We start from the raw sequence: 115,343 nt of genomic DNA on the forward strand, positions 1-115,343 counted from the left end.
ATACGTTTCAATTTTTTGTTCTAATTTTTGTTTTCGTTTTCTTAAACCAATTAAACAAGTTTCTAATGAAACTTGTTTAGGTCTTTTTTTGCCGCGTTCATAATCATCTATTTTTTGTAACGTCTTTTCTAACTTTTTTTGATTGTTTTCTAGGTAAACAGGAAGAAGTTCTTTTTGAGAGAAAAGGATCGTTTGCGCTTGTAAAATCGCATCTTCACAAAAACGTTTATTTAACAAATATTTAGGTTGTAGTTTTTTTATCAATTCTTTCTCGTTTTCGCCCTCAATCAAACGATTAAAACTATATCGTTTTGCACTTTCGAACGTACGGATTAAAGTAATTAAATCTTCCGTTTGTTCTTTTGTAATAGAATTGATTTTACAAGTACGTGTTGTTTTCATCCTTTCCCCCCTTTTCATCACCTGAAAATATTATAGGATGAATTCTGTAAAATATAAAACCTGTAATTGTAAATTTTTATAGTTTTTTATAGATTCTCATTTACTGTTATTCCCTCCTAATTAGAAACGATATACTAGGCTGTACATAATAAACATATTTATGATAAAAATTGAAAGAGCAATTGGTACTTGCGCTTTAATAACCGCATTTTTATCCTTTAGCTCTAAAAGCATCGCAGGTACGATATTAAAGTTTGCTGCCATTGGAGTAAGCAGCGTTCCGCAATATCCAGCAAACATACCGAGTGCTGCCATAATTGCTGGGTTTCCGCCGTGCATTTGAACTATTAAAGGTAAGCCAATTCCGCCAGTAATAACAGCAAACGCTGCGAATGCATTTCCCATTACGACTGTAAATAGCATCATGCCTAAACAGTACGCCATAACGGCAACGAACGGATACTCTGTCGGTAGCACTTGTCCGACTAAGTCTGAAACAACTTGTCCAACGCCAGACTTCGCGAATATACCGCCAAGTGCTGCTAACATTTGTGGTAAAATTACAGCCCAGCCAACAGCTTGTAATAGTCTGCTTCCTTCTTGTACAGGTGTTGTTATTTTTGATTTTGTAATACGCATCGCCGCAACAAATGCGAGTAATGCACCAAGCGCTAGTGCAACTAATGTTACTTTATCTGGATCAACAAGAGAGACATTTCCCCATTTGATTTTCCCTAAGGTCAACGTACCGATAATTGTAAAAATAGGAATTAATAGTGCAGGCATAAAAATTTTATTTTTTAATTTCTCAGCATGTTTCACACGTTCTTGTACTGGAACTTCTTTTTCCTCTGATTTTGTTACTTTATTTAGCGAGGCTAAAACGACCATAGCGAGCACGATACAGCCAACGTAAAACGAAGGAATTACATTTCCAAATAAAAATGTAACTGCAAACAATGCCCAAAATAAACTAGAACCGAATCTGTTTGGATGTTCACGATCGAATGCGATACGAACAGCGATAAAAGCAACGATTATCCCTAATACATAATAGATTGTATCCATTGTGATGATGTTCATATTAAATTGCCTCCTTCTCTTCTTTTCCTTCTGCCTTCATTGTTTTCTCTATATATTTATCAAACCTTCTAAATCTAATCCAGCTTACAATAAGTGCAGATATTGCTGTCGGAATGCCCCAAAGTGCCATATCCCATACTCCGACATGCATACCTACTGAATCGAAGAATCCTTTCATTAATAAAATAGCTCCAGTTGCGATGAAAATATCTTCTCCGAAAAACCAAGCTGTATTTTCAGCAGCTGCTGCGTTTGCTTTAATCTTTTCTCTTAATTTTTCAGGAAGTTTACCGTATTTACCTTGCGCGGCCCCTTCTGCCATCGGTGCAACGAGCGGCCTTACTGTTTGCGCATGCCCACCAATATTAAGCCCTAGTGCTGCTGATGATTCTCTTATCGTAAAATATGACATTAATACTCTTCCAGTTGTTGCTCCTTTTGATTTCGTTATAAGTGCTTCTGCTCTTTCTTTTAAACCGTAACGCTCTAAAATTCCGATTACCGGTAAAGTTAATATAATTGGCATAGACATATATCTATTTTCTATGAAAAATTTACCGAACATGCTGATCACATCATAAAAACTTAATCCTGAAACCATACCAGTAACAATACCTGCAACCATAGCTACTAAAAGTGTATTTAATCTAAATAAAAAGCCCACTGCAACAAGTAGTATTCCGATTAATTTAATCATCCCAGCACTTCCCCCTATTTTTTATTTCGGTGCACAAATAGAAATATCATTAAGTTTGAATGTTCTGTATATTCTTTTTGCAAATTGCACTGCTTTTTCCCCATCACCGTGTAAACAAATTGTTTGCGCCTGAACTGCTACTTTCTCTCCATTGACCGCATTTACATGGCCCTCTTTCACCATTTGAAGTACTTGCTTTATCGCTTCGTCTTCATCTTTTATAAGCGCATTTTCTTCTGTACGGCTCGTTAATGTACCATCTTGCTTATATGTACGATCCGCAAAAGCCTCTTGTACAAGAGTTACTTTGTATTTTTCTGCAGCCTGTATAAACGCCTCGCTATTTGCTAATCCATAAAGTAATAGACTTGGATTTATATGATAAATTGCCTTTGCAATTGCATCTGCAATTTCCGGATTAGACGCCGCCATATTATATAAGGCACCGTGCGGCTTTACATGCTGCATTTTCCCGCCTGCCGCTTCCACAAATGCGTCTAATGCGCCTGTTTGATATAGAACATAATCGTATACTTCACTTGCTGAAACATTCATGTTTCTTCTACCAAATCCAATTAAATCAGGAAATCCAGGATGCGCCCCTATTGCTACGTTATGCTCCAAAGCTTTTTCAACAGTTTGACGCATAATAGACGGATCACCCGCATGAAAACCGCAAGCAACGTTTATAGAGGAAACGAACGGAAGAATCTCATCATCATTCCCCATTTTATAAGCGCCAAAACTTTCTCCTAAATCACAGTTTAAATCGATTGTAGTCATAATGTATTCCTCCTAATTTCAGCTTCGTAAAGCGATGAATTTCTTTAATAAATTCATATTTACTTCTTGTTCTATGTACAATTGTTCCGCTTCTTCAAGCGTAATTTTCTCAAAAGAAACATAGTCCCCCGGCTTTAGCTGGGCAAGAAGAGGTAAATCTACTGAAATGATATTTCCCATTCTCGGATAGCCACCTGTCGTTTGCCTATCTGCCATTAATATAATCGGCTGTCCACCATTAGGAACTTGAATGGTTCCAAATGTAACAGGACTCGATAAAATCTCTTTTTCTTCATTCCTATTTAAAACCTCTCCCTCAACCCTATAGCCCATACGGTCAGCATAATTAGATACCTTATACTCTTTCGTAAAAAATGCCTTTCTACTTTCTTCTGTAAATTGATTGTATTCAAAGTCAGTTATGACACGAAGCTTTGGATGTTTCTTATACTTTGGTAGTACGCTGTTGCTAATTGCCCATTTCGTTTTTATTCTCGCATCTTTTTGTAAGTCTAGAATGAAACGACTCGCCATTTCTGGTTGTGCACCAATTTGGAAGTAGTCACCCTTTTTCAGCATTCTTCCTTCTATACCACCAATCGCAGCACGTATGTACGTACTTTTGCTTCCCATTGTACGCTCAATATGTATACCACCCGCAAAAGTTACATACGCTCTGCAACCACTTTTCACTTTTCCAAAACAAAGCATACTACCTTCTTCCGCTAAAATGGGACGCCATAACGGGATACGTTCTCCATTCAATAACGGTTCCATATCTGCTCCGCCAATCGCAAGTAAAGTCGTTTTCTTTATTAACAATTTAGGTCCCATAATCGTCATTTCGAGTCCAGCTTCATTCTCTTCATTACCAACTAACATATTGATCACCCGAAGTGCACTTTGATCCATCACCCCGCCAACTGGCACACCGTATTGTTGATAATGAGATCGCCCTAAATCTTGGACTGTTGTAAACATTCCCGCATGCAAAACCTCTACATCCATTTTTTAGCCCCCTCAAGCGATACGTACTCTTCCTTCGTTATTGGAATAAATCGTAAATACATACCACTTTGAATATATGTTGGTATTTCTTCTTCCGGATTAAATAATGAAATAGGAGTTCGGCCGATAATATTCCATCCTCCTGGTGTTTCAAGCGGATATATACCTGTTTGATTTCCGCCAATACCTACTGAACCAGGAGAGATTTGTAACCGTGGTGTTTCTTTTCTAGGTGTTTCTAATTCTTTTGAAAGTCCTCCTAAATACGGGAACCCTGGTGTAAAACCTAGCATATATACAAAATATGTAGTTTCACTATGTATTCGAATCACATCTTCTACTTGTAAACCGTGATAATGCGCGACTTCTTCTAAATCAGGTCCATATTCTCCCCCGTAGCACACTGGTATAGAAATATGTTTCACATCCTGTTTTACTTCTTCTTTATAAGAATCACACAGCTCCTTTATATACTGGCGAACGTAATCATGTGACCTTTCACTTCTCTCATTTCCCTTCCATACTTCGTATACATTGTAGTAAACAGCTAATGAAGTAAACGACGGAACGCACTCTATCATTCCTGCAAACGGATGTTGCTGCAGTGCTTGAAATAACCGCTGTACTTTCTCATATATATCCCTCTTAATTTCTTCACCAAATGTAACAATAATTGCTTGATCCCCTAACGCAGAAAATTTCATCCTACTCCCTCTTTCTATGCCAAAAAGCCGAGTTCTTTCGAAATGCGATGCGCTGTTTCTTTCACCTTCGCAATAAAATATGAAATGTTACTTTCGTTGTACTCAATTGCTAATCCCGAAATACTAATGCCTGCTACAACCGTTCCATCGCTCGCGAAAATGGGTGCTGCTATCGCGGCTGTATGATTTTCTAACTCAGAATAACTAATGGTGTAGCCTTCCTTTTTTGCCATTTGCAACACTTCTAACAATTGTTTCTTATCCACGATTGTTCCATCTGCAAACTGTTTTAAATCCACTTCCTCTATGTATCTCCGTTTCTCTTCCTCAGAGAAATACGATAGTAAAATTCTTGGACATGCGCCAGCATAAAGCGGTGCTCTTCTTCCAACCGCCGTATACACGCGTACCGGCTGAACACCTTCCATTTTTTCAACATAAATTGCGTCATTTCCATCCTGAATTATTAAATTAACTGCCTGTCCTAAACTATCTCTAAGTTCTTTCATATAAGGAATTGCTATATTTCTTACTGATAATCGGTGTGAAACAAGTTGACCGAACCGTAAAAATACGACCCCTAAACGATATTTCCCCTTTTCGTTTTTTTGTAAAAACTCCATCTCTTCCAACGAACCAATTAAACGATAAACAGATGTTTTCGGCATATTTGTAAGCTGAACCATCTCAGTTAAACTTAGCTCTTCATGCTCATAAAACAACTCTAAAATATCCATTGTCTTAACTGCCGTTTTATTTATACTCATTCTATCTCCCTTTCGTTCCGAATTACGGAACTTAAATTCCGTTTTTCGAAACAAACATATAATTTAAAATTATAAAATATTCTTTCAATTCAATCAATAGATTTTAAGCAAATAAAAAAGTATGGAAGAATATCTCTCCCATACTTCACCACACTTTATAACGCTCTTACTTGTTCCAACGGCCAGAAAACAGCTTGTCCTTTTCCGACAATTTCATCTTCTGAAATAAAGCCAAACATGCGACCATCCTTAGAAACTTCACGATTATCCCCTAAAACAAATACTTGGCCTTCTGGCACTTTCGTTTTCCCAGTGATTTGTTCTAACGTAAAGTCTGGAGTTAATACACGGCCTACTGCTTTTTCTTTAAACTGTTTTAAATATGGTTCTTCCATCGCTTTTCCGTTTACATATAAAACATCATTTTTATACTCAACTGTATCGCCTGGCAAACCAATTACTCGTTTTACTAAATCGTATCCTTCTTTCCCGTGGAAGACGATAATATCAAAGCGATCTAATCCACTTATACTATAACCAATCTTATTCACGAGAACTCTTTCGTTATTTTTTAAAGTGGGCATCATTGATTCACCTTGTACTAAAGAAGGTGTAAATAAAACACCGCGAATAATAGCAATTAATACAAGGGTAAAACCTATCGTTTTAGCCCAAGAGAATAATTCTTTCTTCGTATTTTCCTTCATCGTTTCTCCTCTTTCTTAAGCACTTATTTTATTATTTCAACTAATTCTTGTACTAAATTAGGATCTATTTCAGAAAAACATGATTTTCCTTCTCTTACCGCTGTACCGACATGCGCCTGCGTGATTCCAGTTTCATCTAGCAATCGCTTTATATTTTCTTTCGTCACGCCAGCTCCAGCTACAAGCTGAATTTGACCATCACTTACCTTTTGCATTTCTGTAAGCACCGGAATATTCTCTACTATATTTCCTTGTCCACCTGAAGTTAAAACGTGAGTCACTTTATGAAACTTCTTTAAAGTGCTCATCGCTTCTACTGGATTTTTTATATCATCTATCGCACGGTGGTACGTTACATTTATTCCATCTACAACAGATAGTAAATCCGCTAATTTCTCTTCATCCACTTCATTTCGTTCGTTTAATACGCCTAATACTACCCCAGCTGCTCCTAACTTCTGTGCAACTATAATATCTTCTTTCATCATTTCAATTTCTTCTTCCGTATATGTAAAAGACTTCGCATGCGGACGAATCATAACATGAATTGGTATACTTACCACTTCTACCGCTTTTTTTATAAAAGCATAACTCGGTGTTAAACCACCTTCTGTATAAGATGAAATTAATTCAATCCGCTTCCCGCCAGCACTTTCAATTCGTTTTACATCTTCTAAACATGTTGCAATAACCTCTAGCATGAGATGACCTCTTTTCGTGCTTTTTTCTTATTATAACATTAGTAAAAATAAGAAGCCTAGCTTTCTCCTTTAAAACTTAAAAAAGAAGAATGAAAAGAAAGATTTTTTATTGGCAACGATTATTGGTAACATCCTATTATTCATGTACACTCCTACCATAATGAAAAAAGCCCTTCATTTTGACGGATTTTTCTAATTTCAAGCTTTTCTTTCCTCAGTTTTCATATCAATGCCTAATTGATCTTCCAATAACTTTACACCTTTCTTTGTAAGATGGACAGCTCGGTTCTTATCCGTTTTCGTAATCCATCCCTGTTCAAAAAGCAGTTTTGCAATTGCAGACCCTAACCAACCAGAAATATGGTAACGCCGTTCACTCCAATCAAGGCAAGGTTTTGCAAATACCCTCCTTTTTGTATCTGCCTCATCAACATTTATTCCAAAATTCAGAAACCATTTCTTACCTTGTTCCGTTACAATGTATTCTCCATCCTCTAAAATTATAAATTGCCTATCTAGTAATTTTTCAGTTATCTCTACACCGAGTTTGCCTGCAAGATGATCATAACAAGTTCGAGCATAACGAATTTGTTTTAGTTGGCTTGATTGTTTTAAAGAGCGAACTTGAACTGTTGGTGCAATTGTCCCTAACTTTTCAAGCACTTCTGCAACTTCTTGATTAGCAAGTCGATAGTAACGATGTCTACCATGTTGTTCAACTGTAAGTAAATTCCCTTCTACTAATTTAGAAAGATGCGAACTAATTGTTGGATGTGACACTTTTGCCATATAAGCCAATTCACTAGCAGGTAGTGCCTGATTATTCATTAGACAATCTAAGATGATTGCTCTTGTAGGTTCAGCAATTAGTTTAGCTATATATGAGATATTCGGATATACATTCATATTTCGATGATACCCTAACTATTAAATTGATACAATTATTTTAAGTTTAATAGTAAAGGAGAATGTATTATGAATGCAATTGATCTTAGTATATTAAATTTAAAAGAAACGAGAAGGCGCTCAGAAAAATTATGGAATTCTCTTCCCGATAATTTTCTTAATTGGAAGCCTGATTCTGAGGCTATGTCCTTTGGTGAAATGATTCGTCACGTATGGAGCTCAACTTTTTACTATCATATGATTATAAAAAACAACGGTTCAATAAACGACATACGTACCCCGTATGATGACGAGCCAATTACTTGTGTAAAAAAAGAAATTGAATTGGCACAATCACACTTTACTGACTTCATAGAATATGTTCAATCAATAAGCATAGCCGAGCTAGATTCAAGACTTATTGATAGAAGTGATGTTGGCTATCAACGATATTTAGGTGATATGCTATTACGAATTGCCTATCATGATGCGGTCCATGCGGGTCAATTTTTACAATATTTGCGAATGGTTAACTTGGAAAGACCTTTAATTTGGGATTAAATACGAAAAATGTTTATACAGCCTCCAAACTGGCATTACAATAAGAATTTTTCAACAAGAAACAATCACAACACCATGATAATCATTTATATTAAAAACCTACATCTCCATTAAGTACTTCATACACATAAAAAGCACGGGTTTGATTACTAATCAAACCCGTGCTTTCAAAACAACTATAATATCCATAAACAATAAAATGTAAACTTCAAAAATCACGACCGAAACGCCGCATCCGCCAGCATAGACAATGTTGCATCATCCATCGGTGGATTATGCAGTCCTGCTCTGACGTTTAAATAGTAACGATGGAGCGGATTTTTTTCTGATAAACTTTTTGCTCCTACGATGCGCATCGATTTATCCACTATAGATATCGCCGCATTTGTTACGGCGTATTTCACTGCCGCTAATTCTGCTTGCAGTGACAGTTTATCTTCTGCCTCATCGTATTTTTTCGCAATTTGATATAAAAAGACGCGAGCTTGCATAAGCTCGAGTTCTAATTCTCCAACTAATCTTCTAACATTCGGTAATAAACTAATAGAATGGTTTAAACTATTTGGTTTGTATGATCCCGCAAACTGAACTGCATAATTTCTTGCTGATTGTGCAATTCCTAAATAACATGCTGGTATATGTAGCAACCAGCCAATACCCTTTTGTTTCACTTTCCCGCCTTTTACATCCGTAAAAAAGCGGTTGTCTATCTCTACATTTTGTAAGACAAGGTCGTGGCTAGCAGTCCCTCGCATTGCAACGCTATCCCACGTTTCTTCAATAGATACACCGAGTGTATTTCTTGGAATAACAAACTCACCAACTTCTTCACGGCCTTCCATCCTTGCTGAAATAATAAAATAATCAAGTACTGGCGCCATCGTTGTAAAAGTTTTTCTTCCATTTATAACCCACTTCTCGCCTTGTTGAGCCGCTATTGTTTCTGGTTTGCCGCCACGCGTCGGACTCCCTGTTTTCGGTTCTGTTGCTGCCCTGTTAAAGAGCGCACCATTACGTACTTCTTCGCAAAACCATTTGAACATCTCATCATTCCAAGAGCGATTTTCCGCTAGCTCCTTCACAATGCCAAGATGCCAGCCAATCGATAATGCAGTAGCTCCACAGCCTTCCGCGATTTTCTCTTGAAATAAAACGAAGTCATATAAAGAAATGGCACTACCACCAAATTCCTTCGGTAACGTTAATTTCGTATATCCGATATCTTTCAAATCATTTATATTTTCATACGGAAATGATCCTAATTCACTTAGCTGATGCTCCCTTTCCATGAACTTCGGAATCAATTTATTTATTTTCTCAATAATTAAAGACTGTTCTTCTGTTTCAACAAATGAGAGTGCCATACTATAATCTCCTTTATGCTCGATTCATAAACCGTTCATTTTGTCATTATGATTATATGAAGCTACCTCTCTATTGTTTCACTATTCCGATAAAAATACAATGTTTTTGACTAATAAGAAAAGTTCCTATTTAAGGATAAATCCTTTTCTTATATTAGTCCCCCTTCAATGCTTTTAATGGCAAAGAGGTTACATATCCAATATACGAGAATAATTCTTTAAAGAAGAATGGTATTTCTGTATCTAACGTTTTATATGCTGATGTCGGCGTTGGTGAAGCATACGCTTCAATATTAATATGTTTTGCGATTCTCATTGCGCGTTTCATATGAAGTGGATCACTTACAATCGTGTATGTTTGTATGCCGTTCTCTATTCCAACTTGCTTCGCATTTTTTAAATTTTCTTCAGTGAAAAGGGATTTAGTTTCAATTAAAATATCTTCCTCTTTTACACCTTGTTTCATTGCATATACTCTTGCAGTACGTGCTTCCTCGAGTTCTGCCTCGAACTTTGTACCACCTGTAAAAATAATCTTTTTAATATTTCCGTTCTTATATAAAGAAATCGCATGATTAATTCTTTCTTTAAATACAGGAGATGGTTTTCCGTTCCATGAAGCTGCTCCTAGTACGATACCAGCATCCGTTTTCACGTCATCATTTGCTTTAAAACGATAACTCCAAATATCGTAAGCTGCATAACTTACATATAAAATAGCAGAACAAATCATTAGTAAAAATACTTGAAAGATTCGTCTTTTCTTACTCTTCTTATTTTCTTTCATTTGTAATTGCCTCCGTACATCATCCATACTTCTATAAAAAACATTTATATCAAATCGTTTTGTTTGAGTTTATTTAAAAGAAGGAACTTTACTTGTTATTTATGTATAAAAGGGTTTTCATTTAAAATTGAGGATTATCAATTCATTTTCATTTGCGGTTTTCATTACATTTTTTAAATTCATAAGTTTATTACCATACAACTACATTGTAACGAATTTTTTCTCAGAAGGGAACGATGAAACAAAAGGAATTAAAATAAAGTAGCATTTTGTAAGAAAAAAGGTATATTTTTCATATCTCACGAACAATATACCTTTCAAAACACGAATTATAACTTTTCTTTATACAACTCTAATTTTTCTAACAATTGTTCTTTTACGCCTGGCCATTCACTCGAGATAATACTGTACACCACCGCATCTCTCACATAACCATTCGGTAATTTTCTTTCATTTCGAAGCACACCCTCTTTTACTGCGCCTAACCGTTCAATTGCTCGTTGTGCTTTTTCATTTCTTGCATCCGTCTTAATTTGCACTCTCAGCATATGCAATTTTTCAAAAGCATACTGAAGAAGCATATACTTACACTCTGTATTTATACTCGTACGTTGCACACTCGGATGATACCACGTTTGCCCTAACTCAACTGTCTTATCTTCTACTGAAATATTATATAAACGTGTACTTCCTACAATCTTATTCGACTGTTGATCTACGACTATGAAAGGTATTTGAGTACCTCTTCCGTAACCCTTTATCGCTTTTTGAACGTATTGTTGCATATCTTGCACACTATCCATTTTAGAGATTAAATACGCCCAAATATCCCGATTTCCTTCTACAATCGAAAACAAAGTTTCGACATCAGTATTATCCATTAACCGCAACTTTGCTCTTTCGTGAATAATTTCCATTTTTAAGCCCCCTTTGTTGTTACTATATCATAAGAATCAAAAACGCATTATAAGAATAAAAAAATATAAAGAAAAGAATTCTTTTCAAATATATTCTTCTCGTATAAGGTAGGAAGACTCATCAGTAATCATTAAAAAAGAATTTTTTGATAATTTCCAATAAATTCTATATAATGATAAACGGGAGGGGATAAAAAATGCTAGATCAAATTACTTGGGGAACGCCAGGCAGCTTATTATGCTTAGGATTCTTTTTTGCGGGACTAGGAATCTTCTTAAGAAGCGTTACGTCATATACGAAAAATAAATAAGAATATCCCGCTTTTAAACAAAAGAAGCCCTCTTTTTACAGACGGCTTCTTTTGTTTAACTTTATCTCATTAAAACTTCAAAGCAACAAATAAGCAATCGGCGTAATAATAAGCAACGTTAAAATCGTTCTCTGCACATACAGAATAATAAGTTCAGATACTTTTAACGGAATATCTGTTGATAATATACAAGGAATTGAAGCGGAGAAAAACAGTATAGATGATACGGAAACAACTGCAATGACAAACTTTGTCACAAGTGGCGCACTTACAACTAATAATGACGGTAAAAACATTTCTGCAATACCAACGGATGCCGCTTTAGCAGCTAAGTCTGCTTCCGGTAATTGTAATAACCATGTAAACGGATAGAAAATATAACTGATCCAATCAAATATTGGCGTGAACTTCGCTAAGACGATACCAATTAATCCTACTGACATAATGGATGGTAAAATTCCCATTGTCATAATAAATCCGTCTTTTAAATTCACTGCAATATTTTTCATAATGCTCGGTGCAGACTTTGATACTTCTAACGCATCTTCCCAAGCACGTTCCAACATTTTCTCTTTATAAACAGGCTCTGGGAACCCTTCTTCTGTTACATATGTATCTGGTTTTCTACTAAGGGGCGGGATTCTTACGGTGATAGCAGTCACGATGAATGTTACAACAAGTGTAGTCCAAAAATAAACATTCCATAAATGCATAATATCTAATGTTTTTGCGATGATGATCATAAATGTAGCGGATACTGTAGAAAATCCTGTAGCGATAATCGCCGCTTCTTTTGTCGTATACTTTCCTTCTTTATACACGCGGTTCGTAATAAGAAGGGCAAGCGAATAACTTCCAACGAAGGACGCAACTGCATCAATCGCCGATCTCCCCGGCGTATTCCATAATGGCCTCATAATCGGACGACAAAATGTACCGATAAATTCAAGCAATCCATATCCGACTAATAACGCTAAAAACGCCGAGCCAATTGGAACGAGCAAACTTACTGATATGACTAGCTTCTCATACAAAAACGGCCCAATATCTGGCGCAAAGAACCAAGCTGGTCCTACTTTTAAACAATATAATATGCCAAAAACAACGCCAACTACTTTTAAAATAGAAAAACAAATGTCTACAATAGATGCATTCCATTTCTTCGTATAAAATGGATAAATCGCACCAATCGCCATAACAAATAATGCATAATAAGGTACTACGCCAGGAACCGAAGCCCTAATCCACGATACGATATGATCAATCATAATAGACGATGCACCGTTTATCGTAACAGGAACGAAAAACATAAACACCCCAACGAGACTAGCAAGTATAAACCGAAGAATAATCCCCTTCTCTCGCCCTGTCTTAATTACATTACTCTTTAATTCAATTTCACTCAAAATTCGACACCTCCCGTTATCTAAATATTCCGTACAATTATATTATATTCCTTCTTTCCATTTCTACTATTTAATCATATGAAAAAGCCTATTTTAAAATAGGCTTTTCTATTACCTCTCATAATCATCCACAATCACTTGAATGAAACGATACGACTCTTCTGCTACTTTTTCATTACTCTCCCTATTCGCATCATATGTAATTAACGCCTTCCAAAGTGCCCATCCTCTCGCTCTATTCCACGTTTCTTCATCCATGCGTAATACTTCTTTAAATACATTTCTACTATTTTCATCAAAAAACGTCCACGCCATCGCTGCATCACAAGCAGGATCTCCTACACCTAAAATACCAAAATCAATTACAGCACAAAGCTTTCCATCTTTAACGAGTAAATTCCCTGGCGCTACATCTCCATGAACCCAAACTGGCTTACGATCCCATGTTGAACTAAGTGCTACATTCCAAAGGTGTTTTAATAATGCCTCGTCAAAAACATCCTTATTATTTTCAATAGCAACTCTCGCCTCTTCATCATATACAGATATAAGTCCGCCTCGGTAAAAATTATGTGTTCCAGCTAAAGGTCCGTTACTCGCATTAATAGATTGCAATTCTACTAAAAAAGATCCTAAGTCCGCCGCAAATTCATTTAAATCCCGAACGTTTTGTTTCGTAACTGTTTCTCCCTCTATCCACTTATTAATAGACCAAGGCAATGGATACGCTTCAGACGGATTTCCTTTCGCAAGTGGGGTAGAAATCGGTAAAGAAAGCCCCTTATTTAATATAGGAAGCCAACTATTTTCTTTCTCTACTTGCGGTGCATATGCCACATCACTTGGCAATCTTACACTCATCTCATCCCCTAAGTGAAACGTCCTATTATCATACCCACTAAACTTTACAGGTTTCACTTCTAAATGGGCCCATTCAGGAAACTGTTCCTGTATTAACTTTTCAACTAAACTTACGTTAATTGGATGCATTCACATTCTCCTTTTCTTTTGAAACTTACTAAGCCCATCCGTACTTCCAACATATTCAAAACTATTTTTCTTATAAAAATCATTCAACGTACGATTATGCCCCACGCAATCTAACTTCAAATACTCTTTATCACATTGCACATTCTCTTCTACCCACCGTAAAATCCATTCTCCTATTCCATTTCCCTTATACTTCCGTTTCACCGCAAATCTATGAATATATAATGAATTAGAAACTTCCTCTTTACCAAAAATATGTTCATCCCATTCATTTTGTTTAGGAGAAACTGTAACCGTACCAACTATTTCAGCTTCTTTCAGAACAACATATGTATATTTCTCTCTTATACATTCTAGTATTTCAGCCGTAGCTTCCTCTCCTAAAAGATACTGCCACTGATCCACTTCTTTATATTGTAGCCATTGTGCTACCTCTTTTAATAAAAGGATAATACTATCACTTTCATTTTCAGTAGCAATTCGAATTGCATATTCTTTACTTATATTTCTCTCCATATTGCCTTTCCCCTTTCAAATTGCTACCATACTGACAAACGAGTCCTTCCATCATTTTCATCTGTAATATATTCTACATAAAATCCTTGATTCACTGCGTTATCATACATTAATTCAATCGATTTTTGATCTTTCGCATAAATTTGTATGTATTGAGCATCCACCGCTAATACAACTACCTCACACTTGCTTTCCTTAAACTCTTCGTATGTTTCAATATCTATCGCTATTTCTCCTTTAGGATATGCTTTTAAATCTGCAAAAATAAGATAATATATGTTGTCTTTAACTAACTTTTTCAACGCTAACCCTTCCACTACACTTGGTTCTTCTGGAAATAATGCCTCATCCAATTCACCACGTGCTATTAAGTAGGACTCCTCATCCCTCACTCGCCAATCAAATACAGTAATATCAATTGGCTTTAATACTTTCCAAAGTAAATTATCATATCCATCTAGAATATCTACTGTAATCCCTCTTTTCATATGTCTGCTCCTAGCTTATTTATTTTTGTTCTATACATTATATATGAAATGTAATTACTATATTTTGTCGATACATAAGTACATCATAAAAAAACCGCTCCACGACTAGCGAAACGGTTTCCTTCTGCTTACATTTAAATATTTCATTTAATTGTTGGACTACGTTTTAAAATATTTTTTAATATATGCACCACATCAGTCGTTCATTCTTAATGCTCACTTCGACTTCACGAAGTAATATAAAAACCATACTGCATGATTTTGTTCATCCGCAGCTATTCTCCGTAACAACTCTTTCAAATGTGCATCCGATGTCTCATCTGAAATTTCCAAATAAAAATCTACTGTTTTTTGTTCATCTTGTATAGCGAACTCTAATCCTTGTAAATACGTATTTGGGCAGTCTTCAGTAATTTGTGGTTTTGGCTGCCTACCAGTTAAGTTCGTATAAATTTGTACAAAGTTGTGGAAATGCTTTATTTCATCATTACGAATTTCAAGAATTTGTTTTTGTTCTACTTGATTTGGAGCCATATTCGCTAATTTTGCATAGCAGCTTATAGCGCTATACTCTCCATTAATAGCTTTTTCAATATCACTAATTAACTTATCATTCTGCCTATACCAATCATAATAATTCGAATTATACATCATATCCCCCCATACTTTCGCTTAACATTTTATGCATTTAGAAATAGTAGGAGCCTGTGTATATAACGGGACGGCTTTAGATTGAAAGAAAAGTTTGAGAAAAGGGTCTATTTTGTAAAGGAATTGCTTATTCATAAAGTGAAACTATAATCAGTGGGGATTTTACTACACGGCAAATAGCGGATAAAATATCACTATTTTTTTGTACGCTGTTGCTATAAATTCGCGAATGAATCAGGTTTCCAACCAGATGTGGTGTTGAGATGCGAAGCTATTATGAATCCAGTCATATAACTAGGAGGTACCACTATGCCATCTTTATTTAAAACTATGGCCTTCCAGCTGAAAACCGAAAGACTTGAGCTTAGTATGTGGGAGGAATCCGATTCCGTTTGGCTGAGCAAATTAATTGGCGAACGTGGCGTGGACATTCCAGCCGTTGATTCCGTTCGTAACCGGCTTATTGAGATGCGCAAGAAGGCAGACGAAAATGGTATTTCCCTTCTCACTATTCGAAGGAGAGACGAAGGCGATTTCATTGGGTACTGTGGCTTAATTATCGGTCGTTCCACACTTGAAGAGCCGGAGATTGCATACGAGTTGTTCCGCAGCGCTCATGGTAAAGGTTATGCGACTGAGGCCGCATCTGTTGTACTGGACGCGGCGATTGCTACTGGGCGCCAAAGACTTTGGTCGACTGTAGGTGCTTGGAATATCGCTTCCCTCCGGGTACTAGAAAAGATAGGATTTAAGCGACATCACAGTACGTGGGATGATGAACGTGGTGAGATTGTTTGGAACGTACGCGATCTTTAAAGATTTCGCCTTAATTCTAAACACTACACTTTTCAACAATCAGGCATTTACATTGAGAAAAAATCACAAACAAGCCGTTTCACTAATTAGTGAAACGGCTTGTTTTTAAGCGTTCAATTCTGTTTTATGCCCTTTTACTACACTACGTTTGAGTGCAGTTGCTAATATAGTAACCATACTTACTATACCAATCCAAACGAGTACAGTAACAGGTGTATTCCAGCTTAACCCTTTTCCGAAGAAGAAGATTTCTCTTAGGCCTTCAATCATAAATTTCATTGGTAACCATGAGTAAACCCAGTCTTGATAAAACGGAGACAACATCTCAGGTGCTAATGATAATAACGGTGCCCCGAAGAATAGTAATAAAGCGAATAAACCGATTCCTTTTAGCCCAACTAATGATAGTACTGCAGATATCATTAAGAAGAAACTAAAAGAAGTAATGGATAAGAATAGAGCTGTATCCGTGAAGTTCGAAATATTTAACCCTACCATCCCATCTGCAATCCATGTAAGACCAAACCCAATTACAAGTGTCGCAATAGCTCCTGTTACGATTTGTTTTACTTTTAACAGAAAGTTTTCTTTTCTTGAGCTTACTGGCATTTTACTAATCGCAATAAAAATAATCGCTGCACTAGCTAAACTTGCAATCCATAACGGCTGGAATAATGATATTGGTGAGTTACCGTTCGCACTATTTTTGCCGACCTCATTCACATTTTTCACGTTCTTTACAATAGGTGTTACTAATTTCTCAGCTTGATCTGTTGTTACAGTAGCTCCTTTTGCTTTCAACCCTTCTAATATTTGTGTACGAACAGTATTGTTCATATTATCAACAATCGCCTGTAATATTTGCCCTGCCATAGTTGATGCAGCCGTATTCATTCCTTGATTAATATATATTTCTATCTCAGGTGAAGATGGCTGTGGTGTTCGTAACGACGCTTGTTTTGCGCTAAATTCTTTCGGGATTACTAATGCCGCGTAATACTCTTTATTGTTTAATCCCTTTTGAACGGCTTCTTTATTTTTTACTTCTACCCACTTCACTGCGGGTTCTTCCTCTGATTTCGCTGTTTTTTTCATGTTATCAACGATCGTTTGCCCCATATTCATTTTCGGTTGATTTGGAATTTCTACACCTTGATCCTCATTTACAATTGCAATTGGCAAGTTTTTCGGCTGCGGTTGAACAGTTGGAAATAGCGTTAATGAAAAAATAAAAACAACAAGTAGTGCAATAACTGGTGATAAAAATAAAAGTTTATTTTTAAACATTTTCTTTTCTCCTCCCTTAATTTGATCTATAATAACCAACAACGTGTTGTTTATTTATATTTTGAATTATATGTTCGAGTTGAACCTTATACAATAATCAAAAATCGTGAATGTGTTGGTTATAAGACACATTTTCCAAATGTGTTGAGTAAAATTAAGGAGGGATATGCTTTGCGCGATAATAATTTAGATTTGCGTGTTGTTCGTACGAAAACTGCCATACGAAATGCATTGGTGGAGCTAATTGAAGAAAAAGGTTTTGACGCCATTACAGTGAAAGATATTACAACGAAAGCAAACATTAATCGCGGTACTTTCTATGCGCACTATCAAGATAAATTTGATTTAATGACAAAATGCCAAGAAGACATTATGTACGAGTTTTCTAGCATTGCTAAACAGAAATTCCCGGAAGTTATTGCTGACCTTGGATCAAATCCTTCTCCAACAATGCCATTTATACTTATCACTTCTATTCTTGAATTTCTAAATGAAAATAGTGATTTTATGAGAGCTGTACTAAGTCCGAAAGGAGATTTATCTTTCCAAACAAAACTGAAAGACTTTATGTGGAAAACATTATTTGAAGATACGAATGGTCCTCTCATTAATAAGGAGAATTTACTTGTTCCAAGCGAATATTTAACTTCTTATATGGCATCTGCACATATAGGTGTCATCCAACAATGGTTAAATAATGGACAAAAAGAAACACCTGAGGAGATTGCTCGCTTTTTATCAACAATCGCAGTTCATGGACCTTTTTATGCTGCTGGCTTAAAGAAATAAGCCCGCTTGCTTAATAATTTCTATTATTTTATTAATAACTTGAAATTTATGTTTCTGTAAAAAAAGCTGTTGAAAGGACTCCCCTTCAACAGCTTCTACATTATTAACGATATAAACGAACTGCACCTGCAGAATTATCATCTGCTTGTCCAACTACTTCAAATTTCAATCCAAATTTCGGTAATTTACGTCCTGCATCTGGGATTAAATCATTTATATACAATTTAGAGTCATCAAACTTCGTTACACCTGGTAATCCTTTGTAATCATATGTTCCGCGTGTTGGAGATACCACTTTCCATGCTGGCGTTTGGTTAAGGGAGAACGCAGCATCTGCGATTTGGAATCGTGTACTATTTTTAACAGTTGGTTTGCCGTTTAGTGTTCCAACAATTGCCTCTGGGTGAGAGTCAACAACTCCTAAGAAACCTTCACCTGGATGTAAACCAACCCAATTATCTGTAAAGCTAGAGTCTGCATACCATACTAGCAGACCTGTATTATATGGTACACCACTGCTATATTTTAACGCTTGATCAGCACCAGCATAGTTTCTCCACTCTAAATAGTAGTTATGCTTCTTCTTATCAAAACCGTCTGCTACAACAAAACCATTTAATTTAAATTTCGTTTCGCCTTCTGCATCATCAGAGAACACAACATTTCCATCTACAGTTAATGTAGCATTATCAAAAGTAAAACCGGTCGGCGCTAAACCACCATCTGTAATGTATTCGAATACTAATTTTACTTTTTGACCTTTAAATTTGCTTAAGTCATAAGACTTATCTACCCATTTACCATCTGTTGTGTCTAGACCATTTCCCACATTTTTTTCACCAATTCGATCCACTAACGTTTTCGTACCATCTTCTTTCACTGCATGTACTTCAAGGAAGTCATAATCCGTTTCAATTTCATACATTGATTTATAATCAAACCTCGCATTTGTTGCATTTGTTAAATCAAACACTGGCGTTTCTAATGTTGTATGAAGGTTATCACCTTTTGTACTATAGTAGTACTTCTTACCGAATGCAGGCTGAATACCTTTCACCTCTTTATCTGGTAAGTTAACACGAATCAGACCAGGACGATTTGATTTCGTTACACTTTGATCTAAATACGTCGCATAGCCAATACCACGATTTAATTTATTATAGTCAACCTCTACAATATTGGCCCAGTTTCCACCTATGTTCTTTTGAAAGAACTCTTTGTTTTGCGGAGAGAAACTCGGTGGCGTTGTTCCTGCAATTTTACCAGCCCAGCTACCGCCACTCATAACAGACCAGGAGTTAATTGGCTCACCTGCTCCTGTGTACTTTGTATCATACTCATCTGGAAGACCTAAATCATGACCAAATTCATGTGCGAATACACCAACCGCTCCGTCTTCTGGCTCAATTGTGTAGTCGTATGCTGCCATCTTACCGCCCCAGTTATCAACTTTTGCTTTTGTTCCTTCAATTGGATATGGTGTTCCAAGGTGCCAACGATGTGACCAAATTGCATCATCACCTAGTCTACCACCGCCCCCATCTTGCCCAACTCCAGCGTGAATGACCATTAAGTGATCAATCAAACCATCTGGTTCATTTTTATTGCCATCACCATTATTGTCATATTGATCGTATTCGTCAAATTCAGATAAATCAATACCACTTTCTACAGCCGCATTTAATGCCTCTTTTACAAAATCACGAGGTCCTTTTGGTCCCATATTATCATGACCGCCATCTCCTGCATCTGCGCCATAATCTGCCGCATTACCAGGAACTGTCAACCACTTTGTTACTGTGCCATCTACTGTATAACTACCACCAGATTGCTCTTCATAATATTGTTTAAATGTTGGTACTTTTGAACCATCAAAGAGTGTAAATGGCTCATTACCAAATAACATTTTTTGATAATGTTCTGGATTAAAATCATTTGAATACATATAACCTGGTACTTGATCAATATTGTTATGCTTAAAGTCCGCAAACTCTACTAGCAATACGAGAACTTTATCTTTACGAACATCACCGTTATATTGTTTTTGCTTCGCTGAAGTAGTTGGTACTTGGCCGTTTAATCCCCCTTTAACCGGCTCTTGTCCCGCTACTGGACCACTAGCAGGTTGATCTGCTTTTTCTTTCTCATCTGCTTTTGCATCTTTAACTTTTTTCAAAAAGTCAGCCGCTTCTCTCGTAACACTATCCCCCGCTGCTGGTTCTTTTCCCGCATTTTCTCCTTTTTTCTTCTCTACGTATTTTTCAACAGCTTTTAATGTGTCTTCTTTCGACGTAGATTCATTAATTACACCGCGTTTCTTGAGCGCATCTGCTAAACGCTCCTCTTGAATTAAATTTTCATCAATCGGACTTAAAGTTCCTCCATTAGACGGCGTTGCCGCATAAACAGATTGACCCCCATACCCAAATGTGCAACTAAGCACAGCTGCCGCCGCAAGCGTAGACAGCACTTTAAAAGGTTTTTTCTTCATCCCTATTCCTCCCCAATATTAAATACGATACAACGTTTATATATTACGGAAAATTCAGAAAATTATCAATGCATTGTCTGAATTTGTAATATTTTTGAAAAAATCCTTTGTTTTAGATGAACATACATTCTGATTCATCAATATTTCAGAAAATATTGATGAAAGTTGATAAAACTATTAAAATCATAAAGAAATCGTCCACTATATTTAGTGGACGATTTCTTTATTTATCTAAAATACAACTACAACACTTCAATATATCCTTCTGTTCCATGTACCCGAATTCGTTGCCCGTCTTTTATTAGTTTCGTAGCGTTCTCTACTCCAACAACTGCTGGCAGGCCATACTCACGTGCAATCACTGCTCCGTGCGTCATAAGCCCGCCGACTTCAGTGACTAACCCTTTTATAGAAACAAACAAAGGTGTCCACCCAGGATCGGTAAATGCCGTAACTAATATATCTCCATCTTCCAAATTCGCGTCTTCCATGTTTAAAATAACGCGTGCTCTCCCCTCAACCACTCCAGAAGAAACAGGCAAACCTACAATTGCTTCAGCCGGGAGATTTTCGCGTTTGTACTTACCTGTAATGATTTCTCCATCAGACGTGATAACACGCGGAGGTGTTAGTTTTTCATATAATTTGTACGCATTTTTTTGTTTATGAATAATCTTGTAATCTAGTTTATTTGTGCGGACGACTTCGTGAAGTTCTTCAAAAGTTAGATAGTATATATCTTCTATTTCATCCAGAACATTATTTTGCACAAGTTTCTCTGCTTCTTTCAGTAATGCCTGCTTATATATGAAATAACGATGAATCATGCCGTATTTCGGATATTCACGATAACCGATGAAATTGCGGAGGTTACAAATCATTCTCTTCGTCTCTTCTACTTTTTGTTCCCCATCCGGCAAGTGCTGCAATCGCTCTAACAACTCTTTTTCTTTTTTCAAAGCTTCCTGTAGCCCTTCTTCAAACTTCCGCTTACTAGCACCATATTCAAAGTCTCTTATATGATTTAAAATCATCGGTATAATTGTAGCTGGCTGTTCACTCCAGCGCGTTTTCGTAATGTCGATTTCTCCGCTGCATCTCATTCCATATTTATTTAGAAAAGCATCGATTGCATCCCGAACTTTTTCCCCGCCTTTAAACTGAATTAATTCATCTAAAAAGCTGTCATCTTCTACATGCTGTAAATACGCAATGACTTCCAGATACGGCCGAATCACATCTGCCACATCCAATAACGCTAGCCCCATTTCTGACGTAATATTATGTTGTACAGATTGTGAAAGTACATCTGCTGCATTTTTTTCTCCTAGCCACTGCTCCATCTTTTCATTAATCCATGATGAAGCATTCATACCTGCCATAATGATAGCTATACTTTGCGAGTTAAATAATACTTTCTTTAATTGCTGAATGTCTTCTAAAATAAAATCAAGTATATCCACCCCTGATTTCGTTTGCATGTTTCGTTTTAATTCTTCTATTGATAATTCACTATTCTTTATTAAATTCGTAACGATTTCCGGATCGTTTTCAGGTTGTTGTTGCGAACTTGCAGGTGGCACATTTTTACTAAGATCCTTTTCTTTTTCATCATCCGATAACAATTTAATAAAATTCTCTCGCTCAATTACAGTCGTTAATGCATCTCGTATGAGCGGATCCGATTTACCTAAAGTGTTTATTAAGTAATCTCTGCTAGCAGGTGAAGCTAGTCTTTGCGTAGCATCAACAAATAGTCTTCCTCCGGCTTTACACATAGGTGCACTAGTCGTTAACAGGAAAAAAGATAAACCTAATGGTTTCATCGCATCGGTCATCATTTGTTGGTGACCAACTGATATATACACGTGATTTTCCCCATCATTTACTTCTGGAATTGGATATAAAGTCGTAATCGGTCTGCTTTGGACTATATAAATTGTATCATCAACTAAGCACCATTCAATATCTTGCGGACAACCAAAATAAGCTTCGATTTGTCTTCCGATGCGTGCTAGTTGTAAAATCTGTTGTTCAGTAAGTGTTTGAAATTTTTGCTGATTAGGAGCAATTTTCTTTCTCTCTGTTCCGCCTTCTTTTCGTCCATAGATGGCTAATTTTTTCGTTGCGATGACCTTTTCGACGATTTCGTCTTCTTTTACCTTATAATTATCGGCAGAAACCAATCCAGATACTAGCGCCTCGCCAAGTCCAAAGCTGGCATCGATTGACAACACCTTCCTATTCGAAGTAATCGGATCCGCAGTAAATAAAATCCCTGAAGCCTCAGGGAAAACCATTTTTTGAATGACAACACATATAGAAACTTGATTATGATCAAAACCGTTTTGCATTCGGTATATAACCGCCCGATCTGTAAACAAAGAAGCCCAGCATTTTTTAATATGCTGCAAAATGTTTTCTTTTCCAATAACATTTAAATACGTATCTTGTTGACCAGCAAACGAGGCATACGGTAAATCTTCAGCAGTAGCACTCGAACGCACTGCATATGCATGTTCATCGCCAAAGTGCGAGAGATAATGAGCTACTGATTCCACTACATCAACTGGAATTTCCACCGCCATAATGACTTCTCTAATCTGCTTACTAATTTCACCAATTCGATCTCGTTCCTCAATTTTTAGCATTGCTAATTGATTCAATAAAGTTTGAAACGCTCCATTTTTTCCGATGACCTGTTCATACCCTACCGTTGTAACACAAAACCCTTCTGGCACTTGTATCCCTTGAATATTGGATAACTCCCCTAAATTCAATCCTTTTCCACCAACGAGAAAAAGCTGCGTTTTTTCTATTTCCTGAAAATCGAGAACGAAAGAACTCATTTGGCACCTCTCCTTACTATTCATGTGTTCTTGATTGTAACAGTAGTAAATGAGAAGAAACAGTCTATTTCGAACGTAAATTACATGATATAATTAAGTTAGGAAGAGATCATCACTTCTATTTCCCCTCTAATTCACTTCAATTACATCACCAAACTTAAACATTCTTTTATTATGAAAAGCAATCATTAGACATAATGGATTTCTATCGAACTTTGTTATGTATTTTTTATATAAATCCATATTGTAATATTTTTATAAATCTTTTATTAAGCCATAAATTCGCCTCAAAAAATAGTAGAATCTGTGACTTTAAAAGCAATATTTTTTGTTTGCACTTTATATAAATTGATATGAATCCCTCTTAATTCTAGGACTAAATTATTGTTTTTAATCCCACATTAATTCTTTTCTCAAATTCGCCAAAATGAATTTTCAAGATTAGGGAACTATAATGTCGTATTAAAATATATTAAGGGGGAGAAAAATTGGACAATGAAATGAATTACGGAAGCGATTACAAGTTTATTCCAGCAACTTCAATTGAAAGTGGTCACGGCATCGAAGTATTACGTGATTTATTTTGTTACACGATTCAAATCGTCAATATATGCTTTGTTGGAAATCCTGAGACCAATGATTTTGTTTTAGTTGATGCTGGAATGCCTAAATGTGCAAATGAAATTATCTCTATCGCTAAAGATCGATTTGGTACCAATAGTCGCCCAAAAGCAATTATTTTAACTCACGGCCATTTTGATCATGTTGGGGGAATAATTGAACTCATCAAGCATTGGGATGTTCACGTCTATGCACATCAAATGGAGATACCGTTCCTGACTGGACAACAAAGCTATCCAGAACCAGACCCTACAGTTGAAGGTGGTATGGTAGCGAAAATGTCTCCTCTGTTCCCAAACGAACCAATTGACTTAGGGAATAACGTAAAAGCGCTACCTACCGATGGAACTGTTCCCCATATGCCAGAGTTTAGATGGATTCATACACCAGGACATACTCCAGGGCATATTTCATTATTCCGAGAAAAAGACCGAACTTTAATCGCTGGGGACGCTTTTGTTACAGTGAAACAGGAGTATCTATATAAAGTAATAACTCAAGAACAGGAAATAAGCGGTCCGCCTCGTTATTTAACAACAGACTGGAAAGCCGCTAAAGAGTCAGTTCTTAAGCTAGAAAAGTTAAAGCCTCTAACCGCCGTTACTGGACACGGGATACCGATGTCGGGTGAATTGCTATCAACAAGCCTCAAAACACTCGTTCAAGAATTTGATAAAATTGCTGTACCTGATTACGGAAAATATATAGATAAAAAGATGCATTAAACGCGGGAATACTTTGTTTATTTTTATATTAATGAATCAGAATATGATACAAAATCAAAACATCAAAAAATATTAAGTTTAATATGAAAAAAACTGTACTTAGGCAACCTCTCTATTATAAGAATGGAACTATCCTTTGTGAATAAAGCTCGATATTCCGCAAATACTATCCATAGTATAAGCCTGCTTCTTACCCAGGTTGTACCTCTTACCATTAAAGGGTGATTAAAACGGGTTACGCTATATAAAAGCATAATCCGTTTTTAATGAAATATTGTATTCCATATACATTTAAACAATGGAGGAAAATAATGAAACATATTGTTGCCTTATTAATTAAGTACACAGCGATAACTGCAGTATTGCTAATCATGCTCAGTATCTTTCAAGGCATTTCAATTCCTAAAGTATTATTAATTTCTCTTTTCCTTACGGGAACTGCCTATTTAATCGGAGATCTCTTCATTTTACCTAAATACGGAAATGCGATTGCTACAATGGCAGATTTCGGCTTAAGCTTTTTCGGAACTTGGTTACTAACATCCTTGTTTACTAATTTAGATGCTACTCGTAATATTGGATTTTCTTCATTTTTAGCTGCTTTAATTATTGGCGGAATAGAAGTTTTCTTCCATATTTATATGCAGAAGTTAGTACTGCGTAATGACAATAAATTAAGAGAACATAATCATATTCCCCATGATAAATACGCTATGGAGATATCAGATGAATATATGGATTCTTCCACAATAAATAAGTCCAAGCTTGAGGATACACCTAAAAAATAAAAAAGTGGCCAACGCCACTTTTTTATTTTTGTTTATTACGCTTGGTCAGAATTTCTTACATGTAATGGAGGTGGAACTACCCATCCCTTTTTCTTACTTAAACGTAGCAGGGTTACACCTGCCTGCGCTTTTTTCATATGAAATTGTCCGAATAACATACCTACATCTTCTCGAAGGCATTTTCCCATTACTTGACTACATGTCACAAGTCCAGCTGCTAATCCTGTAGAAACAGCTGCAGCAATTTCAACATCATTAATACGCGCTCCCGGAGGAATGTCTTCAATAGATGCAACTGGTCGTTCTGGAGGAGCAGGCGGTAAAGCGACCCCATTAATCTTTAAAAGAGCTTTTAATTCTTCTATTTCCGAATTCATATCATTTTCAATTAAGCCTTCTAAAAACTTCTTCAAATCTTCATCACCTGTGTGATTCATAAACACTTGATGGCTTGCAATTGCACCCTGTGCAGCAAGAAGATAACTCCAAATGTCAAATACTTCTCCGTAATGTAAAGGTTCATTTTGAGGATTTCCACTTAATATACCCATTTTTAAATTCCTACCTTTCGAAAATATCATAATAAATATTGATTTCAATATTGAAATCAAATTTTTAAGTATGCTTTTTCCTGCAAAAGATTTTCTACTATGCATGGAAAACACCTTTCCAACACTGCGTGTTTATTGTTTAGGAAAGTAGTTTACAAATTAAATACTCAAAGATTATGAAAGAAGATTATCAATAATCTTTGAGTGAGAATCTGTTTAATATAAGGTTTTTTATTTTTATGAATACACAAAAGAAATTGATTTACATATTTGCTATATTTTAAGCCAATTTACTTAGCGGTTAGCTCTACCACCAAGTTGTTGTTCTGCCATTGCTACTAAACGTTTTGTAATTTCACCACCAACAGATCCGTTTGAACGAGCTGTTGTATCTGCACCAAGTTGTACACCAAACTCTTGTGCAATTTCATATTTCATTTGATCAAGAGCTTGTTCAGCGCCTCGAACTAATACTTCATTACGACTTCCACTATTATTTTTTCCCATATTGTTTCACCTCCGATGTTTTTAATATGCTACAAATTATGAAATAATAATTATCCTTTTTATGGAAATTAGATTATGAATAAAAATTGATTTTTTTCTTAAAGTAGGGCAAAACATATAAGAAAGAATAACTGATATAACATACTTTCATAACAACACTATGTATACTTTCTAATTCCCTTCAGTAAACAAAAGAAAGATTTCTATTTCACCAAGAGATTAAATAAAATTATGTTTTGAGACATAATCCAAAAGGAGATATGAGATGAAAGCTGTAACCTATCAAGGACCAAACCAAGTACAGGTTAAACAAGTGGATGATGCAAAATTAGAGAAAAAAGATGATATTATTGTAAAAATTACTTCAACCGCTATTTGCGGTTCTGATTTACATCTATATCAAGGCAACATGCCCTTACCTCAAGGATACATTATCGGCCATGAACCAATGGGAATCGTTGAAGAAGTCGGGCCAGATGTCACTAAAGTGAAAAAAGGCGATCGTGTTGTCATCCCATTCAACGTTTCTTGTGGACATTGTTTCTATTGCCAACATGAAATGGAAAGTCAATGTGATAACTCAAACCCTCATTACGATTCTGGTGGATACTTTGGTTATACAGAGAAATTTGGTAATCATCCGGGCGGACAAGCAGAATATTTAAAAGTTCCTTTTGGAAATTTCACTCCATTTGTTATACCGGAATCATGCGAACTTGAAGATGAATCCCTACTATTTCTATCAGATGTTTTACCAACAGCCTATTGGAGTGTAATAAACGCAGGCGTTAAGCCAGGTGATACTGTTATCGTCCTTGGTTGTGGACCTGTTGGATTAATGACACAAAAATTCGCTTGGATGCAAGGTGCTAAACGTGTAATTGCAGTGGATTACTTAGATTATCGGATGAATTATGCAAAAAAGATTAACAATGTTGAGGTATTTGAGTTTACAAAATTCCCCGATATGGGAGAACATTTAAAGGAAATTACACGTGGCGGTGCTGATGTAGTTATTGATTGTGTGGGGATGGATGGAAAAAAATCGCCTCTAGAATTTCTGGAACAAAAATTAAAATTACAAGGTGGAACTCTCGGTCCAATTCAAATCGCTACGAAAGCCGTAAGAAAATATGGAACGGTTCAAATGACCGGCGTTTATGGTGGCAATTATAACGCCTTTCCACTCGGTGCATTTTGGGTTAGAAATATTAATCTTAAAATGGGACAAGCACCTGTCATTCATTTTATGCCGGAACTATTTGAAAAAATAACAAATAAAGAATTTGATCCAAAAGAGATTATTACACACAAAATTCCCCTTGAAGAAGCGAGTTATGGTTATCAGATTTTTAATAATCGTGAAGACGACTGTATAAAAGTCATTCTGAAGCCTTAAAGCTACAATTCATTATTCTTAATGAAAAGATAAGATTACATTTCGTAATCTTATCTTTTTTTATTAAATGCTAAGTATCTATCCCCTATTTTCATCTCACATCTAAAATAGTTATTTTCAAAAACTTTGCATTTTGAGGCAATAAATAATTGGTAAAAACATGAATTAAAGTATTAAGTAACCAAATAGCGGACACGATAACAATGTTAACTAACTTAAAAGAGGTGTACTTCATGTTTTATTATAAAGAAGAACTGATTAATATTATCAAGCCGGACAAGCCAGATCCAGCTGCCGCAAAAGTTTTACAAGAAATATTAGGTGGGCATTATGGCGAAATGCGTACAATGATGCAATACTTCTTCCAAAGCTCAAATTTTAGAGGGAAAGAGAAGCAATATCGTGATTTACTTCGAGGTGTTTTTTTAGAAGAAATAAGCCATGTAGAACTTGTACAACATACAATTAATCAACTATTAACTGGATCTGGTGAACCTACACCAGGAAATGCAGGTGTTGACACGGCACCACTTGATGAAGCGGTTAAACATGCCAATCCTCATCACTTTATTGTAGGTGCTCAAAGTTCATTGCCCGTTGATGCAGCTGGCAACCCATGGAATGGATCTTGGGTATATAGCCATGGGAATTTAATTAGCGATTTATTAGATAACGTAGTACTTGAATCTACAGGTGTACTTCAAAAAACTAGAATTTATGAAATGAGTTCCAATCAAACTTTTAGAGAAACACTTGCATTTTTAATTGTACGTGATAATGCACATCAAAATGCTTTCGCAAAAGCTTTAGAGACATTGGGTGTTGAATGGGGGAAACTCTTCCCTGTGCCGAACTATGATATTAATAAATACCCAGAGTGCAGAAAGTATGTAGACATGGGATTCCATAACGCACAATTTAATTTTAGCTTAGATCCAACAAGAATGGGAGAAATATTCCAAGGTGAATCACCAAGTAGAAACAAAGGAACATTAGCAGTAACGGACCCGCCAAAAGGTTTTCCTGTACCAGAACTTCCTGAAATGCCAAATGAGCATAGTCCTGGATTAAAAGATATTGGTCTTTGAGATTATTATGGCCAACTATTGATTCATGGTTGGTCATAGTTTTTTATAAAGATTCATGTAAACTTGTTGTTAACATGATAAGATGTTTTAATAAATCCTCTTTATTTAAAAGTGATGTTGATTATATTGCTGCTCCTCTTAATTTTGTTTCTATGAACTATTAAACGCCACTGTTACTTACTTATAATCTCCCTACCTCTATTCACGTATAAAATCCCTATATTGTAAACAAAGAGGAGGGACTTGTCCCCCCTCTTCTTTTAATTTTTCTTTAAAAGAGTTGCTCCTGCAATCCCTGGGTGTGTCATTTCGAATGGATCTAGAATTAACTCTAAGTCCTCTTGTGACAATACACCATTTTTCACACAAAGTTCTCGAACAGATTGCCCTGTCGCGATTGCTTCTTTCGCAACGCGAGCTGCTGCTTCATAACCGATATGAGGGTTCACGGCTGTAATAATTCCTACACTTTTCTCAACATACTCTTTTAAGCGATCTTCATTCGCTTCAATTCCTTTTAAGCAATTATCTGTAAAGGCACGGAAACCGTTATTCATAATGCTAATCGATTGCAGTAAGTTGAAAACAAGTACTGGTTCCATCACGTTTAATTCTAATTGTCCTGCTTCTGAAGCAAGGCAAATTGTATGATCATTACCTATTACTTGGAACGCAATTTGATTAATAACTTCTGGCATAACAGGATTTACTTTCCCTGGCATAATAGATGAACCTGGTTGACGAGCTGGTAACATAATTTCTGCTAAACCAACACGTGGACCTGATGCCATTAAGCGAAGGTCATTTGCAATTTTAGACATATTCATCATACATACTTTCAGTGCTGCAGATACTTCAGTATACGCATCCGTATTTTGCGTCGCATCTACTAAATCTTCTGCACCAACAAGCGGTAATTCACTGATTGCAGCTAAATGTTTTACAACTGCTTCAATGTATTCTGAATCTGCATTTAAGCCTGTACCAACTGCAGTTGCCCCCATATTTACTTCATATAAATGTTGACGCGATTGTTGAATTCGTTTCATATCACGTTCAAGTACGCGAGAGTATGCTTTAAATTCTTGTCCAAGACGGATTGGCACAGCGTCTTGTAAATGTGTACGTCCCATTTTAATCACATGATCGAACTGTTCTGCTTTTAATTCAAATACATCATGCATATAACCCATCGTTTGTAATAAGCCTTCTAATGCATTTAACGTTGCGATATGAATCGCCGTTGGGAATGCATCATTTGTTGATTGGGCCATGTTTACATGACTATTTGGACTAATATAATGATAGTCTCCCTTTTCCATCCCTAATAATTCAAGAGCACGATTGGCAATGACTTCATTTGCATTCATGTTCATTGAAGTACCCGCTCCGCCTTGGATTGGATCTACGATGAAATGATCATGCCATTTTCCATCAAGAATTTCTTGAGCAGCTTCTGCGATCGCGCCGCCCTTGTTCAATTCCAATCTTCCTACATCTGTATTCGCAAGCGCTGCTGCTTTTTTTACAATTGCGAACGCTCTAATTAAACTTTCATGAATTTTATACCCTGTAATCGGGAAATTTTCAACAGCGCGTAAAGTCTGAATTCCGTAATATGCCTCAATAGGTAATTCCTTTCCTCCCAAAAAATCATTCTCCACTCGCACGTTCTTGTTTGTCATTGCCATTTTAATTTCTCCCCCATATTAAATGTAAAGCCTAAATAAATCATATGAAGTCATTACCAATCCTTATCAGATTTTATTGTTAAATCGTAGGCTAAAGGCTCTTCAATAATTTTTTTAATCTCTTCTAATTTATTAGTTTTCCCAAGCGCCCACATCAATTTTGCTATGATGGCTTCCGTATTCATATCTCCAGACAATATTACTTGATGTTGCGCCACTTTCCGTCCTACTTCATAGAGAAGTATGTCTTCTCCTTCTTCCAGGCATTGAGTAGTAATCACTACAGCAATCCCCATTTCAGTCAACTCTTGAATTTTCGAAAGCAAGTTCCTTCCTTCAAAAGGTAATCCACCGTTTCCAAAACTTTCAATAATAATCCCTTTATACAAATCTTTTAAACAATCAAATACCTCAGGCTTTGTACCTGGATACAATTTCATAAGAAAAACATCCGTACATAAATTAGTATTTATTGAAAGTTCACTATGTGAGGAAGTTGGCTTCCAATGATATTTCACTTCATCTTCATTTACCTCAGCAACATATGGATAATTCACACTTTCAAATGCATCATAACTTTTTGTTCGCATTTTAACTGCTCTCGTCCCAATAATCACCCTACTATCAAAAACAATAAACACACCGCCAACATCCTCACAGGCAAACCTAAGAGCATCAGCTACATTTTTCTTTGCGTCTGTCTTTTTAAAACTAATAGGTACTTGTGAACCTGTTAAAACAACTGGTTTTCTTAAACCTTGCAGCATATAAGATAACGCAGAAGATGTATAAGCTAACGTATCCGTTCCATGTGTAATCACAAACCCGTCATAGTCATCATAGTGATTAAAAACAGCATTAGCTATTTCTTTCCAGTGCTCAGGTTGCATATTGGTACTATCAATATTCATTAAGATTTTGCAATCTATTTCTAAGTTTCGAGAAGACTTCGAAAAATAATTCAATAATTCCTCAGCGGACAATCCTGGAACAAGCCCCTCATTCCCCTCCACAGATGCAATTGTCCCACCAGTTGCAAGTAATAAAATTTTCTTCATACACAACCCCTCCATAAAATAAACAACGATATATCGTTCGCGTAATGCGTATTTATATTTATCATTATAGAACTTAATTTGAATTAATCAAGATTTTGTATTCAATACGCGTACTTTTTTTCTATTCTTGATTCTTTTTCTATGTTATAATTAATTTAATAAAATTAGATGGGGTATGAGACGAATGCTGGAACGTTTATCTAAATTAAGAAAAAATCAAAAATGGTCCTTACAAGAGACAGCAGATCGACTTGGGATTGCGAAAAGCACCTATGCCGGGTATGAAAATGGTTATAGATTACCTTCATTACAATCTTTATCAAAAATAGCCGATTTATTTGATACATCTGTAGATTATATATTAGGCCGAATTGATCATTCACATCAAAACAAAGATGTAATTGATATTACAAGACTCCTAAACGATCCAGATCCAACACTTTTAATAGATGGAGAAGCACTGTCAACAGAAGAGATAATAGATTTTATTGCTTTTGTGAGAAGTAAACGAGAACTAAGTTCCAAGAGAATAGAAAATATTGAACCAACATGTAAAAGTTGATTCAATAAAAAACGAAGACACTGTACTCTTTAAACTTAGAAATACTTAGACAATTAATTTGCAAACGGTTTATATAATGAATTCTTAGCAGCTGGCCTCATTCGGGGACTTATACTTGGAAACAATCCCATTGGTTATATGATTCAATTATTTTTCATCATTTGTGTAGTGGTAGCAGCTATTTCCGGAGGTTTCACATCCAATAAATCAATTATCATGAAACAAGGATTTCTCGCTATTTTAGCGTTGCTTGCCCTTTTATCTGTCATATAGAACTAAAGCTTTTCAATAAAGGAACTCACTTTTGAAGAATACGCCATTCTTTCTGTAGATTTATAAGAAAGAATGGCGTTTTTGTATGTCTATTTCTGCATCGAAAGAATTTGAAAGTATAACAGAATTTAAACAAGAATTAGCAAAGTATATAAAATACTATAATCATGAAAGAATCAAGGAAAAATAAAAGGAAATGAATCCCGTATTGTACTAGGCTCATTCCCTAGAGGCTACTTAATAAACCGACCTTTCTAACTTTCGGGGGCACAGTCTAGTTGAAGTGCTACAAGCAACGAATTTACTATTTTAAAGTTAAGTGTTTAACCTTGAAGTACTTAAATTCTTTTTTCCAGACAAAGCATACATTATATCTTGATGCTTTATTGTCCTCTCATAATTATGTGGTATCGGGAATTTGTTTCGGTGTTCTTTTATTATAATTATGATTACTATAAGTGATAAAGCTACAGGTATAAAAACGATTAACGAAGCATCTTAATGTTTATGAAATTCTTTGTTAATCGTTTCTCTTCTCCCTAATCTCCTGCGAGACTATATTTTTTTACTAAAATTTTCCATATCTTATTTGATTTATTCTGTAACACCAGATTGGGTTACTTTTACATCAGCTGTTACACGAAAACGTAAATGTTTATAGGATTCTTCCCATTCTTGACTGTTCCATTTTCTTACGTGAGTTCTACCAAGCTTTCTAAGTCCTATAGGATCTGTGTCTTTTTTAATAAATCTCTTTATCAATGTAGTTGCTTTTTTTTCTATTTCTTTTTCCATAATTTTTTCTAATTTTTTTATTTCTTTAGGATTATCTAGATTTTTTGTTTTTGTAAATTCTTGAATTTCAGCTTTAACTTGAATATGAGCATTTACGAATGGATGCTTACTATTCCCCTCCATCTTATATTTTGTTCTAGCTTTTATATTCTCTATCGTGGCGTAAGTATTTGAGGAACCAGGTAGTTTGAATTGGTATGTACCTTGTTTAAAATTATCTGTCAACAATTTAAATACAAATAAATCTTTAGGGTTTACTTTATCAACCATTTTACATCTTTTAAAAAGTGCTATTCCATCTAACTCCAACACATTACCTTTTTTAGATATTATCGGTAAATATGAATCTCTCGCATCATCATTAAGTTGGTTTAAAAACATAAAAAAATTTGTTTTTGGCTGCGTTCCATTATCCATATTTTGCTCCAGTAAAGAGGATAGATAGGAAGCAATTTCTTTTTCTTCAGAATAGTTCCCCTTTAATAGTGATTCCCCTTTTACATTTGTAATTGCTAAATAAATTGCATTTCCTACACTAGGATTTCGGTTCAAAGTCTCTAAAATTTCCTGCATTCCCTTATCAATTATTTTTTCATTAAATATAATAACACGCAATTGCCCCAACTCTAGAGGTCCAGAAGATTTTTCGGATGCTCTTGCAAGAACTTCTCTACCAGTCTGGCCTGATGCTGAATAGATTTTCGTTTCACCTTCCCCGCCTCCTTTATAAGCTGAAATCGCAAAGGTTCTTTTTAGCTTACCTTTTGCTTCGGTATCATATGCCGCAACTTGAACTAAGTCAATGTCATCCACAATTTTCGTTTTAGCACAACCTATTAAGAAGACACTTACTATAAGGAAAAGTATCCATCGCTTCATGTTTATCTCCTTAACTTTATTTTGGCGGTTTGAATTAGCCATAATATAGGTAGGTATACATATATATATACAAAGCCAATTTGACCTGTCCAAGTATTTAATAAGTTAATTTTATTACGGTTATTCAAGAAAAATGATAAAACAAAGATGAACAGGATGATAACTGGCAAAACATATTTTTGCTTTATTCCCAGTGCCTCTTTTATACCACGACTTACTCCCCATAATGTAAAGGAAACATTGGGTAATATAAAAAAAGCCCAAACAGAAACAATAATGTATTCAAACCGCTCTATAAAGGGAAATTGTATAATTTTAATCATGCTTAAATATGCCCATATCGCGCTCGCTAGTTGTTTTTCACTAAAAAACGCAAGAGTTAAAATCATAAGGTATGTGTAGACAATAGTCGTTACTAAATTTGCATAGTGCGCATATTTTTGAGACGTTCTTGCCTTTTTAATAAATGGGTAGTATAACAATAACATTTCAAATCCAAAAAAACTAAACATATTTCCTTTCATTCCTTTCATAATTTCTAGGAATGAATGCTGTGCAATTGGAAATAAATTTTGGAAATCTGCATACTGCAAAGGATAAAAAAATGTGAAGATTAGAATGCTTGGGATAACGATTCCAAAGAAGCCGATTCCAGCAACTACACGAAATCCTCCAGTCACAATGTAATAACATAGACCCAAAAAAGCCCCTGCTATAATCCAAGATGAAATGGAAGGAAACATCCAAACATGTACTACTTCTATATAAGTATGTAGGGTTGTTGCACCTAACAATACAATATAAGATAAAAAAATGAAGTTGAACAATCCACCAATCCATTTTCCAAGTACGTCTTGATTGATTGCAATGATATCTCCATTACCCTGATTTAAAATCTGATATATAATCCAAATCATAAGATTAACAGATATTCCAAAAAGCAGCGTGCTAATCCACGCATCATTTCCAACTAATTTTGCACTAATCCTTTCAAAACCAAGCATACCAACCCCCATCTGTATAGTAATAATTAAAAAAAACACCATATATGGAGAGACTTGATACTCAATTGGGACCTGTTTCATAATGCTCCTCCCTGTTAATTTCAATCATCAAAATCATTTCGTGATTTGATTTTATTTTTCTCTACCTCTTCTGGATTAAAACGAAAACGCTGTTTAGACCTTGAAAAAATAGGACGTCGGAACATCGCTGAGATTGGCATACGTATAATGCTGTCTTTCCAATCTGTAGGGCGTGTAGGATAAAAAGGGAACAAATAAGGACGTCTTAATGATTCTGTACGTAATAAACGTGCTAAAAGTAAAGAACTTGTTAAAACAATTCCTAATAAGCCCAACAGGTGTGCAGCTATTATAAAAGGAAAACGAATTACTCGAATTGTATTACCAATTCGATATATTGGTGCTGTAAATGAACTAAGAGCTGAAAGTGCAACAATAATAATAAGTACGTTACTTGTAAGACTTGCCTCTACCGATGCTTGTCCAATAACAATACCCCCTACTATACCGACAGTTAGACCCACTTTAGTTGGTAAACGTGTCCCCGCTTCTCTCAGTAATTCAATCGTTATTTCTAAAAAAAGTGCTTCAATGACTGGAGGAAAAGGTACTTTACTTCTCGATATGATCAACGTTTCAAGAAGTTCTTTTGGAATTAGCTCATAATGATATGTTAAGATCGAAACATATAATGGAGTCGTTAAAACAGAAAACATAAAAGCAAAAATCCTTAACAGTCGAAAAAATGAGGCCATAATCCAAGGCATGGTATAATCTTCTGTCGTAGAAAAAAAGTCAATTAATGTTGTTGGAAGAGTGATAGCATAAGGCGAGCCATCTACAAAAAGTACAATTTTCCCTTCTGCTAATACAGCTGCTACACGGTCCGGACGTTCTGTATTCAAAAATTGAGGGAATATAGAATTCGGGTTGTCTGCAATTAACTGAATCAAATAAGTACTATCCAAAACATGGTCTGTTTTTATTTGGCTTACCCGTTTTATAATTTCTTGTAGATTTTGATCATTTACAATTCCCTCAATAAATACAATTGCAACAGTTGTGTTAGAGAGCGCGCCTACTTTCAATTCCTTCATTTGTAAATAAGGTGTTGGAAGCTTTCTACGTACCAAATTTAAATTCACATCTAAATCTTCGACAAATGCGATTTGCGGACCCACAATATTGTATTCAATTTCAGCTTTTGTAATATCCCTTTTTTCTTTCTTTGACACATTTACTAACAAACAATTTAATTTATCTGTATCGAACTGAATAAGTATATAGCCGTTTAAAATACTATCCTGAATATCTTTCATTTGATTTGTTATTTTTGAATTCTCAAAGGGTAAGACAGACTGAATATCTTGTAACGAATCGAAGCTCTTCTCTTTTATATAAGTCAAAACTTCTTCATGAAATATATTTACATCGATTAATGTTCTAAAATATGAAATGACTATAGAGGATTTGTTTGAAGCGATCTCCAACGTTATAAAATCTTTAGATTTTTTTAGTAATTGCATTAATTCCTGCAAAGATTTTATAGAGTGAACAGGTACTTTTTCATGTGGTTTCAATTGATAATACCCTTCCTTTCAAAAAGAACCTATATATATTTTTTAGAAATTTCTATTTTAAAAATGAGGGATATTTATATGTCAATATGCTCCTTAAAAATAATGCCTTTTTAACTAACTTAACCAAAATTAGTTGAAAAATGTATTACAAGTAAAAATTTGAAATGTCTCCAAGAAAAATTACAATATTAAAAACATCCTTTCTTTTGGTTCTAAAGAAAGGATGTTTTTATAACAGGCTTTTTCAAGTGTCTATTCTATAGGGTACATTTACCAGTGTTCTTCTCTTTATTATTTCATTAAGTAACATTGGCATTACATTCTGTATGGTTTCTTAAAAAATTTCAGTAAGAGAATATCTTAATTTTGAAGTGTACAAATAGGGAGAGTGACTTCAACTGTAGTCCCCTTATTCATTTCACTCTTAATAAATATCTTTCCCTGATGTGTTTCAATGATTTTATAACAGATCATTAATCCTAAGCCAATCCCCTCTTCTTTAATACTATAAAAAGGTTCTCCGAGGTATGGTATACGTTCTTTTGGAATCCCACACCCTTGATCGATAAAACGAATGCTTACTTGATTATTATCAAGTATATTTATTTGAATGAGAATTTCCCCTCCCATCGGCATAGATTCAATTGCATTTTTTAATATATTAACAAATACTTGTTTTAATTGATTTCCTTCACATGAAATCAATGGAATACCAGGGTTAAGATCGATTCTAAATTTTATATTATTCATTATTGCTTGAGGTTGTAGTAGCATTAAAACTTGATCCATTAGCACACTCATATTATTAGGTTGCATTTTTACTACCTGTGGTTTGGCTACCGCCATAAATTCAGTTGTAATGCTCTCTATACGCTCAATCTCTGATGATATTATATTAATATAACCCTGATTATTCTCATTTTCCGTTGATTTTAGTAATTGCATGAACCCTTTCATTGCAGTTAATGGATTATTAATCTCATGAGCCATTACAGTCGCTAATTGTCCTACAACAGCAAGTTTTTCAGATTTTCGTAATAATTCTTCTGTTTTTAGCCGTTCAGTGATATCACGAGAAATACTTAGGAAAACCTTTTTACCATTTAAGTTAAAAACACGAACACTAAACTCAGTTGTTATTACTTTTCCTGTTGGAAAAACATATTCATCTTGCAAAGTGAAGGAAGTTTGTCCTTTTTTAATTTTTTCTAATAACCTTACGATTATTTGAGAATCTTGTGGTACTATATTTGAAAATGATAATGAAAGCAACTCTTCTCTACTATATCCAAATCTTCTACACCCAACAGGGTTTACCTCAATAAATCGACTTGGAGCATTATCTTCATTCAGCTCTACTACATATACCGCATCAGTTGCTTGTTCGATTAGTGCACGGTACTTCATTTCACTATCTCTTAATTGCTGGTGTAATCGATGCCGTTCTCTTTCTGCTTGTTTTCTTTCAGAGATGTCTCTACATATTGCTGATAAAGCTATCACATTTCCTCTTACATCTAGTATAGGAGAAACTGTCAGACTGATATCAAGAAGACTCCCATCACTCCGTTGTCTAACAGTTTCTAATCTAGTAACCACCGATTCTCCTGTTAGAATTTTCTGAATATTTTCAAGCGATTCTTCCATTAAAAAATCCGGTACACAAGGTAATCTCTTACCTATGATTTCTTGTGATGACCACCCAAATATCTTTTCATAAGCTTTATTGGCTTGTAAAATATGCCCTTCTCGATCAGAAATGGTAATAGCATCTAGATTGTGCTTTATAAATGATTCTAATAATTCTTTGGTAGCGCTTAATTCTGATTCTACCTTTTTCCTTTCGGTTATATCAACTGTAGAACCAACAACTTCAATAACTTGTCCATTTCGTTTAATTGGCCTAAGCGCAATAAGAATAATAGTTTTATCATTTGGCCAAGGTAATTCAAATATAATTTCTTTTCCTTCCCATGCCTGGAGATAGTACTTCATCAATTGTGGAACTAAATGTGGAGGAATAATAGAAGCATCAATAGTACGTAAGCTTTTTCCTACCACCTGTTCAGAATAAAATCCGTTTTGATAATAAAACTGTCCATCACATAAAGTGTGTATAAAGTGCTTATCCACTTTTTTAAATTTAAAAATTCCTCCTTGAAGCTCATGTACGGTATCTGTAAGTTCTTGCTTCGATTTTTTTAATTCTCGATTCATTTTAGATAAGTCCTGTGTTAAATAATACAATCTCTGGTAGGCTTCCATAAGAAATAGCCCAATTAAAAGTCCTAACGCTATATATAATAAGCCTCCTGTGTAAAGTAATGTAGTGTTAAATAATACCCCAACTAACCACTTTATTCCAATAAAAACAGAAAAATATAAAGATGCACTTTTAAAAGGATGTAGTTTTTTTACATAAATTTTAAAAGTAGAAAATAGAATCCCCATACATAAATAAGCAATCACAGGAGGTTCCCAATACTCTCCAATGTAAAAAATACGCATTAATATTATGCTAATTAGCGTAATCCAACCCGCAATACGACCAAAGTAAATAAAAGATAGAATAAGAGGAACAACTCGAAGATCGTAGGAAAATCCCATGTATGGAAAAGAAAAGAACATTAACGTAACTGCAATAATCCCTCCATAGAGCTTTTCGAAATATCGACTAGAATTAATTGTAAACACTTGAATAAATATTGCTGCGCTAACTAATAAAGAAAAAATAGAAAGGTTGATGAAATAATCTTTAATAATCATGTAATGTCCCTCCTTGCATTAAGTGTATTCGACAAAAAAGCTAAAAATCCTACAAATTGTATAAACAGTTCAAATGTATAAATTTTAAACTAGGATAAAATCTGGAAAAGTAAATAAGGAGCACAGCAGATGAGATATTTTAATGAAAAATAGTTCAAAAAAGATAATAGTAACCGTTGACTACTATTATCTTTTTTCTTTAAGTTATCGTAGTATGTCTGAAACTCTAAGGGACGTGGTATGTCATTTCATCAAACAATAATTATATACTGAGTCATGAATATAGGAACTTCAACAGTAATTTTTGAAAAATAACATAAAAAAACAAAACTATCTTTGAAAATGGAAAAAATCTATATGAATGTCAACTAATCTATGTACAAAAACGTTCACTTAATTTTGCATAAAGTCACTCCACTTAGGAAGCTAAGTAGTTCCTCAAGGTCGATAAGAACACCTGTAGATGCTTCAGGATAACTACATAATTGTATGAGTAATGTACTTGAAACCTTTCGGTAAAGCCATCCACATAATGCAAGTAACGCCTTGGTTCAATATTTACTTTTTCTTGAGCTAAGTATTCTAGGACATAAGGAGAAATATGCCATTACAATTTTTCAATTAACTTGTTGTCTAGTTTATTGTCCAGCTCCAATTACTTCGTTACTTTCAGATTCAGTTCATTATATTTTGTACTTTGTCTTTATACACAACATATTCTTTACCATTCACTACTGCTACTACCGCAAATTCATCATTTGGATTGAATGAAAGCCAATCAGCCCACATGTTAGTATTAGCCCCTCCACTCCACATATTATGAACAGTATTTTTAGTTAAATTCATAACTTTATAAGACGCATTTGGCGCATTTGTTCCAGTCTTTATTTCAAAAGTGTATGCGTTATGAATCTTTTTATAAAAGTAGAAAACGTTTGATGGACGAAGCTGATTCAAAAAATCCTGTTCTTTTTTCTCTGCAATTTTTATCCCTTCTTGCAAAGTGACAACATCTGTTTTTAATATTTTCCAACTGTTTTTCGCTGCATTCAAGCTAGGGGTTAAGAATTTATATTTATTTTGATCGGCTTTTTGAGCTGCATTCTCAATATGCCCTAGAACGCCCGAATATTGAGAATCTAAATCCTCCCATTGCGTAGACATATAGGTAAGAGCAGTGATAGCACTATCAAGCATACTATGCATATCACTAATATTATGAAATGCAACTCCAACTACACGATTCAATGTTATTTTATAATCTACAGTCTGACGCAATTTTGCTAATTCAGGTTCTAGCCAACCTAACTTACCTCTTGCATCACCTATCATTATGCCACCAGCAATCAAGGTTGGAATAAAGGGAATTTTCACCATGTCTAACCCCTTAGATTCTATATCTTTCTGATATTTTACTTGTCCTAAAAGGTCCTCTAGACGCTTTTGGTCAGCCTCCACATCGGCACCTTGGTTTTTTAAAATCGATTGCAATGTCTCTTTATGACTTCCAAATGTTCTAACATCTTCTCCAATAGCATTTTTTAATTGCATTAATTCTTCTATTAATGCTTTTGCAGACTTTTGATTTTGTTGAATTCCTCCCTGTAAATCTGTAATCCCTTTTTTTAAAGTATCTCCATTTCCAGTATTGATCGCCTCTACTAATGTTTCATAATAATTTTCAAATTTTGTATCGTATTCTATAATGCCTGTCAATGTATCTAAAAGCTGTTTTTTTACTTGTGTATTCCATGTAACAGCATGTGCTCTTGCATTCTTTTGATCTTGTACAATTTTACTAGGTAAATCCGCATTTCCATTAATAGTTATTCCTTCAAAACTCACATCTGGATTATGAATTAGCAAATAAGAATATTCATTCATAGCTTTTGCAAATAAACCAGCATCTTGCAAAGCTTTTTTCATCTGTTCTTCATTTGCTGAAAGAGACATATTTTCAGTGTTCGTTTGTTCAATTTCAATTGCAAAAGTTTCTAGTGGTATGACTGCATAAGTAGTTGTTATAGTTAAAAACGCTGATATAGCGAGTAGTTTATTAGGGATTTTTTTCATCATTTCGTATTCCTCCTATATAAGGTATGGTTTCAAGTTCTAATCTTATTAAAAAGCGATGTCTTTCAAAATGAGTTCTACATCTTTTATCAGTATCGTTTGAACTTTCTTTAGCAGCCTTCAAATCATTAAGTATTAAAGAAAATGTATATAATCTACTTCAAATTAACCGATTCTGTTGCAAATTTTAAAAAAGCAATTAAACTACAAGGTTATTTTTTATTCGAATCATACTTATATATAATTGAAAGGCGAAGTCTTTAATGAGACTCCGCCTTTCTGTTATATAAGGATTTATTAATTATTACTTTTCTGTTTAACAGTGTAATCATAGACTTTCCATGTTTTAGTTCACTTTACAACAGAATTAATATTTCCCTATTTTTGTGGAGTAACAGTTTCCACTTTTAATTCCTTTATTCCTTCTTTTAATGTAACAGCATCTGTTCGTAATGTTTTCCAACTGTCTTTCGCTGCATTTAAATTAGGTTTTAAGAATTTAAATTTATTTTGATCGGCTTTTTGAGCTGCATTCTCAATATGCCCTAGAACGCCCGAATATTGAGAATCTAAATCATGCCACTGCGTGGACATATAAGTAAGAGCGTTAATGGCATCATCAAGCGCCTTGTGCATTTCATTAATATTACTGTAAGCAACTCCAACTACACGATTTAAGGTTACTTTATAATCCACGGTCTGACGTAATTCTGCTAATAAAGGCTCTAACTTACCTAAATTATCCCTTGCTACTCCGACTATAATACCGCCTATTATTGGTAGACCCAAAATAGCACCCTTCATTACATTAAACCCATCAGATTCTAATTGTTTATAATAGTTTACTGATCCTAATACTTCTTCTAGACGCTTTTGATCGGCATCAACATCTGCACCTTGATTTTTTAAAATTGACTGCAAGAGCTCTTTATTACTTCCAAAAGCTCTAACATCATGTCCAATAGCGTCTCTTAATTTAGTTAATTCTTCTATTAGTTGTTGTGCATACTTTTGATTTTGTTGAATTTCACCTCGCAAATCTGTAATCCCTTCTTTTAAAGTTTCTCCATCCCCTGTATTAATCGCTTCTACCATTGTTTCATAATAATTGTCAAATGTTGTATCGTATTCAACAATACCATTCAATGTATCTAAAAGTTGTTTTTTTACTTTCGTATCCCAAGTAACAGCATGTGCCCTTGCATTCTTTTGATCTTGTACGATTCTACCAGGTAAATCTACATATCCATTAATGGTAATTCCCTCAAAATTCACATCAGGATTCTTAATTAACATATAAGAATAGGCATTCATAGATTTTGCAAATAATCCAGCCTTTTGCAAGGTCTCTTTCATTCTCGCTTCATTTGCAGAAAGAGCCGTATCTCCATTGTTCGTTTGTTCAATTTCACTTGCAAAAGTTGTTACTGGTGAAACTACATTAGCAGTTGTAATAGTTAATAGCGTCGATACAGCGAGTAATTTGTAAGGGATTTTTTTTATCATTTCATTTTCCTCCAATTTAGGTTTTATATTTCAGTTCTACTCCTGTTTAAAAGCAATATCTTTTGAAATGAATTCTGCATCTTTATGAATATCATTCCAACTTTCTTTAGCGGCTTTTAAATCATCTGGTATTAAAGAGAATTTGTGGTCTTGCATAGAATCGATATTATCCAGTAAATCTGTATAATTTGCGCCCATTGTATTCCATTGCTTTTGAATATTTGTTAGAGACAATATCGCTTGATCTACAGTCTGATATAAATATGCCAATGTTTCTTTCGCGTTAGTAAGCGAAAGAACTGCTTGATTAGCACGATCTGCTTTCATACTTAATTCTCCGATTTTATTAGAAATTTCATTATAGGAGTCCATATGCTTAGATGCTGTGACACCAGCCGCAGTTCCTAGACCGATACCAGCTGCACCAAGAGCCGAGAGTCCACCAACAACAGCCGGTGTTGCTGTACCGCCAGTTACAACAATAACTACCGCTCCTCCAATAGCTGCAATAACTAAAATAGCTGCTCCCAATCCACCACCAATTGACCATGCTAATACATCATCAAAATGTTTTTTCTGAGTAGAACGAAGTTGCTCAATTTCAGCTTGAAGTTGTGGAATCGTTGCCTGTTGACCTGCTAATATTGCAGTTAATCCACCTTTCCCATCTGGACCACCAACATTATTTTTAAAATCTGTAGAATTTTGATATAGTTTCCCTTTGAAGTCTTGTAGCATCTTAATCACATCTGTAACTTCTTTTGAATTTGTATTGATTGTAGTAATTAAATCATTTATACCCTCTTTTAGACCTGCCTTATCTTTCTTTTGTACAGTTTCTACTAATGTGTCGTAATAATTTTGAAATTGTTCATCGTAATTTACAATATTACGAGCAGTTTTTTGAATCTGTGGCTTCGCTGTATCTAACCAGTAATTCGCATTGATTCGTGACAGCTCTTGATTAAGGTGAATATTTTTGAGCAACTCTCCCCCCTCTGAGCCTAAATCGATATTAGATAAATTTACATTTGGTTGCTTAATCATTGTTTTTGCGTATAAATCCATTACTAGAATATGAGACCCTGTTTCAGCTAATGCTTTCTTCAGTCCTTCGGGGCCTAATGCATAATTGCCTACTTTTTGTTCTTGAGCGGTCGTTTCTTGTGCAAATGCATGAATAGTGTTACCGGTAGTAGCAGTTATAACAGTTGCTAATGTAGCTAAAGTTAGTACTTTGAATGGAAATTTTTTCATGACTATTCTCCTTCTTTCGCTAAATGCTTATACTCTTTATAGATTTCCAAAAACGTAATATCAAAATTTATATACTTGCTCTTCAAGGTAACTTATTACATTTTTTAATTGTCTTAATGTATCTTTTTGAGACTGCTCGTTAGTTGTATCAACATTAGTAGATAATTTTGTAATGCTATTTTTTATTAGATTTAAATCTTCTTTATAGCGCTTTAGTAGATCAAGTTCTACATCTACTTGATTTGCAAACGTATGCAAATCATTTTGTGTAAGAAGAAGCATTGATTTTTGTAAATCAGCTATTGATAATTTCGTTGTTAAATCATATATTTTTTGATTTTGTTTCTCTAAATCATCTAAATATGCTCGCTGTTCTGCTGTTAATTTATTTACTTCAGCAAAAACGCCAAATGTTTTCTTAATCTTTTCGGTATCAATGACCTTCATCAGGTCATACTCTTGTGTTTTTGCTGCGGCTGCGGCTGCTATTTCACCTTGTTTGCTTTTCTCAATTGCTTCACGAGCTGCTTTTTTTGCTGATTCAATCTCTAGAGCCGTTTTACCTTGCTCTGTTGCTTCTTGCACTGCTTTTTTCTCAGCTTCTAGAATAGAGTTGTTAATTTCTTTTCCTTTGTTATACGCTGCCACCCCTGCTTGCGCAGCTGGTTCAATAATTTCTTTTGAAAGACTATAAACTTCTTTGAATATAGCAAATCCCTGTTCATTTAAAGCCCCTGGTATTAATGCAATTTGCTGTAAATCATTTTGAATTGCTTTTTTGGTATTTAATATTTCATTTTTTAACTGGTCTATTTTTCCTGTTCCGTCTGTACTTAGTATGCCTTGAGCAGTTGCCACATTGGTATCAAAATCTTTTAATTTTTTATCAAGCTGTAATTTAAGATCTGTTAATTCATTGATTTGCCGTTGCGTATTTTCTTGATTCGTCATAGCCATTTCTTGAAGTACTTCAAGTCTATCCGAAAACCCTTCTCTATCTTCTTTATTGTCTACAAACGATTTTAATGTCGGGTAATAGCTATTAAATTTTGTTACAAATCCTTTACTTTTTGAATTTAATAGAATTAACTGTGGATAGAGTTCCGATGACCATTCCTTCATATCTTGTTTGATTAGGAATTGATTGGTATTTAAAGCTGGGACTTCCTCTAGCTGTACATTAGGACTCATTAAAGATTGATCAATATACGTTTGGATTAATTTAGATTGCGCACCTAATTTTCGTAATGATGAAGAAATATCCATGCCTTCCTGTTGAGTTTCCGCTTGAACGATTGGTGTTGCGAGAGTATTGATAGGAATAATTGCTCCAGTTACTATGGATGTTATTAAAAATCCTGTCATTATTTTAGTTTTCATTCCGTACACTCCTTTACCATTGTTTTTATAACTTAATTCATATAACTTGTACGACCGCTCTCGTTGTAAACTGGATAAGAAGGAAAAATCTTTCAGATACGTTAATATCGTTGTTTTTTATTTCTAATAGGATGTAAAGATTTTATTTATCTCTCATTTCGATACTCTATTTTTTTAAATATAAATAACAAAAATTTATTAACTATATTTGAATCAGGCACCCTATGAGTAGTAAATTATTAATTCTTTCCTAAAGTTGCGGTTTAACTTACAGAATCGTGAGGATCAATAAACCAATGCTTACAGTTAATCTCGTCATAACATTGTTTAATTTAAATTTAATAATATTACTCTTAGTTTTATCAGCAAACTCCTTACTAGACTACAAAAGATGGAATTATGCTGTACATCGCTTATACTTTTATTGCGGAATAACTTCACTTTTGTTATGCAGAAACTTAGAACACGTTTATTACAAATTTGATTCTTGACCTCTTGTGGATAAATTTACTATTTAGAAAATTATTAACAACATAATGTTACTTACAACTTCACTATAATTCCTATTAGCGTAACCTTCTCCTTTCTGTCTGGTCATACCAGTTATGTTGTTCATTAAAACATTAAATTTTTAATGCGTAAATAGAAAAATTTTGTCGATTAAGCTCGATAATTTACTGTTAAATAAAAATATGCCCCGAAAAAAATTATATAAATATAGTTATTCATAAATTTCATTTCTGTAATTGTAATGATTACAAATTAATGTGTATACGGTTAAAAATAACTATTTTAGCTCAACCAAGAAATTTTATTTTAGAAAAAATACTTATAGAATAATATAATAGGTCTTTTTATACTTTTTTACCTTTATTTAGTTATGTATAATTGCATAAAATGTAGATATATTTAGTAATATATGTTATATTGTTGATTTTTTTACAAAACATTTTAATATCATTATTAACAAATATACAATATGAAGATATTAGTCTATAAACTTATCATCGTTATAAACATAGGTTTTAAATTACAAAAAAGCTGCAAAGCTTACTTGGAACACTTTGCAGCCTTCTGTCTTTTTGTTTTCTTTAGCAAAATAATGGTTAGTGTATTTTCATTTTTTGGGATACTTATACCCATGTTTAAGTCTTTACATTGAAGACAGCAGATAACAAGCTTATATTACTGTATATTTTTCACGGTACTGCCTAGGAGTCATACTAGTGATTTTTTTGAAAACTCTTATAAAATAACTTTGGTCATTAAAGTTAAGCCACGCACAGATATCTGATAACGAATAAGTAGTGAGTGTTAATAATTTTTTTGCTTCTTCCACTCTTTCCCTTTGAATATATTCGCTTAAAGTAATTCCCATTTCTTTTTTAAATAGTTTAGACAGATAAGTAGGCGTAATTTCTAAATGATTAGCAAGTTCATTCAGAGATATTCCATCGTAAACATTTTTATTAATATGTTTTATACATGTAGTAACCGCGTAAGAATACTTTTTTGCATTGTATTCTTTCACACGATCTGCAAAGGTACGTAAAGCGTCCCCTGACAATCGCTTTACAGATTCTACATTATCTAATTGTTCTAGGGTTTGTATATATAAAATACTATGGGCAAAAGCAATATCTGGTGGCAGGTTTCCTTCTATTGCATATCGAGTGGCTAAGGTAATCGCAATAATTCCAAGGTTTTTTTGATTCCTGAGCGGATCCTCTATTAGCATAAGTTCAACATCTTCTTGCGAAACCGCATACATATACTGTATTAACTTTTTTTTATTTCCTTCTTTAATAGTCGAAAAGAAATCATTTACTAATGCCATATTGTGCGTTTTAGGTTTGTTTTGTCGGCGTTTTAAAATATATAAATCCGGTTTCACAATTTTATTAGGAACTTCCTCTAGTACTTTATTTTTTTCCAAGACAATATCTACATCTAACTTTTCATTGAAAATCATGTAATGTAATAAAATTCCCATATCAATTAATGTAGTTTTTTTAATCTCAGATAAACACTGATAATAGGCAAGTCTTTCTTGAATGTTATCATTTGCTTTAAATTCTTTCTGAAATTTTATGATCATATCATCTGAATCTTTTGGATGTATAGTAGGACCGATTATAATAGTCCCTTTAATATCATCATGATTTTCTATATGAATTAGAACAAAATTTTCAAGATAGTTGTTACTTCGGAAAAGTGGCAAGTTAAAGGGATCGTTTTCTTGATAAATATCAGTAAGATGTTCTTCTTTTGAAGAATAAAAAGGACTACAAACATTATCAGATGTAGAATGATATAAAATTTTTCTGTCTGCAGATAAAATATGTACAGGGGCATTAAATGCTTTATGTGCAAGATCACACAAGTGTTGTATATCGATAGAAGTATTCATTACATTCTCCTTTATAGATCTATAAAATATATTCTGTTAGATATAATTCACGACAAATAATACTATAAAATATCAAATTAGTACAATTCACAACAAAATATTACTATATCTTTTTTATAAAAATCATATATTATTTAATTGTAGTTAGCATCTAAATATCAGAGTAGATAAGATAAGTAAAGGAAATAAGCTAAGTTCTTTTCTTAATTCTACAAGATATAATTATTGAACTTGAGAAAACAGTGAAATACTACAAAATACAGTGGTAGTCAATGCGAGGACCAAGCTGGAAAAAGATTTAAAATACAGCGAAAATAACAGGAGATACTGTACCACCGCAAGAAACAACAGTCAAAGTTCCAATTCAATCACTTATACAAATTGAATTCAAAAAAATAAATACTGCTAATTTAAATATGAAACTGAAAAACTATTTTGCTCCAAATTTTAAAAAAAGATAATAAAGAAGTTGTGAAATTGGAAACAGATGAAAGCGATATGGCTATTTTTGAAGCACTATGCTTTGAAAAGTATAAGGTGGAGGAAATTCAAGTACTCAACTAAACATTTAATTGAGAGAAAGGTCTTTTCATCAACTAAAAATAAAAAAACGAATGGAATTTTCAAAAAAATGACACTATATTACTGGTCGCAACATTAGCTTACTTTCCACAAAAGAGGAAAATATATATAGACTTTACAAATACTAAAAATAGCAAACTAGATGGTTTTAGTACCGCATCACATAAAGTGAAACTTTAATCAGTGGGTGTTTTGTTCATCCCCCCTGATTATTAGCCCACACCAATCGGGCTTTTACGGGCAAATAGCGAGATAAACTTATTATTAATTTCCAAATACAATAGTTGTTAATCAACCAAAAACTTCAATAACCAAGGTGCACAGTAAATTGACATCAAAACAATTCTTACTACAATATCAAGTTTTGCTTATTCTATAAAAAAAGAAATATCACTTAAAAACTATTCCTTTATATCGATTTAGACATAAAACATTTTATTATATCGGCTTAAGTATTATGGAATTAAAATTGCAAATAACACCAAAACTCTTTAAAGGGTTCATACATCGCTCGTATCGAATTTATCACCTTCCAATATCTACGTCATTAACATAACTAAAAAACATCATTACAAAGGAATCTGAGAGGTTTTTTCAATTCCGAAATTTATTTTTTTGTAAATTAAAGGAAAAATAATCCGTATATATACGGATTATTTTCTTAGTGTAGTCTGTATTGACCTGTTAACTGTTTTTCAGCCATTCGAACTAAGCGTTTTGTAATCTCTCCACCGATCCGAACCATTTGCAGATGATGTGATGTATCAGGTCCCAGTGTGACTCCTAGTTCAAAAGCAATTTCATACTTCATTTGCTCAATAGTACTTGTAGTAGCAGACATAAGAATTTCATTTGTATCACTTTCGTATCTTTGAATATTTATAAATAACATGTGCCTAATTATGCTATTTATGCATGATCAACCTAATTTATTCCAGTATTTTTATAGGAACCCTTTCCCTCCCCTTATTCCACCAATTAAATTTGAAACACAAATGTACATTGCATTTCAATATAACAATAAAAGCTACAAAAGCAACGAATTTACTACTTTAAAGTTAAGTGTTTAACCTTGAAGTACTTAAATTCTTTTTTCCAGATAAAGCATACATTATATCTTGATGTTTTATTGTCCTCTTATAATTATGTGGTATCGGGAATTTTTTTCGGTATTCTTTCATTATAATTAAAGTTTGAAGTTCTATGCTCAATACTTTTGCGAGGATATGATAGTTATATCCATTGTTTAACAGAGAAATTATGTCATAAAACATAGTTTTTCCACCCACTAATTTTACTAATTTATTCTTTAACTCATCCCCCTTTTCTTTAGCTTTATCAATTTCTAACAACATAGATTTTTTATTTGTCTGCTTAATGTATTGAGTATACAACTCTGGGAATTCTTTTTGTACTTCTTTGTTTAATACTGGTCTATATTTAATCATATAAGTAACTTGTAACAAAGAGCGTTTTAACAAACTATCTTCAATGAGATACGCTACTTTATTAAATAAATGTACATATTCCTCAATATTGGAATAACTATTAAAATGAGCTAATACTCTACTTTTTATACTAAAAGCCTTGCCTACATAAATAATATTGTCATTATAGTCTTTAATGAAATAAATACCACTGTCAGATTTTTTCAATTTATTATCCAATTCTTCTATACTCATAAAATGCAATTCACTCATACTTCTCTCTCCTTAGCAGCGTTAAATCGTAAAAAACAAGCAAGGTTTCTAAAAAAGTACTTAGCTGCCCTAGCATCTCTTATTTTATCTCTTGCTAAATGTCAAAACACTGTTTCTATGTTACTCAACTATCAATATGATTATTAATAAAATTTTCGATCGTTATTATCTCGCAATTTTATCATGTAATTTCGAGATCGTTTCCTCATTTAAATTACTGTGTTTTATCGAATAAAGGAAATATACTACTACCCCAATAGTAATCCAAATACTAAAGTACACCCATGTCCTTAACGGTAAATTTAGCATTAAAAACACACAGCATACAATTGCAACGCATGGTAATACAGGTACAAAAGGCACCATAAATCCACGTTTTAAATTTGGGTGTGATTTACGAAGGATAATAACTGATAGACAAACTAACGCAAACGTCACCAAACTACCGATATTAACTAAATTAACTAATTCTTTCAAATCAATAAACCCAGCTATTATAGAGCTCCCTATTCCTGCTAATCCAGTTATAAAAGTGGGTGCTCCAGTTTTCTTATTAACTTTCGCAAATGATTTCGGTAACAATCCATCGCGACTCATTGCAAAGAATACTCGTGTTGCCGCATACATATTGGAAAAAATAACAGCCATAAGGCCAATTACAGCACCTGCAGCAATTGCACCAGCGACTTTTCCTTGTCCTACCACTTCCATTACATAAGCCATTGCCTCAGGGACATTTAATTCTTTATAGGAAACCATTCCTGTCATAACAAGGCATACCATAACATAAATAATTGTACATATGATTAATGATGCAATAATACCGATGGGAAGATTACGCTTCGGATCTTTTACTTCTTCTGCTGAAGTTGCTAATATATCAAAACCTGTGAAAGCGAATAAAATAGCTGCTCCACCCGTAAAAACCCCACTTAAACCGTATGGTGCAATTGGTATCCAGTTCATTGGTTTTACATAGAATATACCAACTGTAATAAACAACAAAATCATACCAATTTTAATCAATACCATTATATTATTGATTCGTTTACTTTCCCTTGTACCACGGGATAACATCCATGCTAATATCAATGTAATGATTACTGCTGGTAGATTCACAATACCACCATGTGAAGGGATCGTTACTAGAGCTTTAGGTATCTCTAATCCAAACCCTTTTATTAAATTGTGGAAATAGCCTGTCCATCCAGCAGCGACAGCCGCTGTTGCCACGATATATATTAACAGCAATGACCAACCTACTAGATGAGCAACAAACTCACCAATTGTTGCATATGAGTACGTATATACACTACCAGACGCCGGGAGTGTAGAAGCAATTTCCGCGTAACATAATGCTATAAATCCACATATAATTGCTGCAAGTATAAATGAAAAAACAACTGCTGGACCAGCATTTGTTGCTGCTACTAATCCAGTTAACACAAGAACACCCGTTCCAACTATCGAGCCTACCCCTAACATAATTAAATCAAATGCTCCTAATGTTTTCGTTAAAGTCTTGCTTTGATTATGCTCTAACAATTGTGTAACGGATTTCTTTTTTAGTAAATTACTCATATTTTCTGTATCCCCTTTAAAATAAGGTTTGTTCTTCTCGTTAGTGTTGTATATAAATTTACTTAGTTATTAACTAGCCTCATAATATTTCTTTTACATTAAATAGATTTGAAATATTATATAAATTCGCTTCTCACTTACTAGTTAAACTAGACATTTCCATAGATTTTTGCGTACAACGTTTCATAGCTGAAATGATAGCTGTTCTTAAACCTTTTTCTTCTAGCGTTACTACAGCTTCTATCGTCGTTCCACTTGGAGAACAAACCATATCCTTCAATTCACCTGGATGTATTCCTGTTTCCAATACCATTTTTGCAGAACCTAATACAGCCTGAGCCGCAAATTTATAAGCTTGTTTTCTCGGCATACCGCCAAGTACAGCAGCATCTGCCATGGCTTCTATAAACATATACACATATGCTGGAGAAGAACCACTAATAGATGTAACAACATCCATTAGTTTTTCATTTATGACCTCCGTCTGGCCGAAAATATTAAATATGTTCAGTACCTCTTTTATATCTTTTTCTGTAACCATTTCATTAAAACATAACGCAGACATTCCTTCTCCAACAAGTGCCGGTGTATTAGGCATTACTCTAACAACCTTTAACTTTCTACCAAATTCATTCTCAGTGCTCTTAATACTTTTTCCTGCAGCAATAGTTACAACGATTACATCATTTTTTATTTGATCTTTTATTTGGTTAATTACCGATGAGTATAAATCTGGTTTGATTGATAAAATTAAAATGTCAGCACTGTTAGCGACTTCATTGTTGTTAGTAGTTATAGTTATGCCATATTCATTACTAGCATTTTTTAAATTAATGACGTTTAAATCTGAACAAATTATTTGATCTGGAGAAACTATATTTTTTTTTATCATCCCACCTATCATAGTAATACCCATGTTTCCACATCCGATGAATCCTATTTGTTTATTCATAATAATTTGCTCTTGCTCCTTCTACTCTAAATTTTATTGATTTTGAAATTATTATTCTAAATAAGGGCTATTACAATTACTTGGTTTATCAATAGAATTTCAAAATTCTCCTTCCTATATAGAGCTTACATATACCTCTAATAACTTCTTTGCTTTCGCTGAATTTTGAGGTGGGGGTCTTACTGCCCGGCAAATAGCCGGATAAAATCATTTCTTTAATCTATAATAAGAAGGACATAAAAAAACAAAAAGTTACAAAAATTTTCAAATTAAAACTTTTATAACTTTTTGTTTTGATGCAAATATAATATTAATTAAGGTATCTCACCGTTTTAAACTTGACGCTCCATAATCTTGTATAGTTACATTTATATGATATTTAATCGGTACCTTACTAAATGTTTGATCCCAATTTTTTTTGACTTTCTCCCATGTTCTCGGGTGTTTAATTCTTAATTGGTTGCCAAAACCCGCAATATCGACTTGGTATTCTTTTTGTATTTTTTTTGTAACATGATGTACTAAGTGCTTTACTTCTTTTTCAATAGCTTTTTCTTCCCTTTTTAAAAATTCATTTTCAAAATCTTTTCCTGATTGCATCCAATTTTCTGACAAACGCCCTTCTGATTCAATGTTTACATCAAAGGAAATATTATTTCCGTTAACATGTGGTATGATTTTGCTTTTTATTGACTTTATTTCGTATATAATGAGTTTCTTTGATTCTTTATCAAAAGTTTTTACCACACCACCATTCCTTTTTCCGTTTATCCATACTACTCCTTCCAATTCCTGTTCATTTAAAAAGCCCATCAACTTTTTTGTCTTTCCTTTAATTACAGCAGCTCCTGCAAATTTTGTTTCTCCTTTTATCGAGATTACATTTTGCAAAAGAAAACTGGACCCTGACCGCATCTTTCCTTCCAATTTAGCGAGCGATACAGGAGGTAAAATCCTTGTTGTTCTATTTCTATTATCTGCAATTCCAGACAAACGAAATGCTGGGATTTCTCCTTTTTTGTTTGATTCCAGTACCTCCTTCGCTAGACCCTTGCTAATTAAGAGCATACAGCTAAGCCGAACTTCATTGTCACGGAGATACTGTTCAAGTAATTGTTCTAAACTGTATGTACGTACAAGACTATCACTAATAACAATGTTTTTTAAATGTGGGCTGAACATTGTGCTCTCTCTTTTTAATGAAAACTCACGAACAATTTGATGAATGGAATCACCGGTCTCAGAAACATTTATATAACGTTTTTGTTGTCCATTTCCTTTACTTTGTGCTTGCGAACTAACAATTTGATAAGTAGCTGTTATAAGATTTCTTTTAGGATAACCTCCTTCCTCATCCTCTTTCTCAATTGTTGAATCCTTCCCTTTATCTAGTGCTATACCTGCAGTTAAACTCAACTCTTCTACTTCTTTACTGCTCCAACACCCTGTTAAAAATAGAAGCAAAAGCGTCCATAACAAAGCCAAATAGAACCGCATATAATTAAATTTATGTTTCACACTACTCCTCCTTTTAATCGCGTAATAATAAGAAGAAGCAGTGGCAGTAAACCAAATAAAAATAAAGCAGCATTACCGAGCATATCCCCCAATTTAAGCAAGTCATTTATATTTTTCGAAGTCATAGCAATGATGTAAATGATTGGAATTAAAGCAAAAATAAACGGATGAATACTCTTTTTAAAGAGTTGTGCTAATCCTAATGCAGCTGCATAGTAACTAATCGTATAGGTAGCAAATATTTGCATAATCCATATTACAAGCAGTAAAGATTCAAAACGTTCAAATATCAATCCAGAAATTTCAAAACTGCGCATAAGGTCAATTGTCGGCCATGTTCTTGTTACAACTCCATCAATTGATAATGCACCAATGACCATTACAACAGTTATTACATAAAAGATTAACGGAATAGAAATTCCAACTAAAATAGCTTTTACTGCTTTATTTCGTTGTTCCATAAATACCAAAAGAATTAACATAATTTCAGGACCTGTATATGCGAGAGACGTTGTTTTTATCCCATCTAATACCGGTTTAATTCCCAAACCTAATACGGGACGGAGATTATCTATCTCGAATATTCCGATGCTCATAAAGGAAATGATTAAAAAAATAAAAACAGTAATAGGAAATATTATTTCAAACATCCGTGCAATTGAATTAATACCACTCATAATCAAATAGAGACCTATCCACATAAAAGGCATAACAATAGCCCATGTGGGGGTTCCTTCGAGCAAAAAAAAGCTTATTACTTCTGCCATTGAACGAATTTGAAATGCTGAAGTTGTAAGAAAATACCCTATAATAAGAAAACTAAGCAACCTACCTATCCATTTCCCTACAATATCTTGACTGTATTGGTAAAATGTTTTTTCTGGAAACTGCTGACTTAATTTGACCATAATTACTCCTGAAACCATTGCCAGTATCCCACCTAATATCACACTTAACCATACATCTGGTGTTTTCACTTTTTCCACAGATGCTCTGGGCAAAGTAAGAATTCCTGTCCCAAGTATGTAATTTACAATAATAACAACTGCTTGTGAAGTTGTTATTCGGTCTTTAGGTATAGTAATCACTGAAGGCCACTTCCTTTCGTCATCAGCTACCTTTTGCGGATAGTTTTTTTGGTATGCATTATTTTCGGTCGACGTCTCATTATTTTTAATGGCATGCGAACCATAAAATCTTTCCAATCACTGAATCGATATGGAACAGCAGGGCTGGTATAAGGAACGCCAAAACTTTTCAGTTTCACTAAATGACTGCAAAGTAAAAGAAAGAAGAGAATAACTCCATACAATCCAAATATCGCAGCACAAAACATAGCTACAAAACGAAGAATGCGTAACGTAATTCCCACACTATATTGCGGAATAGTAAAAGAAGAAATAGCTGTTACCGCAACAACGATAACCATTATTGGACTAACAATTCCTGCTTCTACGGCAGCCTGACCAATTATTAAACCGCCCACAATTCCCATTGCCGGTCCAATCGGTTTAGGCAGACGTAAACCTGCTTCTCGTAAAACTTCGATAGCTACTTCCATAATTAACGCTTCTATTAAAGCGGGAAAAGGAACTCCTTCTCGCGATCCGATAATAGAAATAGCGAGCTTAGTGGGAATTAATCCTGGATGAAATGAAATAAAAGAAATATACAGTGCTGGAGCAAATAATGAAACAAAAGCTGTCATGAAGCGTAATAAGCGGAGAAGCGTACCAGGAAGCCACCTTTCATAATAATCTTCTGGTGATTGCAGCAGCATACTAAATGTAACTGGAGCAATTAAAACAAATGGTGTTCCATCTAACAAAATAGCTACTCGACCTTCCATCAAAGCACTAATAACACGATCAGGTCGTTCTGTATTTTGAATCTGCGGAAAAGGACTGAGATAATTATCTTCAATAAGTTGCTCTATATAACCAGATTCGAGTACACTGTCTATGTCAATTTTCTGAATTCTGTTTTTTATTTCATCCACCAATTCTGTACTAGCAAGATCTTTAATAAATGCGACGACTAACTCTTTCTTTGCACGTTCTCCTACTGGTAGCTTTACTAATGATAAGCTCTCATCCGCACAGTGTCGTCGCAAAAGTGAGGTATTATCACTTAATACTTCAGTAAAACCGACCCGTGGCCCTCTGACTAATGCCTCCGATACTGGTTCTTCAATGTTTCGTTTATTTGCTTTTGTTGTACCAAGAATAAACACATCTGCTAAACCATCAATTAAAAGAGCTGTTGAACCTATCAATACTTTGGGTATTAAATCTTTTATGTAATGGACTTCTGCTACTTCACTAATTGTAAGAACTTTATTTTTAATATATTCTTTTGAAACAGTCCCCTCCACATAAGAAGATTCATTTTTATATTCATCAGAAAAATCATCCATTAGTAATTTCATAATATGTTTGTCAATTATCTCTTTATCTGATAGACCATCAACAAAAACGATCCCAGCCTGAATATCTGTGCGTCCAATATTAAACTTCCGAAATCGAACATCAGAATTATGTCCGATTTGTTGCTTTATAAGTTCTAAGTTAGAGGCAAAATCATTTGTGAAATGAACGTTTGTATTTTGAGATGGTTTATGCTCTTGTTTCGTTTTACTTTGAATATTATTTTTTTTCACTTGTTTGTCTCTTGACTTCCACCAACTCATTCTTCCCACTCTTTCTCTGACATACGAACCCAATGAAAAAATCTTGAGATAGTATACGGAATTAAAAACAAGATAAAAGCTTGTACAAAGACTTTCCAATCTGGAAGATAAGAAGTAATTATGTTCCACATTTTTATCACCCAATTTATATACTCTGCTAGGATTGAGATTTCTAAAAAACGATATGTACTTAATAAAAAATAACGATAAGATTAAAGAGCAGAAAAGCGAGACATTATGCTTATTTAGTACCAATAACCTAATTAGTATAAAAACATTTCTGACCTAAAATACCATTTCCAATTATAATTTGTTAAATATTATCTCCTTTTCCCTTATTTATATGCCCGCATTTGAATTTCAAATAATATAAGGATCAATGATATTTCCTCTTAAAGAAAAAAAGATGCCAGAAGATAGCATCTTTTTTTCAATTCAACTTACTATGTATTTATATTTTATTGTGAAAATACTCGTTTTTTTTAATGAATATTAATGTGTAAAAAATACATATTCTTTTGTTTTAAGTTCATACACTTCTACCGAATCGATACGGAATTTTCTGATTTTAAAGCCAATATGAAATAAAGGAAAATCCTCTCTTAGAAAAACTATATAAAACCAATAACATGAAAACAATTATCAATCTATCAATTGAAAATAATACTTAGCAAGAGTTTATCATCTTAACTCCAAGTGTATTCGTTTTGCTTCAAAATAAAGAACTTGAATAAATTTTTTCGTATCAATACGAGCAGGTACTGTTGGTTCATTATTCAATTCTGTCATCTTTCTCCTTACGGTAGTAAAATCAAAAAATCTAGAGGCATAATTTTCGAACTTCGGGTTTAAAAAATCAGTAAGTCCAAGGGATGCTAAATGGTTTAATGATTGATAAATTGCTCTCCGAATCCGTTGTTTGGAAGCTTCTATGAACCTTTTTAATTCGGTATCTTCAGCTGAATCCCCAAGTTTTTTTTGAGCTAAATTCATAAAAATCTCTTTTAGTGAAGGAAAACCTTGTTCCAACGTGTTATCTTGTTCATATTTATATAAATAATCTAGCATATCCATTAAATCTTTACTTCCACTTTCACTGGCTATTCCTAATTCAGACAAAAGAAAATGAATGGAATTTTGAAAGTGATTAAAAGTATTTAAATGTTTTTCATTACGGTATTTTTCTTGCGCACTTGAATTACTATCCAATTTTAATACCATATTAAGCGATTCTTGAATGTTTTTTATCGATTTTTCCAAACGAATTCTTTCAATGACTTTCCGAACAACTGTTAATACTTCAATCCGGTTAATTGGCTTAATAATATAGTATTCAACGCCAAGCGAATAAGCTTCAGCAATTAATTCTTTTGATTCTACTTGAGAGACCATGATGATTTTCCCTTTAAACGAAGGCTTTATTTGACGAATTGTTTTTATTCCATCTTGATTCGGCATTAACAAATCGATAAATAAAATGTCTATCTTTTTAAGGATTGGCATGTGTTGCTCTAAAGATAAACCATCCTCAGCTTCTCCTATAACCTCTCCAAGATCTTCATCTTCGATAATTTGAGCCAACATTGAGCGAACCGCTTTTTCATCATCTACTATATAAAAATACATAGAATCACCCTTTCGAAATTATATGATCAATCCCTAATCTAATTATAAAAATTGATCCTTTTCCTTCGGTTCTGTCCTCAAGCGTAACATCACCTTCTAGTTGTTCGACCATTTCTTTAACATACGATAGTCCGATGCCTGTCGATGGATTGCCTAAATCATCATATTTAGAAGTAAAACCAGGCTCAAAAATTGAATCTTTATATTTTGAAGAAATACCTGGACCGTTATCTCCTACTCGAAATTCAACAAAATGATGGTCTTTATTAATGTCAATTGTGATGATTCCCATACCTTGGATAGCTTCTACAGCGTTTGTTACGATATTATTTATAATAGATAAGATTGTATAAATATGATAATGAGGATGCACACCATCAATTTTATACACAAATTGGATGTCTTTCTCTAGCAACCGTGCATATTTCGTATTTGCCCGTATAATGATATTTACTAGTTCATGCACAGACATATAATCTGTAAAACTTTCATCAGAAATTAATTTTGAAAGTCCCGCAAAAATACGTTGGTTATCCTTTTTAACGTCATGGACCTCACCAGCAATTTGTAATGCCTGTTGCCTTAAATCCTCAAACTGAAAATCCATCTGTTTGTGCTCAAAGGAGTCTAAGGTTTTATATAAATCATAGGATTTTTTTGTTATATTCTCAGCATCTTGTAATGTTTTCTTTAAATGAACAGCATCTTCATATAAATTAGAGATGAGCATGAGCATGTGTTCATTTTGCTTCTTTATATGTCTCTCCCTTGATTGTGCTTCATACAATTTCATCATATTGAAAAAGCTTAGAACTATAAAACTATGGGAACATGCGATAACAATGATCTCATTTATTGCCTCGGATGTGATCGATGTTTTTAATACGAAATATTGAATCATTAATTCCACACAGTCTGACAGTATTTCAATCATGCAACCAATAAAACCAATCATTAGTGGTTGATGATAAAAACGTTTGATTTTTGCTAAATGAAAGAGATACGAATAAGTAAAATAAAAGAAAAAACTAGGATAGTGAGTATGAAAAGCGGCTAGCCAATCCATATTTCCCTTTATAATGACATCCATTGAGATACGAAATACTACCACGACTATCGCTGTTAAAAAACCCGGTAAAAATGCTGGAATTCGTCGAAACAATAACAAAAAAAAGAAAAATGTTGGTGCGCCAAAGCTCATTCTAAATGTTTCATTTAAAGGAAATGACTTTATTTCACCTACTAAGGGTACTGTAAGTATCATTAAAACGAGAATATAGATGTCTTTTTTTACTAAATTACTAAGATTCAAAATAATCACTTCTCACTTTCGCCTAACAGTCAGTATACAAACCTATTTGCATTAATACAATACTTACTCTATTTTTTTCAAAAACTGATAAATAAGATATAAACGAAAGCATTATAGATTGTGAGTATTCATTACACCCTTCTACTTTAGAAAGATACTTTATAACTCAAAAATGTTCAGACACAATATAAGGTCTGAACACTTTTGGACTCGCTCTAACACCAAAATATCTGTGCTCCTTTTTAAAATATACTTAAATCCCATTCTTTTGCAATATGTTCTAACAACATAATTCCTGGTAAACTATTCCCATACTCATCAATGGCTGGTCCGTAAATACCAATACCACATCCATCTTGAAACGATAAATCCTTCCTAGATTTTGAGGGAACAAGTGTCATAATTCCGCCCGATACCCCACTCTTAGCTGGTAATCCAATGAAAGCAGCAAATTTTCCGGAAGCATTGTACATTCCACAAGTAAGCATTAAAGCTTTTGTTAACCTAGCTACTTCTTTAGGGAGCACTTGTTCTTTGCGAATAGGATGATATCCATCATGTGCTAGTATAAGCCCTATTAAGGCAATATCTTCTGTATTTATTTCAATCGAACATTGTTTTAGGTAAACCTCTAGTGTCTCCTCCACATCTGATTCTAGAAAACCATTCTCCTTTAAATAGTATGCTAATGCTCTATTACGATGAGCCGTTTCCCATTCTGATTGAAATACTATTTCATTAATAGCGGGACGCTTCTCTATCATTTTTTCAATTAATACGTATAGAGATTCTAATTTTTCTTGCACCGATGCCCCTGGCAAAAGTGAAGCTATCGCAATTGCTCCAGCATTGATCATAGGATTAAAAGGTTTTCCTGGTTTATGTATCTCTAAACGAATAATTGAATTAAAGGCATCTCCAGTTGGCTCTACGTCAACTCGTTCTAATACATAAGAAATACCGCGACTTAAACAAGCGGCTATAAAACCGATTACTTTTGATATACTTTGTAATGTGAAAGGTATCTCCCAATCTCCTGATTTTATCATTGTTCCATCTGGCTTTACTATACAAATACCTAACTGCGATACATTTATTTCCCCCAGAGCGGGAATATAACTGGCGCTTCGTCCCTTAGCTGCATACGCTCGATAATGAGCTACCCATTGATCTAAGCAAACTTTTTCTTGACCCTCAACTTGAACGCTAGAATCCTTTATCATTTAATCATATTCCCCCGTACTATTAACTTTATATAGAATGATTTTTTCTTTACTATAATCAATAATATTTGCACTAGAACCAAGAAAAATATTCAGACATATTGCAGTCTGAATATCCTTCTTATTACACACTTTTCTTTTTTGAAGTTTTCTCATAACTATCCCAACATTCAATATTTTCAAGCCCTTTAATGTTTTCTTTATAAAAAATAGGATCTTTACCAGCTTTTTTCTGGTTTATATAATCTTGTAACGCCGCAAATGCTACTTTTGAAAGTAAGGTAATAGCAATTAAATTAATAATAACCATAAAGCCCATAAATAAGTCCGCTAAATCCCATACAATTTGAATCTTTGCAACAGAACCAAATACAATCATAGCCAACACACTTATTCTGTATATCATTAACCACACTTTACTTGTATGTAAGAAGCGAATATTTGTTTCACCATAATAATAGTTGCCAATTAACGCACCAAATCCAAATAAAAAAACAAAGATAGCAAGACAACCCGATGCCCAAGGACCTATGTGTTCACTTAATGCTGCTTGTGTAAGTGCAATACCATTTAATCCCGGTTGTTTATATGCATCAGACAGCAAAATAATAAAGGCAGTGCTAGTACAAATGATCAGTGTATCCGTTAATACACCAAATGCTTGAATCAGTCCTTGTTTCACCGGATGACTTGTTGTTGCTGTTGCGGCAACGTTTGGTGCACTTCCCATACCAGCTTCATTTGAAAATAAACCACGTTTAACTCCATTCATAAGTGCTGCACCAATTGAACCGCCTGCTATTTGTTTAAAACCAAATGCGTTTTGAACAATAAGAGAAAGAACTTCCGGCATTTTTGATATGTTGGTAACTACAACAAATAATGCAACTCCAATGTATAATACCGCTAAAAATACCACCTTGTATTCAGCCATTTTTGCAATACGTTGTACACCACCAAAAATAATCGCAGCGAAAGCAATGGCCATGATTATCCCAACTGTTAGACGATCTGTACCAAATGAGTTTTGAAAAGCAATTGTAACTGTATTTGATTGTACTGAATTGAATACAAGACCAAAAGTAATTGTGATTAAAATAGAGAATAATACTCCCATCCAACGTTTATTCAACCCTTTTTCCATATAATAGGATGGACCACCGCGAAAACCAGTTTTATCTTTTACTTTATATATCTGTGCTAATGTGCTTTCGACAAAACTAGATGCCGAGCTGATAATAGAAATAATCCACATCCAAAATACAGCTCCAGGACCACCTAATGCAATTGCAATCGCAATTCCTGTAATATTCCCTGTTCCAACGCGGGCTGCCATACCAATACAAAACGCTTGAAAAGGAGAGACTTGATCTTTAGCACCACTTTTTCCCTCCATTAATACACGGACCATCTCTTTTAACATTCGAAACTGTACAAAATTCAATTTAAATGTAAAATAAATTCCGCAAATAACAAGCATAATAATTAACAATTTAGACCATAAAAAATCATTTGTTGATCCGACTAACTCTACAAAAAATCTTTCCATATTATCACTCCATACCAAAAATTTATCTATCATAATCTATATAAAATCACCTATATTCCTTGGCATAAATACCTCATTCATATTCAAATACAACAAGGATAAAAATTTTCTATATGAATAGAATTGGCCTGTTTAAACAAACATCGCAACACGCAACTACAAAACTGAATCTTCTAAAAACTTACCGTTTATACACACGATGCTCTATCCCCTTTCTGCAAAACTAATATTTTTATCCACTAACATTGTTGTACTACTATGTTTGTTTCGTTTACCGGTGATTTAAATCATAATAATTAATAGTGATTAAGTGGTTTTTTGTTAAACTTCTCAAGAACATGGAAATATCTCCTTTCTCACTACTAATCTCAAAAATAGGCTAGGTAAAAACTTCGCGAAAACTCTATAAAGCGCTTTCACTATTCAACTAAGAAAATCTTGTCTTTAATTTATAATTAAAAGTACAGAATGTTACGAAAAAGTACAGATTTTTATAAAAACAAAAAATATTTTAAGTTTTTTCCATCTAAAAAACACTGAGATTTTGTGAATTTTATACAGTATCCAAACGTCGCAGATTCTGTTCTACCTAACCTTTGACAAGCCTCTATTTTCTTCATAAAAACATGCATACTTTTTCTCTTTTAGAACTTCTTATAAAGTATTTGAAATCAAGAATCAATAGAATATTATAAGAATATTAAAAAAATAAAGCATTTAATTTATTTATGGTATCATACAAAAAACATTTGTTTTCTCAATTAATCCCCCTAGTGAGATTTGTTGAATATCTATTATTAAATGTATATTTCCTTTGCGTTTCATTCTACTAACATAGATTACAGGTGGTGTATTGTGAAAGAAATAGTATTCGTTCAAAGTAAAAAAAGACTCCTTATGAAATTCGAATTTTTAAAAAAGGATTTAGTACTTACCATTTCACTGATACTAGCAATTGTAAGCTGCTTAATACATTCGCCAAAGATCGAATATATTAACTTTGAAGTGTTAATTAGCTTATTTAATCTAATGGTGGCCATTAAGGCCTTGGAACAGCTAAAGATATTAGACAAACTTGCCGTTGCGATTTTAAATAAATGCAATAACAGCAGGTCAATATCTATTATTCTAATTTTGTTATGCTTTATTTGCTCCATGTTTGTAACAAATGATGTCGCTCTCCTCACTTTTGTTCCAATAACACTTGTCATTAGTAAAAAAACACAAATGAACATGATGGATACAATCATCCTGCAAACAATTGCGGCAAACATCGGCAGTAGCTTGATGCCTATGGGAAACCCACAAAATTTATACTTATATTCTTACTATGGAATTAAGCTCATCCCATTTTTAGGTTCAATCCTGCTTTTAGCTGTACTTGGAATCAGTTTGTTATTTATATTTACTCAAAAACTTCAAAAAACAAATTTAAAAATAGAACTACCTGTTATTACCGTGAAGAATCGAAAAAAAGCTACCATCTGGATTTTGATACTTATCACTATCATTGCATCTATTTTTGGTGTCATTAATTATTACATTGCGCTAATAGTTACATTGATGGCAGCATTTACGTTAGATAGAAACTTACTATTTAAGATCGATTACTTTCTTCTAATAACCTTTGTCTGTTTTTTTATTTTTATCGGAAACATTTCCCATTCCGATGCGCTGGAGACATTTGCTCGCGCTAATTTAAGAGGAGATACTTCAGTCTTCTTTAGTTCCATATTCTTGAGTCAATTGATTAGCAATTTTCCTACTTCAATTCTTCTATCAAACTTTACTTCTGATTGGAAAGCTTTATTACTAGGAGTAAATATTGGAGGGCTTGGAACAATTATCGCATCTTTAGCCAGTGTAATTTCCTATAAACTATTCACTCAGGCCAATGGTAAAGAGAGTAAGGCGTATTTAATTAAATTTAGCATTTACAACTTTTCATTTTTAATCATACTTACATGTATACAATACTTTATCTTTAAATTTCTAAAAATTTTTTAAAAAATTGATTACTTTAAAAAAACCCAAATATCTCAGCATTAAATTGAGAAATTTGGGTTTTAATATAGGTATGTTTAAAGAGATACAACAAAGTTACCATCAATTTAATATTTTAAAATGTTCTCAAAGCGAAAATCTTTTAGCTTTTACGTTATTTATTAGAATTCAGTTCATTTTTTATGTACTCAGTTATATAATAAATGACTGAATTTATAGGGTAATAACTTTCAATTAATAATAGAAATATAACTTATTACAATGTTATTTCATTTTTGAAGTCCTCTTCACAAAATCCTTAATGTCCCTCAATTTTTTTCCGCTAATATTATCTTTGATCGTTGAATCTATGTCATTTTCAATATAAAAAGTTTTATTCTTAACCTTTGTTTCAAATTTATATTTATTTTTATCCCAATTTATTAGATTGCTCTTTAGGTGTGCAATATTTCTTACATTAAATTCAATCATAAAAGGTTCTAAAGCTGGATAAAAATGTCCAAGTTTATTATTTTCTTTTAAAAAAACTATATATGTCTCCTCGGATTTTGGTTTTATATACAATGGATCTTTATTTTCTACTTTTTTAGTAAATACTTTCGTAGCACCTTTCAGAATGATTCCATTTTTATCAATGATTTCATTACTTTCCTCTAATACGAGATTTTCTGAATATCTATGATTTATTAAGATTTCATTCTTTACATAGTCCCCTTTTAAGATTTCTTTGACATGAAAACTAAACAAATGGCCTTCAACATCTTCACTTTGAATCTCATGTGATGAACTGTTTGCCATATTCCATTTAGAGTATAAGCCGTCATATTCACCTAGTACAATAACGTCTGCTTCTTCAACCATTTCGCTTAAATGATTTGTAGTTTTGAATGTCTTATTTAATACTATAGTTTCAGAATTCGATGACACGCTAGACACTCCTGCCACATCTATACTGGACCAAATTGTTTTACCAATAATAATTAAAAAAGTAAATATGAATAAACATAGACACCATTTCATTGCTTTATATTTATACATTATAATAAAGTCTCCCTAAATTATATTTTCTCAATACAAAATATTCTAAATGTTAATTAAATATTAATCCAAAAGAAGAGAATGGTGCTATAATTCTCTTGTTAAAAATAATCTTTGGAGGGATAATATGAATTTTAAAAAAGGGATTACTGCATTTTTATTAGGTACTGTGTTTGTTTTTTCAAGCGTTGGCGTTTCAGAGGCTTATGTAAAAGAAGGATGGAAGCTGCCTTCAAAATCAGCTACATATAAATGGGGAGACAGATTAGACGATGGTTCAAGTATCATCAAATCTGGTTGGCAAGCTGCCGATTCAGCCTGGTACACTGCTTCTCGTATTAATTTTACAGTTTCCTCTTCTTCTGTGAACACATTAAACTCTTGGTTTGAAAGTTCCTCTACTTATTATGGAAGAATGAAGACATCTTATAATACATCCACTAAAAAAGTAACGAAATTTGCTGGTGATATTAACGCAGGTAATACAAATATTACAAAATCAAATGTTGCTAAAAGTACAGGAGTCCATGAGTTTGGTCATGCAATAGGAATAGGTCACAACAGTGGTACTTCAATTATGAACAGCAATCGTAATCGTACTACTATGCATGTCCCTCAAACTGACGATAAAAATGGTGTAAATGCAATCTATTAACAGAAAAAGGAGATGATTTCTTAATGTTAAGTAAAAAAGCAAAAACTATGGTAATTGCAATACCTTTGGCTACAGTAATTGGTTTGGGAGGATATTCAGCATTTAATAGTCACTTCTCCCCTGTTGCTGAAGAAGATAAGAATACCGAAACTGTTATTCTCAGTAAAGATTTCCCTGCTACAAGTGATTTAAATCAAATGATTAATGAAGCAGATCTAGTTGTAATCGGTGAATATGAAGGTCTTGACTCTAAGTGGAATATGGCACGTAATCCAAGTAATCCATCGGAAGAGGACAAAGAAAATTACATTGAAGGACATCTATATAATTTCAACATTTCCGAAACAATTAAAGGTGTGAATGAAAATAAACAAATAAAAATCAATCATCGTTTCGCTGAAACTGTAAAACTTGAAGATTCTAATGCAGTTGTTGCACCAGATGGCACAGTTACAAAAAAGGCTACTAAGATAACTACTAAAGAGGTGCAAAATAAGGATCCTTTATATATCGAACCTATGGTTAATAAAAAATATATGATGTTTTTGAAGAAGGATCAATTATTTGGTAACTACTACGGAGCAATTGAACCATTCGCAATTACCTTTGATGAAAATAACAAAGCAGACCTTCAAACAAACATAGAAACTATTAATGAAAGTAAAATGTCTTCCAAAGCACAACTTGCAGGAAAAACAATTGTATTAAAAAATGAAATACATGAAACTATTACTGACAATATTAGCGGTAAGACCCTTGATGAATTAAAAGAACAAGTAAAACAAAAAAACAAGTAATAATTATAACTTATATTGATTTTCCCTATTTCATAAGATAATTAAAATTAATTTATAACTGTTATTACAGATTAAAGAAAAATCATTTTTTTCACCCAAAAGCAAAGCAACTGCCTATCAAATTTTTTAGTAGGCAGTTGTTCAATTATTAAAATAAAGTACCATACTGTTTAATTAAATACTATTTCCAAAACAAAAAAGTAAAGGTTTTCAATTCACTTGAGCTTTCTTGTCTCTAATTCATATATTCTTCTAAATTTATTTTTTGTATATCCCCAAAAAAAATCCTACATAGCGCATGTACCAAGATTCATCTGCATAACTAGTTACATTCTCCTTTTTCTATTGTTAATAGCTTCACAATAAAAGCTGTTAAACGGAAAAAGTGGGAAGTCTTAAATTAGACTTCCCACCTTATATAAATTTACAATTAGTGACAATACCCATACAAATACAATAGTATATATAATAATCACTCATTATATGTGTTGCTCTTTTAACCGGCCAATGTAACCCCTTAGCCATCCTTCATGATTGACTTGATTGTTTCTAGATACTTAATCCCTCTATACTCTTTCAAGCGGTAATCCATTCCGATGGAAATTACAAATGACAAAATTTATCCGTTTTTCCTACTTTCTAAATTCAGCAAGTAAAATGTTTTTAAAAACTTCCGGGTTATTAAGGTTTAAACTGTTCGAATTGATAGCGAGTGTATGTTTACCTTCAAGTGTTCCACCAGCAAAAGTGGAAAACCCTGGAACGGCACCCCTGTGTCCCCATACCGAGACACCGTTCGGAAGCTTAATTTCAAGTATTCCAAGACCATATCCGGTTCCCTCTCTATTTGTAGGAACTGTAGTAAGCATTTGTTTTAACTGCTGTTCCTTCAGTAATTTGCCACCTAGTAAGCAAGAGAAGAATTTGTTTAAGTCGTCAGCAGTAGAAATCATATCTCCATCCGAGCTACCTGGGTTAATATAAGTAACATCTTTTAGCTCACTCGCTCCGTCTAGTTGCAAGTAGCCACGGGCATGCTTGGTGCCTGGAATCACGCTTGAATTACCAGGTAGAAATGTATTTGACAAATCAAGCGGTTCAATAATCCGATTTTCAACCTCTTCCGCATAGCTGTTTCCTGTTACTTTTTCAATAAGGATTCCTAGTATTACATATCCTGTATTTGAATAAGACCAACCCTTTCCTGGGGCAAAGTCTGGGGGAAGTGAAATCCCCATCTTTACAAATTCTTCAGCCGTATACGATTTTTTTATATCCGTAATATCAAAATCTTTTGAATTTATATAGTCAGCAATACCACTTGTATGATTCAATATTTGCCGGATCGTAATCTGGTTACCATCATATCCGTTTCCTTGAATGACACCAGGCAACCATTTTTCAATGGAGTCATCTAGATTCAAACGGTTCTCTCCAGATAATTGAAGTAGCACTGTTGCAATGAACGTTTTCGTCACACTGCCAATGCGAAAGCGAAAATCTGCTTTCATTGGTTTCTTAGTTCTCAGATCCGCTATCCCAGCCGTATAACTCCAAGTTTTACCACCCTTAGAAATTTGAGCGAGTATTCCCGGGTATCCAAGTTGCAGTTCATCTCGCATTGCTTTCTTAACGGAAGTACGATCGCTTTGCGTACTTGTTTGTAACGAACTAGATACATTTTGCGTAGGTTCTGCTTTTACAACTGATGTTGGTGTTATGTATAACAGGGAACTTCCACCTATTAAAAGTGCTAGACTTGCACATGTAATTTTACTGCGTGTTTTCATAAAGAATTCCTCTCTTCTATTAAAATTGTATAGATAGTTGATAGAAGTGTCATATACGAACCACACAGCTATCCATTCTCCAAATGATGAAAAGGCAACAATGCATTTGCAATCATTGTACTCATTATTTTCACAAAACACTCTTGTTACTGATTATTTGTTTTATATGTAGGCCGTACTTGTTCCCCCCTTCATGCCTCCTTATATTTTTATCCTACACAATGAAAATCTCTTTTTTCTTACCTATTCCTTACAAATTCCTTACATACAAAATCACTTCTACAATAGGATTGAAGTAGCATCTGTGCCCGAAAGCGCAAAAAACACCGATGCTTTTCGCTTCAGTGTTTTTGCGCTTTACATATTGTAAGATTCGTTTTACTCTTAACAGGTTAAACTGCTGATTTTTTCTAATGCGATTATTCTTCTTGCTATATAAAACAAATTTCATTGTGTTATATGAAACACTATGAAATTTGTCATTAAGGCACATGATTCTAAATTTATTGATGTACTTGAGATGGACTCACTTTTTGAATTTGAACAAGTATATCAAACGCTTTACCTAATGATATATCAACAGTTTTTGGTATATCAGGCCCTTCGGTAGTTATTCCAGCGAAAATTGGATGTTGTTCGTTTAACCAAGTTTTTGTCACGCCGTTTGCCTTACGTAAATCAATAAAAAATTGATCTTTTTTAACTTGTCCAAAGATGTAGTTATAACTGCTTGAATCATCCGATTTTAATGTTCCATAGGGGCCAAATTCACCATCGCTATTCTTGACATTATATTGCCCTTCATAAACTGACGTTCCAATAGATACGTACCGTTTTCCATAATATTCTGCTAAATGCTGCCCAGCTACTTTAGGATATATAAAAGGCAGCATATTTGTTTTCGAAACGTGTCCATTATGTCCCCATACAATCGTTTTTCCTAAATGTTCTTCAGTCCACTTCGCATTTTCATACATTGCAATATCATGTTTCAAATAAAAATCCGATGGTTTATCAGGAGGTGTCGCTAACATTGTAGTAAACTGTTCAATAATACGAGCATTTTGCTTTATCCATGCAAACTCTTTAGATTTTCCATTTAAATAGCTTTTATTTTCCTCTAATAAAGCACTAATTTGTTTAGCATCTAAAACATACTTTTCTTTTTCTTCTTTCGTAAGGCTTTCAAAAGTATTCATATCCTTTGTTACAGGAATAAGACCTTTTATCTTCTCTTCTACTCTAGGCAACAGTTTTGAATTATTCGCTTTAATATATTCTATTATATTATTATAAACATTTTCGTTTACTGATTGAATGTCCATCCCGATGACACGTACTTTCGATTTATGTTTTGGATTAGCATTATATTGCCGAATCCAATCAAGTAAATCTAGCATTTCTTTCGTCTTAAATACAGGTGTTAGATGTTGGCTTGGGTTTCCCTTACCAGTAAGAACATATCGATCAAGTTCCAAGGCCCTGTCCCATCCCTCTTCTAAAACTAGATTGGTAAAGCCCTTTTCAGATACTAAATACTTAACAATGCGGTGTTTCACCGTAAAAACTTCATGAGCCCCATGCGTAGCTTCACCTAAACCTACAATTGAAGCTGAACCTACCATATCCTTAAGTGGTTTCAAATCATTAAGAGATGCAGTTGGATTAGTTGTTTTTAAAGGCTTTGCATGTGCTTCTAACCATTTCGCTATTTGATTTGTATTATAGGGAGCTGTAACAGAAACCTCTGTTTTCGAATCTGCATAAGTATTTCCTACAAAATGAGTCATTGTTATAGCAGAAACAACAATTGCAATAATTATTTTCTTTTTCATAAAAAACCTCCTGAAATATTTACTTATAGCTTTTTGACATACTCTGCCAACTTCCGTTTAAAACATTCATTTTCTTATTACTGTTAAGATACATTTATTCTAGTTCCTAAAACTCACTTATTTCTTAATAGGTTCTTAAGAAATTCTTAATTCACTTATACGAATATAAAACTAAATAAGCTTCAATTCATTGTATTGTAAATTCCTCATTGTATAACATTATAATGTACAGATATTCGTTATAAATGATGTTATCTAAAGTATTCAATTTCAGTATGTATTATTAACGTAGTTAATATATGGTTAATATGAAGTTCCAAATTTTGATTGTTTGTAGTCTCTTTATCATAGAGTTAATTTAGGGGTTATTTTTTGTTCACTTCATTTTTTTCGGCACTCTGCATCTAGACGGTATACCCATTGGCCACAGTTAGACTATTTCAAATCAAAAAAATAGATTACCTGCACACTAAAGAGTATAGCGCACAGGTAATCTAGTTGTTTTTGAGATTAATAAAAAACTAATTTATCTTTTGAATTCTTCCATCAATAATAGACTGAATTGGTTCTTTTGATTTTTTTATATAATCTACTAATGCTTCAAAATCAGTTGGTCCTGTTTCAGCATCTTTACCGTTTTTAAAGGATACAAATCCATCTCCACCTGAAGCTAGAAATGCGTTCGCAACGACGCTGTAAGTTTTAGAAGGAATAATTTCTTCTCCATTTGTTAAGCGAATACTTGTTACTTTTTCTCCATTAGGCTTGTTCGCATCCCAAGTGTATTGGATACCTGAAATTTGAAGCATTCTTGTTATGTCTTTTTGCCATTGTTGATTTAAAATATCACGAATGTCTTGACCTGTTAAATTTACTTTTATTAATTGATTTCCGAATGGTTGAATACCATATATCTCTCCCCATGTAATATCACCAGCATCTAAGTCATTACGAATACCACCAGGATTCATAAGTGCAATTTGGGATTGCATTGTTGTACGTTGAGCATCAGCAACTAAATTTCCAAGAGTAGATTCACCAGCCATATTTTGTTTGCGATCTAGTGGAGCGATAGACTTACCTACAACTTCATTAACAAGAGGTGCGATTTTTGCTTGATATTTCTCCATCTTCTTCTTTATTTTTTTATCAGGCTCTATGCCTTCATGATAAGTTGTAACAATTTCTGCTTTTTTCTCAACAATATCTTGTGTCTTACGATCAATCTTTACATCAACATCAGCAAAAGCCATACCATAAGAATTTGCTTGTACGACAAGTTTATTATTAACAGTTCCATTTACATAGGTGTGGCTATGGCCACCAAAAATAACATCGACTTCTGGATCAGTCTCATTTGCTAATCGGACGATATCACCATTTGTTACGCCGTTCCCATCTGTTATACCTCCGTTATGTGCAAGAACAACGATAGATTTAACGCCTAGTTTTTTTAATTGCTTTACGGATTTGTTAATAGCTTCAACTTCATCTGTAATTTCTACATTCTTTAGCATAGTAGGCATAACAAGGTTAGGAACATCCGTTGTTACGACTCCGATAAAGCCAACAGGAACTCCTTGTACCTTTTTTATAGTGAATGGTGGTAAAAATAAACGACCGGTGGATTTATTATAGAAATTTGCAGCAACATATGGGAATTTTGCTCCTTTAAAATTTCCTGTTTTCTCATGGTATCCACCATAAATAAGGCGGTTCATTTCTTCAACACCTTCATCAAATTCATGATTTCCTATCGTTCCAACATCGAATTTCAAATCATTTAGAAATTCAATTGTAGGTTCGTCTTGTAATAATGCTGAAACAGGAGTACTTGCTCCAACAACATCTCCAGCATGTACCTTTAATGTATTTGGATTTTGTTTTTCACGATCACGTAAATAAGCCCCTAAGTACTCAATTCCCCCTGCATCTTTATTGTTAATTTTTTTTACAGTGTCTAGTTGCCCATGAAAATCGTTAATACCGAGCATTTGTACATCTATGTAGCGATTTTGTTCTGTACTTGCTTGGATTGAAGGCGCAGCAAATACACTAGTAAAAGTAACTGTACTTAATGCTAAAGCAACTGGAATAATTTTTTTCAACATAAAATTTCTCTCCCCTAATTAAAATCTGACATAATACGATGTTATTTTAATATATTAAGAGAATTATTTCCATAAAAATTCTACCAATTATAAAAATTAATAAGATTTTATTGTTTTCTGACAAGATATTTCTTCCTCAAAAAATGTACATTTCTTTGTTTTGAGGAAGAAATATTATCTTGATAGTAATATAGCAATACATCTAAAAGACCTAAAAAAACTCTAAACAATAAATTTTTGCTGTTAAGAAGAATATTCAATTCGAAACTAATGAAGATTTATCAACCTAACATATCAATACCACCATTTAAAAAGATGCTCCTGGATTTATCCAAGAGCATCTTTTATAAAGCTTTATTTTTTACTTATTTATAATTTATCAACTAACAATTATATAGTTGTAATCAGTCCTTTAAAAATAATAGGAGTGCTTCATTAAATTCTTTAGCATGCGTTGCATTTAGCCCATGTGGACCACCCTTTATTAAGGCTACTTTAGAATTAGGAATTGCTTCATGTGTTAATTTCCCACTATATTCATATGGTACAGTTGCATCAGAATCACCGTGAATAATAAGAGTAGGTATATTAAACTTCTCCAAGTCTTTTCTAAAATCTGTCTTACTAAAGGCGGTAATACAATCAAGTGTTCCTTTAGGTGATGCACTGGCTGCAATATCCCAATTATATAAACGGAATGGCTCACTAACTAAATCTGTTCGATTACCAGCCGCAAAAAATCCCTTAGTAAATTCATCAAGAAATGCAAGGCGGTCATTTATCACACCACTTTTGAATGCTTCAATTGTTGCATCATCTAAGGCCCCTTCAGGATGATCCTCTGATTTGTATAAATACGGAGGAACTGCCCCAGCAAAAACAGCCTTTTCAATACGATCTGTTCCATACGTACTAATATACCGGGCTACCTCGCCTCCACCCATAGAAAAACCAACAAGTGTGACATTTTGAAGCTCTAAATGTTCTAATAGTTGATGTAAATCAGAAGTAAAGGTATCATATTCATACCCTTCCCACGGCTGAGATGATTGTCCAAATCCTCGACGATCATATGTTATAACTCTGTATCCAGCCTCAACAAGAGCAGGAACTTGGTATTCCCAAGATCGACCACTTAACGGCCAACCATGAATGAGTACAACTGGTTTTCCTGTGCCATGATCCTCATAATATATCTCAATTGGTTCTTGCTTTTCGGTTCCTACAGTAATTTTAGCCATGCTTCTACCTCCTAAAAATATTCCAATATGTATCCTTTTCTTCAATAATCTGGATGAATGTCATAACCTATTCATGCACGTTTATGTTGTGAATTCTAAGTATGAAACTCTATTGTTCCAATGCATTCATTTTCTCCTTTTGGAACAATCCCCCCTCTAATACCTTTTGCATCATAAAATAATTACTGAACATTACTCCTATTCAATTGTAATAACAAAAATAGGTGACTATCAATATCGTTCTATCTATAGGATGTATAGGTAAAACCAATCTATTTTATAGTGAAAACAACTATAGTTACGACCTATACAAATTATAGATAATTTAGAATTGATTAACGAATCAGTTTTCAAATACTATAAATTTGTATAGCACTTCATGTTCTGTGAATGCTGCTATAACCAATATTATTGGTCAGCTTAGTTATAAACGAAGAAACTTATGATAGTATCCGACTATTTAAACTTTCTTCGATTACTTAATTTTTAGGAGGAATACATAATGACTGATCTCTATTCTCGTATTAACAAAGATGATGCTGTTGTGCTTTTAGTAGATCATCAAACTGGTCTTATGTCCGGACTTGTACGTGACTATGGTGTTGATGAATTCAAGAACAATGTTTTAGCTCTTGCTCATACTGCTAAGTTTTTTAATTTACCAGTTATTTTAACAACAAGTTTTGAAAACGGGCCTAACGGACCTTTAATGCAAGAATTGGTTAATCTCTTTCCTCATGCACCAAAAATAGCTCGACCTGGACAAATTAACGCATGGGATAATGATGATTTTGTAAAAGCAATCGAAGAAACTGGAAAAAAACAACTTATCATCGCAGGCGTAGTTACGGACGTTTGTGTTGCTTTCCCGGCACTTTCCGCTATAAAAGCTGGATATGAAGTATTTGCTGTTACTGATGCTTCAGGAACTTTCAGTAAACAAGTTGCAGATGCTGCCAATACACGTATGGCACATAGTGGCGTGCAACTTATGAACTGGTTTAGCGTAGCTTGCGAATTACAACGCGATTGGCGCAACGATGTCGAAGGTTTTGGCAATTTGCTTGCTAGCAATCTTCCAGGCTATCAAAATATAATTGGAAGCTATAGAGGAGCTCAGCGAGATCTTAGTAAACAAAATGCATAAATGTATCTCAAGGAAATAGCTTTAAATCACCTTTTTTAAAGTAGATAGTATAAATTTAGTGCTGATTAAATCAGCACTAAATTTAAATTAAAAAGTATAGTAGAGCTTCAATTGACAGAAGATACATTACTTTCAATAAACAATTGAAAAAGGAGCGTTTTATTATGAGTAATTTAGAATTGTTAAATCCGGAGAACAGTGCCTTAATTTTAATTGATTTTCAACCTCAAATGACTTTTGGAGTTGCAAGTATTGATAGACAAACATTGATTAATAACGTTATGCTACTTGCTAAATCAGCAAAAACTTTTAACGTACCTACTATTCTTACTACAGTTGAAACACGCAGCTTTTCTGGTTATTTTTGGCCACAAATTCTTGATATATTCCCAAACCATGAAATTATAGAACGTAGTTCAATGAACTCTTGGGAAGATCCGAAATTTGTTGAGGCAGTTAAAGCAACCGGTAGAAAGAAATTAATATTTGCAGCACTTTGGACTGAAGTTTGCCTTGCATTCCCTGTGCTTGAAGCAATTAAAGCTGGCTATGAGGTATATGCAGTTGATGATGCTTCAGGTGGTACTAGTTTGACAGCACATAACGCTGCTATGCGTCGTGTAGAACAAGCTGGTGCAATTCCAGTGACAGCAATTCAAGTTTTACTTGAATACCAACGTGATTGGGCACACAAAGACACTTATGATGCTGTAATGGAGATTGTAAAGGAACACACTGGTGCTTATGGTCAAGGTGTAGAATACGCATATACTATGGTGCATGGCGCGCTTCCAAGCAGGAAAATATGAAACAAGAAGGAGTAGCTGTCGAAGAGACTTATACAGGGAACACGATGGATGCCGGCAATCCAGTAACAACGATTGTTACATGGGAAATTCAAGAAGGTAGAGAAAAACAGTTTGAAACATGGAGACATGAAATTGAGGCTGCGGCTACTAAATTCCCAGGACATTTAGGTGTAAATCTAATAGTCCCAAGTAACGAATCCAGAGAGTATACTGTTATTTTTCGCTTTGATACGTATGAGCATCTACGTACTTGGCAAGAATCAGATATTCGCCGGGATTTGTTAAAAACGGCGGAGCAATTTCAAGCCACTAATCCAACTTACAAAACTGAAAGCAGTTTGGCTTATTGGTTTGTTACTCCGAAAACGCCAGTTCCACCGCCAAAATGGAAAATGTCTATCGTTACCCTTCTGGGTGTATGGCCTCTTAGCATGTTAGTTCCTAAAGTGATAGGACCTATTATAAAACATATGAATCCTATTATGTCAGCTTTTTTTGTTTCTGTATGTATAGTGTCCTTGCTATCATGGGTAGTCATGCCGATTTTCGGTAAATTATTTCATCCATGGTTACAAAATAATAGAAAGTAGACGAGGTGTGAACATGAATTTACCGGATATGATCTTATATAACGGAAAAATTACTACCCTTGACCCTTCTCAGCCTGAGGTATCTGCTATCGCCATAACTGATGGTTTAGTCACTGCAGTAGGTGGAGATGAGCTTCTTAATAGTGCCACGGAAAAAACAAAAAAAATAGACCTTAAAAGAAAGAGAGCTATTCCAGGCCTGAATGACTCCCATATACACGTGATTCGTGGTGGTCTGCATTATAATATGGAATTACGTTGGGAAGGCGTGCCATCACTTTTTATTGCTCTAGAAACGCTCAAAGAACAGGCAAGGCGTACACCTGCTCCTCAGTGGGTAAGAGTAGTTGGAGGTTGGTCTGAATTTCAATTTAAAGAGAGACGGATGCCAACATTAGAAGAGATTAATGCTGTTTCTGAAGACACGCCTGTCTTTGTGCTACATCTTTACGATAGAGCACTTGTAAATCGTGCAGGGCTACGTGCACTGGGATACACGAAAGATACCCCAGACCCTCCAGGCTGTTTAATTCAGCGGGATAAAAGAGGTAATCCAACGGGCCTTTTAATTGCTAACCCTAACGCCTCTATTCTTTATTCAAGTTTGGGTAAAGCTCCAGTACTTAATCTTGACGACCAGATTAACTCAACTCGCCATTTTATGCGTGAATTAAATAGATTAGGTATTACAAGTGCCATCGACGCAGGTGGTGGTTTCCAAAATTACCCTGATGACTACAAAGTTGTTGAACATTTAGCCGAGAAGGAACAATTAACTTTGCGTATTGCTTATAATCTATTTACGCAAAATCCTAATCATGAATATGAAGACTTTGCTTCATGGGCAAAAATTGTTTCTCCCGGTCAAGGAAATGATAAGTATAAAATGAATGGTGCTGGAGAAATGTTAGTATTCTCGGCAGCCGATTTTGAAAAATTTCAAATGCCACGGCCCGAACTAGCTACAGTAATGGAAGCCGACTTAAAGAAAGTAATTTCTCTATTGGTGGAAAACCGTTGGCCATTCCGTTTACATGCAACTTATGACGAGTCAATCACACGTTTCTTAAATGTATTTGAGGAAGTTAACAGAGAAATTCCTTTTAATGGGCTACGCTGGTGGTTTGATCATGCAGAAACAATCTCAGATCGTAGTATGGAACGTGTTAAGGCTTTAAATGGCGGTATTGCCATCCAAGACCGCATGGCTTTTCAAGGTGAATACTTTGTTGACTTATACGGAAAGGAAGCTGCAAAGCATACTCCTCCGATTTATCGTATGTTAGACCTTGGTATACCTGTTGGCGCCGGTAGTGATGCAACCAGGGTTTCCAGCTATAACCCTTGGGTTGCTCTTTACTGGATGGTTGCTGGAAAAACCATTGGTGGGCTTTCCATATACGATGAAAAAAATAAACTTGATAGAAAAGTAGCCCTGGAATTATATTCAAAAGGAAGTGCGTGGTTCTCTGGCGATGAAGGTAAAAAAGGAACCCTGGCAGTAGGTCAGTTTGCTGATATTGCTGTATTGTCTGCTGACTACTTTACTGTGCCGGAAGAAGAAATCAAAGACCTTGAATCATTGCTCACCATTATGGGTGGGCAGGTTGTTTATGGAAATAATGAATTTAAAAACTTATCACCTGAATTGCCGCCAGCATCACCTGATTGGTCACCGACGGGCGTTTATGGTTATGGTGGTGCTAACCTAGCCAACACTATACTTTCTCACGATTCCCATGATAACAAGTTACATAGTTGTAGTAACCCTCTCCATCAACACACTCATACCGTAATAGGAAAAGATGGAACTAAATGGGGTATTGGTTGTACTTGCTTTGCTTTCTAAATCAAAACCACCGGTATAATGCCGGTGGTTTTCTTTCTACAATAAGGATATATAAATTCAAAATAGCAGTGTATATCCCTACATGGAATCTGTTACTATGCGATAAGACCGAAGAATTGATTGATTAACTTAACTTGTTTTTGATATCCTTCTCTCCTTGCAAAGTCTGTCCTTTTTTCCTTAATTAAAAGTCAATGGTATCCCCCTTTTTGATCGACTACACCACACATATAAATCCACTGTCCTTCGACTTTAATATAGATTTTAATTTTTTCAATTGTTACACTAGGATCATTATTATTTCTATTACACTGATACTTTTTGAGAATCATTTAACTTCTGCATAAAGATGCGTGCTGCAAAACTTAAAAATTTATCATCAAAGTGTATAAGATTAATATCTTGACTTGGTGTTGGATCAGTAATACGAACTATGCTCAAAGTATCATTATTAACAAAGTTAACCAGTGAAAGAGGTATTATGGCAACACCATGTCCATTGTATACAAGGCTCAATAGAGAAATAGAAGATTTTGTTTCTATATTTGCTTCAGATAAAGATAACCCTAAACTCTCACAATATATCTTAATAGATTCACGACAACTACATGAAACCATTACTCTACTGAGCCCTACTAATTCTCGAAAAGAAACAAATGATTTTTCATTCAAAGGATGATTTTTGGGAATTACAAGGACGAGCTCTTCACTATACAAAAGGGTGTTTGTTAATGTGTCTGGAATTTGAGCACTACGTGTAATCCCGAAATCAATATTTTTGTCAACGATTTGATTTACAGCAACTTCGGATTCTATAATCTTTACTACAATGTTGGGATAATGTTGTTGAAACTTCATAATATAAGGTGTTAAATAAGTAAGATCCTCTAATAAACCTCCTATAGTAATCACACCTCTTTTTACACCCTTTAATTCAAAAATTTCATTATAAACGTCATCAAATTGTTGCATGATAAATTTTCCTTTATCAAATAGCAGCTTACCCGCTTCTGTCATTTTGATACCTCTTCCAACTCGATGAAACAAGGGTGTATCAAGTTCACCTTCTAAAACTCGTATTTGTTGACTTAAAGTCGGCTGTGAAATACCTAGAACTTCCGCAGCTTTAGTGAAACTATTATTATTACAAACTTGAATAAAATACTCTAAATGACGTAATTCCATTCTTGATACCCACTCTCCGCTTTATGAAAGATTTATAATTTAAAGGACGATATGTATACATTAACATAACAACTTTATTTCATATTATACCGATTGAAATTACACGCTTTATTCATTTTGTATTATAATAAATTTACTACCATTTATTAATTTTTCCTCCTATTTATTTAAATTATATTTAATTAGGACATTACTAATTCGAGATATATTTCTAAAGATTTATAGTTCTAGTGCATAATACCCCAATTTTTTCAACTTTTCGATTATCATTTTTTTCTCAGTATAGTCCAAACCACCAAATATTTGCTGAATCGCCTCTTTATGCTGTGGAAAAATAATATCCATTAGTTCAATACCTTCTGAAGTAATTGACGCATACGTGACACGGCGGTCTTTAGGACATGGTTTTCGTATTAAGAACCTCTTCTTTTCCAACTTATCCACTACATACGTGATACTACTACTTGCAAGTAATATTTTGTCTCCAATTTTTTGTATAGGCTGATCGCCTTTACTATACAGTAGCTCAAGCACTGCAAATTCAGTTGGATTAAGTCCATAACTTTTTATATCCTCTTCAATACGCTTAGTAATTGACTGTATTGCCCTTGATAATATAACAAATAACTTTAAAGATAAGCTCTCATCGTTAATCACGCTCATAATTACCAATCCTTTACAAGTTATCTTGAATTCGAGATTCATTATATTATCGTCAAAATATTATGTCAATCATTCATTTTAGCTTTATCAATCCATTTATAATTTATTTCTCAACATATGACATATGGAATTAGAAGAAAACAATTGTTACTATATAAGTATCTCAATTACGTTATTTCTTTTAAAGAGAGCTTGTTTTTAATCGCAAGTTCTCTTTTGCCATATTCTAAATTGAATCCGGACAAATTTCAGAGTATATGATATAGTTTTTAAATAAAGATTAGAGCTCTCCTACAGGAAGGAGAGCTCTAATCTTTCATATAAATATTCACCATTTTTATCATTGTGAGGACATCAAAACTTTAACTTGATGGGGATATGGTGCTATCTCAATTAATAAATATTACAAACCATATATCTATCATATTTTTTATAAACAGGATTAATTAGATTTAAAAAAAGATTTCTTTTTCTTTACTCGTAATAAGTCACCTGTCCATCCTTTGAATCGCATATACATATACATACCCGCTGTTGTGAAAATAATAAATAAGAGAGCGATTAAATAGCTATATTTCCATTCTAGTTCAGGCATGTATTTAAAATTCATACCCCATAATGCTCCTAAGGCTGTCAAAGGCGTACTCACAGCAGTTAATACAGTAAGAGCTTTCATAATTTCATTCCCACGATGAGAAGAAACAACTTCTTGTAAATGAATCATCGTGTCTAATTCTTCTTGGTACTCTTTAACAAGTTGTAATCCACGCTCTAATTTTACGTATGTTTGTTTATAACAAAGGGTGTTTGTTAGTTTTTCTAACCAAGCTTCTTTTAGGCCTTGTAACACTTCTTGTATTAAGCGAAACACATGTGTGTTCATAAATAATTCATGACGAATATGATAAATCCTTTCTAAAACTGCTATGTTATTATGATGATAAAAATCCCATAATACATTTCTGAAATTGTTTTCAAAGTAGTCAACCTTTCGCAAATAATGAGATATAAACATTGATAAGATAGCACATAATCCTTCAGCGGAACTATTACAATTTTTTGTACCCATAGGGAAATTATGTATTATTTTTTGGAAATCCTCTTCCTCTTTTTCCTGAACTGTTATCAGTATTCCATCAGCTACGAAATAATGAAGAAATTTTTGAATTTTGGCGTCCTTTTTATCTTGATCATATAAAAACGAACCATATACACAAGTTTGACTTGGTGATAACGTATAAACATATAATCCATTTTCACAAGGAGAACTTATTTTCTTTACAAATTGAGCGAAATAAGATGTTACATCACGAGGGATTATAGAAGAAAGTTTTTCAAGCTCACTAGTTTTCACATGATACCAACTCCATTTCGTCATTTTTATGCATTCCATATTATTCTTCCTTTCTAAATAGTTTTATGTTTGATTGAATCATATCCGTAATACGAAATTTGTATGTAGGTATTCATGTCTTGGAGGAAGAGTTTTTAGATCATCTAAATTACAAAATAAATAACATAGGAGGTCTTATTCTTTTAAAAGGAAGACCCCCTATATATTAGTTATTTTTATTTTCAATTTTAAACATTTCCTCTATACAAGCACTTTTTATCTTTTCTTATAAAGAATTTATTATATGTGGAAAAGAAGCTACATAATTTGGCACGTCTATTCAACGAACTCCATTTCATTCGTTATTATAATTTGGATTCATATGCAGATTGATTGGTAATGTCCTCAAATACTTGACTCCCAATAATGTAGTATCCATGGAGTGCAGCCTCTTTCGAAGCGTCTACCATACGGAAAGAAGAAATTTCACTTTGCATTTTTTCAATTCGTTTTTTGTGGAGATCTACTATTCCTCCTGTCCAAATAATAGTGTTATACTGTTCTAACTTAAATTGTTCTTGTAATACACGCATGACGTCTTGGAAGTGTGCATCCAACTCTTTTTGAATCAAAGTATGAACCTGACTTGTCTCATGATTTTCTTCTCGACATTCATATCCTTTTTCTAATATGTTTGGCATGTCGTTAATATGCAATTGATTACTTTCACCCTCATGATTCTGCACGATATTCTTAATATTTTTCAAAGGCTTGCTACATCCTAGTTCCGCCTCATAATGATTTAAAATGACATTCTGTTTCATATCTGTCATTTCTACTGTACGAAATCCGCCATCAATAATTAAGATGCGATCTCGTTCCTGAATGATTCCCTCTTTTAAGAAATAGGCATGTAAAGCGACCGGTTGCTGAAGAATCAAAGCATTTTCCACCGTAATATGAATAAATTTCCCATCAATTTGTACGGAAGTCTCTTTTTTTAGTGCACGTTGTAATTGCTCATGCTGACTACCAAAACAAGTAACGGGGAGCCCAGTAACAACTAGAGGTAACACGACATTTTCTTTATAATCCTTTGCAATGCAACCAAATATTTGTTGTTTAAATCGTTCGCTTTCATAATAATTTTCTATTTCTTCGTCAAATGGAGGAAGAAACGAAGCGTCAGATTGATGTGCTTCATTTCCCATGTAGTATGCAAAATCTAAGTCTATAAAACTTACCTTTGTTAAATCTTCACTTTCAGCATGATTAGGTACAGGGGCTAGTGTGGAAGCTTCACTCTTGATTGTCATCTCAGAATCTACATCCTGTCGATATGCCCTTTTGGTAAAGCCAATTCCTACATCAATTGCATACAGAGATTTCATACTTTTTTCCTCACTTTCTATTTTTAGAATTAAATCTAGGCACTCTCTTCTTTCCCTTCTTTCACATATTTCTTTTCATTTTTCGTTTTTTCCCCGTCTAAGTTCTTACTATTTTCATTTATTTCGTAATCCTTTTCACCTGTTTTCTTTTTATTATTTTCGTTTTCTGTTAAGTCTTTAATGGTAGAAATGACAACTGGTGTGGCTGTAAGCAGTTGTGGTAATGTTTGTTTTGCAACATTAGCTGCAGTTACAGAAAATTGTTTACTTGTCTCAGTTACCTTCTCCAATGTTTCCTTTATGTTTCCTTCTTGTAGTTTTTCTTTTACGCTTTTTCCTTTTGTTTGTATAGCTTTCCGATTTTCTTTTTTTAATAGGGAGACTATGACTCCGGTCGTAATTCCAATCACAGCATATTTAAATATTGTATGTTTCATTTTTCTCATCCTTTTCTATTTTTATTTTCTTCCATGCTACAAACTAAAATAATTCCCTTACCTATTTATCAGATGTTGCAATCTATTACAGAGAATGATAGTTTTGGGGCTGCCTAGCATTCGCCATTGGTACTTCAGCTGTTACTAGGAGTAAAATCTTCCCTTGATCTAGTTTTTCTTCATATAAGTTAGCTTCCTCCTTCGACAACCCCATTTCTTCCATTTGATTTCGAAGTTCGTCCCCTTTTTTGGAGAAAAAGTTGATAATACTTGTTCCCAATCCTTGTTCTTTTACTCCAATCGTATTTGTGTTTGTATCATCCGCAATCCTTTTTGTTATATGTTTTTCATGTGCTAAAACATAAATGTCATCGTGACGAACCCCTTGCAATTCTAGCTCTTTTACTTTCATAACTACTTCCTGTTCATTTTGATATTCATAAACTACCGTTTTTCTTTCATTCGTATGCATCGTATCTTTCCTCCTTTAGATTTTTTATTTTTTTATTTAGTTGTTATGTAATATGTAATACACCTATTTTAAAGATGTTAAACCTAAATTTTCAAAAAATTTTACACAATAGGTTATTCATGTTTTTAATATCAAAGAAATGTCACAAGCACTTTGCTTTGATAAAAGCGCTCCAAATAACGATTTGTTTGGAAGGTAAGCCCATTGTTTTATAGAAATCATAGCAAAATAAAAAAGCACTCCTTTTCAAAGAGTGCTTTAAAAAAACATACAACCTAATCAAAATATTTCTATTTTGATTACGGAAAGAAAGTCCTTATTAAAACATATGGTTGCTAATTTAATTGCGATCTGCCTTGCACCCAAGCAGCAATATCATTTATAACATACTCAGGGATATTAGCAGGACTATAATATTCATCTGGCTTACTTATTTCCCCATCACCCTCTGTAAAGAAATGATTTAACTTTGGATATAGTCGATAATCTACGTTATCTCGTTCTGTTAATTGTTCTTTCCAAAGAGGAATTTCAATTTTTGATTGAACTTGATAGTCTCTTTCTCCTTGAATAATAAGAAGCGGTGTCTTTTGTTCTTTTGACATTTCTGCCGCTTTAATTTTCCGTATAGAATCCCAAAATACTGCTGACCCTAAGTAAAAATCTTTTGGGGGATTCTGACCAGAGAAATTGGGATCATTTAATAATTCAAATTGCGATTTGTAGAATTTATATTGATCCAGGTTCATTGCTCCAATAGAGAAAAGGTACTCAAATTGATCTAAAACAACGTCTTGGATCGTACGAGCTGGCCCTCCCATTACAATTGCTCCAGCAATATTTTTATTTTGGTCTTTTTCAATCATTTTCGGAAGCATCATTCCACCTTGACTATGACCAAGAATATATATTTGATTCTTATTTATTAGAGGCTCATTTTTAAGAAATTGAGTTACAAGAAGAGCATCATCTGTTGTCTCTTTATCAACTGTATAAAAGGGACTGAATTGTGTTTTCAACCCATGTTCATACGTTCTTTTATTATAGCGAAGGACAGCAATTCCCTTCGATGCAAGACCTTCAGCTAAATCGCGAAATGGTTTTAAAGCAAACGCTGTTTCATCCTGATCAGTTGCTCCTGATCCTTGAACAAGAATAACCGCTGGAAAAGGCCCCTTTCCTTTTGGAACCGACAATGTTCCTGGTAATGGAAATGCACCACTTCCAACTACTACTTCTTTATCAACAAATGACTCAGGCTTACTATATGATGGACGCTCTGCAACAGGACTAAACGACATGCTGAGTTGAAAATCGTCTATTTTTCCAGATGGATCTAGTTTAATTAGTAAAGGTACAGTCATTTTTTCAAAGACTAATTGAATCTCCACATTTGTATGAACAGGATTTGTCTCTTTTTGTGTAACCTCTCCAATTTCTATAAAAGAACCTGCTTGTAATTGCACTGGGAGTCCCTCCCAATAGCTTTTCAGCCATTCTTCGGATATTATTTTCTGTAATGACCTTGAGGTTAAATCAAATGCAGATTTATAATCTTCACTATTCATATGGCGAATAAATGAAAGAGTAGTAGATATAATAGGATTTTCATCATCAGTATTGTCTACTTTTTTTATAGTTGTGTTTGCTTCCTTTAATTTCGAACTAAATTGGTAGTTAAACGGATCGTTATATGTATCAGGATATAAGCTTGTTTTCAATACTTCCGTATTCCGTCCCTCATACAAACTTGAAGAACTCGTAAAATTTTCAGGTGAAATTACTTCCTCCGCATATGTGACTGAAGGAATTGCTATTGTAAAAATTGCACTGACAAGTAATAACTTATTACTTATTCTTCTTTTCTTACCCATAATTATTGATTCTCCTTCCAAAATTTAAAATTTCTAATAGAACATGCCAACTATAAGGAAAATAAAAATTATTAAAGAGATTAATAATCTATTTTACGATCCCCCCTAACTAGTTAAAAATCTATCATTAACAAACTTCAATAAAAAATGCCTTCCCCCTCTTTTTTTATCATTGGATTTTTCAGCGACATAGAAGCGCAGCGCTGCATTACATGTAACTGACCCATGGGGTTCTCTATTCTAAAAGAAAGCAGCACCCCACAAGATACTTTCTTTAATTGTTCTCACTCTAATTTATTTAGATAATTCTCTTATTACTGTAAGATACATTTATTCTAAATCCTAAAACTCACTTATTTCTTGATAGGTTCTTAAGAAATATCAAAAAATAAAGAAAAAAGTTATTTGGTTATTCATTCCGCAAGCTTAATGCTCAAGTTAGTTTTTTTCACATGGTGAAACTTTATTAAGAAAACTTTAAGGAATTTCCCTCTATATTTATAAGAATTTTTTTCTATACTGAAGCATGTAAATGAACAAGAGGAGAAACGATAATGAGAAAATTTGTAATTTGCATATTAGGAATAGGCCTTCCTATATACTTACTACCTTTCATATTACGCGGGGATTTAGACAGATTTAATCCGATTGCTGAAGAAAAAAATGTATATGCCGTTGCGAAAGGATATGGTGTTCCGGATTATCATCAAAAAGGAAAAGCTATGTACTCACTAAAAGCTGTTGATGAATTAAGCAATGAAAAAGAATATAAAGTTGGAACGAACACGCCTAATGATTTTATAAGAAAAACTTACTTAAAAATTCATGTGAAAGGAAAGTATGTGTATTCTTACGATATTATTTCTAAAGAGGATATTCCGGAGAAAATAAGGGGACAATTGGAGATAGCAAATAAATAAAAGAGCCAATTCATACGATTTGGCTCTTTATTCTCTCTCCCATCTACCGTTTGGATAATTCTTTCGGTAGATTTATTAAATTCGTTATCATTGTTTCAATAACCATTCTTCAATTACTTTCACTGTTTCATCTCGTTGTGCTTTTGCCGTAATTAAACTCGCATTATCACCTTTTTGCTCACCATACATGCCAAAATGAGCATGATTGCCCCCTTTTATCATGTGCATAGTTGTATTCTTTGACATGAACTTTTTATTGTTCTCTATTTTTTCTACAGTTGCTAAAGCATCTACTTCCCCGTAAATTGATAACATTGGAATCGACTTAGTAGAGAAGTCATCTGCAGGATACGAACCTAAGAAAATAATCCCGTCTACCTTTTCTTCATGTTGAAAGGCATACCTAGAAATCATAGCTCCACCCATTGAATGCCCAGCAACATACCATTTTTGAACTTCCGGATACTGTTCAATTACACTATCTACCTCATTTATTCCAAATATCGCTAAATTTAATGGTAACTTAGGCATTACTACAAAATGCCCATCTTTTGCAAGAGCTTCTCCTAAGTAACTATAAGCCTCGGCTTCTACTTTAGCTCCTTGATAAAAAATAACTCCTATTTTTGCATCTTTCTCTCCAAAAACTATATAATCTGCATCTTTTTTATCATCTACTAAAGACAAAGCCTCTTTCGTTGGTTTATAAGTAAACTGAGACCAAGTTAAAAAAGTAATACTTCCGATCATTAAAATACCTACTACAGAGTACAGAACAATTTTTATCCATTTCTTCACACATATGACCTCCCTAAGATGTGTATATTCTATACTTTAGATTATCATTAATAAACATAAAAACTCGAGCATTTTCTTTGTGCTCAAGTTTTCATTTACGTCTTTAATTTATACTATAAATTGTCCAAGATAAATATGTAGCAAATGCAGACCATAAAAAATATGGGATTAGCAACCATGCCGATACTTTAGATAAATTGGAAGAAAACATAATGAGAAGTAACGTAGTAATAGCGACTAGTAAACAATCTACTGTTGCTAAAAATAAATTTTTTTTCACTAAATTGAAAGTAGCTGAACGCTTGATTACATATATAATTTAAAAGGAATAAAAACCAAAATGTTTTTGACTTGAATCCATAGTTGTTGTAAATAATTGCAACTGATAATGCAATAAGTCCAAATAATACAGCCCATATCATTCCGATTGTCATACCAGATGGTGTCCAAGACGGCTTTTCTAACGCATCATACCAAGTACGCTCAATAGGGAATAAAACACTAGAAACATAAAACAAACCATATGTTAGTAAAAATACTATAATACTAGATTTTTTCATAAACATTCTCCTTTTTACTAGAAGATTATAGAAACTTTATATGATTAGTATGTCCTTGTAATGGATAAAATTCTAATATTAAAATTCAAAATACATATTGTTTAACCTATTTCATACAAATTTTTTCATACTTTTATATGCACAAAGGGCTCTCTCCCGTGCTGCCTTATGATCAACAATCGGAAAAGGATATGTATCCCCAAGTTTTATATTGGATTTTTGTAAAATATGCTCAGGTGCTTCCCAAGGCTTATGTATATATTTGTTTGGGATATCTCTTAATTCTGGTACCCATCTTCTTATATACTCTCCATTTTTATCAAACTTTTCTCCTTGTGTGATTGGGTTAAAAATACGAAAGTACGGTGATGCATCTGCTCCACTTCCAGCAACCCATTGCCATCCCATTGTATTATTTGCAATATCAGCATCTAGTAGTGTATCCATAAACCATTTTGCTCCTTCTTGCCACGGAATTAACAAATGCTTTACAAGAAAAGAGGCTACAGCCATTCTTGCCCGGTTATGCATAAAACCTGTTTGCCATAGTTCTCGCATTCCCGCATCAATAAACGGATAACCCGTTTTCCCCTTTTGCCATACTCTTAATAACTCCTCTTCCTTATCCCACGGGAAATTTTCAAAGCTCTTATTAAGAGGTTTATATACTGTAAATGGATAATGATATAGTAAATAATAAGAAAACTCTCGCCAAATTAATTGACGTATAAAGCTATTAACTTGTTTTTCAAAAAGACTACATTGTCTTTCGGTACTTTTATTTATTAAGTAATGAAACATTAGCTTTACTGATATTTGACCAAATGAAAGATACGGTGCCAACATCGAATGGACATTTTGACCTGGAAAATCTCTTCCTTCACTATAAGAGACTAATTTACTAGAGAAAAATTTCTTGAATGTTTTATATGCCCCTTCTTCTGTCGGATCCCATATTACTTCCATATGAGATGTCCACGGTATAATCGGCAACAATTGTAATTCTGAAACAGATAAGCTTGCTGGTAAAGAGTTCCCCCACTTTATACTCTGCACTCTGCTAAAAGGTTTAGGTATTACCTGCTTTTGAAATGCATTGTAAAAAGGCGTAAACACCTTATATTCAGTGTTATCTTTCTTTTTAATAATCCACGGTTCTAATAATAAATGCGAATTAAATTCTTTACAGATAATACCTTTATCCTCTAACATCATTTTCATTTTTTGATTAGATTGTAATCTGTCCGGATCATAACAAATATTCCAATATACAGCCGTTATATCTAATTGCTCTATGAGAGAAAGTATTTCTTCCTCCGTACGTCCTTTACGAATTATTAAAGTAGAGCCCAATGCCTCAAGTTGCTTCTTTACATCTATTACAGCATGGTGCAACCACCACTTTGACGCACTTCCTATTGAAAAAGTTTCATCTTGTATATATACAGGAAGAACCTCACCAGACTGAACAGCCTCAAATAGAGCTGGGTTATCATATAAACGAAAATCTTTTTGAAACATAACAATAATTTTATTTTGCATGGCTATCCTTTCTAATTCTTAAAGCATAATTCATTCTTTATTAGAACAAATACTTCTGTTATTTTTAAATGATTATAAGAATCATTTTTTGTAATTGCAAACAAACTCTTCTATCTTTAATGGATTTTTCCAACTCTTAATAAAGATAAAAATATAATGCACTTTGTACTTATCTTAAACTCTTATAAAATAAAAAAGAAAATGGAGAGAAAGATGAAAAAACAATTTTATAAACAATCAAACTTAAATACATCTATAGATTCAACAATCCTATGGACTTTTCAAAACCAAAATGCCATAAATACACTTTTGAATGAAGGTAAGCTTATAGCCGATCCTATTTTTGTTAGTAAAGAAGATTGCACAGCATATAAATACATTGTAAGACGCATGAAACAGAAAGGTATTGACTTTATTATAGATTTACCCATTTGGGCATGGCATTCATGCAATGGTTACCAAAAGAAGCCTACTTATGAGACTGCAAGAGAATTACTATCAGATATTCAATTAGAGAAAGAAATATACCTCATCGAATTCACATGTCCTAATTTTTTATTCATGTTAACAAACTATAGCGGATGGTGCGACATTTATTTTAAACTTACTGGCAATCCTAAAGCAAGTGTAACAAATGATGAAGAAAAATACTTATTTAATCTTTACCCTACCATTGAGGAAGAATGGGAATATCATCATATCCAAGCAACTCTACCCTACCTAAAAAAAGAATGGATTATACAAATAACTGAACTTAGTAAAATGAATGGATTTAACAAATAATATTGTTTATGAATGCTTTATTTAAGCATTCATAAACATAACAAATAGTCACATGAAACTAATACATTTAAAATAGCTTTTTTATAATGGAATCCTAAATATGCTCCTTACTACTATGATTTTGTATACATGCAGTTTACTCATTTAGTTTTGGTCTAGTTTGTAAATATAAATTCAAATCTGGACTTGAACCGTTAATAATTATATCTCGAACAATTTTAGAAAGTACCATACTATAAACTAATCCATTATCTCCATACGCATAGATAAAGTGACAATTTGGAAACTCTTCATACATTCCAATTATAGGTAAACCATCATGAGTACCACCATAAAAAGCACTTAAATAAAATTCAGGTTCAACTGTTATATTGGGAAAGAGCTTATTAAATTCATTCACTAATTTCTCTTTTTTATGGATTAATTTTGAATCTCTTTCTTGAGCAATGTTTGTATCTTCATCTAATCCACCTATAATAATCCTATTATCTACAGTAGTTCTCATATAAATATATGGTCTCGCAGTTTCCCAAATGAGAGTGCGTTTATACCAAGAAGATAAATCTTCCACAGGATTAGTAACAATTGCATATGAGCTAATCAGTGTAGCGTTCTTTTCCTTTTTAAATTCCAATCCTTCATATCCTGCAGCCACAATTACTTTATTGGCAGTAATAGAATTGCCCTCCTTTGTATAAAAGATAGCACATTCTTTCTCTAACTTTTTGCCAACAATCTCTGTATCTTCATAAATGTGAACTCCTTTATTAGAGGCTTGTTCTAATAAACTATGTGTAAATTTATAAGGATTTATTTCACCATCATTATACGTATAAATAGCTGCACGTTTTTTAAATGGATATCTCTGTCCAATTTGTTTTTCTGATAACCAAGCCGCTTTAAAATCATGCTTATGTAAATAATACAGTTCCTTTTCTAATTTCTTTATATCCTCTTCATAACTTGCATAATATAAGCTGTCACGTCGTTTAAAGTCAGAGCAATAAGGCAAGTTTTGATCAGCATATTCAATATCATTAATAGCTTGTTCACATAATTTCATATGCTTAACTGCATACTCTTCCCCAAATGTATTTACAAGTTCATAAAACATCTTATCACCTAAATATTGAATAAGTGCTGTATTTGTAAGGTTACTTCCATGTCCTACCTTTCTTTTATCAACGATAACAATATTTAAATCTGATTCACTCAAATAGTATGCTGATTGAGCACCCGAACTTCCTGCTCCTATTATTAGTACGTCACATTTTATATCTTCGTCCAAACGAGGATAAGAAGGTGTATTAGAAAAAGTCGTGTTCCAATATAATTTCCCTTTCTGTAAATCCATTTTAATTGCACCGTCCTAAATAAAATAGTTATATCCCCATCGGTATCTCCAAATCATTCTTACTATATACTTCTTATCAAAATTATCTTGCTATCATGAATAAAGGTTTTCATAAACCTAAAAGCCTTGTCTTAAAAATTTTTTCGAAAAAACGTCAAATAATTTTTTATTTTTATTATAAAAAGAGCAAAAGATCTCCATTTATAGAAGATTTCTTTTACTCTTTTTAAAGGAAATAAATCCAAATATTTAACATATTATAGTATCTACCAAATAAAAGTTGCTTATCTATCGATAACTTACACATAAGAATGCATTTGTTTCACTACTTTATTAACAGAAACTTTAACAACCGTTTCTTTTTCCCCTGTTCTATCAATCTTGAAACCATGAACTTTAACATCAGACGGTACTAGTGGATGATGACAAATCATATCTATACTCTTCTCAATATTTTCACTAACATTTTCTTTTCCACTTAGCCATTCATCAAGGCTACCACTTGAAAATTCAGGCATGCAATTTTCAAAGAGATAGTCTAGTTCCCTGTTATTTTTTATGGAATCACGTTGAATTTGTAGATTAACTACCTCAGTTTCTTTATCCTCTATTCCTACAACAAAAATTTCTTCAACATTTTCTTGATAAATAGCAATAATAATAGATCTCATTATATCTCCATAAGGATGTACAATTACAGAATCGTAGCTGTGTATAGTCAACATGTTTTCTTGTTGAATGTTAGTTACTTGTTGGATAATAGGCTCTATTTCATGTTTAATGTCTGTTAACAATAAAACTTTTTTATTCTTTGAATTCATATGGAGCACTCCTTCTTCATTATTGTATTTATGAAACTTTTAAGTTAGTAACAATAGTTGATAATTCATTACATGATTGTTACCAGTTTTTCCAGTGTCCCTCTGGATCAACACTTGCAAGTCTAACCCATCCATTTTGAACTTTTTCTCGAAATGTGAAATCATTATTTAGCAAACGTTCTATATATTGACTAGGCGCTTGAATTACAATTAGTAAACGAAGTGGTGAATGATACGTCTCACTATCTGACTGCATAACGGATTGCCAAGGTAAGCCTGGCAACAAATCACTTGCATTTCCCTGCATAACACCTAGACCCGCGGTTACGGTTTGGGTTGTTTTGTTTCCACTACCATAATAATGAGGAGCTACAGTTGAAGCGTAATATTGTAGATTTATCCACTGAGCTACTGTTCCTGGTCCTGCAATAATGTTAGCTAATATATCGCCACTTTCATCCTGTTTCCAATCATAATTATGGAGGAAAGCCCTACCGTCTAAGTCACAATCCTGAGTTAATTCTCGTTGCCCGATAATAAAAGATGCATTACGAGCTAATCCCCATTCTGGACGTATTTCACTCCAATCTTCTGCAAATCGATGTGCCTCTTTACTCGCATTTTTTATTTTCGTTTTAAAATTTGGTAATTGCGTTAAACGCTCTCTATTTGCATGTTGGCTCACATTTGGCATAATCGATTCGATACAATCAAATGCTTCTTGCGCAGTTTCCGAAAGTTCTGGGACGTAAATCCATTCCAATTCATCCACTGTTGTTTTATGTTCAGCTGCTGCAAAAATGGTATCCTCAGGAATTTTAATACCTTCCGCAAACAACGCCTCTCTCACTTCTGGGAGATTACATAAAGTAGCAAAAACTCTTGCATTGAATCCTCCTGCTGCTCCGCCACAAGCACCACACTCAAGTGCTGCAGCATAAGGATTGTTCGTACTTTGACTACTATGTCCGCACATTACAACTAAAGGAGCGAAACCTTCTGTTAATCCCACCATTTTTAAAGCTTGACGCACATAGTTCACTTTTTCTTCTTTCGTAAAACCGATAGGTATCTCGCCCTTTGTGTCATGAACATGATTAAGCGAGAATGTTGTATCAGGTTTTTGTAACATAGTTTTACGAAGGTTACGAATGAAGCCACCAACTCCTCTTGGGACAAAGCTTCTTGTCACCATCTGTAGACCAAGTAAAGGACCACTTAACTCAGGTAGCACCATACTTGTCAGTACGTTCTGTTTCATCGTTTTAAAAGTATAACGTACCGAACTGCCTACCCTCTTACGTTGCTCATAAGATTTAAGTTCATTTTCATTTGTGAGCTCTTTTATTTGATGTTTCGGTTTGAGTATAACTGGCAAAGAAGGATGGTTGTTATTACTACCTAGTTCACTAGTTGCAATTGGTAACCCAAAGAAACCAGCTATTCCAAATGTTTCAAACGGACCTAATTTTTCAAGATGGCGACGAAACGGTTCTGAACGTACATCAATACAGAATGCTAATTGAGCTAATACACGCTTTTTATCATTGGTTGCACGTTGTGTAGAAGCAATCTTCTCCCTTAATTGCTCTGCATGCGTTTGTTCCCAAGCTTCCAGCCAAAGTTTCTTGCGAATATTTTCATCAAAACGATAAGCGAATACTAATAATTCACTTTGTTCAGTAGCAGGCATTTGTAACCATTCCCGTGTTGAAATATTCCCCCAATAGATCCAAGAAGCTATAAGTGGGACGATCGAAACTTTTTTCTCAACCTTTTGATTTTTTAAAGGTAAATAAGGTTTTACAATAGCCAGCTCCATAGAAATTCGAACTGCTAAATATTCTATGAGAAGTTCCTGTTCCTGAATTGATTGTTGTGAGCGCCATCGTATCATTCCTGACCACCCAGGCAAAGAAAGTAAGTGCCCTTCAAGGTAAGATTGTATGTTAGATTCAGAAATTCCTAGTTCAGATAATGCTCTCGCTAAAGCTACTTCGGCATCTTGTGGCCAATTTTTTAAAACTTTACGCTCATTTTTACTGAGCGCTGGATCAAATTTAATAAGGTGTTGCCATGCGCGATAAAAACCTTTCTCTCGATTTGGCATCGTCCAATTTGATCCGGATTCATCAAGATATAATTTACACCATTTAATGATATGATAATTAAGAACATCAGATAGGTTTTCACTATTTTGACTCTCTATAAGCGAACTTATTGGCTGCATAACAGAGGCTTGCATACTTGCTGTATTTATATAATTCATTTCTTCTGCCAATTTATTTACTTCTGGCGATGATAATAGACTAGAAGGTAATTTTTCTAACTTTAAAGCTGCTTGGCAAAATCGCTCTGCTTTCTCTCGCGGAATATGAAAAGATTGTGAATCCAGCCAACGAGACAAACTCATTTGTAAAAATGATTCCTCAATCTCACCTTTCGCTTTTGCCGAATGAATCATGGAGGCACTAGGATAAATATCCACATTACGAGCTTCTTTTAACCAATTTGCGACTTGTTCAAATGATTGCTTTTCAAGTCCCATCCAAGGGTGGTGAGCTGCAAACGTAGAGATAGGCCAAAGTGGCGCAATAACTCGGCTAGCAGATGCAACTAAATCATTTATATTATTTTCTTGCATATCAATGTTTGTATCTTTCTTTAATATTGACGGTATGCTCATCACGAATTACCTCCCTTTGATACATAATGTTTCAGATAGCTTGGGTGACTTTCTACTGACTTTCGTCTCGCCTCACCTACTCGAACTAACCAAAGATAAAGTACAGCGAATAAAGTAGAAGATTGATGACGAGTAACGAAAGTACTAATAACACTACTAAATAGTAAAATACATATAACAAAGATAACGGCTGGAGCTGAAGGTTGAACACTTTGATAAATATCAGTATGCAACCATTTATAAAGAGAATTATGAACGGTAAAGTAAATGAGAGAAAATCCAATCAAAACAATTACGCCAGCAATTCGTCCCATTCTTCCCTCTCCAAAAACAACAAGCTGTTTCCATGAAAAGTATAGTGACCAGCCTAAGATTAACGCACTAACTAGTTGATACCCCTCTCCAGAAGTCATAAACCAGAAAGTAATTGCTATAAATAATCCTAAAACACGCCCAACTATAATCCATAAATTGGACATCTTTTCATTAGACTGATTCACTACCCCAAAACGTTGCACGGAAGAACCAGCTTGTAAAAATAGTGTAGCTTTAAACAAACCATGTAAAATTAAATGAATAATAGCCGCTAAATAGGCGCCTAATGCACATTGAATAAGCATAAATCCCATTTGTGCAATAGTTGAACCTACTAGCTGACGTTTATAATCAACTTGGACTAAACTAATTCCTGTACCTATTAAGATAGAAATACTAGAGAAAATTAGTAAAATTATTTGTGCAATATCATCATGAAAAAGAGGTGAAAATCTAGTTAACATGATACCGCCAGCATTTACTAAACCCGCATGCATAATAGCAGAAACAGGAGTTGGAGCAACAGCAGACTCAATTAACCATCTTTGAAAAGGCCATTGTGCTGCTGGAATCATCACCGCTAATATAATTAATAAGTTAATTCCTGTTCTCTCCAATGTTCCATGTAGCACTACATTTTCATTCGTTAAAACTGATGTTAACTGCCACTGTCCTGTTACTTGAAAAAGCCAAATGATAGCTGATAGTAAGGCAATCCAACTTATTGTAAATAGGTAGCCAGAGATTTTAGTTGCTTCACTAACTACTTTCCACCCTTTATTTAGCCCTATAAGTAGAACCAATCCTATAAGCGTTGCTCCCCAACAAATGAGCATTAAGCGCAGATCATCACTTAACCATGCAACCGAAGATACACCTGTAGTAAATGTAAAAAGTGCAAAGTATTTTCGATATGAGCGATCTCCCATTAAATAACGTACAGAGAAACGCTGAATGATTAAACCAATTGTAAGAACAAAGAAAGCCATTAACCAAGCTAAAGTATCTAGATGCCAAGGCCCCACAACTCTATCTCCATTGTTATTAACAAGTGCGAGTAAAGAAACCAATGAAGGTAAAGCAGCGATACCAATATGGATATAAACAAAACGTAAAGGTATCCTTGCATTTAAAAATAATAATCCACTTAGCCAAGAAGCACTAAGCGCCATAAAAAATAAAGTTAACAGTGTTGATGAACTCAGCGAAATTAACATGTTAAATACTCCCTTCTAAGCGAAAATATCCTATAAAAATTCCTTTTCATTACGATAGTTTTTTTAATTTCAATTTTCATTCACTCTTTTTAGTACATCGTTTTTTCCCATAAAAAAAACCGACAACTTCCATAATTCAATGATTTTATATCATCATTGAATTATGGAGATTGTCGGTTTCACTTCAACTAACTTCAATAAAGTTTTTTGAAGAGCTCCCATTTTATAGAGGATAGTAATGTATGTATTACTCCTATTAAAAATAACAGTATATCTCTGATCTCCTAGATTATGCAATCAATATATCAATTTATGTTATGCGCTATCTTTCAATTAAGAAACTTTTTCATTTAGTCAATATTACATATTAAAAAAATGCTAAAGCCTTAATTATAGCAAACAGTTAAAATAAGCATCTATTAATTTTTTAAAACAATTATAAGATAAACTATATTAAGCAATTTGTCAATTTATTTATCAGTTTTTTGAGCGTTATTCCAATTAAAATTCAGTACACGTAAATAATTTCAAGTTTTTAATTATTATCATGTTAATAAATATAAATAAAGTGCAAAACTTTTAGGTTTCTTAATTATCTCCCACTAACCCTACGATGATTTTAATTTTTAAAACTTTTCCTCAAGATTATGAAACAATTTAAAAATCATTACTCGCTCACCTGTACGCGAACTTATATCCGTATGAAAACTTTTCACTTTTTCTCCAGTTAATTCTAGTATAATCTCTTTCAAATCGTCAATTCCAGATTCAACTAGCTCCGAACGATTTTTCTTTATCGTTAGCATACCGTCTTTCGTTTCGCAAACCGTATATTCAGCCGGTGTTAAAATACCTTGTAAATTTACGATAATCATATCCCGCAATATATCTGTCTTAACGGATATAGATCCGCGTCCTAGGTAGTCCTTTTCCCAGTGAGTAATTGCTTTGCTTATCTCTGATTCAATCGAGCCTTTTGAGTTTTTCATCTATGTATCCTCCTTCAATAAAATGTAATTATATTTATAATTACAATAACAATATAATAATCTGGATTGATTTTATTTTCAATTATTGAGAAGAATTTATAGGAATCGTTGTCATGTATCCTTTAGTATTAAGGTGAATTTCTATATTGTAATATACGTTTTTTGATTATTACCCGACAAAATACTCTTACTATAAAGACTCTGTTGCATAGATTTCAAAAAGGACATTCCGGAGAAAATAAGAAAACTCTTGTAACGTAATACATAAACGAAAGAGCCGATTTCTTTATAAAATAAGAAATCGACTTTTGGCTTAGTTATTGATTTAGTAATGGAAAACACCTTTTTAAAATAATTATGTTTATACTATAGACGTTGATCTTTCTGAAAGTTTAGTTGAAAATGATCCGCTTCATTGTATACCCCGAATTCATATCCTTTTTCCTTATAAAATTTAATAATTTCCGGAAGCGCTTGTAATGTCTGTAGTTTTTCATGCATTAGAACTACTTCCACATCTTCTGTTGTTGTACGCTTTACATTTTCTATAATTTGCTGTGGGTTACCTTTTAATTTCCAATCATTTGAATCTATCGTCCAATCCCAAACTTTTATTCCTGCTTCTACAATTTTGTTACGAATGTCCTGCCCCTTTAATCCTGGTGCAGATCCATATGGGGGACGGACTAGTTTAGGAGTTGTACCTGTAATATTATGAATAAGAGCTAACGTTTCTTTCATCTCCGTTACAAATTGTCCTTTTTTGTATAGCTTATCACTATTATGTGTCATACTATGTGCACCAATATAATGTCCTTCTTTTACTGCTCGTTTTACATTTTCCTGAAAACCAGTATTCTGTAAATTGCTACCTTGCATAAAAAATGTCGAAGAAACATGTTGCTCTTTTAGTACATCTAAAAATTTCCCAGTTAATTCGCTAGGACCGTCATCAAATGTTAAATAAACAACCCTTCCTACTGGTTTTCCGTCAGGTCTTTTCTGTTTTGCCAGCGATGTGTCCTTTTTCTTTTGTTGTTGTTGCGTATTAGCTAGCCTAATACTTTCATTAGCTACCCCTTTCGCTGGGATAGAGTTCCATTTCCCTATTAAAAAAAACGTAAAAAAGGTCGTTGCTAAAACAACTCCTAGAGATAGTATTGCCTTAGTTACTACATTTGTTTTTTTCTTATTTTGTGATTCTTTCATTATGTTTCGATCCTTTCCCTACTCATTTTCATATTCATTATTTATGCAGCTAAGAATTAACTTCAGCTGATATTTACAATAAATAGATTAATAGAGGAAGGTGAAGATAAAATGCAGATAATGTCGAAATTAGTTAAAGAATAGCCTATTACATCCACTCTTTAAAAAAATATTTGTTTCTCTACTACAGTTAAATTTGAAAACTCGATATACATCCAAAATAAAAAATACTACTCTTTCTAAATAACATTTTCACCTCAAGATAATAGCATGTCGGTATAAAGATAAAATACAGAGATGGCCGTACTATTGAAATTCTATTATAATTTTGTAATTGGAATTCATTTGAACCAAATGAAGAACTAGCAGAAATATTATTATGTGGAGGTACTCCGATGAACCTTGTAATTAGAGAGTTAGAAACAAATGATTTAGATAATCTCCCGGAGATTGATGACAGTTTTATAGTGAATACTCGGTTAATTCTTTCTCTTTCCAAAGGAAATAGACGCATAGAATATACAGTAGAAGACGTTCCAAGTTATGAAAAAAGTTATTTACAAAATCAAGATGATAATGAAGAACTGGCTTACAATGAATATATAAATAAACCTAATCAAGTCATTTACATAGCACTGTTACATAACCAAATCATCGGATTAATAGTATTGAAAAAGAATTGGAACCACTATGCTTACATAGAAGATATAACGGTGGATAAAAAATATCGTTCACTCGGAGTTGGTAAAAGATTAGTTAATCAAGCAAAGCAGTGGGCAAAAAAAGGAAATATGCCAGGTATCATGCTTGAAACGCAAAATAATAATGTCGCAGCATGTAAATTTTATGAAAAATGTGGGTTTGTAATTGGTGGGTTTGATTTTCTTGTTTATAAAGGTTTGGATATTGAAAATGATGAAGTTGCAATTTATTGGTATTTGCATTTCGACTCTTAACGTTAAACTTAGTCAAAATAAAAACCCCAATCTCTCTATATTAAAATTGAGAAACTGGGGTTAAGTTACTTAACAATATTTTTCATTTAAAACAAATAACTAATTAATAATCCTGCTGACAACAAGAAGCCGAAAATCGTATTTGTCATCGCTGTTGATTTCATTGCGATGCGCATATATCCAGGATCCTTTGCCCCTTTTTGGAAACTTTGAATCGCAGAAATTGGCTTTCTCAAACCTAAGAACATAACTAATGCCCAAGGGCTTATATAACCCATTAATACAATTACGGCAATCCATAAATACGCAATGAAAAAGGCTATCGCTAGTGTTACCACAGCTTTTTCTCTCCCAAGGAGGATTACTAATGTCTTTCTTCCACCTTTAATATCTTCTTCGATATCTCGAATGTTATTCGACATATTGATTGCACCTACTAAAATTCCAATTGGAATGGAAATCAATACACTTTCAATCGTTACAGTATTCGTTTGAATAAAGAAAGCAATGAGCACAAAACATGTTCCCATTAACAATCCAGAAACTAATTCTCCAAACGGAGTGTACGCAATTGGTAATGGACCGCCTGTATATAAATAGCCAACTGCCATTCCAATTAAACCGATGACGACTAACCACCAGCTGCTATTCATACAAATATAAACTCCAATAATTGCTGCTACGACATATAATAAAAGCGCAACTGTTAACACATTTTTTGGCTTCAATCCATGACGGACAATTCCACCACCGATGCCAACAGATTCAGCAGTGTCTAATCCGCGTTTGAAATCATAGTACTCATTAAATAAGTTCGTTGCTATTTGCAGCGCTAAACATGCAAGCATCATCGCAATAAATAAAAGCCAATCAATTTTGGCAACATAAAGTGATGCCACTGTCCCTAAAATTACAGGAGAAAACGTCGCCGTTAATGTATGCGGGCGCGTCATCTTCCATATTAATTTAGCGGAACTAATTTCCTTTTCATTCCCCATAACTCTGTTCAATCTCCCTACATTTTAAGTATAAATTACTAGCAGTATCTTTCTATCTATTTCCTGCCATGCATCCATTCATTATAGCAATAAATGATTATCCTTTCTAACAAATCAACTTTTAATAAAGTAAAATTTATAAAATGAAACTTTAATCAGTAGTAACTTCTTGTTTTTGTTCACTCGAAACGAATTCAATTGTAAATGGAGCCCCTTCTTCTATCGCTCTTTTCAGTACCTCAAACGGTGCGAATGAGACAAGTTCTCCAAAACCATCAAACAATACAGTTTGTATTTTCATTTTTAGAACACCTCATATGTTTTGTTTTATAAATCCCAAAGGAGAAGAAAGGTTATCTACAAATTAATAATGAAGACAACCTCTCTCCCCTTACTCTATAAACCTTCAAATGTTCCTCTAACTGCCTCGCATCTTCTAATACACTTAGCGTTTTCTTCACAAAATTCCAATTCAAACTACCGGATAACCATAACAATGAAGAAAGTCTCTTATAATCATTTGGTGTTACAATATTATGTACCGTATACCCTTCTAAAAATGAACTAGCAACACTTGAGCATACTTCATGGGACTGTATTCCTTCTGTTCGCGAGTACCATTTTATTAAAAAGGCTAGTCCTTCAATACGATCAACATATCCAATTGATTCAAAATCTACAATTCCTTTTACACATTGACTTGAGTCCCATAAAACATTCAAAGGATTTAAATCTGTTTGTACAATAAACTGTAAATTACTCGTATATGCGCACTCTATATGATATGTAGAAAGATTTATGTACTCCCGTAATTCCTTGCATGCGCTTACCTTACTTTCTAACATATCAATAAACTGGGCATACCCATCTAAATGGGATTTCTTTTGAAAAATCGAGCTTTGAAATGTACTAGAAATATCATGAATCTTTCTTGCCTTCTTTCCAAACGATTCTGCAATAGATTCTGTGCAGTGTGTAAGATGCTCTCCTTCAATCCAATTAGACAATACAAATCGGTACTGTTCATCATTCCAAGTGACTAATGTAAATGACTCCCCTGACGTATTCTTGTTAATTTGCATAAAAGGAATTCCATGCCCTCGTAAATAATAGGTAAAGCGTACTTGCTCTTTCAATTGTTCATTTGATAACGCTCCAAAAGCTGGATTGATTATTCGATTGCTATTCATAAACCGTGCGGAATATCGCTTTCCATTTACCATGATTTTATAGTGTAAATCTGTATGCCAGCTATTTATATGTAATTCTTCTTCTATTACTAATGAACGGATTTCTGTAAAATAATTCATTAATACATCTTTTATTATGTGCTTCACTTCCTTCTCTCCTTTCATATAAAAAATTAACGTACATGCAATCCATTCTATTCCCCATAACAAAATGTATTTCACTTCATTAAGCATAGCTAGGATATTTCAAATAGGAAATAGAATTATAGAAAATAGTAGATGGGGGGCATATTATTGAAGAGATTAACATTCGGTATGATTGGAGCATTAAGTATCACCTTATTAATTGGATGTACAAGTAATTCAAATGAAACGAAAGCTTCCAATAAAGAAGCATCCACAACAGTGAAAGAAAAAGAAATTGTATATGAAAACGTTATGTTTGAACAAAAAGAAGTGAGAAAACTTGAGATTAGTCCTGTAAATTCAAAAGGGAGTAATAAAATAGTAAATAAAACAAATATGAAAACAATTTTTACAAGTATGGAAAGCGCAGAGAAAAAAACACTCCTTCTAGATCAAGATGCAAAAAAAAATATGCATTCAAAAATGAAGGTTACTTATCAAGATAAATCTATGCAGGAATTTTTTGTTTGGATAGAATCGGATGGTGACATCGTAATGGCAAAAGCGAGCGATGAAACACACGGTGAAGGTTATGATTTAAGTGAAGATAATTCTAAAAAAATCATTCAGTTTTTCGAAAAGGCATCCCAGTAATAATTATACAATAGATAAAAAGCCGCATTTGCGGCTCATAAACTTATTGAACTAACGAATACCTTACCGTTTAATCGCATCCACAATTAACGATGGGCAACCAAGTTTATCTCCTTGATTTCTAGGATCATATCTTTTTGATCGGAAAATAACGCCATCATTTGCATCCCATTCTTTGTAATAAAATTGCCCATTTTCATCGCAATATTCCAGTAAAACTATTTCAAATCCAGCTGTTTCAAACATTTTCGTTAATGTTTTATAATTATAAACGATTTTATGGCTTGCAGCTGGATGGTCTTTCGGGCCAGGTCCGCCTACTTGCACTATATTTTGATATGTTTCATCTTGGAAAAATGCATCAGGGACACCGCACCGAATATGGCCTGACGGTTTTAAAAATTTATAACAAATGCTAGCTGCTTTTACCCCTTCTTCAAAAGTAAGGTGCTCCCATACATGCTCTGCTAAAATAGCTGAAATGGAGTTATGTTCAAATCTTGCTTCCCACATTGTTTCAACTAATAAGTTAAGATCATCTTCTTGCGTTTGAATCCAGCCCGGATTGTTATTAAATGCCCCAGCTGCCACTACTACTTTCATTTCGTCTTGTTTTATTACCATTATTTTCACCTCGTATGAATTTTAAGTCATTAGATTTTTCGTAAAATCGGATTTGCATGTCCTTTTCTTACATGTATGAATTAAAAAAACTACTTCTATATTCAACAGATTATTCAAATAGAAAATAATATCCTACATAATTAAAAACATTTGTAAACCCTACATTTTCCACAACTGCAACAGAAGGCTTGTTCAATTCCATACAGTCCCAATATGGAATAATATCATTCTCCAAACAATCTTTTACAAAACTATGCGCTATCTTTTGAGCTAATTTCCTCCCCTGGTAACCCTCTATTGTTTCAATATCTATGCAGTGTATATTTTCAAATACAAACCCTGAAAAACAAACACTCACAATTAGATCATCAGAGACAATGCAATAACCGATTCCCTCATTGAAAAAACAATCTGGTGAAGACCAAAACTCTAAAATTTTTGATTGTAAAAAATCAATGTTCTTAAATGTATTATTATTATTTTCATAGAGAGCTTTACTCATTTTCAGTACAGTATATCTCTGTTCAAATTTAGGCTCATGATGATTTTCATAATCCTCTTTTCCTAGCATATACACTCTTTGATTCCAACTCTTTAATTTACGATGCTGAAATATTCTTTCGATTGTTTTATTCCACTTCGAATGATTCCCGATTCCTTCAAAGCAATCTAATCCTACTTTCCTCGCCTCAGGTACTATTACATGATTAATAAAACGATTCACTTCTTTATTAAACTCTTCATTTTCAGCATCTCCAATAAAGAAGAAGCCATCATTATTACCTAACCAAATGAGTCCCGAATTAGGAGAAGTCACGTTATCTACAAATATACGACCAGGATTCACTCCTGCAATTACAGCACGTACCTCTAATTGACCTTGTTCATTCACTAAACGATTACACCTATAAAAATCATCCTTGCTTAGTTCACAGATCATACGTTACACCCCTTTTTTAAACTGTTCTATTCTAACTTTACCATTTTTACATAATATTCTGCATTTTTACTAAGAGTAGTTTTAAAGCGATGCGATAAGTAAATGAAATACATAATAAAAAAGAGCCAATCTCCAACACAATAGAAGATTGACTCTTTCCTTTATTTACTCACCTGTTTCAGAAAATCGTTTTATACGTTCACCAATTTCATCGCGAACACGTTGAAATTCAGACCATTCTTTTCCTGCCGGGTCATCAAATCCCCAGTGAACACGATTCACATGCGGCGGAGTAGATGGGCATACAGCATCCGCATGACTACAAAGCGTAACGACTAAATCAGCGCTATTTAAAATGTTTGCATCAATTATATCTGATGTTTGATTTGTTATGTCGATATTTACTTCGTTCATTGCTTTAATTGCGTTTGGATTGACTCCATGTGCTTCGATTCCTGCAGAATACACATTCCACTTATCCCCTAAATATTGTTTACCCCACGCTTCTGCCATTTGGCTTCGGCATGAATTTCCTGTACATAAGAAATAGATTGTCTTTTTGTTTTCCATGTTGTTTTCCACCTTTATTTTTGAATTTAGACTGGTTGGTCATTAAAATATTTACGTTTAAACCAAAAGGCAACATTTACAAGTGCAATCATGACAGGTACTTCGACTAACGGTCCAATGACAGCTGCGAATGCTGCGCCCGAATGAATACCAAACACACCAACTGCTACAGCAATTGCTAACTCAAAGTTATTACTACCTGCTGTAAATGCTAACGTTGTCGTCACCGGATAGTTTGCACCAATGTTTCTTCCCATAAAGAAAGAAACAAAAAACATTACAATAAAATAGATTAATAACGGAATCGCTATTCTTACCACATCTAGTGGCACGCTAACAATCATCTCTCCTTTTAAAGAGAACATAACGATGATTGTAAATAGCAATGCAAGTAATGTAAGTGGACTAATTTTAGGTATAAACACTTTTTCATACCACTGTCTTCCTTTTAACTTAACTAGTACAAAGCGTGTCAACATACCTGCTATAAAAGGAATTCCTAAATAGATACATACTGATTTTGCTACTTCTATCATTGTAATATCGACAATAGCACCTTCAATCCCTAACCATTCTGGAATTACAGTTACAAATACGTATGCATAAACTGAGAAAAAGAGCATTTGGAATACCGAATTAAAAGCAACTAAACCTGCCGCATACTCTTTATCCCCATCAGCAAGGTCATTCCAAACAATGACCATTGCAATACAACGTGCTAACCCAATCATAATGAGACCAACCATGTATTCTGGTTTATCAGGAAGAAAAATAATTGCTAACACAAACATAAGTACCGGACCAATAATCCAATTTTGTACTAAAGATAGCACTAACACTTTTACATCTTTAAATACTCGGCCCATTTCCTCATAGCGAACTTTCGCTAACGGTGGATACATCATTACAATTAAACCAACAGCAAGCGGAATAGACGTCGTTCCAACCTGTAATGTATTCAGTCCGTCTACTACACTAGGGAACACAAACCCTAAACCAATCCCAACAGCCATCGCTAGAAAAATCCATAGTGTTAAATATCGGTCTAGAAAAGATAAACGTTTCATTTTATCCCCCTTCTTCTATGAAAAACCAAAATATATTTCATAGATAATTTCTCTTTTACATGTAATTAATCAATATTTTTTGATTAATAGAATAAAATTTTAACAACAGCTACCTTTGCCTGTTTTTCTAAAGATACAGCACAATTCTTCTGATAATAAATTATTCACTTCCGCATCATTTAAATCATAATAACTCCACGTACCTTTTGTTTCTTTTACAATTAAACCTGCATCTAGTAAAATCTTTAAATGATATGACAACTTAGATTGCGTCATTTCAAAAACTTCAGTTAAATCACATACACACGTCTGGCCTCGCTGACAAAGCTCATACATGATTTCTAAACGTTTTTGATCCGCCAACGCTTTAAACTTTTTCTCATAGAGCTGAAAATTTTGTGCCACTGTAGTTCACTTCCCTTCATCAACTTTTTTTGATGTTTATAGTATATACGTAGATGAGTTCTATATGCAACTTATTAATCAAGTTTTTTTGATTTATCTAAAAAACTTCCTCGCATCATATCTTTGTTACAATTAAAAAAGACCATAACCTTTTCAAAAATGAAAAACTATGGTTCTTTTTACAACTTAATAGTTACAATATTTCCGAGAAATGGAGTCTCTATAACTATTTTAAATTTTAATTTGATCATTATAGAGTAGTGCCCCATCACCCTCAATCTAAGAAAAACAAATACCCCAAAATGAGAAAAATCGATATGCTCTTGTTTTTGGTGCATATTCATAAAAAGCACGTTACTATTCTCATTAACATAAGAGAATAGTAACGTGCTTTTAATTTCAAAAATTGTCTAAGATGGTTGTGGGGCGGGCCCCCCATAAGAACGGTATCTAAAAGATTGTATGATAGGTGTTAGTTCCATTCCAATGGCCTCAGCCGGCGATTAACTCAAATACCGATTTCGGATGACCGCCATGTGATGAAGTTCGTGTCCTGCGACGCCGTACGCGAGGGCGCGCGCCGTAATGCTTAGGTTGTTGGCTGTGCCCTTGCGGGTCCACGCCTCAGCCGGTAGCCCGCGCAGCAATGTGATCGTTGATTGCCGTACGGCCCGGTAGTCTTCGGCCAATTGCGCGGTTGTCCAGCTTCCGAAAGGAGGTATGAATAATTCCTGATCGAAACCGGTCAGAGGCGTCTGGTCCCCTCTTGCGAACCGGAGCAGGCGGTAGGTCATGACGCGTTCCGCGTCTGTAATGTGGCCCACGACTTCTTTCAGCGTCCATTTTCCTTCCGCATACCGATATGTGGCCTGGCTTTCGGTCAACGATGCCAGGAGCTCTGTCATTTGCTTTTCCTGGGCGAGCAGAATGTCGATGATGTTACCGTCCGGCACCAAACGGATATATTCGCCGGAGCTTCCGGCGTATTCTTCTTCTGACGGTCTTTGATTCATGCGTAGTCACCTCTTATATGTAGATATAGAAAATTATAGCACTCGTCTATGTCTAATAAATTCGCAAAATGATAGAACTTTCCTTCTAATAATTGAGGATAAGCAACTATTTAGTTGGTCGGTCTCCACACTATCCTGATTCGTTAGCACAATAAGCAATTCTAATCAATAATGCATAAAAATTAGAAGTTATACAATATTTCAAAGTTATTAATATATATTGAGTTATTCCGAAACATATATTAATACATTTTGTCGAAACTATTAAAAAGGGAGAATTTCTCTAGCTGGAGAATTAATAATTGTGTTACCAATATGTAAAAATCTCAATTTAAAATTAAAGGAGAATAAAATGGGACAAATAATTGTATCGATGTACCTCTCACTAGATGGTGTCATGGAGGAACCAGCTTGGACTGCTCCATATTTCAATGAAGAAGTAGCAAAGTTTCAATCCGATTTACTGTTTGAAAGTGAAGCTCTTCTACTAGGGCGAGTAACCTATCAAGGTTTTGCAGCTGCCTGGCCTTCTATGACTGATGAAGAAGGTTTTGCTGATAAGATGAACAGCATGCCTAAATTTGTTGCTTCAACAACTTTAGAAAAAACCGAATGGAATGCAAATCTTATCAAGGGTAATATTGTAGAAGAAATATCGAAATTGAAGGAACAGCCCGGTCAGAACCTTTTAATTTATGGTAGTGGTGAGCTTATCCAAACATTGATGCAACACGACCTCATTGATGAATATCATTTTATGGTCAATCCTGTTATCGTGGGAAGCGGAAAGCATCTCTTTAAAACCGGAAACGATACAAAGGCTTTAAAACTGATCGAAACAAGAACGACCAGTTCAGGTGTCGTTATTCTTTCCTATCAGCCGGAGAAAAAAGAATAATTATTGATAAATTATATAATCAAAAAAAGATTGACTCTTTCAGATCAGGAAAAGTTAAAAATAACTTCCAATAACGAGAATAATGTAAATAAGCTGTCCATGTAGACAGCTTATTGTTTTTTTGCTTAGCGTGCAAAATTCGCGTCTTGTTCGCGGGACTCCAAACAGTACGATTTTATTTCAAAGACACAACGATCTTACTACACACTTTTTATTTATCCTACACTCTCATTTGCTAGTATTACTATTTTTTATTACTAATGTTGCCGTTTCACTCGGGTGGCTAAGAGGAAAATGATGGCCATATGGAACAAAATCAACCTTACCAAGATGCGATGGAGCAGAATAGGCTCTGTCATAATCCCCCCAAATAATGTGAAGATTATACTTTGTTACTTCATTGAAATCACCTTGATCGTTTTTCAGTAGTAAACTGTTAAGCTGAACCGTAGTATTTAAAATTCTAGGAGAAGTAAAACTTTTACTTATCTTTTCAATATAATGTTCAGGGATGCTCTCCATACTTTCAAACAAACCATTACTTAATAAATAACGCTCTATCAAATTAGTAGTTGCCAATTTTAATGTCCATTTGTTCATAACTTGAGGAACATTTAGCGATTTAGCATTTTTTTTAGCAACAGGTGGCTGAAGTAAAGTGATTGAATACTTCTTATCTATGTACTCTTGTACCAATGCTTCCAGAAGAATAAACGCACCGAATGAATGTCCAATTAGATGCGCACCATTCGTAGCTTTCTCCAATAACTTTTTCACTACATTCAAATAGATATCTAGAAGATTTTTCTCTTGTTTAAAAGGAGACCGTCCCAAACCTGGAAGATCCAAGATCCATACAGGTTGACCAGTTTTTTCATGAAGCTCTTGTGCTAAAGGAAATAAATCCTCTCCATCACTCAATAAACCATGTAATAAAATAAACGGTTTACCCTTTCCTTGTAATTGGTAAAGGGTAGTGTTATCGCATAATGTTCGTTTAAATAAATGATTATGCCGGCCATTTTGATACATTATTCGATAATCCAGATCAGCTACTACGGCAGGGAAAAATTTCATTACACTCGTCTTCTTAAACCAATCTCCTCCCATAATTTTTTTCGCTGAAACATTTGAAAATTTTTGTTTTGTAATAAAATTCAGTCCATCAGAAGGAATTTTTGTTATTTTACTTCCTCCACTATTCATAATTGCTTTCATAAATGGCATTGGAACAGAGATTTTTGGTGCCCTCATATTCATACTTTCCGACATAATACTTAATAATTCAGCAATGTTTTGATCGTGCTGTTTGTCTTCAACAAGTGTATATGTTTGAATAGTCGGTTGCTCCAATCTGAAAACCTGCACAATAAACTTCGCAAGCTCATCGTTTGAAATAAGTGGTAACCTATATCCCTTACCTCCAGGAATCACTGGCATGAGCCCTCTTCGCATACTCATCACAAGCAAACCTAATCCTGCTATCTGCTCTGTACTCCCTGTTTTACTACTACCGACTACAGTTGGCGGATTAATTACAGAAAGCGGATAACCTACTGCTGATGCCTGCTGACGGATATAAAGATCTGCTAAAAATTTTGTTCTCTCATATGGATTTTTTATTTTCAAATAATTGTTTCCTTCTTTAAACACATCAATTGCAATCTTGCTATTTTTATCATCAAAGGGACTCATATAACCTACAACATGAATAAATTGTTGCAAACCCTTCAATTGATGAATACTTTTAGCTAATTCACTAATATGTTTGGCACCATTTAAAAATACGGAAGCTGCCTCTTTACTTGTCGCTTGAATATCCATGGGGCCTCCTGCGTGAATAATCACATCCGTTTTCAATACCCTCTCCTTATCTTCAGCACTTAGACCTAAATCTATTTTCGTCAAATCACCTTCAATAAAGTGCATAACTTCCTTTTTTAAGATGCCTCTTTCTTGAAAAAGGCGTGTTGCTTTATTTTTCGACCTCACTAAAAGAAGAATTTTAACATCCTCTTTGGCTAATTCTTTTACTAATTGTTTTCCAATAAAGCCTGTTCCACCAGTTAAAAATACTGTTCTCATATAAAATCCCCCTTTTAGTACTATTTAGTACTAATTTGATGTAAAAAAAATGCTTCTTTTATCGAAGCAATTTTAAAAAATGATCTGCTGTTTTCGTGATTACAGTTGCATCCTTCAATGTTTCTGAAATAAATAACGCTCCTTCAAGATTTGTAATAAAAAGTGATGCAACCTCATCAATATTAATCGTATTTCTGAATTCTCCATTCTCTACCCCTTGTTTAAGTAATAGAGAAACTTTCTTTTGTAATCCTGTAAAAAAAAGACCTATTTTTTCTTTTATTTGCGTGGCCTGTTTAGGACTTTGAATATAAAGAGTAATAAATGGACAGCTCCCCCTATACTCCCTCGACTGAACTCCTTGTGATAATTGCTTTAAAAACAGTTGGATACGATCTTCAACTAAAAATTGGTTCTGAGAAAGTATGTCATCAATTGCAGATTGATACATTTCAATCCAATAATCAACGACCCCTTCTAATAATACTTCCTTATTAGAAAAATGATAATACACATTAGACTTTGAAACTTTGCTTACACGTACTAATTCATCCATACTTGTATAAGCAAACCCTTTTTCTAAAAATAATGTTGCAGCTACTTCAATCACACGTTTTTGATTCATTAATTTTATCTTTGTCATAACTAGAACTATATAGTACTAATTTGAATATTGCAAGTATTTATGTTAATTTTTAAAAAAGTTCCACTAACATTGATTTTACTGCAAAAAATCTTATTTTGAATAAAGTTGAACTGAACCCCGAAATTGTTCATTCACTATCGTCTAATCGGGGGCACCATACATACCCGTCAACTTAAGAAAAAGAAATGCCCCCTGATTCAAGTTGCCTAGCGAAAAAATCACGTTTTAATAGACTTCTTTAGTATGCCTATCTTTCTATAAATTACTAGATTAGCTTGATGGCTATGGAGTAGTGACCCTATAAACAAAACCCACCAGAAACATCTAAAATCTGCCCCGTTACCCAGCGGCTATCAGAAGAAGCAAGGAATGCTACTGCATCTGCAATATCTTCAACTTGCCCTATTCGCCCGAACACAGATGAGTTAGTAGCAAAATTTCGTATTTCCGGATCATCTAGCAATTTTGCATTGATATCTGTCTTCGTATATCCAGGCATAATTGTATTCACTGTTATACCTCTTTCTCCAAGATGTTTAGCTAGAGGCAGTGTCATCGTATTAAGCGCACCTTTACTTAAGCCGTATGCAATTGAGCCTGTAAAACCAAGTCGTACTTCAGCTGATGAAATGTTAATAATGCGACCCTCTGCTCGTATTAATGGTAATGTTTGCTGGATTAAAAAGAATGGTGCTTTCATATTTACAGACATAATTTCATCAAAAACTTCTTCTGTCGTATTTTCAATCGTTCCTTGTGTACCTATCCCTGCATTGTTTACTAAAATATCAATCTCTGATGTACCAACTTTTATTTGTAATTCATGCTTTAACTGTTCTACTAGCTTTTTGACACCATCAATTGAATTGAGTTCAGCTTCAATTAAGAACGCTTTTCCTCCATTAGATTCAATCTCACTAATCGTTTCATCTGCAGCTGTTTTATTTCGACCGTAGTGAATCGCAACTAATGCTCCATCTTTCGCCAATCTCATCGCAATCGCACGGCCAATTCCGCGACTCGCTCCTGTTACTAATGCTACTTTTCCATTAAGATTCTTCATTTCTTCCATCCTTCCTAAATTTCCGTTTGATGAATGCTATACTTATATTTTCATGCAAAAACCAATCATTTTAAATATAGATTTATAGGTAATTTAGTTCGTTCACTTATGATATTATAGTTATAATTTATGATTCACTTTAGAAAACAAAACAAGGAGGCTACACAATGCAAAACACAGTAAAACTGGATGAAATCGATCATAAAATTATGAACTTGTTGTATGAAAATGCGAGAATTTCCGTTTCAGAAATAGGACGAATTATATCCATGACGCAACCTGCTGTAAAAGAGCGTATTAATAAACTTGAAGATCAAGGAGTTATAGCGGCTTATCGAACGAAATTTGAGCCTGCAAAAATTAATAAAAACATTCAAGCATTCATCATGTTTAAAACGAGCCAATGCTCTGATTTTATTCAATTTTGTAATGCCGCTCCTGAAGTAACAGATTTATATCGAATTAGTGGGGAGTTTAATTATATGATGAAGGTCATGAGCGATTCGATGGATTCTCTCGCTACATTTTTAGACTCTTTAATGCAATTTGGCTTGTCATCTCCTTTAATTGTTTTAAAGAGTGAGTTTGAGGAGAAATTGTCATTCTAATAAAGGATACGTATTATCCTCCGCTAACAGTAAAAGCTTTTCCTTTATGAGAAAATCCAACAAAATTAATGATTAGTAACAAAAAAAGAACATTGATTTTCAATGTTCTTTTTTATATCTCTACTTATTATTTAGATTGCTATTCGAAAAAAGTACCTTAATCCCCTTACCCTTGATTCCTCTGCGCCTCTCTAAACTCCTCCTTCACCTTCTCTAACACCCCTTCTTCCGTAATTAATCGATACGCCGTATTTGCTAATGCTTTTGCCGATGTAATTAATGCTTTATCTCCAAGTTCTGAACGTGCTGCTTCTCTAAATTCATTCGTATGTGCAATTAAATCATCTGGTCCGATTTTAATGTACGGATGAATTGTCGGTACGACTTGACTTACGTTTCCTGCGTCGGTTGAACCGATTCCTACTCTTTCTGTACGATTTACATCTTCACCTAATAGTTCTAGTTCTTCCGCTACAATATCGTTATATGTTTTTGTTACGAGTAATTCATCGATTTCATTTTGGAATTGATGGATTTTTACTTTCGCACCTGTTGCTAACGCTGCTCCCTCAGCAATATTTTTTACTTTTTCTGTTACTTCTGCACATCTTTTTCGCGTTGCTGCACGGATGAAGAACCTTGCTGCAGCGTAGTCAGGAATAATGTTAGGTGCTTTTCCTCCTTCTGTAATGACGCCATGAATTCTCACGTCTGACGGAAGTTGTTGGCGAAGTGCATTAATACCGTTATAGAGCTGAATAACCGCATCTAATGCGTTAATCCCTTCTTCTGGCGAAGCTGCAGCGTGAGCTGTTTTTCCGTAAAAATGAAAATCAAGTGGATCGACTGCTAGTGAAGGACTCGTTGTCGCTGTTTTTCCGCTCGGATGAATCATAAGCGCCGCATCAATGTCTTTAAATAAACCTGCCTTTACATAACTTGATTTCGCGCTACCATTTGGCCCGCCTTCTTCTGCTGGCGTACCAAACACGACAACTTCCCCGCCAATTTCTTCAAGTGTTTCTGATAATGCAATTGCTGCTGCAACACTAATTGTGCCGATTAAATTGTGACCACACGCATGACCGAGTCCTGGTAAAGCGTCGTACTCCGCTAAAAATGCAATTGCCGGTCCTTGTTTTCCAGAGCTTTTTCGCGCGATAAATCCCGTTTCATGTCCAGCTATATTGTGCTGCAACTGAAACCCTGCACTACCTAGTAATAAACTTAACGTTCTTGATGCGTAAAACTCTTGGTTTCCAATCTCCGGATTCGCATGAATATCATGACTTGTTTCTATGTACTTTTCCTTATTTCTTTCGATACTCTCTTCAATTGTTTTTCTTTGTGACGCTACTCCTGTCTCTCCCATTTTTCTTCCTCCTTTTATTTTCACGTAAAAAAGCCTCTTTCTAAAAGATAGAAAGAGGCTTTTGTATATACAGTCAAAATGAGCTTC

General features: G+C 33.9%; 99 protein-coding genes and 4 pseudogenes. 24 read left to right on the forward strand and 79 right to left on the reverse strand.

Going from position 1 to position 115,343, the window contains the following annotated elements; all coding sequences use genetic code 11:
- The 10 genes from BLT20_RS24840 to BLT20_RS24885 all read right to left on the reverse strand — a co-directional run.
- Positions 1-402, reverse strand: a 402-nt coding sequence (locus BLT20_RS24840) for a transposase (RefSeq protein ID WP_141770361.1), incomplete at its 3' end; no start/stop codon positions are given.
- A gap of 120 nt (positions 403-522) precedes the next feature.
- The gene (locus BLT20_RS24845; protein ID WP_001021659.1) at positions 523-1,485 is read right to left on the reverse strand and encodes a DUF979 domain-containing protein; all 963 of its coding nucleotides are present in this window, start codon (positions 1,483-1,485) and stop codon (positions 523-525) included.
- A 1-nt stretch (position 1,486) separates the two neighbouring features.
- On the reverse strand, positions 1,487-2,182 hold the full coding sequence (locus tag BLT20_RS24850; protein ID WP_000593383.1) for a DUF969 domain-containing protein: 696 nt from the start codon (positions 2,180-2,182) through the stop codon (positions 1,487-1,489).
- A 21-nt stretch (positions 2,183-2,203) separates the two neighbouring features.
- Positions 2,204-2,965: a 5-oxoprolinase subunit PxpA gene (gene pxpA / locus BLT20_RS24855; protein WP_000207315.1), complete on the reverse strand. Its 762-nt coding sequence runs from the start codon at positions 2,963-2,965 to the stop codon at positions 2,204-2,206.
- A gap of 18 nt (positions 2,966-2,983) precedes the next feature.
- Entirely contained in the window at positions 2,984-3,973 is a 990-nt protein-coding gene (locus tag BLT20_RS24860) for a 5-oxoprolinase subunit C family protein (RefSeq protein ID WP_000382248.1), read from the reverse strand.
- Entirely contained in the window at positions 3,964-4,677 is a 714-nt protein-coding gene (gene pxpB, locus BLT20_RS24865; RefSeq protein WP_000672280.1) for a 5-oxoprolinase subunit PxpB, read from the reverse strand. The genes BLT20_RS24860 and pxpB overlap by 10 nt, the downstream gene beginning before the upstream one ends.
- A 14-nt stretch (positions 4,678-4,691) precedes the next feature.
- Entirely contained in the window at positions 4,692-5,444 is a 753-nt protein-coding gene (locus BLT20_RS24870; protein ID WP_000026361.1) for an IclR family transcriptional regulator, read from the reverse strand.
- Between the two features lie 155 nt (positions 5,445-5,599).
- On the reverse strand, positions 5,600-6,151 hold the full coding sequence (gene lepB / locus BLT20_RS24875) for a signal peptidase I (protein ID WP_000662501.1): 552 nt from the start codon (positions 6,149-6,151) through the stop codon (positions 5,600-5,602).
- A gap of 23 nt (positions 6,152-6,174) precedes the next feature.
- Positions 6,175-6,852, reverse strand: coding sequence for a copper homeostasis protein CutC (locus tag BLT20_RS24880; RefSeq protein ID WP_000895119.1), 678 nt, complete (start codon positions 6,850-6,852; stop codon positions 6,175-6,177).
- Positions 6,853-7,050: 198 nt separating this feature from the next.
- Positions 7,051-7,758 carry an ArsR/SmtB family transcription factor gene (locus tag BLT20_RS24885; RefSeq protein ID WP_001103807.1) on the reverse strand — a complete coding sequence of 236 codons (708 nt, stop codon included), beginning with the start codon at positions 7,756-7,758 and terminating at the stop codon, positions 7,051-7,053.
- Between the two features lie 69 nt (positions 7,759-7,827).
- Between BLT20_RS24885 and BLT20_RS24890 the strand changes: the two genes are divergently transcribed.
- Positions 7,828-8,298, forward strand: a complete 471-nt coding sequence (locus BLT20_RS24890) for a DinB family protein (RefSeq protein ID WP_000991275.1) — start codon at positions 7,828-7,830, stop codon at positions 8,296-8,298.
- 215 nt (positions 8,299-8,513) lie between these two features.
- Here the strand turns inward: BLT20_RS24890 and BLT20_RS24895 are convergent, their stop codons facing one another.
- The 8 genes from BLT20_RS24895 to BLT20_RS24930 form a co-directional block, all read right to left on the reverse strand.
- A complete protein-coding gene (locus BLT20_RS24895) occupies positions 8,514-9,662 on the reverse strand; it encodes an acyl-CoA dehydrogenase family protein (RefSeq protein ID WP_001218358.1) in 1,149 nt (382 codons plus the stop codon).
- A 154-nt stretch (positions 9,663-9,816) separates the two neighbouring features.
- Entirely contained in the window at positions 9,817-10,449 is a 633-nt protein-coding gene (locus tag BLT20_RS24900) for a YdcF family protein (RefSeq protein WP_000662215.1), read from the reverse strand.
- A gap of 329 nt (positions 10,450-10,778) precedes the next feature.
- Positions 10,779-11,366, reverse strand: a complete 588-nt coding sequence (locus BLT20_RS24905; protein WP_000402585.1) for a GNAT family N-acetyltransferase — start codon at positions 11,364-11,366, stop codon at positions 10,779-10,781.
- Between the two features lie 388 nt (positions 11,367-11,754).
- Complete coding sequence (locus BLT20_RS24910) at positions 11,755-13,083, reverse strand: YjiH family protein (RefSeq protein WP_001289416.1); 1,329 nt, start codon at positions 13,081-13,083, stop codon at positions 11,755-11,757.
- A gap of 111 nt (positions 13,084-13,194) precedes the next feature.
- Complete coding sequence (locus tag BLT20_RS24915; RefSeq protein WP_000553375.1) at positions 13,195-14,073, reverse strand: aminoglycoside phosphotransferase family protein; 879 nt, start codon at positions 14,071-14,073, stop codon at positions 13,195-13,197.
- Positions 14,074-14,589, reverse strand: a complete 516-nt coding sequence (locus BLT20_RS24920; RefSeq protein WP_000440749.1) for a GNAT family N-acetyltransferase — start codon at positions 14,587-14,589, stop codon at positions 14,074-14,076.
- Between the two features lie 23 nt (positions 14,590-14,612).
- A complete protein-coding gene (locus tag BLT20_RS24925) occupies positions 14,613-15,077 on the reverse strand; it encodes a DUF2691 family protein (protein WP_000820200.1) in 465 nt (154 codons plus the stop codon).
- A gap of 216 nt (positions 15,078-15,293) precedes the next feature.
- Positions 15,294-15,728 (reverse strand): ferritin-like domain-containing protein, encoded by a 435-nt coding sequence (locus BLT20_RS24930; RefSeq protein ID WP_000282830.1) that lies wholly within the window; start codon positions 15,726-15,728, stop codon positions 15,294-15,296.
- Between the two features lie 309 nt (positions 15,729-16,037).
- Between BLT20_RS24930 and BLT20_RS24935 the strand changes: the two genes are divergently transcribed.
- Positions 16,038-16,544 carry a GNAT family N-acetyltransferase gene (locus BLT20_RS24935; RefSeq protein ID WP_001139523.1) on the forward strand — a complete coding sequence of 169 codons (507 nt, stop codon included), beginning with the start codon at positions 16,038-16,040 and terminating at the stop codon, positions 16,542-16,544.
- A gap of 105 nt (positions 16,545-16,649) precedes the next feature.
- On the opposite strand, the gene BLT20_RS24940 is transcribed toward BLT20_RS24935, so the two are convergent.
- Positions 16,650-17,831: a YhgE/Pip domain-containing protein gene (locus tag BLT20_RS24940; RefSeq protein WP_000475842.1), complete on the reverse strand. Its 1,182-nt coding sequence runs from the start codon at positions 17,829-17,831 to the stop codon at positions 16,650-16,652.
- Between the two features lie 171 nt (positions 17,832-18,002).
- On the opposite strand from BLT20_RS24940, the gene BLT20_RS24945 reads away from it, so the two are divergent.
- A complete protein-coding gene (locus BLT20_RS24945; protein ID WP_001205505.1) occupies positions 18,003-18,620 on the forward strand; it encodes a TetR/AcrR family transcriptional regulator in 618 nt (205 codons plus the stop codon).
- A gap of 103 nt (positions 18,621-18,723) precedes the next feature.
- Here BLT20_RS24945 and BLT20_RS24950 read toward each other — a convergent pair whose 3' ends face one another.
- A complete protein-coding gene (locus BLT20_RS24950) occupies positions 18,724-21,111 on the reverse strand; it encodes an immune inhibitor A domain-containing protein (protein WP_000728989.1) in 2,388 nt (795 codons plus the stop codon).
- Positions 21,112-21,353: 242 nt separating this feature from the next.
- Positions 21,354-23,960 carry a phosphoenolpyruvate synthase gene (gene ppsA, locus BLT20_RS24955; RefSeq protein WP_000094185.1) on the reverse strand — a complete coding sequence of 869 codons (2,607 nt, stop codon included), beginning with the start codon at positions 23,958-23,960 and terminating at the stop codon, positions 21,354-21,356.
- A gap of 488 nt (positions 23,961-24,448) precedes the next feature.
- Here ppsA and BLT20_RS24960 point away from each other — a divergent pair, with 488 nt between their 5' ends.
- Together BLT20_RS24960 and BLT20_RS24965 are read left to right on the forward strand one after the other, a co-directional pair.
- Complete coding sequence (locus BLT20_RS24960) at positions 24,449-25,306, forward strand: MBL fold metallo-hydrolase (protein WP_000368288.1); 858 nt, start codon at positions 24,449-24,451, stop codon at positions 25,304-25,306.
- Between the two features lie 311 nt (positions 25,307-25,617).
- Positions 25,618-26,094 carry a YndM family protein gene (locus BLT20_RS24965; protein WP_000680665.1) on the forward strand — a complete coding sequence of 159 codons (477 nt, stop codon included), beginning with the start codon at positions 25,618-25,620 and terminating at the stop codon, positions 26,092-26,094.
- Positions 26,095-26,129: 35 nt separating this feature from the next.
- Here BLT20_RS24965 and BLT20_RS24970 read toward each other — a convergent pair whose 3' ends face one another.
- Together BLT20_RS24970 and sasP are read right to left on the reverse strand one after the other, a co-directional pair.
- Positions 26,130-26,645 (reverse strand): DUF3231 family protein, encoded by a 516-nt coding sequence (locus BLT20_RS24970; protein WP_001986359.1) that lies wholly within the window; start codon positions 26,643-26,645, stop codon positions 26,130-26,132.
- Between the two features lie 294 nt (positions 26,646-26,939).
- Positions 26,940-27,152 (reverse strand): small acid-soluble spore protein, SasP family, encoded by a 213-nt coding sequence (gene sasP / locus BLT20_RS24975; RefSeq protein ID WP_000517671.1) that lies wholly within the window; start codon positions 27,150-27,152, stop codon positions 26,940-26,942.
- Positions 27,153-27,417: 265 nt separating this feature from the next.
- Here sasP and BLT20_RS24980 point away from each other — a divergent pair, with 265 nt between their 5' ends.
- Positions 27,418-28,551 carry a zinc-dependent alcohol dehydrogenase gene (locus BLT20_RS24980; protein WP_000649086.1) on the forward strand — a complete coding sequence of 378 codons (1,134 nt, stop codon included), beginning with the start codon at positions 27,418-27,420 and terminating at the stop codon, positions 28,549-28,551.
- A 233-nt stretch (positions 28,552-28,784) separates the two neighbouring features.
- Positions 28,785-29,639 carry a manganese catalase family protein gene (locus BLT20_RS24985; RefSeq protein ID WP_000500357.1) on the forward strand — a complete coding sequence of 285 codons (855 nt, stop codon included), beginning with the start codon at positions 28,785-28,787 and terminating at the stop codon, positions 29,637-29,639.
- Positions 29,640-29,899: 260 nt separating this feature from the next.
- Here the strand turns inward: BLT20_RS24985 and aspA are convergent, their stop codons facing one another.
- On the reverse strand, positions 29,900-31,330 hold the full coding sequence (gene aspA / locus BLT20_RS24990) for an aspartate ammonia-lyase (protein ID WP_016124803.1): 1,431 nt from the start codon (positions 31,328-31,330) through the stop codon (positions 29,900-29,902).
- Between the two features lie 53 nt (positions 31,331-31,383).
- Positions 31,384-32,388, reverse strand: coding sequence for an asparaginase (gene ansA, locus BLT20_RS24995; RefSeq protein ID WP_000722302.1), 1,005 nt, complete (start codon positions 32,386-32,388; stop codon positions 31,384-31,386).
- 184 nt (positions 32,389-32,572) lie between these two features.
- On the opposite strand from ansA, the gene ansR reads away from it, so the two are divergent.
- The 3 genes and pseudogenes from ansR to BLT20_RS25010 all read left to right on the forward strand — a co-directional run.
- The gene (ansR, locus tag BLT20_RS25000) at positions 32,573-32,950 is read left to right on the forward strand and encodes an HTH-type transcriptional regulator AnsR (protein WP_000893564.1); all 378 of its coding nucleotides are present in this window, start codon (positions 32,573-32,575) and stop codon (positions 32,948-32,950) included.
- Positions 32,951-33,007: 57 nt separating this feature from the next.
- Positions 33,008-33,223 (forward strand): annotated as a pseudogene (locus BLT20_RS25005) (DUF1304 domain-containing protein); the annotation flags it as partial.
- Between the two features lie 103 nt (positions 33,224-33,326).
- A pseudogene (locus BLT20_RS25010) lies at positions 33,327-33,413 on the forward strand (IS3 family transposase); the annotation flags it as partial.
- Positions 33,414-33,817: 404 nt separating this feature from the next.
- Here BLT20_RS25010 and BLT20_RS25020 read toward each other — a convergent pair.
- From BLT20_RS25020 to BLT20_RS25060, 9 genes are all read right to left on the reverse strand, one after another.
- Positions 33,818-34,897 (reverse strand): Ger(x)C family spore germination protein, encoded by a 1,080-nt coding sequence (locus BLT20_RS25020; RefSeq protein WP_073339968.1) that lies wholly within the window; start codon positions 34,895-34,897, stop codon positions 33,818-33,820.
- Positions 34,898-34,899: 2 nt separating this feature from the next.
- Positions 34,900-35,982: a GerAB/ArcD/ProY family transporter gene (locus BLT20_RS25025; protein WP_000815828.1), complete on the reverse strand. Its 1,083-nt coding sequence runs from the start codon at positions 35,980-35,982 to the stop codon at positions 34,900-34,902.
- A gap of 20 nt (positions 35,983-36,002) precedes the next feature.
- Complete coding sequence (locus tag BLT20_RS25030) at positions 36,003-37,502, reverse strand: spore germination protein (RefSeq protein ID WP_000802292.1); 1,500 nt, start codon at positions 37,500-37,502, stop codon at positions 36,003-36,005.
- Between the two features lie 360 nt (positions 37,503-37,862).
- Positions 37,863-40,268 carry a PAS domain S-box protein gene (locus BLT20_RS25035; RefSeq protein ID WP_000584282.1) on the reverse strand — a complete coding sequence of 802 codons (2,406 nt, stop codon included), beginning with the start codon at positions 40,266-40,268 and terminating at the stop codon, positions 37,863-37,865.
- A gap of 675 nt (positions 40,269-40,943) precedes the next feature.
- Positions 40,944-42,344 (reverse strand): hemolysin BL regulatory component HblB, encoded by a 1,401-nt coding sequence (gene hblA, locus BLT20_RS25040; RefSeq protein ID WP_000976150.1) that lies wholly within the window; start codon positions 42,342-42,344, stop codon positions 40,944-40,946.
- A 375-nt stretch (positions 42,345-42,719) separates the two neighbouring features.
- A complete protein-coding gene (gene hblB, locus BLT20_RS25045; protein WP_000591970.1) occupies positions 42,720-43,847 on the reverse strand; it encodes a hemolysin BL binding component B in 1,128 nt (375 codons plus the stop codon).
- A 36-nt stretch (positions 43,848-43,883) separates the two neighbouring features.
- A complete protein-coding gene (gene hblD / locus BLT20_RS25050) occupies positions 43,884-45,104 on the reverse strand; it encodes a hemolytic enterotoxin HBL lytic component L1 (protein WP_000714435.1) in 1,221 nt (406 codons plus the stop codon).
- A 60-nt stretch (positions 45,105-45,164) separates the two neighbouring features.
- Positions 45,165-46,484, reverse strand: coding sequence for a hemolytic enterotoxin HBL lytic component L2 (gene hblC / locus BLT20_RS25055; RefSeq protein WP_000850222.1), 1,320 nt, complete (start codon positions 46,482-46,484; stop codon positions 45,165-45,167).
- Positions 46,485-47,664: 1,180 nt separating this feature from the next.
- Positions 47,665-48,894 carry a helix-turn-helix domain-containing protein gene (locus BLT20_RS25060; protein WP_001097912.1) on the reverse strand — a complete coding sequence of 410 codons (1,230 nt, stop codon included), beginning with the start codon at positions 48,892-48,894 and terminating at the stop codon, positions 47,665-47,667.
- A 435-nt stretch (positions 48,895-49,329) separates the two neighbouring features.
- Here BLT20_RS25060 and BLT20_RS25070 point away from each other — a divergent pair, with 435 nt between their 5' ends.
- Positions 49,330-49,458 (forward strand): hypothetical protein, encoded by a 129-nt coding sequence (locus BLT20_RS25070; protein WP_002026045.1) that lies wholly within the window; start codon positions 49,330-49,332, stop codon positions 49,456-49,458.
- Between the two features lie 679 nt (positions 49,459-50,137).
- Here the strand turns inward: BLT20_RS25070 and BLT20_RS25075 are convergent.
- The 11 genes from BLT20_RS25075 to BLT20_RS25130 all read right to left on the reverse strand — a co-directional run bounded on the left by BLT20_RS25075 (position 50,138) and on the right by BLT20_RS25130 (position 63,626).
- On the reverse strand, positions 50,138-50,368 hold the full coding sequence (locus BLT20_RS25075) for an alpha/beta-type small acid-soluble spore protein (protein ID WP_000897400.1): 231 nt from the start codon (positions 50,366-50,368) through the stop codon (positions 50,138-50,140).
- Positions 50,369-50,534: 166 nt separating this feature from the next.
- The gene (locus tag BLT20_RS25080) at positions 50,535-51,176 is read right to left on the reverse strand and encodes a GIY-YIG nuclease family protein (RefSeq protein ID WP_001292165.1); all 642 of its coding nucleotides are present in this window, start codon (positions 51,174-51,176) and stop codon (positions 50,535-50,537) included.
- 165 nt (positions 51,177-51,341) lie between these two features.
- Positions 51,342-52,757, reverse strand: coding sequence for an amino acid permease (locus BLT20_RS25085; RefSeq protein WP_000067462.1), 1,416 nt, complete (start codon positions 52,755-52,757; stop codon positions 51,342-51,344).
- 133 nt (positions 52,758-52,890) lie between these two features.
- Entirely contained in the window at positions 52,891-53,709 is an 819-nt protein-coding gene (gene proC, locus BLT20_RS25090; protein WP_073339964.1) for a pyrroline-5-carboxylate reductase, read from the reverse strand.
- Positions 53,710-54,033: 324 nt separating this feature from the next.
- Positions 54,034-55,227, reverse strand: coding sequence for a Ger(x)C family spore germination protein (locus BLT20_RS25095; RefSeq protein ID WP_000680796.1), 1,194 nt, complete (start codon positions 55,225-55,227; stop codon positions 54,034-54,036).
- Complete coding sequence (locus BLT20_RS25100; protein WP_000628610.1) at positions 55,224-56,315, reverse strand: spore germination protein; 1,092 nt, start codon at positions 56,313-56,315, stop codon at positions 55,224-55,226. The genes BLT20_RS25095 and BLT20_RS25100 overlap by 4 nt, the downstream gene beginning before the upstream one ends.
- Before the next feature lie 26 nt (positions 56,316-56,341).
- Positions 56,342-57,916 carry a spore germination protein gene (locus BLT20_RS25105; RefSeq protein WP_000119234.1) on the reverse strand — a complete coding sequence of 525 codons (1,575 nt, stop codon included), beginning with the start codon at positions 57,914-57,916 and terminating at the stop codon, positions 56,342-56,344.
- Positions 57,917-58,597: 681 nt separating this feature from the next.
- The gene (locus BLT20_RS25115; RefSeq protein WP_000274069.1) at positions 58,598-59,542 is read right to left on the reverse strand and encodes a response regulator; all 945 of its coding nucleotides are present in this window, start codon (positions 59,540-59,542) and stop codon (positions 58,598-58,600) included.
- Between the two features lie 4 nt (positions 59,543-59,546).
- Positions 59,547-60,863 (reverse strand): sensor histidine kinase, encoded by a 1,317-nt coding sequence (locus BLT20_RS25120; protein ID WP_000584787.1) that lies wholly within the window; start codon positions 60,861-60,863, stop codon positions 59,547-59,549.
- A 233-nt stretch (positions 60,864-61,096) separates the two neighbouring features.
- On the reverse strand, positions 61,097-62,077 hold the full coding sequence (glsA, locus tag BLT20_RS25125) for a glutaminase GlsA (protein ID WP_000588644.1): 981 nt from the start codon (positions 62,075-62,077) through the stop codon (positions 61,097-61,099).
- A 124-nt stretch (positions 62,078-62,201) separates the two neighbouring features.
- A complete protein-coding gene (locus tag BLT20_RS25130) occupies positions 62,202-63,626 on the reverse strand; it encodes an alanine/glycine:cation symporter family protein (protein ID WP_000439281.1) in 1,425 nt (474 codons plus the stop codon).
- A gap of 855 nt (positions 63,627-64,481) precedes the next feature.
- On the opposite strand from BLT20_RS25130, the gene BLT20_RS25135 reads away from it, so the two are divergent.
- Positions 64,482-65,633, forward strand: coding sequence for an anion transporter (locus tag BLT20_RS25135; RefSeq protein ID WP_000659307.1), 1,152 nt, complete (start codon positions 64,482-64,484; stop codon positions 65,631-65,633).
- Positions 65,634-65,894: 261 nt separating this feature from the next.
- Here BLT20_RS25135 and BLT20_RS25140 read toward each other — a convergent pair whose 3' ends face one another.
- Positions 65,895-66,668 (reverse strand): hypothetical protein, encoded by a 774-nt coding sequence (locus BLT20_RS25140; protein WP_073339959.1) that lies wholly within the window; start codon positions 66,666-66,668, stop codon positions 65,895-65,897.
- A 127-nt stretch (positions 66,669-66,795) separates the two neighbouring features.
- On the opposite strand from BLT20_RS25140, the gene BLT20_RS25145 reads away from it, so the two are divergent.
- Together BLT20_RS25145 and BLT20_RS25150 are read left to right on the forward strand one after the other, a co-directional pair.
- Positions 66,796-67,323 (forward strand): matrixin family metalloprotease, encoded by a 528-nt coding sequence (locus tag BLT20_RS25145; RefSeq protein WP_001009605.1) that lies wholly within the window; start codon positions 66,796-66,798, stop codon positions 67,321-67,323.
- A 23-nt stretch (positions 67,324-67,346) separates the two neighbouring features.
- Positions 67,347-68,120 carry a hypothetical protein gene (locus BLT20_RS25150; RefSeq protein ID WP_000949358.1) on the forward strand — a complete coding sequence of 258 codons (774 nt, stop codon included), beginning with the start codon at positions 67,347-67,349 and terminating at the stop codon, positions 68,118-68,120.
- Positions 68,121-68,752: 632 nt separating this feature from the next.
- On the opposite strand, the gene BLT20_RS25155 is transcribed toward BLT20_RS25150, so the two are convergent.
- The 4 genes from BLT20_RS25155 to BLT20_RS25170 all read right to left on the reverse strand — a co-directional run bounded on the left by BLT20_RS25155 (position 68,753) and on the right by BLT20_RS25170 (position 75,097).
- A complete protein-coding gene (locus tag BLT20_RS25155; protein ID WP_000857807.1) occupies positions 68,753-69,910 on the reverse strand; it encodes a serine hydrolase domain-containing protein in 1,158 nt (385 codons plus the stop codon).
- 503 nt (positions 69,911-70,413) lie between these two features.
- Positions 70,414-71,745 (reverse strand): erythromycin esterase family protein, encoded by a 1,332-nt coding sequence (locus tag BLT20_RS25160; RefSeq protein WP_000726841.1) that lies wholly within the window; start codon positions 71,743-71,745, stop codon positions 70,414-70,416.
- Between the two features lie 521 nt (positions 71,746-72,266).
- On the reverse strand, positions 72,267-73,856 hold the full coding sequence (locus BLT20_RS25165; protein ID WP_000913780.1) for a bifunctional metallophosphatase/5'-nucleotidase: 1,590 nt from the start codon (positions 73,854-73,856) through the stop codon (positions 72,267-72,269).
- A 404-nt stretch (positions 73,857-74,260) separates the two neighbouring features.
- Positions 74,261-75,097: a bromoperoxidase gene (locus tag BLT20_RS25170; protein WP_001074300.1), complete on the reverse strand. Its 837-nt coding sequence runs from the start codon at positions 75,095-75,097 to the stop codon at positions 74,261-74,263.
- 502 nt (positions 75,098-75,599) lie between these two features.
- On the opposite strand from BLT20_RS25170, the gene ycaC reads away from it, so the two are divergent.
- The 4 genes from ycaC (at position 75,600) to BLT20_RS25190 (ending at position 79,492) form a co-directional block, all read left to right on the forward strand.
- The gene (gene ycaC / locus BLT20_RS25175; protein WP_000131229.1) at positions 75,600-76,244 is read left to right on the forward strand and encodes an isochorismate family cysteine hydrolase YcaC; all 645 of its coding nucleotides are present in this window, start codon (positions 75,600-75,602) and stop codon (positions 76,242-76,244) included.
- A gap of 164 nt (positions 76,245-76,408) precedes the next feature.
- Positions 76,409-77,053 carry a hydrolase gene (locus BLT20_RS25180; protein WP_000067162.1) on the forward strand — a complete coding sequence of 215 codons (645 nt, stop codon included), beginning with the start codon at positions 76,409-76,411 and terminating at the stop codon, positions 77,051-77,053.
- Positions 77,050-77,643 (forward strand): antibiotic biosynthesis monooxygenase, encoded by a 594-nt coding sequence (locus BLT20_RS25185; RefSeq protein WP_000806857.1) that lies wholly within the window; start codon positions 77,050-77,052, stop codon positions 77,641-77,643. The genes BLT20_RS25180 and BLT20_RS25185 overlap by 4 nt, the downstream gene beginning before the upstream one ends.
- Positions 77,644-77,656: 13 nt before the next feature.
- Entirely contained in the window at positions 77,657-79,492 is a 1,836-nt protein-coding gene (locus tag BLT20_RS25190; RefSeq protein ID WP_141769994.1) for an amidohydrolase, read from the forward strand.
- A gap of 306 nt (positions 79,493-79,798) precedes the next feature.
- On the opposite strand, the gene BLT20_RS25195 is transcribed toward BLT20_RS25190, so the two are convergent.
- From BLT20_RS25195 to BLT20_RS25225, 7 genes are all read right to left on the reverse strand, one after another.
- Positions 79,799-80,677 carry a LysR family transcriptional regulator gene (locus tag BLT20_RS25195; RefSeq protein ID WP_000423188.1) on the reverse strand — a complete coding sequence of 293 codons (879 nt, stop codon included), beginning with the start codon at positions 80,675-80,677 and terminating at the stop codon, positions 79,799-79,801.
- A 219-nt stretch (positions 80,678-80,896) separates the two neighbouring features.
- Positions 80,897-81,340, reverse strand: a complete 444-nt coding sequence (locus BLT20_RS25200) for a MarR family winged helix-turn-helix transcriptional regulator (RefSeq protein WP_000111421.1) — start codon at positions 81,338-81,340, stop codon at positions 80,897-80,899.
- A gap of 442 nt (positions 81,341-81,782) precedes the next feature.
- Positions 81,783-82,733 (reverse strand): magnesium transporter CorA family protein, encoded by a 951-nt coding sequence (locus BLT20_RS25205; RefSeq protein WP_000388923.1) that lies wholly within the window; start codon positions 82,731-82,733, stop codon positions 81,783-81,785.
- 305 nt (positions 82,734-83,038) lie between these two features.
- Positions 83,039-84,064 (reverse strand): ParM/StbA family protein, encoded by a 1,026-nt coding sequence (locus BLT20_RS25210; RefSeq protein WP_000839441.1) that lies wholly within the window; start codon positions 84,062-84,064, stop codon positions 83,039-83,041.
- Positions 84,065-84,099: 35 nt separating this feature from the next.
- The gene (locus BLT20_RS25215; protein WP_000683216.1) at positions 84,100-84,501 is read right to left on the reverse strand and encodes a hypothetical protein; all 402 of its coding nucleotides are present in this window, start codon (positions 84,499-84,501) and stop codon (positions 84,100-84,102) included.
- Positions 84,502-84,586: 85 nt separating this feature from the next.
- On the reverse strand, positions 84,587-84,973 hold the full coding sequence (locus tag BLT20_RS25220) for a YflT domain-containing protein (RefSeq protein ID WP_000557320.1): 387 nt from the start codon (positions 84,971-84,973) through the stop codon (positions 84,587-84,589).
- A 335-nt stretch (positions 84,974-85,308) separates the two neighbouring features.
- Entirely contained in the window at positions 85,309-86,847 is a 1,539-nt protein-coding gene (locus BLT20_RS25225; RefSeq protein WP_100655513.1) for an alpha/beta hydrolase, read from the reverse strand.
- Positions 86,848-87,401: 554 nt separating this feature from the next.
- On the opposite strand from BLT20_RS25225, the gene BLT20_RS25230 reads away from it, so the two are divergent.
- Positions 87,402-87,767, forward strand: coding sequence for a YxeA family protein (locus BLT20_RS25230; RefSeq protein WP_001225223.1), 366 nt, complete (start codon positions 87,402-87,404; stop codon positions 87,765-87,767).
- An 87-nt stretch (positions 87,768-87,854) separates the two neighbouring features.
- Here the strand turns inward: BLT20_RS25230 and BLT20_RS25235 are convergent, their stop codons facing one another.
- The 3 genes and pseudogenes from BLT20_RS25235 to BLT20_RS25245 form a co-directional block, all read right to left on the reverse strand.
- The gene (locus BLT20_RS25235) at positions 87,855-88,565 is read right to left on the reverse strand and encodes an alpha/beta hydrolase (RefSeq protein WP_000758855.1); all 711 of its coding nucleotides are present in this window, start codon (positions 88,563-88,565) and stop codon (positions 87,855-87,857) included.
- A gap of 103 nt (positions 88,566-88,668) precedes the next feature.
- A pseudogene (locus tag BLT20_RS25240) lies at positions 88,669-89,125 on the reverse strand (TspO/MBR family protein).
- A gap of 111 nt (positions 89,126-89,236) precedes the next feature.
- Positions 89,237-90,667 (reverse strand): cryptochrome/photolyase family protein, encoded by a 1,431-nt coding sequence (locus BLT20_RS25245; protein ID WP_001179970.1) that lies wholly within the window; start codon positions 90,665-90,667, stop codon positions 89,237-89,239.
- 213 nt (positions 90,668-90,880) lie between these two features.
- Between BLT20_RS25245 and BLT20_RS25250 the strand changes: the two genes are divergently transcribed.
- Positions 90,881-91,450, forward strand: a complete 570-nt coding sequence (locus BLT20_RS25250; RefSeq protein ID WP_000743891.1) for a DUF3841 domain-containing protein — start codon at positions 90,881-90,883, stop codon at positions 91,448-91,450.
- A gap of 136 nt (positions 91,451-91,586) precedes the next feature.
- Here the strand turns inward: BLT20_RS25250 and BLT20_RS25255 are convergent, their stop codons facing one another.
- The 6 genes from BLT20_RS25255 to BLT20_RS25285 form a co-directional block, all read right to left on the reverse strand.
- A complete protein-coding gene (locus BLT20_RS25255) occupies positions 91,587-92,804 on the reverse strand; it encodes an NAD(P)/FAD-dependent oxidoreductase (RefSeq protein ID WP_000365634.1) in 1,218 nt (405 codons plus the stop codon).
- Positions 92,805-93,103: 299 nt separating this feature from the next.
- Positions 93,104-93,625 carry a carbonic anhydrase gene (locus BLT20_RS25260; protein ID WP_001086260.1) on the reverse strand — a complete coding sequence of 174 codons (522 nt, stop codon included), beginning with the start codon at positions 93,623-93,625 and terminating at the stop codon, positions 93,104-93,106.
- 79 nt (positions 93,626-93,704) lie between these two features.
- Entirely contained in the window at positions 93,705-96,311 is a 2,607-nt protein-coding gene (locus BLT20_RS25265; RefSeq protein ID WP_000026970.1) for a DUF2309 domain-containing protein, read from the reverse strand.
- Positions 96,311-97,843: an NADH dehydrogenase subunit 5 gene (locus tag BLT20_RS25270; RefSeq protein ID WP_000908941.1), complete on the reverse strand. Its 1,533-nt coding sequence runs from the start codon at positions 97,841-97,843 to the stop codon at positions 96,311-96,313. Before BLT20_RS25270 ends, BLT20_RS25265 begins: the two co-directional genes overlap by 1 nt.
- Before the next feature lie 626 nt (positions 97,844-98,469).
- Positions 98,470-98,832, reverse strand: a complete 363-nt coding sequence (locus BLT20_RS25275; protein WP_000798158.1) for a Na-translocating system protein MpsC family protein — start codon at positions 98,830-98,832, stop codon at positions 98,470-98,472.
- A 366-nt stretch (positions 98,833-99,198) separates the two neighbouring features.
- Positions 99,199-100,041 (reverse strand): polysaccharide deacetylase family protein, encoded by an 843-nt coding sequence (locus BLT20_RS25285; protein ID WP_000665160.1) that lies wholly within the window; start codon positions 100,039-100,041, stop codon positions 99,199-99,201.
- A 395-nt stretch (positions 100,042-100,436) separates the two neighbouring features.
- Here BLT20_RS25285 and satA point away from each other — a divergent pair, with 395 nt between their 5' ends.
- A complete protein-coding gene (gene satA, locus BLT20_RS25290; protein WP_001055001.1) occupies positions 100,437-100,997 on the forward strand; it encodes a streptothricin N-acetyltransferase SatA in 561 nt (186 codons plus the stop codon).
- A gap of 86 nt (positions 100,998-101,083) precedes the next feature.
- On the opposite strand, the gene menA is transcribed toward satA, so the two are convergent.
- The 3 genes and pseudogenes from menA to BLT20_RS25305 all read right to left on the reverse strand — a co-directional run bounded on the left by menA (position 101,084) and on the right by BLT20_RS25305 (position 103,332).
- Entirely contained in the window at positions 101,084-101,995 is a 912-nt protein-coding gene (gene menA / locus BLT20_RS25295; RefSeq protein WP_000526091.1) for a 1,4-dihydroxy-2-naphthoate polyprenyltransferase, read from the reverse strand.
- Between the two features lie 157 nt (positions 101,996-102,152).
- Positions 102,153-102,296, reverse strand: a pseudogene (locus BLT20_RS25300) (DJ-1/PfpI family protein); the annotation flags it as partial.
- Between the two features lie 52 nt (positions 102,297-102,348).
- A complete protein-coding gene (locus BLT20_RS25305) occupies positions 102,349-103,332 on the reverse strand; it encodes a phosphotransferase (RefSeq protein WP_025921869.1) in 984 nt (327 codons plus the stop codon).
- Positions 103,333-103,479: 147 nt separating this feature from the next.
- Between BLT20_RS25305 and BLT20_RS25310 the strand changes: the two genes are divergently transcribed.
- Positions 103,480-103,965, forward strand: coding sequence for a hypothetical protein (locus BLT20_RS25310; protein WP_141769995.1), 486 nt, complete (start codon positions 103,480-103,482; stop codon positions 103,963-103,965).
- 63 nt (positions 103,966-104,028) lie between these two features.
- Here BLT20_RS25310 and BLT20_RS25315 read toward each other — a convergent pair whose 3' ends face one another.
- From BLT20_RS25315 to BLT20_RS25345, 6 genes are all read right to left on the reverse strand, one after another.
- A complete protein-coding gene (locus BLT20_RS25315; RefSeq protein ID WP_000234929.1) occupies positions 104,029-104,589 on the reverse strand; it encodes a class I SAM-dependent methyltransferase in 561 nt (186 codons plus the stop codon).
- 109 nt (positions 104,590-104,698) lie between these two features.
- The gene (locus BLT20_RS25320) at positions 104,699-105,529 is read right to left on the reverse strand and encodes a GNAT family N-acetyltransferase (RefSeq protein ID WP_000562829.1); all 831 of its coding nucleotides are present in this window, start codon (positions 105,527-105,529) and stop codon (positions 104,699-104,701) included.
- A 165-nt stretch (positions 105,530-105,694) separates the two neighbouring features.
- Positions 105,695-106,099 carry an arsenate reductase (thioredoxin) gene (gene arsC / locus BLT20_RS25325; RefSeq protein WP_000428353.1) on the reverse strand — a complete coding sequence of 135 codons (405 nt, stop codon included), beginning with the start codon at positions 106,097-106,099 and terminating at the stop codon, positions 105,695-105,697.
- A gap of 26 nt (positions 106,100-106,125) precedes the next feature.
- Complete coding sequence (gene arsB / locus BLT20_RS25330; RefSeq protein ID WP_000826562.1) at positions 106,126-107,166, reverse strand: ACR3 family arsenite efflux transporter; 1,041 nt, start codon at positions 107,164-107,166, stop codon at positions 106,126-106,128.
- A gap of 99 nt (positions 107,167-107,265) precedes the next feature.
- Entirely contained in the window at positions 107,266-107,571 is a 306-nt protein-coding gene (gene arsR / locus BLT20_RS25335) for an arsenical resistance operon transcriptional regulator ArsR (RefSeq protein WP_002026021.1), read from the reverse strand.
- A 503-nt stretch (positions 107,572-108,074) separates the two neighbouring features.
- Entirely contained in the window at positions 108,075-108,584 is a 510-nt protein-coding gene (locus tag BLT20_RS25345; protein ID WP_001076319.1) for a DinB family protein, read from the reverse strand.
- 352 nt (positions 108,585-108,936) lie between these two features.
- Here BLT20_RS25345 and BLT20_RS25350 point away from each other — a divergent pair, with 352 nt between their 5' ends.
- Positions 108,937-109,482, forward strand: coding sequence for a dihydrofolate reductase family protein (locus BLT20_RS25350; protein WP_000529756.1), 546 nt, complete (start codon positions 108,937-108,939; stop codon positions 109,480-109,482).
- A gap of 228 nt (positions 109,483-109,710) precedes the next feature.
- On the opposite strand, the gene BLT20_RS25355 is transcribed toward BLT20_RS25350, so the two are convergent.
- From BLT20_RS25355 to BLT20_RS25365, 3 genes are all read right to left on the reverse strand, one after another.
- Positions 109,711-111,567: an alpha/beta fold hydrolase gene (locus tag BLT20_RS25355; RefSeq protein WP_001261123.1), complete on the reverse strand. Its 1,857-nt coding sequence runs from the start codon at positions 111,565-111,567 to the stop codon at positions 109,711-109,713.
- 58 nt (positions 111,568-111,625) lie between these two features.
- Positions 111,626-112,192, reverse strand: a complete 567-nt coding sequence (locus BLT20_RS25360) for a TetR/AcrR family transcriptional regulator (RefSeq protein ID WP_001072314.1) — start codon at positions 112,190-112,192, stop codon at positions 111,626-111,628.
- Positions 112,193-112,511: 319 nt separating this feature from the next.
- Entirely contained in the window at positions 112,512-113,276 is a 765-nt protein-coding gene (locus tag BLT20_RS25365; RefSeq protein WP_000793421.1) for an SDR family oxidoreductase, read from the reverse strand.
- 167 nt (positions 113,277-113,443) lie between these two features.
- Between BLT20_RS25365 and BLT20_RS25370 the strand changes: the two genes are divergently transcribed.
- Entirely contained in the window at positions 113,444-113,884 is a 441-nt protein-coding gene (locus BLT20_RS25370; protein WP_001181719.1) for an Lrp/AsnC family transcriptional regulator, read from the forward strand.
- Positions 113,885-114,050: 166 nt separating this feature from the next.
- Here the strand turns inward: BLT20_RS25370 and BLT20_RS25375 are convergent, their stop codons facing one another.
- Complete coding sequence (locus BLT20_RS25375) at positions 114,051-115,256, reverse strand: M20 family metallopeptidase (protein WP_000504804.1); 1,206 nt, start codon at positions 115,254-115,256, stop codon at positions 114,051-114,053.
- Between the last annotated feature and the right edge of the window lie 87 nt (positions 115,257-115,343).

It is taken from the genome of Bacillus sp. cl96 (assembly GCF_900100505.1).
In the GTDB taxonomy this organism is placed as follows: Bacteria; Bacillota; Bacilli; order Bacillales; family Bacillaceae_G; genus Bacillus_A; species Bacillus_A cereus.

Excerpts from the sequence above, each read along its gene's own strand:
- BLT20_RS24845 (WP_001021659.1), bottom strand. The coding sequence starts at position 1,485 with ATGAACATCATCACAATGGATACAATCTATTATGTATTAGGGATAATC.
- BLT20_RS24850 (WP_000593383.1), bottom strand. The coding sequence starts at position 2,182 with ATGATTAAATTAATCGGAATACTACTTGTTGCAGTGGGCTTTTTATTT.
- pxpA (WP_000207315.1), bottom strand. The coding sequence starts at position 2,965 with ATGACTACAATCGATTTAAACTGTGATTTAGGAGAAAGTTTTGGCGCT.
- BLT20_RS24860 (WP_000382248.1), bottom strand. The coding sequence starts at position 3,973 with ATGGATGTAGAGGTTTTGCATGCGGGAATGTTTACAACAGTCCAAGAT.
- pxpB (WP_000672280.1), bottom strand. The coding sequence starts at position 4,677 with ATGAAATTTTCTGCGTTAGGGGATCAAGCAATTATTGTTACATTTGGT.
- BLT20_RS24870 (WP_000026361.1), bottom strand. The coding sequence starts at position 5,444 with ATGAGTATAAATAAAACGGCAGTTAAGACAATGGATATTTTAGAGTTG.
- lepB (WP_000662501.1), bottom strand. The coding sequence starts at position 6,151 with ATGAAGGAAAATACGAAGAAAGAATTATTCTCTTGGGCTAAAACGATA.
- BLT20_RS24880 (WP_000895119.1), bottom strand. The coding sequence starts at position 6,852 with ATGCTAGAGGTTATTGCAACATGTTTAGAAGATGTAAAACGAATTGAA.
- BLT20_RS24885 (WP_001103807.1), bottom strand. The coding sequence starts at position 7,758 with ATGAATGTATATCCGAATATCTCATATATAGCTAAACTAATTGCTGAA.
- BLT20_RS24890 (WP_000991275.1), top strand. The coding sequence starts at position 7,828 with ATGAATGCAATTGATCTTAGTATATTAAATTTAAAAGAAACGAGAAGG.
- BLT20_RS24895 (WP_001218358.1), bottom strand. The coding sequence starts at position 9,662 with ATGGCACTCTCATTTGTTGAAACAGAAGAACAGTCTTTAATTATTGAG.
- BLT20_RS24900 (WP_000662215.1), bottom strand. The coding sequence starts at position 10,449 with ATGAAAGAAAATAAGAAGAGTAAGAAAAGACGAATCTTTCAAGTATTT.
- BLT20_RS24905 (WP_000402585.1), bottom strand. The coding sequence starts at position 11,366 with ATGGAAATTATTCACGAAAGAGCAAAGTTGCGGTTAATGGATAATACT.
- BLT20_RS24915 (WP_000553375.1), bottom strand. The coding sequence starts at position 14,073 with ATGCATCCAATTAACGTAAGTTTAGTTGAAAAGTTAATACAGGAACAG.
- BLT20_RS24920 (WP_000440749.1), bottom strand. The coding sequence starts at position 14,589 with ATGGAGAGAAATATAAGTAAAGAATATGCAATTCGAATTGCTACTGAA.
- BLT20_RS24925 (WP_000820200.1), bottom strand. The coding sequence starts at position 15,077 with ATGAAAAGAGGGATTACAGTAGATATTCTAGATGGATATGATAATTTA.
- BLT20_RS24930 (WP_000282830.1), bottom strand. The coding sequence starts at position 15,728 with ATGTATAATTCGAATTATTATGATTGGTATAGGCAGAATGATAAGTTA.
- BLT20_RS24935 (WP_001139523.1), top strand. The coding sequence starts at position 16,038 with ATGCCATCTTTATTTAAAACTATGGCCTTCCAGCTGAAAACCGAAAGA.
- BLT20_RS24940 (WP_000475842.1), bottom strand. The coding sequence starts at position 17,831 with ATGTTTAAAAATAAACTTTTATTTTTATCACCAGTTATTGCACTACTT.
- BLT20_RS24950 (WP_000728989.1), bottom strand. The coding sequence starts at position 21,111 with ATGAAGAAAAAACCTTTTAAAGTGCTGTCTACGCTTGCGGCGGCAGCT.
- ppsA (WP_000094185.1), bottom strand. The coding sequence starts at position 23,960 with ATGAGTTCTTTCGTTCTCGATTTTCAGGAAATAGAAAAAACGCAGCTT.
- BLT20_RS24965 (WP_000680665.1), top strand. The coding sequence starts at position 25,618 with ATGAAACATATTGTTGCCTTATTAATTAAGTACACAGCGATAACTGCA.
- BLT20_RS24970 (WP_001986359.1), bottom strand. The coding sequence starts at position 26,645 with ATGGGTATATTAAGTGGAAATCCTCAAAATGAACCTTTACATTACGGA.
- sasP (WP_000517671.1), bottom strand. The coding sequence starts at position 27,152 with ATGGGAAAAAATAATAGTGGAAGTCGTAATGAAGTATTAGTTCGAGGC.
- BLT20_RS24980 (WP_000649086.1), top strand. The coding sequence starts at position 27,418 with ATGAAAGCTGTAACCTATCAAGGACCAAACCAAGTACAGGTTAAACAA.
- BLT20_RS24985 (WP_000500357.1), top strand. The coding sequence starts at position 28,785 with ATGTTTTATTATAAAGAAGAACTGATTAATATTATCAAGCCGGACAAG.
- aspA (WP_016124803.1), bottom strand. The coding sequence starts at position 31,330 with ATGGCAATGACAAACAAGAACGTGCGAGTGGAGAATGATTTTTTGGGA.
- ansA (WP_000722302.1), bottom strand. The coding sequence starts at position 32,388 with ATGAAGAAAATTTTATTACTTGCAACTGGTGGGACAATTGCATCTGTG.
- ansR (WP_000893564.1), top strand. The coding sequence starts at position 32,573 with ATGCTGGAACGTTTATCTAAATTAAGAAAAAATCAAAAATGGTCCTTA.
- BLT20_RS25020 (WP_073339968.1), bottom strand. The coding sequence starts at position 34,897 with ATGAAGCGATGGATACTTTTCCTTATAGTAAGTGTCTTCTTAATAGGT.
- BLT20_RS25025 (WP_000815828.1), bottom strand. The coding sequence starts at position 35,982 with ATGAAACAGGTCCCAATTGAGTATCAAGTCTCTCCATATATGGTGTTT.
- BLT20_RS25035 (WP_000584282.1), bottom strand. The coding sequence starts at position 40,268 with ATGATTATTAAAGATTATTTCATCAACCTTTCTATTTTTTCTTTATTA.
- hblA (WP_000976150.1), bottom strand. The coding sequence starts at position 42,344 with ATGATGAAAAAAATCCCTAATAAACTACTCGCTATATCAGCGTTTTTA.
- hblB (WP_000591970.1), bottom strand. The coding sequence starts at position 43,847 with ATGATAAAAAAAATCCCTTACAAATTACTCGCTGTATCGACGCTATTA.
- hblD (WP_000714435.1), bottom strand. The coding sequence starts at position 45,104 with ATGAAAAAATTTCCATTCAAAGTACTAACTTTAGCTACATTAGCAACT.
- hblC (WP_000850222.1), bottom strand. The coding sequence starts at position 46,484 with ATGAAAACTAAAATAATGACAGGATTTTTAATAACATCCATAGTAACT.
- BLT20_RS25060 (WP_001097912.1), bottom strand. The coding sequence starts at position 48,894 with ATGAATACTTCTATCGATATACAACACTTGTGTGATCTTGCACATAAA.
- BLT20_RS25075 (WP_000897400.1), bottom strand. The coding sequence starts at position 50,368 with ATGTTATTTATAAATATTCAAAGATACGAAAGTGATACAAATGAAATT.
- BLT20_RS25080 (WP_001292165.1), bottom strand. The coding sequence starts at position 51,176 with ATGAGTGAATTGCATTTTATGAGTATAGAAGAATTGGATAATAAATTG.
- BLT20_RS25085 (WP_000067462.1), bottom strand. The coding sequence starts at position 52,757 with ATGAGTAATTTACTAAAAAAGAAATCCGTTACACAATTGTTAGAGCAT.
- proC (WP_073339964.1), bottom strand. The coding sequence starts at position 53,709 with ATGAATAAACAAATAGGATTCATCGGATGTGGAAACATGGGTATTACT.
- BLT20_RS25105 (WP_000119234.1), bottom strand. The coding sequence starts at position 57,916 with ATGAGTTGGTGGAAGTCAAGAGACAAACAAGTGAAAAAAAATAATATT.
- BLT20_RS25115 (WP_000274069.1), bottom strand. The coding sequence starts at position 59,542 with ATGTATTTTTATATAGTAGATGATGAAAAAGCGGTTCGCTCAATGTTG.
- glsA (WP_000588644.1), bottom strand. The coding sequence starts at position 62,077 with ATGATAAAGGATTCTAGCGTTCAAGTTGAGGGTCAAGAAAAAGTTTGC.
- BLT20_RS25130 (WP_000439281.1), bottom strand. The coding sequence starts at position 63,626 with ATGGAAAGATTTTTTGTAGAGTTAGTCGGATCAACAAATGATTTTTTA.
- BLT20_RS25140 (WP_073339959.1), bottom strand. The coding sequence starts at position 66,668 with ATGTATAAATATAAAGCAATGAAATGGTGTCTATGTTTATTCATATTT.
- BLT20_RS25145 (WP_001009605.1), top strand. The coding sequence starts at position 66,796 with ATGAATTTTAAAAAAGGGATTACTGCATTTTTATTAGGTACTGTGTTT.
- BLT20_RS25150 (WP_000949358.1), top strand. The coding sequence starts at position 67,347 with ATGTTAAGTAAAAAAGCAAAAACTATGGTAATTGCAATACCTTTGGCT.
- BLT20_RS25155 (WP_000857807.1), bottom strand. The coding sequence starts at position 69,910 with ATGAAAACACGCAGTAAAATTACATGTGCAAGTCTAGCACTTTTAATA.
- BLT20_RS25160 (WP_000726841.1), bottom strand. The coding sequence starts at position 71,745 with ATGAAAAAGAAAATAATTATTGCAATTGTTGTTTCTGCTATAACAATG.
- BLT20_RS25165 (WP_000913780.1), bottom strand. The coding sequence starts at position 73,856 with ATGTTGAAAAAAATTATTCCAGTTGCTTTAGCATTAAGTACAGTTACT.
- BLT20_RS25170 (WP_001074300.1), bottom strand. The coding sequence starts at position 75,097 with ATGGCTAAAATTACTGTAGGAACCGAAAAGCAAGAACCAATTGAGATA.
- ycaC (WP_000131229.1), top strand. The coding sequence starts at position 75,600 with ATGACTGATCTCTATTCTCGTATTAACAAAGATGATGCTGTTGTGCTT.
- BLT20_RS25180 (WP_000067162.1), top strand. The coding sequence starts at position 76,409 with ATGAGTAATTTAGAATTGTTAAATCCGGAGAACAGTGCCTTAATTTTA.
- BLT20_RS25185 (WP_000806857.1), top strand. The coding sequence starts at position 77,050 with ATGAAACAAGAAGGAGTAGCTGTCGAAGAGACTTATACAGGGAACACG.
- BLT20_RS25190 (WP_141769994.1), top strand. The coding sequence starts at position 77,657 with ATGAATTTACCGGATATGATCTTATATAACGGAAAAATTACTACCCTT.
- BLT20_RS25195 (WP_000423188.1), bottom strand. The coding sequence starts at position 80,677 with ATGGAATTACGTCATTTAGAGTATTTTATTCAAGTTTGTAATAATAAT.
- BLT20_RS25200 (WP_000111421.1), bottom strand. The coding sequence starts at position 81,340 with ATGAGCGTGATTAACGATGAGAGCTTATCTTTAAAGTTATTTGTTATA.
- BLT20_RS25205 (WP_000388923.1), bottom strand. The coding sequence starts at position 82,733 with ATGGAATGCATAAAAATGACGAAATGGAGTTGGTATCATGTGAAAACT.
- BLT20_RS25210 (WP_000839441.1), bottom strand. The coding sequence starts at position 84,064 with ATGAAATCTCTGTATGCAATTGATGTAGGAATTGGCTTTACCAAAAGG.
- BLT20_RS25215 (WP_000683216.1), bottom strand. The coding sequence starts at position 84,501 with ATGAAACATACAATATTTAAATATGCTGTGATTGGAATTACGACCGGA.
- BLT20_RS25220 (WP_000557320.1), bottom strand. The coding sequence starts at position 84,973 with ATGCATACGAATGAAAGAAAAACGGTAGTTTATGAATATCAAAATGAA.
- BLT20_RS25225 (WP_100655513.1), bottom strand. The coding sequence starts at position 86,847 with ATGGGTAAGAAAAGAAGAATAAGTAATAAGTTATTACTTGTCAGTGCA.
- BLT20_RS25230 (WP_001225223.1), top strand. The coding sequence starts at position 87,402 with ATGAGAAAATTTGTAATTTGCATATTAGGAATAGGCCTTCCTATATAC.
- BLT20_RS25245 (WP_001179970.1), bottom strand. The coding sequence starts at position 90,667 with ATGCAAAATAAAATTATTGTTATGTTTCAAAAAGATTTTCGTTTATAT.
- BLT20_RS25250 (WP_000743891.1), top strand. The coding sequence starts at position 90,881 with ATGAAAAAACAATTTTATAAACAATCAAACTTAAATACATCTATAGAT.
- BLT20_RS25255 (WP_000365634.1), bottom strand. The coding sequence starts at position 92,804 with ATGGATTTACAGAAAGGGAAATTATATTGGAACACGACTTTTTCTAAT.
- BLT20_RS25260 (WP_001086260.1), bottom strand. The coding sequence starts at position 93,625 with ATGAATTCAAAGAATAAAAAAGTTTTATTGTTAACAGACATTAAACAT.
- BLT20_RS25265 (WP_000026970.1), bottom strand. The coding sequence starts at position 96,311 with ATGAGCATACCGTCAATATTAAAGAAAGATACAAACATTGATATGCAA.
- BLT20_RS25270 (WP_000908941.1), bottom strand. The coding sequence starts at position 97,843 with ATGTTAATTTCGCTGAGTTCATCAACACTGTTAACTTTATTTTTTATG.
- BLT20_RS25275 (WP_000798158.1), bottom strand. The coding sequence starts at position 98,832 with ATGAAAAACTCAAAAGGCTCGATTGAATCAGAGATAAGCAAAGCAATT.
- BLT20_RS25285 (WP_000665160.1), bottom strand. The coding sequence starts at position 100,041 with ATGAAAGAATCACAAAATAAGAAAAAAACAAATGTAGTAACTAAGGCA.
- satA (WP_001055001.1), top strand. The coding sequence starts at position 100,437 with ATGAACCTTGTAATTAGAGAGTTAGAAACAAATGATTTAGATAATCTC.
- menA (WP_000526091.1), bottom strand. The coding sequence starts at position 101,995 with ATGGGGAATGAAAAGGAAATTAGTTCCGCTAAATTAATATGGAAGATG.
- BLT20_RS25315 (WP_000234929.1), bottom strand. The coding sequence starts at position 104,589 with ATGGTAATAAAACAAGACGAAATGAAAGTAGTAGTGGCAGCTGGGGCA.
- BLT20_RS25320 (WP_000562829.1), bottom strand. The coding sequence starts at position 105,529 with ATGATCTGTGAACTAAGCAAGGATGATTTTTATAGGTGTAATCGTTTA.
- arsC (WP_000428353.1), bottom strand. The coding sequence starts at position 106,099 with ATGGAAAACAAAAAGACAATCTATTTCTTATGTACAGGAAATTCATGC.
- arsB (WP_000826562.1), bottom strand. The coding sequence starts at position 107,166 with ATGAAACGTTTATCTTTTCTAGACCGATATTTAACACTATGGATTTTT.
- BLT20_RS25345 (WP_001076319.1), bottom strand. The coding sequence starts at position 108,584 with ATGAATCAAAGACCGTCAGAAGAAGAATACGCCGGAAGCTCCGGCGAA.
- BLT20_RS25350 (WP_000529756.1), top strand. The coding sequence starts at position 108,937 with ATGGGACAAATAATTGTATCGATGTACCTCTCACTAGATGGTGTCATG.
- BLT20_RS25355 (WP_001261123.1), bottom strand. The coding sequence starts at position 111,567 with ATGAGAACAGTATTTTTAACTGGTGGAACAGGCTTTATTGGAAAACAA.
- BLT20_RS25360 (WP_001072314.1), bottom strand. The coding sequence starts at position 112,192 with ATGAATCAAAAACGTGTGATTGAAGTAGCTGCAACATTATTTTTAGAA.
- BLT20_RS25365 (WP_000793421.1), bottom strand. The coding sequence starts at position 113,276 with ATGAAGAATCTTAATGGAAAAGTAGCATTAGTAACAGGAGCGAGTCGC.
- BLT20_RS25370 (WP_001181719.1), top strand. The coding sequence starts at position 113,444 with ATGCAAAACACAGTAAAACTGGATGAAATCGATCATAAAATTATGAAC.
- BLT20_RS25375 (WP_000504804.1), bottom strand. The coding sequence starts at position 115,256 with ATGGGAGAGACAGGAGTAGCGTCACAAAGAAAAACAATTGAAGAGAGT.